Source organism: Streptomyces sp. MMCC 100 (assembly GCF_041538145.2).
GTDB lineage: Bacteria > Actinomycetota > Actinomycetes > Streptomycetales > Streptomycetaceae > Streptomyces.
Genome location: NZ_JBGORK020000001.1, coordinates 3445881 through 3561223, shown reverse-complemented (window position 1 = coordinate 3561223; position 115343 = coordinate 3445881). Strand labels below are relative to the sequence as shown.

The 115343-nt window shown below is 71.3% G+C and carries 96 protein-coding genes and 3 pseudogenes (1 of these 99 only partly in view); 33 read left to right on the top strand and 66 right to left on the bottom strand.

What is annotated here, in order from left to right; translation table 11 throughout:
• The first annotated feature begins 111 nt into the window (after positions 1-111).
• Positions 112-981 (top strand): alpha/beta fold hydrolase, encoded by an 870-nt coding sequence (locus tag ABS735_RS16560; protein ID WP_373905402.1) that lies wholly within the window; start codon positions 112-114, stop codon positions 979-981.
• Positions 982-994: 13 nt separating this feature from the next.
• Here ABS735_RS16560 and ABS735_RS16555 read toward each other — a convergent pair whose 3' ends face one another.
• Complete coding sequence (locus tag ABS735_RS16555; protein WP_373905403.1) at positions 995-1924, bottom strand: ketopantoate reductase family protein; 930 nt, start codon at positions 1922-1924, stop codon at positions 995-997.
• A gap of 49 nt (positions 1925-1973) precedes the next feature.
• Between ABS735_RS16555 and ABS735_RS16550 the strand changes: the two genes are divergently transcribed.
• The 3 genes from ABS735_RS16550 (at position 1974) to ABS735_RS16540 (ending at position 4396) form a co-directional block, all read left to right on the top strand.
• A complete protein-coding gene (locus ABS735_RS16550; protein WP_373905404.1) occupies positions 1974-2588 on the top strand; it encodes a CGNR zinc finger domain-containing protein in 615 nt (204 codons plus the stop codon).
• Positions 2589-2682: 94 nt separating this feature from the next.
• Positions 2683-3657: a GlxA family transcriptional regulator gene (locus tag ABS735_RS16545; RefSeq protein WP_373905405.1), complete on the top strand. Its 975-nt coding sequence runs from the start codon at positions 2683-2685 to the stop codon at positions 3655-3657.
• A 100-nt stretch (positions 3658-3757) separates the two neighbouring features.
• On the top strand, positions 3758-4396 hold the full coding sequence (locus tag ABS735_RS16540) for an HD domain-containing protein (RefSeq protein WP_373905406.1): 639 nt from the start codon (positions 3758-3760) through the stop codon (positions 4394-4396).
• Positions 4397-4454: 58 nt separating this feature from the next.
• On the opposite strand, the gene ABS735_RS16535 is transcribed toward ABS735_RS16540, so the two are convergent.
• From ABS735_RS16535 to ABS735_RS16475, 13 genes are all read right to left on the bottom strand, one after another.
• Positions 4455-6821 carry an ATP-binding protein gene (locus tag ABS735_RS16535; protein WP_373905407.1) on the bottom strand — a complete coding sequence of 789 codons (2367 nt, stop codon included), beginning with the start codon at positions 6819-6821 and terminating at the stop codon, positions 4455-4457.
• A 92-nt stretch (positions 6822-6913) separates the two neighbouring features.
• A complete protein-coding gene (locus ABS735_RS16530) occupies positions 6914-8443 on the bottom strand; it encodes a GMC family oxidoreductase (RefSeq protein WP_373905408.1) in 1530 nt (509 codons plus the stop codon).
• A gap of 10 nt (positions 8444-8453) precedes the next feature.
• Positions 8454-9944 carry an aldehyde dehydrogenase family protein gene (locus tag ABS735_RS16525; RefSeq protein WP_373905409.1) on the bottom strand — a complete coding sequence of 497 codons (1491 nt, stop codon included), beginning with the start codon at positions 9942-9944 and terminating at the stop codon, positions 8454-8456.
• 85 nt (positions 9945-10029) lie between these two features.
• Entirely contained in the window at positions 10030-11112 is a 1083-nt protein-coding gene (locus ABS735_RS16520) for an LLM class flavin-dependent oxidoreductase (protein ID WP_373905410.1), read from the bottom strand.
• A gap of 52 nt (positions 11113-11164) precedes the next feature.
• Positions 11165-12013 (bottom strand): amidohydrolase family protein, encoded by an 849-nt coding sequence (locus ABS735_RS16515; protein WP_373905411.1) that lies wholly within the window; start codon positions 12011-12013, stop codon positions 11165-11167.
• A 1-nt stretch (position 12014) separates the two neighbouring features.
• Positions 12015-12413, bottom strand: a complete 399-nt coding sequence (locus ABS735_RS16510) for a RidA family protein (protein ID WP_373905412.1) — start codon at positions 12411-12413, stop codon at positions 12015-12017.
• A 22-nt stretch (positions 12414-12435) separates the two neighbouring features.
• On the bottom strand, positions 12436-13608 hold the full coding sequence (locus tag ABS735_RS16505) for an LLM class flavin-dependent oxidoreductase (RefSeq protein WP_373905413.1): 1173 nt from the start codon (positions 13606-13608) through the stop codon (positions 12436-12438).
• Positions 13609-14013: 405 nt separating this feature from the next.
• Positions 14014-15276 carry an LLM class flavin-dependent oxidoreductase gene (locus ABS735_RS16500; protein WP_373905414.1) on the bottom strand — a complete coding sequence of 421 codons (1263 nt, stop codon included), beginning with the start codon at positions 15274-15276 and terminating at the stop codon, positions 14014-14016.
• Between the two features lie 61 nt (positions 15277-15337).
• A complete protein-coding gene (locus tag ABS735_RS16495; RefSeq protein WP_373905415.1) occupies positions 15338-15475 on the bottom strand; it encodes a hypothetical protein in 138 nt (45 codons plus the stop codon).
• Positions 15476-15527: 52 nt separating this feature from the next.
• Positions 15528-16334, bottom strand: a complete 807-nt coding sequence (locus ABS735_RS16490; protein ID WP_373905416.1) for an alpha/beta fold hydrolase — start codon at positions 16332-16334, stop codon at positions 15528-15530.
• A gap of 91 nt (positions 16335-16425) precedes the next feature.
• Positions 16426-17187 (bottom strand): amino acid ABC transporter ATP-binding protein, encoded by a 762-nt coding sequence (locus ABS735_RS16485; RefSeq protein ID WP_373905417.1) that lies wholly within the window; start codon positions 17185-17187, stop codon positions 16426-16428.
• On the bottom strand, positions 17184-18128 hold the full coding sequence (locus tag ABS735_RS16480; protein ID WP_373905418.1) for an amino acid ABC transporter permease: 945 nt from the start codon (positions 18126-18128) through the stop codon (positions 17184-17186). The genes ABS735_RS16485 and ABS735_RS16480 overlap by 4 nt, the downstream gene beginning before the upstream one ends.
• On the bottom strand, positions 18125-19027 hold the full coding sequence (locus ABS735_RS16475) for a transporter substrate-binding domain-containing protein (RefSeq protein WP_373905419.1): 903 nt from the start codon (positions 19025-19027) through the stop codon (positions 18125-18127). Before ABS735_RS16475 ends, ABS735_RS16480 begins: the two co-directional genes overlap by 4 nt.
• A 341-nt stretch (positions 19028-19368) precedes the next feature.
• Here ABS735_RS16475 and ABS735_RS16470 point away from each other — a divergent pair, with 341 nt between their 5' ends.
• A complete protein-coding gene (locus ABS735_RS16470; RefSeq protein WP_373905420.1) occupies positions 19369-20838 on the top strand; it encodes an aldehyde dehydrogenase family protein in 1470 nt (489 codons plus the stop codon).
• Positions 20839-20930: 92 nt separating this feature from the next.
• Here ABS735_RS16470 and ABS735_RS16465 read toward each other — a convergent pair whose 3' ends face one another.
• The 10 genes from ABS735_RS16465 to ABS735_RS16420 all read right to left on the bottom strand — a co-directional run bounded on the left by ABS735_RS16465 (position 20931) and on the right by ABS735_RS16420 (position 31128).
• On the bottom strand, positions 20931-21308 hold the full coding sequence (locus ABS735_RS16465; RefSeq protein WP_373905421.1) for a RidA family protein: 378 nt from the start codon (positions 21306-21308) through the stop codon (positions 20931-20933).
• A gap of 14 nt (positions 21309-21322) precedes the next feature.
• Entirely contained in the window at positions 21323-21700 is a 378-nt protein-coding gene (locus ABS735_RS16460; protein ID WP_373905422.1) for a RidA family protein, read from the bottom strand.
• Positions 21697-22146 carry a RidA family protein gene (locus tag ABS735_RS16455; protein WP_373905423.1) on the bottom strand — a complete coding sequence of 150 codons (450 nt, stop codon included), beginning with the start codon at positions 22144-22146 and terminating at the stop codon, positions 21697-21699. The genes ABS735_RS16460 and ABS735_RS16455 overlap by 4 nt, the downstream gene beginning before the upstream one ends.
• Positions 22143-23312 carry an LLM class flavin-dependent oxidoreductase gene (locus ABS735_RS16450; protein ID WP_373905424.1) on the bottom strand — a complete coding sequence of 390 codons (1170 nt, stop codon included), beginning with the start codon at positions 23310-23312 and terminating at the stop codon, positions 22143-22145. Before ABS735_RS16450 ends, ABS735_RS16455 begins: the two co-directional genes overlap by 4 nt.
• 270 nt (positions 23313-23582) lie before the next feature.
• Positions 23583-25100: a GMC family oxidoreductase gene (locus ABS735_RS16445; RefSeq protein ID WP_373905425.1), complete on the bottom strand. Its 1518-nt coding sequence runs from the start codon at positions 25098-25100 to the stop codon at positions 23583-23585.
• A 41-nt stretch (positions 25101-25141) separates the two neighbouring features.
• Complete coding sequence (locus ABS735_RS16440) at positions 25142-25636, bottom strand: NADPH-dependent FMN reductase (RefSeq protein WP_373905426.1); 495 nt, start codon at positions 25634-25636, stop codon at positions 25142-25144.
• A gap of 94 nt (positions 25637-25730) precedes the next feature.
• Positions 25731-27314, bottom strand: a complete 1584-nt coding sequence (locus ABS735_RS16435) for an ABC transporter substrate-binding protein (protein WP_373905427.1) — start codon at positions 27312-27314, stop codon at positions 25731-25733.
• Positions 27315-27419: 105 nt separating this feature from the next.
• Positions 27420-29234 (bottom strand): ABC transporter ATP-binding protein, encoded by a 1815-nt coding sequence (locus tag ABS735_RS16430; protein ID WP_373905428.1) that lies wholly within the window; start codon positions 29232-29234, stop codon positions 27420-27422.
• Between the two features lie 2 nt (positions 29235-29236).
• Positions 29237-30178, bottom strand: coding sequence for an ABC transporter permease (locus ABS735_RS16425; RefSeq protein WP_373905429.1), 942 nt, complete (start codon positions 30176-30178; stop codon positions 29237-29239).
• Complete coding sequence (locus ABS735_RS16420) at positions 30175-31128, bottom strand: ABC transporter permease (RefSeq protein WP_373905430.1); 954 nt, start codon at positions 31126-31128, stop codon at positions 30175-30177. Before ABS735_RS16420 ends, ABS735_RS16425 begins: the two co-directional genes overlap by 4 nt.
• Positions 31129-31518: 390 nt before the next feature.
• On the opposite strand from ABS735_RS16420, the gene ABS735_RS16415 reads away from it, so the two are divergent.
• Complete coding sequence (locus ABS735_RS16415; RefSeq protein ID WP_373905431.1) at positions 31519-32025, top strand: riboflavin kinase; 507 nt, start codon at positions 31519-31521, stop codon at positions 32023-32025.
• Positions 32022-32267: a hypothetical protein gene (locus ABS735_RS16410; protein WP_373905432.1), complete on the top strand. Its 246-nt coding sequence runs from the start codon at positions 32022-32024 to the stop codon at positions 32265-32267. Before ABS735_RS16415 ends, ABS735_RS16410 begins: the two co-directional genes overlap by 4 nt.
• 60 nt (positions 32268-32327) lie before the next feature.
• On the opposite strand, the gene ABS735_RS16405 is transcribed toward ABS735_RS16410, so the two are convergent.
• The 16 genes from ABS735_RS16405 to ABS735_RS16330 form a co-directional block, all read right to left on the bottom strand.
• Positions 32328-33329: an acyl-CoA dehydrogenase family protein gene (locus ABS735_RS16405; RefSeq protein ID WP_373905433.1), complete on the bottom strand. Its 1002-nt coding sequence runs from the start codon at positions 33327-33329 to the stop codon at positions 32328-32330.
• Positions 33326-34447 (bottom strand): acyl-CoA dehydrogenase family protein, encoded by a 1122-nt coding sequence (locus ABS735_RS16400; RefSeq protein ID WP_373905434.1) that lies wholly within the window; start codon positions 34445-34447, stop codon positions 33326-33328. Before ABS735_RS16400 ends, ABS735_RS16405 begins: the two co-directional genes overlap by 4 nt.
• 349 nt (positions 34448-34796) lie before the next feature.
• Entirely contained in the window at positions 34797-35981 is a 1185-nt protein-coding gene (locus ABS735_RS16395) for a thiolase family protein (RefSeq protein ID WP_373905435.1), read from the bottom strand.
• A gap of 49 nt (positions 35982-36030) precedes the next feature.
• Positions 36031-37191, bottom strand: a complete 1161-nt coding sequence (locus ABS735_RS16390; RefSeq protein ID WP_373905436.1) for an LLM class flavin-dependent oxidoreductase — start codon at positions 37189-37191, stop codon at positions 36031-36033.
• Positions 37192-37430: 239 nt separating this feature from the next.
• Positions 37431-38021, bottom strand: a complete 591-nt coding sequence (locus ABS735_RS16385; RefSeq protein WP_373905437.1) for a TetR-type transcription factor C-terminal domain-containing protein — start codon at positions 38019-38021, stop codon at positions 37431-37433.
• A 244-nt stretch (positions 38022-38265) separates the two neighbouring features.
• Positions 38266-39531, bottom strand: coding sequence for an LLM class flavin-dependent oxidoreductase (locus ABS735_RS16380; RefSeq protein WP_373905438.1), 1266 nt, complete (start codon positions 39529-39531; stop codon positions 38266-38268).
• A 139-nt stretch (positions 39532-39670) separates the two neighbouring features.
• Positions 39671-40414 carry an enoyl-CoA hydratase-related protein gene (locus ABS735_RS16375; RefSeq protein WP_373905439.1) on the bottom strand — a complete coding sequence of 248 codons (744 nt, stop codon included), beginning with the start codon at positions 40412-40414 and terminating at the stop codon, positions 39671-39673.
• Between the two features lie 71 nt (positions 40415-40485).
• Positions 40486-41250: an alpha/beta fold hydrolase gene (locus ABS735_RS16370; protein ID WP_373905440.1), complete on the bottom strand. Its 765-nt coding sequence runs from the start codon at positions 41248-41250 to the stop codon at positions 40486-40488.
• Positions 41251-41336: 86 nt separating this feature from the next.
• Entirely contained in the window at positions 41337-42035 is a 699-nt protein-coding gene (locus ABS735_RS16365; RefSeq protein WP_373905441.1) for an SDR family oxidoreductase, read from the bottom strand.
• A complete protein-coding gene (locus ABS735_RS16360) occupies positions 42032-42481 on the bottom strand; it encodes a hypothetical protein (RefSeq protein WP_373905442.1) in 450 nt (149 codons plus the stop codon). The genes ABS735_RS16365 and ABS735_RS16360 overlap by 4 nt, the downstream gene beginning before the upstream one ends.
• Positions 42478-42930 (bottom strand): MaoC/PaaZ C-terminal domain-containing protein, encoded by a 453-nt coding sequence (locus tag ABS735_RS16355; RefSeq protein WP_373905444.1) that lies wholly within the window; start codon positions 42928-42930, stop codon positions 42478-42480. Before ABS735_RS16355 ends, ABS735_RS16360 begins: the two co-directional genes overlap by 4 nt.
• A gap of 13 nt (positions 42931-42943) precedes the next feature.
• On the bottom strand, positions 42944-43330 hold the full coding sequence (locus tag ABS735_RS16350; protein WP_373905445.1) for a RidA family protein: 387 nt from the start codon (positions 43328-43330) through the stop codon (positions 42944-42946).
• A gap of 71 nt (positions 43331-43401) precedes the next feature.
• A complete protein-coding gene (gene mmsA, locus ABS735_RS16345) occupies positions 43402-44862 on the bottom strand; it encodes a CoA-acylating methylmalonate-semialdehyde dehydrogenase (RefSeq protein WP_373905446.1) in 1461 nt (486 codons plus the stop codon).
• Between the two features lie 413 nt (positions 44863-45275).
• Positions 45276-45743: an NUDIX domain-containing protein gene (locus ABS735_RS16340; RefSeq protein ID WP_373905447.1), complete on the bottom strand. Its 468-nt coding sequence runs from the start codon at positions 45741-45743 to the stop codon at positions 45276-45278.
• 39 nt (positions 45744-45782) lie between these two features.
• Positions 45783-46115, bottom strand: coding sequence for a RidA family protein (locus ABS735_RS16335; protein WP_373905448.1), 333 nt, complete (start codon positions 46113-46115; stop codon positions 45783-45785).
• A gap of 98 nt (positions 46116-46213) precedes the next feature.
• Positions 46214-47386 carry a flavin reductase gene (locus ABS735_RS16330; protein ID WP_373905449.1) on the bottom strand — a complete coding sequence of 391 codons (1173 nt, stop codon included), beginning with the start codon at positions 47384-47386 and terminating at the stop codon, positions 46214-46216.
• Between the two features lie 200 nt (positions 47387-47586).
• Here ABS735_RS16330 and ABS735_RS16325 point away from each other — a divergent pair, with 200 nt between their 5' ends.
• The 3 genes from ABS735_RS16325 to ABS735_RS16315 all read left to right on the top strand — a co-directional run bounded on the left by ABS735_RS16325 (position 47587) and on the right by ABS735_RS16315 (position 50949).
• Complete coding sequence (locus tag ABS735_RS16325; RefSeq protein WP_373905450.1) at positions 47587-47970, top strand: RidA family protein; 384 nt, start codon at positions 47587-47589, stop codon at positions 47968-47970.
• Between the two features lie 84 nt (positions 47971-48054).
• Positions 48055-49191 (top strand): LLM class flavin-dependent oxidoreductase, encoded by a 1137-nt coding sequence (locus ABS735_RS16320; RefSeq protein ID WP_373905451.1) that lies wholly within the window; start codon positions 48055-48057, stop codon positions 49189-49191.
• A 135-nt stretch (positions 49192-49326) separates the two neighbouring features.
• Positions 49327-50949, top strand: a complete 1623-nt coding sequence (locus ABS735_RS16315; protein WP_373905452.1) for an AMP-binding protein — start codon at positions 49327-49329, stop codon at positions 50947-50949.
• 12 nt (positions 50950-50961) lie between these two features.
• Here the strand turns inward: ABS735_RS16315 and ABS735_RS16310 are convergent, their stop codons facing one another.
• The 6 genes from ABS735_RS16310 to ABS735_RS16285 form a co-directional block, all read right to left on the bottom strand.
• A complete protein-coding gene (locus ABS735_RS16310; protein WP_373905453.1) occupies positions 50962-51735 on the bottom strand; it encodes an SDR family NAD(P)-dependent oxidoreductase in 774 nt (257 codons plus the stop codon).
• Between the two features lie 45 nt (positions 51736-51780).
• Complete coding sequence (locus ABS735_RS16305) at positions 51781-52569, bottom strand: SDR family NAD(P)-dependent oxidoreductase (RefSeq protein WP_373905454.1); 789 nt, start codon at positions 52567-52569, stop codon at positions 51781-51783.
• A complete protein-coding gene (locus ABS735_RS16300; RefSeq protein ID WP_373905455.1) occupies positions 52566-54503 on the bottom strand; it encodes a flavin-containing monooxygenase in 1938 nt (645 codons plus the stop codon). The genes ABS735_RS16305 and ABS735_RS16300 overlap by 4 nt, the downstream gene beginning before the upstream one ends.
• Positions 54500-56092 (bottom strand): class I adenylate-forming enzyme family protein, encoded by a 1593-nt coding sequence (locus ABS735_RS16295; RefSeq protein WP_476755834.1) that lies wholly within the window; start codon positions 56090-56092, stop codon positions 54500-54502. The genes ABS735_RS16300 and ABS735_RS16295 overlap by 4 nt, the downstream gene beginning before the upstream one ends.
• A 118-nt stretch (positions 56093-56210) precedes the next feature.
• Positions 56211-57116, bottom strand: coding sequence for an alpha/beta hydrolase (locus ABS735_RS16290; protein WP_373905457.1), 906 nt, complete (start codon positions 57114-57116; stop codon positions 56211-56213).
• Between the two features lie 7 nt (positions 57117-57123).
• Positions 57124-57864, bottom strand: a complete 741-nt coding sequence (locus ABS735_RS16285) for an SDR family NAD(P)-dependent oxidoreductase (protein WP_373905458.1) — start codon at positions 57862-57864, stop codon at positions 57124-57126.
• A 184-nt stretch (positions 57865-58048) separates the two neighbouring features.
• On the opposite strand from ABS735_RS16285, the gene ABS735_RS16280 reads away from it, so the two are divergent.
• On the top strand, positions 58049-58819 hold the full coding sequence (locus ABS735_RS16280; protein WP_373905459.1) for a FadR/GntR family transcriptional regulator: 771 nt from the start codon (positions 58049-58051) through the stop codon (positions 58817-58819).
• Positions 58820-58879: 60 nt separating this feature from the next.
• On the opposite strand, the pseudogene ABS735_RS16275 reads toward ABS735_RS16280, so the two are convergent.
• Positions 58880-59810 (bottom strand): annotated as a pseudogene (locus ABS735_RS16275) (LysR family transcriptional regulator).
• 114 nt (positions 59811-59924) lie between these two features.
• On the opposite strand from ABS735_RS16275, the pseudogene ABS735_RS16270 reads away from it, so the two are divergent.
• The 6 genes and pseudogenes from ABS735_RS16270 to ABS735_RS16245 all read left to right on the top strand — a co-directional run.
• Positions 59925-60428, top strand: a pseudogene (locus ABS735_RS16270) (DapH/DapD/GlmU-related protein); the annotation flags it as partial.
• 99 nt (positions 60429-60527) lie between these two features.
• Positions 60528-61364, top strand: a complete 837-nt coding sequence (locus tag ABS735_RS16265; RefSeq protein WP_373906201.1) for an alpha/beta fold hydrolase — start codon at positions 60528-60530, stop codon at positions 61362-61364.
• 9 nt (positions 61365-61373) lie between these two features.
• Positions 61374-62282, top strand: a complete 909-nt coding sequence (locus ABS735_RS16260) for a helix-turn-helix domain-containing protein (protein ID WP_373905460.1) — start codon at positions 61374-61376, stop codon at positions 62280-62282.
• Entirely contained in the window at positions 62282-62413 is a 132-nt protein-coding gene (locus tag ABS735_RS16255) for a hypothetical protein (protein WP_476755833.1), read from the top strand. Before ABS735_RS16260 ends, ABS735_RS16255 begins: the two co-directional genes overlap by 1 nt.
• Before the next feature lie 69 nt (positions 62414-62482).
• Entirely contained in the window at positions 62483-63571 is a 1089-nt protein-coding gene (locus ABS735_RS16250) for a P1 family peptidase (protein WP_373905461.1), read from the top strand.
• Between the two features lie 106 nt (positions 63572-63677).
• Complete coding sequence (locus ABS735_RS16245) at positions 63678-64064, top strand: VOC family protein (RefSeq protein ID WP_373905462.1); 387 nt, start codon at positions 63678-63680, stop codon at positions 64062-64064.
• Between the two features lie 31 nt (positions 64065-64095).
• Here the strand turns inward: ABS735_RS16245 and ABS735_RS16240 are convergent, their stop codons facing one another.
• A complete protein-coding gene (locus ABS735_RS16240; RefSeq protein ID WP_373905463.1) occupies positions 64096-64503 on the bottom strand; it encodes a MerR family transcriptional regulator in 408 nt (135 codons plus the stop codon).
• 418 nt (positions 64504-64921) lie between these two features.
• Between ABS735_RS16240 and ABS735_RS16235 the strand changes: the two genes are divergently transcribed.
• Positions 64922-66427 carry a SulP family inorganic anion transporter gene (locus tag ABS735_RS16235; RefSeq protein WP_373905464.1) on the top strand — a complete coding sequence of 502 codons (1506 nt, stop codon included), beginning with the start codon at positions 64922-64924 and terminating at the stop codon, positions 66425-66427.
• A gap of 15 nt (positions 66428-66442) precedes the next feature.
• Here ABS735_RS16235 and ABS735_RS16230 read toward each other — a convergent pair whose 3' ends face one another.
• Positions 66443-67552: a ferritin-like domain-containing protein gene (locus ABS735_RS16230; protein ID WP_373905465.1), complete on the bottom strand. Its 1110-nt coding sequence runs from the start codon at positions 67550-67552 to the stop codon at positions 66443-66445.
• 181 nt (positions 67553-67733) lie between these two features.
• The gene (locus tag ABS735_RS16225) at positions 67734-68570 is read right to left on the bottom strand and encodes an inositol monophosphatase family protein (RefSeq protein ID WP_373905466.1); all 837 of its coding nucleotides are present in this window, start codon (positions 68568-68570) and stop codon (positions 67734-67736) included.
• 668 nt (positions 68571-69238) lie between these two features.
• Between ABS735_RS16225 and ABS735_RS16220 the strand changes: the two genes are divergently transcribed.
• From ABS735_RS16220 to ABS735_RS16210, 3 genes are all read left to right on the top strand, one after another.
• Positions 69239-69757, top strand: coding sequence for a lytic polysaccharide monooxygenase auxiliary activity family 9 protein (locus tag ABS735_RS16220; RefSeq protein WP_373905467.1), 519 nt, complete (start codon positions 69239-69241; stop codon positions 69755-69757).
• Positions 69758-69867: 110 nt separating this feature from the next.
• A complete protein-coding gene (locus ABS735_RS16215; RefSeq protein WP_373905468.1) occupies positions 69868-70611 on the top strand; it encodes a chitinase in 744 nt (247 codons plus the stop codon).
• Positions 70612-70764: 153 nt separating this feature from the next.
• Positions 70765-70986, top strand: coding sequence for a hypothetical protein (locus ABS735_RS16210; RefSeq protein WP_373905469.1), 222 nt, complete (start codon positions 70765-70767; stop codon positions 70984-70986).
• A 139-nt stretch (positions 70987-71125) separates the two neighbouring features.
• On the opposite strand, the gene ABS735_RS16205 is transcribed toward ABS735_RS16210, so the two are convergent.
• The 3 genes from ABS735_RS16205 to ABS735_RS16195 all read right to left on the bottom strand — a co-directional run bounded on the left by ABS735_RS16205 (position 71126) and on the right by ABS735_RS16195 (position 74050).
• A complete protein-coding gene (locus tag ABS735_RS16205; protein ID WP_373905470.1) occupies positions 71126-71647 on the bottom strand; it encodes an ATP-binding protein in 522 nt (173 codons plus the stop codon).
• Positions 71648-71691: 44 nt separating this feature from the next.
• Positions 71692-72687, bottom strand: a complete 996-nt coding sequence (locus tag ABS735_RS16200; RefSeq protein ID WP_373905471.1) for a helix-turn-helix domain-containing protein — start codon at positions 72685-72687, stop codon at positions 71692-71694.
• Positions 72688-72847: 160 nt separating this feature from the next.
• A complete protein-coding gene (locus ABS735_RS16195) occupies positions 72848-74050 on the bottom strand; it encodes a S1 family peptidase (RefSeq protein WP_373905472.1) in 1203 nt (400 codons plus the stop codon).
• 438 nt (positions 74051-74488) lie between these two features.
• On the opposite strand from ABS735_RS16195, the gene ABS735_RS16190 reads away from it, so the two are divergent.
• Complete coding sequence (locus tag ABS735_RS16190) at positions 74489-77854, top strand: family 78 glycoside hydrolase catalytic domain (protein WP_373905473.1); 3366 nt, start codon at positions 74489-74491, stop codon at positions 77852-77854.
• A 52-nt stretch (positions 77855-77906) separates the two neighbouring features.
• On the opposite strand, the gene ABS735_RS16185 is transcribed toward ABS735_RS16190, so the two are convergent.
• On the bottom strand, positions 77907-78119 hold the full coding sequence (locus ABS735_RS16185) for an MbtH family protein (RefSeq protein WP_373905474.1): 213 nt from the start codon (positions 78117-78119) through the stop codon (positions 77907-77909).
• An 88-nt stretch (positions 78120-78207) separates the two neighbouring features.
• Here ABS735_RS16185 and ABS735_RS16180 point away from each other — a divergent pair, with 88 nt between their 5' ends.
• Complete coding sequence (locus ABS735_RS16180; protein ID WP_373905475.1) at positions 78208-79299, top strand: alpha/beta hydrolase-fold protein; 1092 nt, start codon at positions 78208-78210, stop codon at positions 79297-79299.
• Positions 79300-79360: 61 nt separating this feature from the next.
• Here the strand turns inward: ABS735_RS16180 and ABS735_RS16175 are convergent, their stop codons facing one another.
• From ABS735_RS16175 to ABS735_RS16135, 9 genes are all read right to left on the bottom strand, one after another.
• Complete coding sequence (locus ABS735_RS16175) at positions 79361-79438, bottom strand: 50S ribosomal protein bL37 (RefSeq protein ID WP_372486533.1); 78 nt, start codon at positions 79436-79438, stop codon at positions 79361-79363.
• Between the two features lie 148 nt (positions 79439-79586).
• Positions 79587-81287, bottom strand: coding sequence for an ABC transporter ATP-binding protein (locus ABS735_RS16170; RefSeq protein ID WP_373905476.1), 1701 nt, complete (start codon positions 81285-81287; stop codon positions 79587-79589).
• Entirely contained in the window at positions 81274-92277 is an 11004-nt protein-coding gene (locus ABS735_RS16165) for a non-ribosomal peptide synthetase (protein WP_373905477.1), read from the bottom strand. The genes ABS735_RS16170 and ABS735_RS16165 overlap by 14 nt, the downstream gene beginning before the upstream one ends.
• Positions 92278-92338: 61 nt before the next feature.
• Positions 92339-94135 carry an ABC transporter ATP-binding protein gene (locus ABS735_RS16160; protein ID WP_373905478.1) on the bottom strand — a complete coding sequence of 599 codons (1797 nt, stop codon included), beginning with the start codon at positions 94133-94135 and terminating at the stop codon, positions 92339-92341.
• Positions 94136-94137: 2 nt separating this feature from the next.
• Positions 94138-95190 carry an iron-siderophore ABC transporter substrate-binding protein gene (locus tag ABS735_RS16155; protein ID WP_373905479.1) on the bottom strand — a complete coding sequence of 351 codons (1053 nt, stop codon included), beginning with the start codon at positions 95188-95190 and terminating at the stop codon, positions 94138-94140.
• An 86-nt stretch (positions 95191-95276) separates the two neighbouring features.
• Entirely contained in the window at positions 95277-96140 is an 864-nt protein-coding gene (locus ABS735_RS16150) for an ABC transporter ATP-binding protein (RefSeq protein ID WP_373905480.1), read from the bottom strand.
• A gap of 38 nt (positions 96141-96178) precedes the next feature.
• Positions 96179-97294, bottom strand: a complete 1116-nt coding sequence (locus ABS735_RS16145) for a FecCD family ABC transporter permease (RefSeq protein ID WP_373905481.1) — start codon at positions 97292-97294, stop codon at positions 96179-96181.
• Complete coding sequence (locus ABS735_RS16140; RefSeq protein WP_373905482.1) at positions 97291-98355, bottom strand: FecCD family ABC transporter permease; 1065 nt, start codon at positions 98353-98355, stop codon at positions 97291-97293. Before ABS735_RS16140 ends, ABS735_RS16145 begins: the two co-directional genes overlap by 4 nt.
• An 11-nt stretch (positions 98356-98366) precedes the next feature.
• Positions 98367-99722: a lysine N(6)-hydroxylase/L-ornithine N(5)-oxygenase family protein gene (locus ABS735_RS16135; protein WP_373905483.1), complete on the bottom strand. Its 1356-nt coding sequence runs from the start codon at positions 99720-99722 to the stop codon at positions 98367-98369.
• 175 nt (positions 99723-99897) lie between these two features.
• Here ABS735_RS16135 and ABS735_RS16130 point away from each other — a divergent pair, with 175 nt between their 5' ends.
• Positions 99898-100845, top strand: a complete 948-nt coding sequence (locus tag ABS735_RS16130; protein WP_373905484.1) for a methionyl-tRNA formyltransferase — start codon at positions 99898-99900, stop codon at positions 100843-100845.
• 83 nt (positions 100846-100928) lie between these two features.
• Here ABS735_RS16130 and ABS735_RS16125 read toward each other — a convergent pair whose 3' ends face one another.
• Positions 100929-101168, bottom strand: coding sequence for a DUF5302 domain-containing protein (locus ABS735_RS16125; RefSeq protein WP_373905485.1), 240 nt, complete (start codon positions 101166-101168; stop codon positions 100929-100931).
• Positions 101169-101206: 38 nt separating this feature from the next.
• A complete protein-coding gene (locus ABS735_RS16120) occupies positions 101207-103066 on the bottom strand; it encodes a CocE/NonD family hydrolase (RefSeq protein ID WP_373905486.1) in 1860 nt (619 codons plus the stop codon).
• Between the two features lie 263 nt (positions 103067-103329).
• On the opposite strand from ABS735_RS16120, the gene ABS735_RS16115 reads away from it, so the two are divergent.
• From ABS735_RS16115 to ABS735_RS16085, 7 genes are all read left to right on the top strand, one after another.
• Positions 103330-103764 (top strand): PGPGW domain-containing protein, encoded by a 435-nt coding sequence (locus tag ABS735_RS16115; RefSeq protein WP_373905487.1) that lies wholly within the window; start codon positions 103330-103332, stop codon positions 103762-103764.
• Between the two features lie 217 nt (positions 103765-103981).
• Positions 103982-105301, top strand: a complete 1320-nt coding sequence (locus ABS735_RS16110) for a DEAD/DEAH box helicase (RefSeq protein WP_373905488.1) — start codon at positions 103982-103984, stop codon at positions 105299-105301.
• 211 nt (positions 105302-105512) lie between these two features.
• The gene (locus ABS735_RS16105; protein WP_373905489.1) at positions 105513-108530 is read left to right on the top strand and encodes a 3-keto-alpha-glucoside-1,2-lyase-like domain-containing protein; all 3018 of its coding nucleotides are present in this window, start codon (positions 105513-105515) and stop codon (positions 108528-108530) included.
• Between the two features lie 135 nt (positions 108531-108665).
• Positions 108666-109496, top strand: a complete 831-nt coding sequence (gene nadE, locus ABS735_RS16100) for an ammonia-dependent NAD(+) synthetase (RefSeq protein ID WP_373905490.1) — start codon at positions 108666-108668, stop codon at positions 109494-109496.
• Positions 109497-109640: 144 nt separating this feature from the next.
• Positions 109641-111164, top strand: coding sequence for a glycerol kinase GlpK (glpK, locus tag ABS735_RS16095; RefSeq protein ID WP_373905491.1), 1524 nt, complete (start codon positions 109641-109643; stop codon positions 111162-111164).
• A gap of 87 nt (positions 111165-111251) precedes the next feature.
• Entirely contained in the window at positions 111252-111905 is a 654-nt protein-coding gene (locus ABS735_RS16090; RefSeq protein ID WP_373905492.1) for a maleylpyruvate isomerase N-terminal domain-containing protein, read from the top strand.
• Positions 111906-112567: 662 nt separating this feature from the next.
• A complete protein-coding gene (locus tag ABS735_RS16085; RefSeq protein WP_373905493.1) occupies positions 112568-113026 on the top strand; it encodes a cyclic nucleotide-binding domain-containing protein in 459 nt (152 codons plus the stop codon).
• Positions 113027-113049: 23 nt separating this feature from the next.
• On the opposite strand, the pseudogene ABS735_RS16080 reads toward ABS735_RS16085, so the two are convergent.
• A pseudogene (locus tag ABS735_RS16080) lies at positions 113050-113943 on the bottom strand (GAF domain-containing sensor histidine kinase); the annotation flags it as partial.
• A gap of 34 nt (positions 113944-113977) precedes the next feature.
• On the opposite strand from ABS735_RS16080, the gene ABS735_RS16075 reads away from it, so the two are divergent.
• Positions 113978-114442: a pyridoxamine 5'-phosphate oxidase family protein gene (locus ABS735_RS16075; RefSeq protein ID WP_373905494.1), complete on the top strand. Its 465-nt coding sequence runs from the start codon at positions 113978-113980 to the stop codon at positions 114440-114442.
• 234 nt (positions 114443-114676) lie between these two features.
• Positions 114677-115343, top strand: the 5' portion of a protein-coding gene (locus ABS735_RS16070; RefSeq protein ID WP_373905495.1) for a globin domain-containing protein. Its footprint extends 563 nt past the window's final position; only the first 667 of its 1230 coding nucleotides appear in the window; its start codon is at positions 114677-114679; its stop codon lies off the right edge, out of view.

Sequence of the window (115343 nt, the reverse complement as noted above, 5' to 3'; positions counted from 1 at the left end):
TCGACATCGGCAGGTTACAACAGACCTGCCTAACCACTTAAGAACACTTGACAGGTTACCCCATGAGTGCTGGACTCTACCTAACCACCAAAGCCAACTTAAGGGGTTGCCATGAGTGTCGCCGTGCACCACAGGACCGCCACCGTCGACGGCCTGGACGTCTTCTACCGGGAGGCCGGCGACCCGCGGGCACCGGCCGTCGTGCTGCTGCACGGCTTCCCGACGAGCAGCCACATGTTCCGCGACCTGATCCCGAAGCTCGCGGACACCTACCACGTGATCGCGCCCGACATGATCGGCTTCGGGTACTCGGACATGCCCGCGGTGGACGCGTTCGACTACAGCTTCGACTCCCTCACGGACGTGACCGTCGGCCTCCTGGACCAGCTCGGCGTGGCGCGCTTCGCGGTGTACGTGCAGGACTACGGGGCGCCGGTGGCCTGGCGGATCGCCACCCGGAGCCCGCAGCGCATCACCGCGATCGTCACGCAGAACGGCAACGGCTACACCGACGGCTTCGTCAAGGAGTTCTGGGACGGTCTCTTCGCCTACACCGACGACCCGACCCCCGAGACGGAGGCTCCCGCCCGCGCCGCACTGACCCCCGAGATGGTCCGCTGGCAGTACCTGAACGGGGTCCCCGACCGGAGCCTCGTCAGCCCCGACGCCTGGGCCCTCGACCAGGCGCTGCTCGACCGGCCGGGCAACGACGCCGTCCAGCTCACGCTGTTCCGCGACTACCCGACCAACGTCGACCTCTACCCCCGGCTCCACCAGTACTTCCGTGACACGCGGGTGCCGCTGCTGGCCGTGTGGGGGGCGGGCGACGAGATCTTCGGCCCCGAGGGCGCCCACGCGTTCCGGCGCGACCTCCCGGACGCCGAGATCCACCTTCTCGACACCGGGCACTTCGCCCTGGAGACCCACCTGGAGGAGATCACCGGTCACATCCGGGACTTCCTCGCCCGGGTGGGGAAGTAGGCCGGCCCACCGGTCACGATCCGGCCGGCCGGCCGAGTACGTACGGCGCGAGGACGTCGGTCACCGTCCGGTTGCGCGGAACGGGAACCCCGAGCCGGTCGGCCAGGTCCACCACTCCCCCGCTGAGCCAGGGCAGTTCGAGCCGGTTGCCCTTCTCCAGGTCGTTGTGCATGGAGGAGGTCATGGTCGCGGGGAGCGTGTCGCAGAAGTCGAGCCGGTCCTCGGCGAAGCCGCTGTCCAGCCGTACTCCCGACGCCTGCGCAACGGCCACCGTCTCGGCCATCACGTCGCGCAGGAGACGTCGGCTGTGTTCGTCGGCGCGGACGACGCCTATGGGCTGGCGGACGGTCGCCGTGGTCGCCGACAGGCCCACGAGGAACACGAACTTCTCCCAGATCGCCCTCTCGATGTCGTCACTCGCCTCGACGTCGATCCCCGCGTCCCGGAACGCGGCGAGCACGGTCCTGCTGGTCGCCGACTGGCCGGACCGGTAGGGGCCGAGAACGACTCTCTGCAGGGTGCTGTTGTGCCTGACCACCCCGGGCTCCTCGATGAAGGCGGAGATGAAGCACACCCCGCCCAGGACCTGTTCGTCCGTCAGCCGGCCGCGCAGGACGGCGTCCTTGTGCACCCCGTTCTGCAGGGACAGCACCGGCGCGCCGTGCGCCGCCGAGGTCCGCAGCTGCTCGGCGACATCCTCGGTGTCCCACAGCTTGACGGCGACGAGGACCAGATCGGTGGGGCCCAGTTCCGAGATGCTCGCCACGACGGACTCGGGCGAGGTGCGCAACTCGCCCAGGGGACTGTGGACGACCAGCCCGGACCGCCGTATGGCCTCGAGGTGCGCTCCGCGGGCCACGAAGGTGACCTCGTTCCCCGCGGCGGCCAACCGGGCCCCGAAATAGCCTCCGACGCCGCCCGCCCCGATCACCGCGACACGCATGGCTCCGCCCCACTCTCTTGATAACCATATAAACGGTTACTATGAAACCATGGATGCCGTGCAGCACGATGCGCCCCGCAGAAGAGTCACCGCTCGGCTCCGGGAGCTTCGTTTCGACGCCGGAACCCTCTGCCTGAACCTGGTGGCCACCGTGGGCCGCAGGCCCGAGGCCCCCATCGAGCGGATGGGCGACGCCGAACGCCTCGCAGCCTGGTGCCACGGGGTGGGGGTGACGCTGGAGGACGGGTACGACCCCCAGGACGTCCTGCGGTCGCTGCACGCACTGCGCGCGGCCGCCCACGACATCGCCTCCGGTGCCGTCGACGGGCACCGGCCGCGGCAGCGGTCGGTCGACCTGGTCAATCGCCTGGCCCGGACCGAACCTCCGGCACCTCGACTGGAGTTGACGGCCGATGGCGAGTGGGCGCCGAAGGGAAGCCGGAGGCTGACCAAGGAGGCCCTGCTGTCGCTCGTCGCACGGGACCTCATCGACCTCATGACCGACGACGCACGCCGGTCCCGGCTGACCGCCTGCGCCTCCGAGGTGTGCGGGATGCTCTGCCTCGACTCCGGTGGCGGCCGACCGCGCAAGTGGTGCTCCATGCGCCGCTGCGGCAACCAGGCCAAGGCGGCCGGCCACCGCCTGAGGACCTCGGCGAGGTGACTGGTCCGCGCCGGCCACGTTACGTCGATAACCGGCATACTTTATTTTTCACTCATAACGGACGGGTCATGAATAACCGGTGGTGGGGGAAGCGATGACAGCGGGGACAGCGGGACCGCACAGGGTGGGCTTCCTCGTGTTCGACGGTATGAAGCTGCTCGACCTGTCCGGTCCGGCGGAGGTCTTCAGCGAGGCCAACCGGTTCGGCGCCGACTACCGGCTGAGCATCGTCTCGGCGGACGGGTCGCCGGTGTCCTCGTCGATCGGCATGCGGGTGCCGGCGGACACGGACGCACAGGCCGCCGCCTTCGACACGCTGGTCGTGGTCGGCGGCGACGCGCTGCCGGGCTCCCCCGTGGACCCCGCTCTCGGCGCGGCCGCGAAGGCACTGGCGGACCGGGCGGGGCGCATCGCCTCGGTGTGCACCGGCGCCTTCGTCCTGGGCGCGGCGGGGCTGCTGGAGGGCAGGCGCGCGACCACGCACTGGCAGCACACCACGACGCTGGCCCGCCGGTGTCCGTCGGCACGGGTCGAGGCCGACGCGCTGTTCGTGAAGGACGGCAGGACGTACACGTCCGCGGGCGTGACCGCGGGCATCGACCTCACCCTCGCCCTGCTGGAGGAGGACCACGGTCCCGCCCTGGCCCGCCGGGTCGCCCGGTCGCTGGTGGTGTACATGCAGCGGGCCGGCGGCCAGTCGCAGTTCTCCGCCTCGCTCCAGGGCCCGGCTCCCCGCACGCCGGTGCTGCGAGCGGTCCAGGAGGCGGTGCAGGGCGATCCGACGGCGGACCACGGCCTGGAGGCGCTGGCCGCCCGCGTGCGGGTCAGTCCACGGCATCTGACGCGCATGTTCCGGGCCGAGCTGGACACCACCCCGATGAAGTACGTGGAGCTGATCCGCTTCGACATGGCCAAGGCCCTGCTCGACGCCGGGCACAACGCCACGGAGGCCGCCACCCGATCGGGTTTCCCGAGTTACGAGAGCCTGCGCCGGGCCTTCGCCCGGCACCTGGGACTGTCGCCCATCCGGTACCAGCAGCGCTTCGCCACCACCGAACGGCAGTCGTGACCGGTTCCGAGGGGTTCCTGGCCATCGGGGAGCGGACGCGTCCCGGCCGTCCGGCACAGGGTGGGACCGACACGACAGCCACCGTCCCGGAAGGACCGCCATGACGGAGACCATCGCTGGAATCGACATCCCCGACAGCTCGCTCGCGCGGGAGGCGACCGAACTCGTCCGTGACACCACACCGCCGCTGATCTTCCACCACTCGCGGCGCGTCTACCTGTTCGGCAGTCTCCAGGCCGCCGCCCTGGGCCTGCGGCCGGACCCGGAGCTGCTGTACGTCGCGGCGCTCTTCCACGACACCGGCCTGGTGCCGCCCTACCGCAGCGACGACCAGCGCTTCGAGATGGACGGCGCGGACCAGGCACGGGCGTTTCTGCTCGCTCACGGCGTGCCCGAGGCCGACGCGGGCACCGTGTGGACGGCCGTCGCGCTGCACACCACCCCGGAGGTCCCGTACCGGCTGGCGCCGGAGATCGCGGCGACCACCGCGGGCGTCGAGACGGACGTGCTCGGTCTGAACCTGGCCCGCATCACCCCGGCGGAGATCGACGCGGTCACCGCGGCCCATCCCCGCCCGGACTTCAAGAAGCAGATCCTCCAGGCGTTCACCGACGGGTTCAGGCACCGTCCGGACACCACCTTCGGCACCGTGAACGCGGACGTCCTGGAGCACTTCGTGCCCGGCTTCCGGCGCACGGACTTCGTCGAGGTGATCGAGAACTCCGCCTGGCCGGAGTGACCCCTCTCCTTGGCCGTCGCACGCCAAGGTCGCCGGGGCATCCGTGCACCGATCCGGCTCACGGGTGCGAGGACACGGTCGGAGACGCCTGCGGCGACGCCGTCATGAGGGTGGCGATCTGGGTCCTGTTGACCACACCCAGTTTGGACATGATGTTGTCGACGTGCTTCTCCGCGGTGCGTACGGAGATGACCAGCCGTGACGCGATCTCACGGTTGGTCAGGCCTTCGGCCACCAGCTCGCTGACCTCGCGCTCTCGCCTGGTGAGGGGGTCGGTGTCCGGCTCCGGCACCTGCCCGGGGGCTTCCGTGATCTCGTTCAGGGCCCAGGCCACCGCGATGTCCGGGTTCAGCGCCGCGCCCGAGGCATAGGCGCTGCCGAAGCGCCGTTCCGTCACGCTTCGGCGAGCGTCGCCCTCGCCCTTGAGGTGGTACGCCCACAGCTGCGGAATGCCTTCGAGCGGCATGCCCACCGTCCGCAGCAGCGCGTCCGCCGCTCCCAGGAGAATCGCTGCCCGTTCCGCCTCACCGTCGGAGGCGGCGATCCAGGACATCGCCTCCAGGCAGACCCCCATGCCCAGTCTGTCGTCGAGCCCGCGTTTGAGCCGAAGGCTCTCCCGCTCCAGCTCGGCTGCCATGGCGGTGTCCCCTTGGCGCCATCTCTCGACGCCGTACGCCCAGAGGGAGTACGAGTGCCACCACGACTCACCGACCGCGGATGTCACCCGCTGACAGCGACGGTGCCACTCGGAAGCACGCGCGCTCTCCCCGGCGAAGCTCAGCGCGAGACCGACCTCGAAGGTGGAGTGGATCTCGCCGGTGCGATGGCCCAGGCCTGCGAACTCCGCGACGGACGCCTCCAGTCGGCCGGCGGCGAAGCCCAGGTCGCCCCTGAACACGGCCAGCAGCCCCCAGGTCTGTCTGACGAAGACGCCCAGTAGCGCGTCCTGTGTACGGCGGGCGATGTGCTCGGCCTCTTCGAGGTGCGCCGCCGCCATGTCGTAGTCGCTCTGCAGGATGGCCATCCACGCGCTCAGCCTGACGGCGCGCCCCCGGTCCGCGGTCGGCTCGGGAGCGGCGGCGAGCAGTTGGCCGAGCCAGTGCCTGGCCTCGCTGAGGAAGCCGCGGGCGAGCCAGAAGTTCTCGATCGAACAGGCGAGCCGCATTCCGCTCCTCGGCGCCTCGGCCAGACAGGAGTGCAGCGCGGCGCGCAGGTTCGCGTACTCCCGGCGCAGCCGTTGCAGCCAATCGACCTGACGCGGCCCCGACCAGTCGGCGTCGGCGCCTTCGGCGAGCCCGACGAACCACTCCCGGTGCCGGCGGCTCAGCGCGGCCGACTCACCGCTCTCCAGCCGCTCGGCGCCGTACTGCCGGATGGTCTCGAGCATGTGGTAGCGCGGCTCCGTCGAGTCCATGACCCTGGTGAGAATCGACTTGTCCACCAATCCGGCGACCAGGTCGAACACCGACGCGCGGTCCATGTCGCCACCGCAGGCGACGGCCTCCGCGGCGTCGAGCCCGAATCCGCCCTGGAACACGGACAGCCGGCTCCACAACAGCCGCTCGGCCGGCGTACACAGGTCGAAGGTCCAGTCGATGGACGCCCGCAGTGTCTGGTGCCGGGCAGGTGCCGTACGGCTGCCCTGGGTCAGCAGGTGGTACCGGTCGCCCATGCGGGCCAGCAACTCGGGCAGCGGCAGGACCCGGAGCCGGACCGCCGCGAGCTGGATCGCCAGTGGGATCCCGTCGAGGAGGCGGCACAGTTCGGCGACCTGGACCTCGGTCTCGGGGGTCAGTACGAAGCCGGGCACCGCGGCGGACGCGCGGTCCACGAAGAGACTGACCGCCTCGCTCTCGGCGATGGCCTCCTGGGTGAGGGTGCGCTGCGGGTCGGGCGTCGACAGCGGGGGTACGGGAACCGCCGCCTCGCCGTCGATGTTCAGCGCCCGGCGGCTGGTCGCCAGGACCGTCAGCCGCTCGCACCGGCGCAGCAGCGCGTCGACGAGTCCCGCGGTCTCCTCGACCAGGTGCTCGCAGTTGTCGAGCACCAGCAGCGTCTGCTGGTCCCGCAGGTGCTCGACGAGGGTGTCGAGCTGCCATCGCGCCGAGGTCTCGCGGATCCCGACGGCGGTGTTGACCGTGTGTCCCAGCAGGGCCGGGTCCCGGAGGTCCGCGAGTGCGATGAACCGCACGCCGTCCTCGAAAGCCCGTGCGAGCTCCCTGGCCATCCGCAGGGCGAGCCGGGTCTTGCCCACTCCCCCGGTCCCCGTCAGGGTGACGAGGCGCGCCCGCTCCAGTGCGTGGCGCGTGAGCGCCAGCTCCCGTCGACGTCCGATGAACCGCGTGAGCTCCAGCGGCAGCGCTCCCGCGGACTCGGACGTACCGCTCTCGGCTGTTGGATGACGGTCCACGCCGGTAGTGTCCACCAGCCCGTGGTACATCGCGATGCCCTTGCAGTTTCCATCACGTTGCGTTGCGACGCCCCGCCTTCCTCACCACGCTGCGTGGCGTCACGACGTCACCGGACGTCGGCGCGAACCCTGCCCCGCAGCAGATCGGCGGCCTTCTCCGCGATCATCACGGTCGCCGCGTTCGTGTTGCACGAGACGATGGCCGGCATGACGGACGCATCGGCCACGCGCAGGCCCCGCACTCCGTGGACCCGCAGCTCCGGGTCGACCACCGCGTCGTCCCCTGAGCCCATGCGACACGTACCCGACAGATGGAAGAAGCTGCTCACCGCGTTCCGCACGGCCGACTCCAGTGCGGGCCGGTCCAGCCGCAGAAGGTCCTCGGTCTGGGACCGCACCCCCCATGCGTCGAACGCGCCGGTGCCGACGAGCCGGTGGACCTCCTCGATGCCGGCGATCAGCTGGTCCTGGTCGTGGGCTTCGCTCAGGTACCGCGGGTCGATCAGCGGGGGGACGTCGGGATCGGCCGAGGCGAGCCGCACACTCCCCCGGCTCCGCGGACGCATGTGGCCGACGCCGAACGAGAAGGCGTTGCCGACCGGGCTCTGCCAGGGCATGCGGTAGTCCACCTGTACCTGGAGTATCTGCAGTTCGGGAGCCACCTGCGCGGCGTCCGTCTTCGCGAAGATCGTCGACTCGGCGTAGTTGCCGCTCGGCGGCGGCAACGGCCGCTCGGCCCGGACCCTGATCCCGGCCAGCAGCACGTGGTCCTGCAGGTTGCGGCCGACGCCGGGGAGGTCCGCCACCGGCCCGATCCCGAGAGCCCGTAGCTCTGCCTCCGGCCCCAGGCCCGAGAGCATCAGCAGCCGGGGCGAACCGACCGCGCCCGCGGTCAGTACGACCTCCTCGGCCGCGGTCGCCCGTTCCGGCCCGCCGTCCCGCCGGTACGCGACGCCCACGCACCGACCGTTCCGCACGACGAGGTGCCGCGCCAGGGCGCCGGTGTGCACGGTGAGGTTGGGACGGTCCATGGCAGGACGGAGGTAGGCGGTGGCCGTGCTCTGTCTCCGCCCGTCCACGATCAGCAGGTCGTGCCGGCCCGCGCCCGGCAGTTGTCCGTCGTTGAGATCGGCGGCCACCCGGTGGCCCGCGCGGCGCGCGGCTTCGAGGTGGGCGTCGGTGAGCGGGTGCGGCGACGCGACGGGCCGGGGCCTGAGCGGCCCGCCCCGGCCGCGGTAGCCCGGGTCGCCGCCCGGCACGTCCTCGGACCGCATGAAGTACGGCAGGACGTTGTCGTAGTCCCAGCCCTTGGCGCCCGACGCGGCCCACCCGTCGAAGTCGGCGCGGTGTCCGCGCAGATGGGCCATCACGTTGATCGAACCGGACCCGCCGAGCAGGCGGCCGCGGGGCGCGGGCACGGACCGGCCGGTGACCTCCTGCCGTGTGGTCTCGTAGCACCAGTCCGCGTCGCCGCCCAGGAGCGCCGGCCAGGCGCCGGGGGTCTCGACGTCGGGGCGGCGTTCGTCCCCACCGGCCTCCAGGAGCAGCACGGTGACGTCCGGGTTCTCCGAGAGGCGGGCGGCCAGGACGCAGCCCGCCGTACCGCCGCCGACGACGACGTAGTCGTAGGTGGACATGGCCGGCGCCTCAGAGGGAGACCACGACGGTCTTCAGTTCCAGGTACTCGTCCAGGTTCTCCCTGCAGGTCTCGCGACCCCACCCGGACTGCTTGTACCCGCCGAACGGCAGGGCGGCGTCGACCGCCTGGTAGCAGTTCACCCAGACCTGGCCCGACTCGACGGCGGCCGCGACCCGGTGTGCGCGGCGCACGTCGCCGGTCCACACGCCCGCGCCCAGGCCGAACGTGCTGTCGTTGGCGAGCCGCAGCACCTCCTCCTCGGTGTCGAAGGGGAAGACCGACAGCACCGGGCCGAAGATCTCCTCGCGTGCGATCCGTGAGTCCGGCCGGACGCCGGTCAGGACGGTCGGCCGGACGAAGTACCCCTGCTCGCCCCAGGATTCGCCGCCCGCCACGACCTCGACGCCCTCGTGGCGTCCGAGTTCGACGAAGCCGAGCACCTTTTCCCGGTGCTCCGCCGAGATCAACGGTCCCATCTCGGTCGACGGGTCCAGGCCGCGTCCCAGCCGGATGCCGCCGGCCCGGTCCGCCAGCCCGGCCACCACGTCGTCGTAGACGCTGCGGTGCGCGTACAGGCGGGAACCCGCGACGCAGCTCTCGCCCTGGCAGGCGAAGATCGCCGTGCCGGCCGAGGCGATCGCCGCGTCCAGGTCGGCGTCCGCGAAGATCACGTTGGGCGACTTCCCGCCGAGTTCGAGCGAGACCCGCTTCAGCGTGCCGGTGGCCGCCCTGGCGATGGCCTTGCCGGTCGCGACCGAGCCGGTGAAGGTGATCTTGTTGACGCCCGGGTGCTCGACCAGGGCGGCGCCGGCCGCGTCACCGTATCCGCTGACGTAGTTGAAGACGCCCTCGGGGATGCCCGCCTCCAGGACGAGCTCACCGAGGCGCGCGATCGACAGCGGGGTCTGTTCGGCGGGCTTCATGACCACGGTGTTGCCCGTGGCGAGCGCCGGCGCGAGTTTCTTGACCGCCATCATCAGCGGGAGGTTCCACGGGACGATTGCCCCGACGACGCCGACCGGCTCCCGCACGGTGTACGCGTGGTACGGCCCGCCGGCGTTCCTCGGGAAGGACACCGGGATGGTGTCTCCGGTGATCTTCGTGGGCCAGCCCGCGTAGTAGCGCAGGATGTCGACCGAGAACGGGACGTCGACGAAGCGTGCCTCGTTGATCGGCATGCCGACGTCGAGCGACTCGAGTTCGGCGAGTTCCTGGGCGTGCTGCTCGACGAGTTCGCCGAGCCGCCACAGGAGCCGGCCGCGTTCCTGCGGGGTGATGTGCCGCCACGGGCCGGTCAGCGCGGCACGGGCCGCGCGGACGGCGCGGTCGACGTCCTCCGCACCGCCTGCGGCGACCCGGGCGACGACCTCACCGGTCGAGGGGTCCTCCACGTCCAGGGTCTCGCCGTCGGCCGCTTCGACGCGGTCGCCGCCGATCAGCATGCGTTCGGCTTGGCGCACGCGCGTGCGCAGGCCATCGGGGATGAGGGTGGTCGTCATGTCGTTCCGTCCTGTTGGTGAGGTCGCGACGGGCGCAGGCGAGGGCAGGGGCGTCGGTGGGCCGCCGACGCCCCTGCCTGTCTTCTCAGGCCTCGGTCAGGGCCTTGGCCGGGGTGAAGTTCTTCATGAGCGGGAACACTTCGCTGCCCAGGCGCTTGATGTCCTCGACGTAGTCGGTGAGGACGAGCATGTATCCGGCGACTCCGTCGATCGCCGCCCACCTGTCGAGCTCCGCGGCGACCGTTTGGGGCGAGCCCGTGATGAAGTCCGTCGACATCTGCACGAAGCCCTTCTTGTCGACGTTCGCGAGGATCTCCGAGGTGCCGCCCTTGGCGCTGTCGGTGGCCGCCTGGCCGAGCATGTACTCCATGGCGCCGAGGTCGGCGTGGTCGATGTAGTCCTGCAGCTTGGCCTCCGCCTCCTCGTCGGTGTCGGCGAGGACGACGCCCAGGGCGACGTACGGCTTGATCGTGCGTCCGGCGCGGCCGACCTCCGCCGCGAACCGCTGGGCGACGTCCTCCAGCGCGTCCCGGCCGCCCCAGGCGAGCCGGAACGAGTAGTCGGCGTACCGGGTCGTGAACTCGATCGCCTGCTGCGAGGCGCCCGCGCAGACGAGGTCGATGTGGCGCGGCGGCAGCGGGCCGACCCGCAGGTCGTCGTACTGGAAGTACCTGCCCTTGAAGTGGGAGACGCCGGTCTCCCACAACTCGCGCAGGACCTGGCAGTACTCGCCGCAGTACTCCCACCGGTAGGAGTTGTACTCGTAGCCGGGCCACACCTTGAGCACTTCGAGTTCCTTGGGGTGCCAGCCACCCGGCACGATGTTCAGCGCGAAGCGGCCCTCGCTCACCGAGTCGACCGTCACCGCCATCCGCGCCGCGATCGCGGGATGGATGGCCAGGACGTTCACCGACCCGATGAGCTTCATGAACCTCGTGTCGCGTGCGAGGGCCGCCATCTGCGTCATGGACTCCAGCGCGTCGTCCCAGAAGCGGGTCGTGCCCCCGTGCCCGCGCAGGCACGACAGCGAGAGCGCGAACGAGAACCCGTTCTCCTCACCGGCCTGGACGATGTCCCGCATGTGCGCGTACGTGGGCGAGTACTGCGGGGCCGACTCGGAGATGATGTAGCCGTTGCGGGCGCTGGGGATGAAGATCCCGAATTCCATTCAGGTGTTCCTCTCTGTGGTCCCCGCCGGTCCGACGGAGTGGCGGGACCGCCTAGGAGTCGAGCAGGAGCTCGAACGGGCGATTGTGGAGAATGTCCTCGACGACGGCGCGCGGAATCGGCAGCGGCATCTCCAGGTCGGAGACGGCGAGGAACTGGTCGGCGGCCTCGCGCGGGTCGAAGGAGGGGAAGTCGGAACCGAAGACCAGGCGGTCGGTGACGTGTCCCTCGATGGCGAGGCGCAGGCCGTTGTACAACTGCCAGGTCTTGACCGGCAGCGTGGAGACGTCGGCGAAGACGTTGCCGTTCTTCATCATGAGTTCCACGGCCTCGTTCATCCACGGCTTGCCGAAATGAGCGAGGAGGATCTTGGTGTCGCGGAACTCCCGGGCGACCCTGTCCAGCAGCGTCGGGCTCGCGTACTCGTTCATGCCCTGGGGAGCGAAGACACTCGCCTGATGGAACATCATGAAGATGCCGAGGTCCGCCGCCGTGCGGTACACCTCGTACGCCTCGGCCGAGTGCGGGTGGAACCCTTGGTACGGGGGCGAGAGTTTGACGCCGTGCAGGCCGTGTCTCCTGACGGCCCGTCTCAGTTCCCCGGCCGCTCCCGGCCGGGTGGGGTCCACGCTGCCGACCGCGATGGCGCGGTCGCGGTGGGCGTCGAGGTACTCGCCGACGTAGTCGTTGGGGACGTCCATGCCGATCCGTGCGACGCGCAGTCCGACGATCAGGAACCGGTCGACGCCCGCGGCGGCCATGGCCCGCGTGTGCTCCTGCAGATCGGCGCGGCCGAACCCCGGGCGTCCGACGAGTTCGGTTCCGCGGTCGGTCCAGACGGGTCCGAGGTGCTCGGGACGGTAGACATGGGTGTGCCAGTCGGTGAAGGGCCGGTCGGGCATGTCAGCGCCGCCCCGGTTCCGGCCGCAGAGCGATCGCGTCGATCTCCACCCGGCAGTCGCCGGCGATGCCGGCCACGAACGTGCTGCGCGCCGGGAACGGGCCGGGGGCGAACACCTCCGTGTAGGCCTTCCAGAACTCCTTGCGGTACGCGTCGTCGCTCAGGTAGCAGGTGGTCTTGACGATGTCCCGCAGGCCGCACCCGGCCGCTTCGAGGATGCCCCGGATCTCCTCCAGCGCGATCCTCGTCTCCTCGGCGACGGTGTCGGCCTCCTTCTTGCGTCGCAGCGTGTCCAGGTCGAGCGCCATCCCGCCGGCGAACACGAGGTCCTTGGTCGCGACGCCGGGCGTCATGCCATAGCGCGGGTAGGGCAGGTCGCCGGGGTTGAGGTACTCGGTCACGGTCTCTCCTCGGTGGTGGTGGTCAGCCGGTCGCGGTGGCCGAGCTGTCGAGCTTGCGGACCCGGGGCATGACCTCGCGGGCGAAGATCTCCATCGAACGGTCCACGTCCGCGGTCCCGATGCCGGGGAAGCCCATCTGCAGCAGCCAGTTCTGGATGCCGTGGGACTCGGTCATCCGGGACATGCGCTCGGCGACGCTCTCCGGCGAGCCGATCATCAGGTGGTCGCGCTCCATGAGCAGCTCCCAGGGGTCCATCCGCCGGAAGCGCTCGTCCTCGGGGTCCTCGTCGGCGTCGAGCCACACACCGATGCCGCGCACCTTGCAGAGGAAGTCGAAGAACTCGACGACGCCCGGCTCGGCGATGCGGCGCGCCTCCTCGTCGGTCTCGGCGACGAGGCACAGCCGCAGGACGCCGCAGCCCTCCCCGAGCGCCGGTGTGACGCCGGTGGTGGCGCGGACCTCGTCGCGGTAGCGCTCGAACAGGTTCCGCAGGACGCGCCCGGTGGGATACCAGGTGATCGGCCGGAGGTCGTTGCGTGCGGCGGAGAGGAATCCCTCCACCGACTCGGTGACCGCGAACTGCGGCGGTGTCGGCTGCTGGAACGGCTTGGGCGTCATGCCGAAGGCGACGAGCTCGTCGTTCTCGCCGACCCAGCCCTCCGGCATCCGCGCGCCCGGTGAGTGGATGAACTTCGTGCCCGGCTCGGGGAAGGTGTAGCGGTTGCCGCTCCAGCTGAAGGGATCCTTCGTCCAGATCCCGCGCACGATCTCCAGGTGCTCGTCGAAGATCTCCCGGCTGTTGTCCGAGCCGTTCCAGCGGTCCGCCGCGGGGTTGAGGTTCATGACCTCGATGGGAAGGATGCCGCGGCCGAACGCCACGTCGAGGCGGCCCTCGCTGAAGTGGTCGAGCACCGCGAGGTCCTCGGCGAGGCGAAGCGGGTGCCACAGGGTGAGCGAGACCGCCGCCATGCCGAACCGGATGCGCTCGGTCCGGGCCGCGAGGTCCGCGGCCAGCATGACCGGGTTCGGGCTCGCGTCGGTGCCGTCCGCGTCGAAGTGGTGCTCGCCCAGCCAGACCCGGTCGTAGCCCAGTCGGTCCGCCGCCACGACGTGCCGGCGTGTCTGTTGCATGACTTCGTGCCAGGTCATGTCGCCCGACCGGTTCGTCAGCGCGTAGAGCAGGTCGATTTCCATGTCCACCTCGATTGATCGGTGTTCGGCACACTGGCTCGGGCCGGAGCTCGGTGCGTCCCGGACGTCGGGGGGTACGCCGAGTGGGCCGCCCCGGCATTCCGCGACGTGACGACGCTCACGCCAGCATCCATGGGGCGGGCGGCGGGATCGATCCGTGCAACTACGTATCCACTACGTATCCTGCGCGGCTACGCGGTCACCGCGCCGAGCAGTGCCCGGCGCGGTGTCGACGACATGCGAGAGCGCGTCGCCGGCGGGGGGCGACGCGCAGGTGCGGTGCCGGGGGTGCCCGCGGTCGAAGGACACGGCCCGCGACATGCGTGTGCCGCCGTGTCCGCCCGGGGTCGGACGGACACGGCGGCATGGCGGTGTCAGAGGTTTTGTGCGCCGGAGGGGGCGAGCCCGCTAGGCCGGGTTCTGGTGGTAGCCGCGTGCACGGAGCAGCGGGATCACGTGCTCCCGCATCTGCCGCACGCCCTTCAGCGGATCGAAGAAGCACAACGCGACCTGTTCCACGCCGGCTTCGTAGAGGTCGATCAACTGGTCGGCCACCGAGTCGTACGATCCGAAGAGCCGGTACGCACCCATGCCCAGGCCCAAGCTCTCGTAGAACTTCTGCCCGATACCGAGATAGGGGTCCCGCTTCACCTCCTCCGTACGCGCGATGCCCACCTTGGCGCTGTCGAGCTGCTGACGCTCGCTGTTGAGAACGTGCCCGGCGCGAACCAGCCAGGTCTGCAGGGCGTCGTCGTCGATCTGGCTCTTCATCCACTCCACGGTGTCGGCGGCCTCGGCGTCGGAGTCCTCCATCACCACGTAGCACATGGCACAGACGCGCGCCCGTCTGCCGTGCTCCGCCGCCATGTCGTGGATCTTCTTCGCCCGCCTGGCATAGCCTTCGACGTCATTGTCCTGAGAGGTGATGAAGAGCGCGTCGCACTGCCGCGTGGCGTAGTCGAGACCGATGTCCGAGCCCGCCGCCGCGATCAGCAGGGGCCGCGGCCTGCTCGTCGCGCGCGGGTTGACCTGGGCGCCGTACATGGTGAAGTACTCGCCCTCGAAGTCGACGGGTTCGTCGGACGTCCACAGGTACTTCAGGGCCGTCGTGAACTCGTCGGCGATCGCGTAGCGCACCTGCTGCGACGGCGGGCCGTCGAGGCCGAACTGTGCGTAGTCGGCGGCGTTCGACCCGGCGACGATGTTGACGCCGAGCCGGCCCGCCGATATGTGGTCGATGCCGGCCGTCATCTTGCCGATGAGCAACGGATGGAACGCGTACCCGACGTGGATCGTCGTGTAGATGCCGAGGCGGTCGGTGACGGCGGCGGAGCCGGTCGCGGCGGTGGCGAAATCCAGCTGGGCGTCGTTCCAGCCGGTGGCGCCCCCGTAGCCGCTCCACATGCCGTACTGCAACTGGCTGTCGAACCCGGAGCGCTCGGCCTCCTTCAGCAGCCTGGACGCCGTCGGCCACTGCCAGAAGTCCTGGTGCCGCTGCGGGTCGCTCAGCACCGCCCTGCTCGCCGACAGCCCGTTGCGGACGTTCCAGGCGAACAGGGAGAGGTGGAGGTGGTTCTCCCGTGAGACCAGTGGCTGACCACCCGGGTCGAACGGCCCGCGCAGGACCTCGGCCCGCACACCCCGGCGCCTGCCGGCTGGACGGTTGTTCATGGCGTTCCTCCGTAGCGTCGACCCACCGGTCGGTTGGATGTTTCGCAGGGAAGGCCCCCGTCTACCCGTCGTGCACGAGCCCGGGGAAGGCGTAGTGGGGCTTGCTGCACACGACGGCCGTCTCGCACACCTCGTCGGTGTCGCCGCGGGCGCCGTGCACGTCGGTGGCCCGCACCACGAGCGGGTGTCGTTCGGTCATCCCGTCCTGCCTCTTCACGCGTGCGTGACCGCGCCCGTGCCCGGCGGCCCGGTCACCCGGCGGCCTCGCCGGCTCGGCCGCGCCGCCCGGAGTCGGGCGCCAGCAGGAAGTCCTCGACCGCGCTCGCGGTCTCCTCGTAGGCCGATGTCAGCACCGCGTGCAGCCCCGGCACCTCGACCACGCGGGCGAGGTGCGGCTCGTACGCCTTGCGCTGCTCGGGGGTCACCAGTGCGAAGGCCGGCGCGTAGAGCATCATCGTCGGCACGGTGATCGTCTCCGGCGGTGGAGCCGCCCGGGCGAACTCGCTGAAGATCGACACGATGGCGCTCTGGCAGGTACGGCGCCGGACCCGGCCGTCCTCGCAGGTCTCGAAGTGCCCCTCGAGGTCGGCGATGTAGCGCTCGGTGTCGATGTCGCCCGTGTTCTCGCGGCCCGCGACGAACGCCTCGAGCGAATCCCAGACGCCGCCCAGGCGTTCCTGTTCCGCGCGGTGCATCGCCAGCTCCGGGTCGATGTGGATCACCGGTTCGAGCACTGCCGCCCTGCGCACCCTTTCGGGGAACCGGGCGATCAGCTCCAGCATGAGCCTGCCGCCGAAGGACACGCCGACCCAGTCCGGCTGCTCCAGGCCGAGGATGTCGATCGTCTCGATGATGTCGTCGACGTAGGTGCCGTGGGTCCACGGCGGCTCCCAGCCGGAGTCGCCGTGGCCCCGCAGGTCGAAGGCGATGACCCGGAAGTGCCTGCCCCAGCGGTCCTCCGCGACATGCCGGAAGTTGCCGTGGTGGCCTCCGACGCCGTGCACACAGACCAGCGGGGGTCCGGACCGGTCGCCCCACTCGGTCGTCCTGAGCTGCATGCGTCTCCCTTGTTCGTCGGTGGGCGGATTGCCGTGCGTTGCCGGACGTCCGCGGCCGGGCCGTTCACCGGTGCCGGGGCGTCCCTTCCGGTCAGAGCACCCGGCGCAGGAAGGTGCGGGTGCGTTCTTCGCGCGGGTTCTCCAGGACCTCGGCGGGCGAACCCTGTTCGACGACGACGCCGCCGTCCATGAAGACCACCCGGTCGGCGACCTCCCGGGCGAACTCGATCTCGTGGGTGACGATCAGCATCGTCAGTCCCTGATCGGCCACGCCACGGATGACTTCGAGGACTTCCCCCACGAGCTCGGGGTCGAGGGCGCTCGTCGGCTCGTCGAAGAGAATGACGCTCGGATCGATGGCCAGCGCCCGCGCGATCGCCACCCGCTGCTGTTCACCGCCCGAGAGCTGGCGGGGGTACTTGTCGGCCTTGTCGGCCAGCCCGACGCGTTCGAGGAGTTCCCGGCTGCGCTCCCGGGCGTCCGACCGGGACCGTTTGTGCACGGTCACCGGGGCGAAACTCACGTTCTGTTCCGCGGTCATGTGTGCGTAGAGGTTGAAGTGCTGGAACACCATGCCGATCGAAGAGCGCTGGCGGCTCAGCTCACGGCCGCGCATCTCGTGCAGCCTTCCTCCGCGTTCGGAGTACCCGACCGGTTCCCCGTCGACCAGGAGCCGGCCTCCGTTGATCCGCTCCAGGTGGTTGACGCATCGCAGGAACGTGCTCTTGCCGGCACCGGACGGACCGATCAGGCAGACCACCTCGCCGGCTGCCACGTCGAGCGTGATGTCCTCCAGTACCCGGGTGCTGCCGTAGTGCTTCCGTACGGACCGGGCGGAAATCATGGGTGTCATCGACGCTTCGCCCACCTTCCCCGAACGTCCGTGAGGATCCGCTCGGCCAGAGTCGATGTCGTGGCCCGCTGGGCACCGCGTGCGAAGCGCTTCTCGAGGAAGTGCTGACCGGTGCTGAGGACGGTGGTCATGAACAGGTACCAGATCGCGGCCACGACGAGCAGGGGAATGACCTGGTAGGTCCGGTTGTACACGTCGCTCGCGCTGCGCAGCAGCTCGGAGTAGGAGACCACGCTCGCCAGCGAGGTGAACTTCAGCATGCCGATCAGTTCGTTGCCGGTCGGCGGGATGATGACTCTCATCGCCTGGGGCAGGACGATGTGGCGCAGGGTGCGGAACCGGCTCAGACCATAGGCCGTCGCCGCGTCCGACTGGCCTTCGTCGACCGACAGGATGCCCGCCCGCACGATCTCCGAGTAGTACGCGGCGAAGTTCAGGCCCAGCCCGAGGAGGGCGGCGAGGAACGGCGTCATCACCCGGTTGGTGTCCACGTCGAACCCGAGGGCGCCGACTCCGACCTCGAAGCCGGGGAAGATCGACGACAGGTTGAACCAGAAGATGAGCTGGACGAGCGTGGGCGTTCCGCGGAAGAACCACTGGTACAGCGACGCCACACCCGTCAGGACCGGGTTCGGCGAGAGCCGCATCACCGCCACCAGGGTCCCCAGCACCATGCCGAGGGCCATGCTCAGCACCGTCATGACGACGGTGCCCTTGACACCCGCCAGGACCTCGGAACTGAACAGGTACTCCCCGACGACGTTCCACTCCATCGTCTCCGTCGTCGCCAGGACCCAGGCCATCCAGGCGAGCGCCAGAACGACTCCCCCGGCGCACACCCATCGCCACGGATACCGTCGCGGAACGACCGGCGGGTCCGCCGTGTCGTCCCACCCCTGCCGCGTCTCGGCCTCGTCGGCCGCTGTCCCACTCGCCGTCACCGTGACTCCACCGCCTCCGTGTTGACCCGAGGGGGAATGAGCGCCGCGTCACCGGTGCCTGCTTCCCGCATCAGCTCCTGCCACCGGCCTTCCTCGATCAGCTCCTGGATCGCCTGGACGAGGGCCGCACGCAGTCCCGCATCCCCCTTGGGCAGGATCCAGCCCTCGTAGTTGTCGCCCGGCACGGCCACGAGAGGCTGCAGCACCTCGAGCTTCTCGTTCCGCCGGACCGTGTACTTCGCGACCGCCGGTGCCTGGAGGGTGAGGTCGGTACGACCGTTCTCCAGCGACAGGAACGCCTGTCCCGGGTCGGTGAAGGTGAGTACCTTCAGACGCGGCTTGCCTTGCTTCTCGCACTGCTCCGCCAGGTACTTGGCGACCGTGAGCTGGTAACTGCCGGCCTCCTCGCCTCCCGTGAGACCGCAGGCGTTGCCGGGGTCGACGTTCTTCGGGTTGCCCTTGAGAACCACGGCCCGCATGCCACTGCGGGAGAGGTCGAGGAAGTCCACCTGCTTCCGGCGCTCCACCGTGTCCTGGAAACTGCCGACCAGGACGTCGTTGCGCCTGTTGAGGATCGAGGGGATCATCGCCTCGAACGCCAGGGTGTGGAACCGGATCTCGATCCCGAGCTTGTCTCCCACAGCCCTCATGAGGGTGGGGTCGGTGCCGACGACCTTCCCGTTCTCCAGGTAGGTGATGGGCGCGTAGGGAACGAACACCCCCACGTCGATCGCGCCCTTGCTCCTGATGTCCGCCGGCAACCGGGCGTGCGACGCGCCGCTCTTCGAGTCGCTTCCCGCGCCGGTCGAGTCGGCCGTCTTGACCGAGCACCCCGAGGCCGCGAGGGCCAGGACCGCGGCCACGGCGACGGCGAGGCGCGTTGCATGCTTGCGGGTCACGTTTCCTCCACCTGGCACGGATGCTTCGAGTGGTTCGGGTGGTCGACCGTCGACCGTAGACCGTTACAGACGAACCGGTCGGTCGGTAACTGGAGTATCAAGACACCTTCGATCCGCGTCAAGGGCCTGGGGGGCGCCAAACAGCGGCAAAGTGAGCGACGTTGACACGTCATGACCGCCCACTTAGCATTCCGACCGGTTGGAATTGAGTGCCGCAGGGCTCGCAGGGACACTGCCCGCCGCGACCGCGCGTTTGCCCGTCGTCCCGCCGACCCGCCCCGTGTGTGCGCCGTCCATCCGTTCCCACGACCAGTGCTGGCTGCAAGAGGGGTGTCACGTTGATGAGAACCGTGCAACATACGCCGGTCGAAGCCGGGCCGTTCATCGGCGGCCGATTCGTGGAGTCGGCCGGGCACGAGCGGCAGGACACCGTCAGCCCGGCGACCGGACAGGTGGTGGGCAGCTTCGCTCTCGGCCTCCCGGGCGACGTCGATCGAGCCGTCACCGCGGCACGTGACGCCTTCGCCTCGTGGTCGGCCCTCACCGTCTTCGACCGCTGCCGCTTCCTGGAGCGGCTGATCGAGGAGATCGAGAACCGCCGGGAGGAACTCGCCCGTCTGCTCGCCCTGGAACAGGGCAAGCCGTACCGGTGGGAAGCACTGCCCGAAATCGACGAGACCGTCTCGAACATCCGCGTGGCGATCGAGCTCGCGAAGTATCTCGAGGGCTCGATGCCCCAGCTGGCGAACCCTCGCAAGCGTGCCTTCGTGTACCGCGTGCCGCGGGGGGTCGTCGCCGCCATCCAGCCATGGAACTTCCCGCTGGGCACCGCTTCGGCCCAGATCGCGCCCGCCCTGGTCACCGGCAACACGGTGGTGGCGCTCCCGGCGCCTTCCACGACCCTGATCGAGTACGAGTGGGCACGTTGCTTCGAGGCGGCCGGCTTCCCGCCGGGCGTCTTCAACCTGGTGACCGGTCAGGGCCCGGTCGTCGGTGACGCGATGACCGCGCACCCCGATGTCCAGGTGGTCGCCTTCACCGGGTCGGTCGCCACGGGCCGGCGCATCGCCGCACGGGCGAGCGGCAAGGCCCAGCTGATCGAACTCGGTGGCAACGGTCCCGTGGTCCTGCTGGACGACGCCGACCTGGACGTCGTGCTCCCGGACGCACTGCGCTCGACCTACGGTGCGGCCGGCCAGTCCTGCACCGCGTCCGGCCGCTTCCTGGTGCACGACGCGCTCTACGACGAGTTCGCCACCCGCCTCACCGAGGCCGTCCGGCGCGAGGTCACGCTGGGCCTGCCCTTCGACGACGACACCACCATGGGCCCGGTGAACAACGCCCCGCTGGCCGAGAAGCTGGACAGACACGTCGGCACGGCCCTCGACGAGGGCGCGGTGGTGCTGACCGGCGGCGGCCGCGCGAAGGGCTTCCCGACGGACCTGTACTGGGAGCCGACGGTACTCACGGACGTCACGGAGTCGATGGCCGTCGCCGTCGAGGAGACCTTCGGCCCCATCGCACCGCTGCAGCGCATCTCGTCCGGGGCCGAAGCACTGGAGCTCATGCACAAGTCGCCGTACGGGCTGTGCGCGGCCGTCTACACCAGGGACGTCGCACGCGGCCTCCGCTTCGCCGAGAAGGCACCGTCCGGCCTGGTCAACGTCAATGCCGGGCCGGGTGACACGGAGACCCATCTTCCGTTCGGCGGCAGGGCGGGGAAGCTGAGCGGAACCGGCAAGATCCTCGGGCGCTATCCGATGGAGGACGTCTTCACGGAGCTGAAGCTCGTCTCGGTCGTCCTGGGCTGACCGCGGCGGACGTGGCACGCCCGACACCCGAACGCCGTCTGCCTGGAGCACCCTCCTCAGGGTGCTCCAGGCAGACTCGTTTCCCGCGGTCCCTACCGGGCCGCCACGGCGTCCAGCAGCACCCGGGCCTCGCCGGCCAGCCCGCCCACCTGGGTGATGCGGACCGGATAAGGCCCCGGGGCGAGTACGTCGTCGAAGGTCTGCCAGAACTCGGCACGGTCGGAATCGTCGGTCAGGTAGCAGTTCACCTTCACGAGGTCGCCGAGCGTGCAGCCGGCGTCCGCCAGGGTCTGCCGCAGCCGTTCCAGGCAGATGCGTGTCTCGTCGGCGATCGTCGCCGCTTCCGGGACCCGCGCCAGCCCCGGCAGGTCGAGGGCCGAGGCGTCGGCGTAGACCAGGTCGCCGACGTCGACGCCGGCCGGGAAGGGGACCTCGCCGGACCGGAAGGGTCCGGGCAGGAATGTCTTCATCTGTTCTCCTCCGATCAGGCCGGCTTGCGCCGGGCGGCGATCGCGTCGATCTGTACCCGGCAGTCACCGGGCAGGCCGATGACGAACAGCGCGCGCGAGGGGTACGGGCCCGGCGCGAGGAGGTCGCGGTACGCGTAGGCGAACTCCAGGCGGTACTTCTCCTCGCTCACCCAGCAGGTGACCTTGGTCAGGTCCTTCAGGGTGAGCCCGGCTTCGGCGAGGGTCCTCTCGATGCGCCGAAGACACACGCGCACTTCGTCGTGCAGGGACGCGGCCTCGGGGACCCGGCGCATCGTGGCCGGGTCGACGGCCGACGCCGCGGTGAAGACGAATCGATCCGTCACCGCTCCGGCGGACGGCCCCCCGGTGCCGGACCTGATCAGCTCCTTCATCGCCCGTCCTCCCGCGGTGTCACGGCCATGACCTCGAACTCGACCCTGCAGTCCCCGGCGAGACCGGCGACCAGGGTGATGCGCTTGGGGCAGGGACCCGGCGCGAAGATCTCCTCCAGGGTCCGCCAGGTCTCGGCGATGTACTCCTGGGCGGACACGTAGCAGGTCATCTTGGCGATGTCCCGCAACGTGCCGCCCGCGCGTTCGAGGGTCGCCCTGACCGAGTCGAAGCAGATCCGGGTCTCGTCCGCGACGCTCCTGGCATCCGCGACGCGCGAGAGCGTCGTGAGGTCGATGGCCATGGCGCCGGCGAACAGCCGATCACCGGCCAGCGCCGCGCCACCGAGTCCCAGCTTGTCCATCCTCTCCCGGTCCGCCGTCGGCGCGACCAGGAAGGTGGTTCCCGCGCTGCCGTTCTCCTTCGCCGACATGTTCACCTCCGTCATGACTGGGCCGATCCGCCGGACCGCGACGTGACTTCGTTGCCCGTGGCGCGGCGGACGCGCGGGACGACCTCCTCGGCCATCAGCCGCATGCTGCGGTCGAGTGCCTCGGCCGGCGCGTGTCCCAGACCGAGCATGAAGTGGTCCCAGCCCTCTTCGTCGTGCAGGCGCACCATCCGCTCGACCACCGAGTCCGGGGTGCCGACGAACAGGTAGTCGCGCTCCATCATGAGGTCGAAGCCCGTCATGGCCTGCAGCCCGGGGTCCTCCGGATCCTCGTCCACGTCGAGCCACGCCCCGAGGCCGCGTACGCGCTTGATCACCTCGAAGCGGCCGTTGACGAACTCCTCGATCTCCTTGCGCGCCTCCTGCTCGCTCTCGGCGACGAAGAACTCGCGGACCGCCGGAGCCACCTTGGAGACGTGGCCCGGTCGGCCCACCTCGGCCGCTTCCTCGTCGTATGCCTCGTTGAGGGCGCGCAGCTTCTTCCCGGCCGGGTGCGAGCTGATGACGCCCATCCCCTGACGGGCGGCGAGGCGGAACCCCTCGGTCTGCTGGGAGACGGCGTACAGGGGCGGCATGGGCTTCTGTACGGGCTGCGGAATGACGGGAAGCCCGGTGAGGTGACCGTTCTCGTCCTCGTAGTCCTTCAGGGCGTCCCCGCCCCAGGACGTCTCCGGCCAGGGGATCCGGTAGCGCTCGCCGTGCCAGCGGAACGGATCGCGCGTCCAGGCGCGCTTGACGATCTCCAGGTTCTCGGCGAAGATCGCGCGGCTCTTCTCCTCGTCGCGCCGGTCCGCCTCGGGGTTGAGGTTGACGATCTCGCCGCGCAGGATGCCCCGGCTGAAGGCGACGTCGACCCGGCCGCGACTGAAGTGGTCGAGCATCGCCAGGTCCTCGGCGAGGCGGACCGGGTGCCACAGGGGCAGCCCGATCGCCGCGATGCCCAGCCGCATGCGGGACGTGCGCGCGGCCAGGTCGGCGAGGAGCATGACCGGGTTGGGCAGTTGGTCGCTGCCCTCCGCGTCGAAGTGATGTTCACCCAGCCACAGCCCGGTGAAGCCCAGTTCGTCACCCAGTTCGGCCCGGCGCCGGGAATCGTCGAGAAGCTCACCCCACGGCCGTTTCCGTCCGCGATTCGACAGCACGTGCATGAGATCGAATCTCATCGTCACAACCTTTCTCGATCCGGCCATGTCGCATGGGCGGACGTGTCCGACGTGGTCGTAGTCGCCGGGCCCGTCGGGAAACGGCGACACCACGTGCACCGCGAAGAAGTCGGCCGGTGCGGCGGCGGGGGTCCGCTGTCACCTGCGCCGTACACGGGCGCGGCATCGCATCGTGCGGAGCTGCCGCGGCAATCGTTCCGACCGGTTGGTCTGTAGCGCAGGTTATCGGAGGCCTTCGTCGCGGATCAATACCCCCGTGCCGACAACTCGTCAGGCGTCCCCGCCGCGCAGCAGCCCGGCGGCCTTCTCCCCGATCATCACCGTGGTGGCGTTGGTGTTGCAGGACACGACCGTCGGCATCACCGAGGCGTCGGCCACCCGCAGCCCGGTGACACCGTTCACGCGCAGCCGGGGATCGACGACGGCATCGGGATCGGACCCCATACGACACGTACCGGACAGGTGGAAGTAGCTGCTCACGGTGGACCGGACCGCCTCTTCGAGCTCGGCGCCTTCCTTGCGCAGCATCAGCGAGGTCTCGGAGACCCCGCCCCATTCCTCGAAGACCCCGGAGCGCACGATCCGGTCGGTCTCCTCCACCGCTTCGATCAGCTGGTCCAGGTCGTGGCGCTCGCGCAGATACGCCGGGTCGATGAGAGGAGGCACAGTGGGGTCGGCACAGGCGAGTCGGACGCTTCCGCGGCTGTGCGGGCGCATATGGCCGATGAGGAAGGTGAACCCGTTCTCCACGGGCTGCTGCCACGGCATGCGGTAGTCACCGGCCATCACCGACAGTTGCAGGTCCGGACCGAGCTCGCCCGGACCGGTGCGGACGAAGAGGGTGGGTACGCCGCCGTCGTCCTGCGACGCCCGGACCGGCCGGGTGGCGCGATAGCGGATGCCGGCCAGCAGCACGTGGTCGGAGAGGTTGCGCCCCACCCCGGGGAGGTCCACCACCGGGGACAGGCCCAGTTCCGCCAGCTCGTCGGCGGGTCCGACGCCCGAGAGCAGCAGGAGCTGCGGCGAGGCGACCGCGCCACCGCACAGCACCACCTCGGCGGCGGCCGCGGCACGGCCCGGCACCCCGTCGCGCACGTACTCGACCCCGGTGCAGCGACCGGCCTCGATGGTCAGCCGCCGCACCACCGTGTGGGTGAGGACCGTCAGATTCGGCCGGGCCATGACCGGCCGCAGGTACGCGGATGCCGTGCTTTCGCGCCGGCCGTGCCGAATGAGCGCGTCGGCCCGGCCCACGCCGAGCATCTCCCCGGCGTTCAGGTCGTCGACCACCCGATGTCCCAGGCTGACCGCACCCTCCAGGTACGCCGTCCCCAGCGCGCCGGGCTTCCCGTCGGGACGCGGGTGCAGGGGGCCGCCCCGGCCCCGGTGCGCGGGATCACCGAGGGGCACGTCCTCCGAGCGTTTGAAGTACGGCAGGACGTCTTCGTACGCCCATTGACTCGCACCCAGGCCGGCCCACTCGTCGAAGTCGAGCCGGTGGCCGCGCAGATGGGCCATGCAGTTGATCGAGCCGGAGCCACCGAGCACCCTGCCGCGAGGCGCCGGGTGGACCCGGCCGGTACCCGGCTGCCACACCGTCTCGTACGCCCAGTCCGCCTCGCTCCCGAGCAGGGTCGACCAGGCGTCGGGCGTCTCCACGTCGGGCCGGCGCTCATCCCCGCCGGCCTCCAGGAGCAGCACCGAGACACCGGGGTCCTCGCTCAGGCGGGCGGCGACCACGCATCCGGCGCTGCCCCCGCCGACCACCACATAGTCGAACGTTCTCATCTCGTCCTCTCCCGTCCTCCCGTCCTCCCGCGCTCCCTGCCTCACTGGCCGGTCAGCCTCTTGACGACCTCTGACCAGCGCTGCGCGTAGGCGTCCAGGGCAGGGTCGGTGGTGTAGGCGGTGTCGAGCAGGTAGAGGCCGGGAAGCGCGCACACGGCGCCGAGTTCCGACAGGAGGGGACGCAGGGCCGTCTCCGGGGCAAGGGCGTGCGCGGGGTTGCCGCCGAGCATGAACGGGAGGGCGACGACTCCCGCCAGTGCGGTGTTGCCGGGGAACTGGTCGAGGAACAGCTTCAGCAGGCCGCTGTAGGTCGCCTTGAACGTCGGACTCCCCACCACCACCAGCGACGACGACTGGATGGTCGCCCTGGCCCCGGCCACGGCCGGGTCGTCCCCGCCGAGCAGGGCGGGCCCCAGCTCCGCCAGGTCGATGACGTGGTCGGGCTCGGCACCCGTGATCCGCTGCGCCACGAGGGTGGCGGCTGCCAGGGTGCGGGAGCCCGGGCGCGGGTTTCCGACGAGGACGCTGACGCTCATGAAGGGCCTCCGGGGCTCACTCGGGTTGATCTCTTCAAGGAGGTGGGCAGGTCACCCAGGGGGTGTGGAGCCGGCCTGATCCGAACGACACCCCCTAAGCCAGGGAGATCTCCTCCCAGTGGAAGCCGTTGAAGCCGACACCACAGGCGTCCGCGACGGGGCCGGTGAACTTCCGGCTGTGGGCGTCGGCGATGTCCCGGCGGCCCCACACGATCCACGGCCCCTCGTCGTAGACGACCCGGGACAGCTCCCGCATCAGCTCCGTGCTCTTCGAGCCGGAGGTGGCCAGGGCCTGCCGGTAGAGGGAGTTGACCTTCGGGTGGTCGAAGCCGGTGTTGTTGTAGGGGCCCGACGGCAGCCAGCAGTAGGAGGCGTTGTCGTAGATGGACTGGGTGAAGTTCCAGTCGTTCTTCAGCTGTGCGGTCCGGTAGCTGGCGCTGCCGTAGAACTGGGCGAGGTCGGCGACGACGTCCAGTTCGAGCTTGACGCCGGCGGCCTTCGCATGCTGGATCAACAGGGAGGCGGCGGTCTTGGCGCCCGGTTCGACGTCGCCGACGCGGAAGCGGACGGACATCCCCTCCTGTCCCGCGGCCTTCAGCAGGTGGCGGGCCTTCTCCAGGTCCTGTGCGCGCTGCGGGAGCGAGCTGTCGTACGTCGGGTCGTACCTGGCCCAGGAGCCGACGTCGTTGCCCACGTCGCCCAGACCGCCGAAGGCGACGTCGACCATCTGAGGACGGTCGACCATGAGCTTGAACGCCTGCCGGACGCGGTTGTCCTCGAACTGGGAGCCCTTGTCGCAGCGCATCGCGACGAACTGGAAGGCACCGGTGGGCGAGACCAGTACGTTCAGCTCACCGCGCTGCCGGAGCTGGGCGAGCTGGCTGGCCGGGACCCTGTCGATGCCGTCGATCTGCCGGCTCAACAGCGCGTTCACCCGGGCGACGTCCGCGTTGGCGAAACCCATCAGTTCGAGACTGTCGAGGTAGGGGCGCCCCTCCATCCAGTAGTTCTCGTTGCGTATCCCGACCCAGCGTTGTCCGGGTGTGAAGGCCTGCTGCTTGAACGGCCCCGTACCGACCGGCTTCCGCGGATCGAAACCGACCGGCACGATGCCCGCGGGCACCTCCGCGAAGCCTTCGCGGAGCATCGAGTTGGGGTACTTCAGCTTCAACCGCACCGTCCGCGCGTCGAGCTTGGTGAGCCGCTTCGGGTCGACCGAGTCGAGCAGTCCGGCGACGAAGCCCGGGTTCTCGGGGTCGAGGTTGCGGCGGATGGTGAAGATGACGTCGTCCGCGGTGAGCTGCTTGCCGTTGTGGAAGGTGACCCCGTCGCGCAGCCGGATCGTCCAGGTCGCGAGGTCGTCGCCCTCGGGGGTGAACTCCTCGGCGAGGGCGGGACGGGGTACCCAGTCGTGGTCGCGCCGCACCAGCGTGTCGGTGTAGGCGGCGGCCAGCGAAAAGGAGGAATTGCTGGCCTGGGGGTCCGTGGTGACGGTGCCGCCGAAGTCCGAGGGCGCGAAACGGAACGTACCGCCACGCTTGCGCGGGCCGGTCGGCGGCCCCGTGGGGCTGCTGACCGGGGCGGCGGATCCGCTGCAGCCGCTCAGGGCGAGGCCACTGGCGAGGGTCGCTCCGAGCAGGGCTCTGCGTGAGACGAACGGGCTGGGCAGGTTGCTCACGATCTTCACCTCTTGTGATGGTCGAACCGTTCGCAGGTGTCGAACCCTTCGCAGGCGCGGACACCGGGCGCCCTCCGTACCGAGGGCGCCGTTCGACGGGCGGGGTCAGGCGTGCAGGAGGCTGGGGGTGTCGCCCAGGAGTTGCCGCGTATAGGGGTCCTGGGGCCGGTCCAGGACGTGGTCGACCGGTCCCTGCTCGACGATCCGGCCCTCGTTGAGCACGACGACGCGATCGGCGATGGCGCGGACGACGGCCAGGTTGTGGGTGACGAAGAGCATCGTGAGTCCGCTGTCCGCGCACAGCCGCTTGAGCAGCAGCAGGATCGCCGACTGCACGGAGACGTCCAGCGCGGAGGTGATCTCGTCGCAGATCAGCATGGCCGGCGCGGTCGCCAGGGCCCGGGCGATGGTGACCCGCTGCCGCTCGCCGCCGCTGAGCTGGGCGGGGTACTTGTCGGTGGCGTCGGAGCCCAGGGCCACGTCGGCCAGCAGGCTCTCGACCCGTGGGGCAAGGGGGCCGCCGCCACCGCCCAGCACCCGCAGCGGCTGCTCGATCGAACGCCCCACGGTCTTGCGGGGGTTGAGTGCCTCCGAGGCGTTCTGGAAGATGTACTGCACCTCTCGCCGGTCGGCGGCGGACCGCTTGTGCGCTCCGAACGCCAGCCGTCGGCCGTCGACCGCCACCTCACCCGTCGCCTCGTCGTGCAGGCCTCCGAGACAGCGGGCCAGGGTCGTCTTGCCGCTGCCCGACTCCCCCACCAGCGCCGTGACGATGCCGCGCGCGACGGTGAGGTCGATCCCGTGGAGCACCTCCTTCCCGCCGTAGGAGGCTCGCAGGTCGCGCACCGCCAGATACCCCTCACGCGGTTCGCCTGCGGCTTCGTCGGGGGGCCCGCCGACCGCGGTGGGCTCCTCCGCCCGCCCGCCCCGCGCCGGGAGGGCGTCGGTCCGCCGGCACAGCGCCGTGTGGCCGTCGCCGACCCGGACCGGTTCGACCGGCTGCCGGCGGCATTCGGGTTCCACGAAGTCGCAGCGGTCGGCGAAGACACAGCCCTCGGGTCGCTCGTGCAGCGCGGATACGCGGCCTCGGATGGTGCGGATCTCCCGCCGTCGGTGCGGATCGGGGACGACGTCGAGCAGAGCCCGGCTGTACGGATGGGCCGCCCGCAGGGCCACTTCCCGAGCGGCGCCCACCTCGACGAGGCGACCGGCGTACATGACGGCGATCCGGTCCGCGAGGTCGGCGACGACCGCGAGGTCGTGGCTGACGTACACGGCCGCCGTCCGGTGCGACCGGCACAGCTCGCGGACGGTGCGCAGCACGTATGCCTGGGTGGTGACGTCGAGTCCGGTCGTCGGCTCGTCGAGGACGACGACCTTCGGCCGGCACAGGAACGACAGGGCCAGCACCACGCGCTGCTGCTGGCCGCCGGAGAGTTCGTGCGGGTAGCGCCTGAGGAAGTGGTTGTCGTTCGGCAGTCTCACCTCGTCGAGCACCTGCCGGATGCGCTCCAGGCGCTGCTGCCTGCTCGCCACACCGTGGACGGCGAGAGCCTCCTGCAGCTGTGCGCCGAGGCGCATGGCGGGGTTCAGCGAGGCACGCGGGTCCTGCGGGACGTACGAGATGACGCGGCCGCGGTAACGGCGCAACTCCCTGCGGTCCAGCGAGAGCAGGTCTACGCCGTCGACGACGATCTTCCCGGCGGTGATGGCGGTGCCGGTGCGTGCGTGGCCCAGCAGGGCCGATCCGACGGTGGTCTTGCCCGAGCCGGACTCGCCGATCAGGCCGAGGATCTCGCCGGGAGCCAGGCTGAAGCCGATGTCGCTCACCACGTTGACGGCGCCGCGTTCCAGGTCGACGGTGAGTCCCGCCACCTCGACGGCGGGGCCCTCGGCGTTCCGGTCGTCGTTGGTTCCCATGGTCACGCCTCCCGGCCGAGATCAAGACCGACGGCCCGGCCGAAGCTGTCGGTGAGGAGGTTGGCCCCCACGGTGACGATCGTGATGGCGAGCACGGGGAGCAGGACTGGCCAGGGGCTGCCGACGACGTTCGACTGGTTCTGGCTGATCATCATTCCCCAGTCGACCGCCGGGTCCTGGCGTCCGAAGCCCAGGTAGGCGAGTGAGGCGATCAGGCTGATCGAGTAGGTCAGTCGCAGGCCGAACTGCACGGTGAGCGGTGCGACGATGCTCGGCAGGATCTCGCCCGTGAGAATCCGCCGGCGGGGGACGCCGATCATCTCGCAGTACTGGACGAAGCCCCGGCCCGTCACGGCCAGGGTGGAGCTCTCGACGATGCGCGCCACGTAGGGCACGTGCGAGATCGCCACGGTGAGCAGGACCAGCCAGGGGCTGGTGCCGAGCAGTGACATGAACAGCAACGCGAGCAGCAGCGGCGGGAAGGAGAGCACCACGTCCAGCGAGCGCATGATCAGCTCGCCGCGGACACCGCGCCGGTAGCCGGCCACCAGTCCCAGCAGCATCCCGGTGCCCGAGCCGATCACGGTGGCCAGCAGCGACAGCAGCAGGATCACGGCCCCGCCGTGGAGGAAACGGCTGAGGACGTCGCGTCCGAGGAGCTCGGTGCCGAGCAGTGTGTCGCCGCCCGGGAGGGCGTACGGCGATCCGATGGTGACGGTCGGATCGTGTGGGCTGAACAACGGGCCGAGGAAGGCGATCCCCATCACCAGGAGCATGAGCACCAGGCCGATCCGCGCTCCGCGCAACCGGAGGGTACGGCGCAGGACGGCCCTGACGCCGTCGGCCGGCGCCTGCTTCCGGGGCGGTGCCGCGTTCCGCTTTCGGGCGGTCCCGGTGGTCGCACTCGCCGGTGCGGCGACCACGGTGTCGTCCGGAGGTGTCATCGGGTTCCTCCCCGCATGGTCGGCGTCATGGCGACCGTGCCGATGTCGGCCAGCAGGTTGACCAGGACGTAGAAGGCGGCGAGCAGCATCGCGACGGCCTGGATGACCGGCAGGTCCCGGCTGAGGACCGACGAGACGAAGGCCTGTCCGATGCCCGGGAACTGGAAGACGGACTCGACCACGACCACCCCGCCCGCCAGATAGGCGAGCGACTGGGCCACGACCTGGAAGGTCGGTCCGGCCATGTTCGGCAGCGCGTGCCGCAGCACCACACGGCGCTCGGACATCCCCTTGAGCCGTGCCATGGTCACGTACTCGCTCTCCAGCGCCTCGATCATGCAGGCCCGCACGGTGCGCACCACGTAGGGCAGCACCAGCAGGACAAGGGTCAGCGTCGGCAGCACGATCAGGTCGAGCTGCTGGAGGATCGAGCGCGAGGGATCGACGGGCGACACCGCCGGCAGCACCTGCGAGACGTTGGTCGCGAACAGCAGGACCAGCGCCACCCCGAGGACGAACTCCGGCAACGCGGAGATCACCAGCATCAGGACCGACGAGACGTGATCGGTCGCGCGATCCCTGCGGATGGCCGTCAGGATTCCCAGCACGACGGACAGGGGGATGGCGATCACGACCGTGGCGGCTATCAGCACCAGCGAGTTGGCCACCTGGTCGCCGATGAGCGAACCGACCGGGAACCCGGTGGCGAAGGAGACGCCGAGGCGCCCTTGAAGGATGTTGCCGAGCCAGTTGACGTACTGGGTGGGCAGGGGGTCGTTCAGGTGGTAGAGCTGCCGGAAACTCTCCAGGGCTGCCGGGGTCGCGTTCTTGCCGAGTTTGGCGACGGCCGCGTCACCGGGCAGGGCCTGGGTGGCCACGAAGACGATGACGGACACGACGAACAGCGAGACGACGGCGTAGAGAGAGCGCCACAGAATCATCTTCACCATCGGGCCACACTCCAGGAGATCCCGGATCGTCCTCGACGGCGCCGCACACGGACGGACTTCGGCTGAGCGGCTTGCAAGGGCCACCCCCACTTAGATACAGACCAGTCGGTCTCTGGTGCGACGACCGTAGCCACTCCTCAAAATGGCTGTCAACGCTCTGGCGCACTCCACATTTTCTCGGACGGACGCCCACGCGGGCGGGGCGATTCGGGCAAGCGCCCACCATTCCGTGCACGGGAGCGAAGGGGTCAACCCGCCACTCAGGCCCTTGACTCCAGCCACCCAGCCGGGAATCATCAATACCGACCAGTTGGTCTTTAGCTTCGACCGAAGACCTCCCTCACAGCGCAATCTGCGAATGTCTCCGTCTCGTCCAAGGGGGCCCCCGAAATGAACAGCATCGAACCGGAGAGCATCTCGACGGCCGCCACGGACAAGGGCTCACGTCGACGCGTGGTGCCGCAGGGCGGGATGCCGACGGACCTCTCCGCGCACGATCCCGCACTGGTCGTCACCGGTGTGGTCGGGCACGGCGACCGGCGCGGCCGGCTGCTGGGTTTCCCGACCGCGAACGTCGTCCTGGGCCCCGGCCCACACCGGCACGGCGTCTGGGCGGCCGTGGTGGTGACCGCCGACGGCCGCCACTGGGCGGCTGCGGTGTCCATCGGGCGCAGGAGCACGTTCTACGGCCGCGACGGCCAACTGCTGCTCGAAGCCCACCTCGTCGACGTCGAGGGTCTCGACCTGTACGGCGAGGAGATCTCGGTCTACCTCTGCGAGCGCATCCGGCCGCAGCGGCGGTTCGCCGACGTCGGCGACCTCAAGGACCAGTTGGCGCGGGATGTGCGCCATGCGCGCTCCTGGGCCACGGTCTCCTGCGCCGCGGACATCCGATGACCGCCCGCCGCCCGCCGCGCTGGGCGCTCGTGCGGGTCGCCGCCGCGCTGGAGGCTCAGCGGCGCGGCGAAACCCAGCGGTACGGCACGCAGAGCCGCGTCGACATCGGCGTACTCGCCCGCCGCCTCGGGCTGAGCCGCGGCCTCACCGCCGCCTGCCTCCGCGCGGCGGCCGACGCGTCGCCCATCACGTCGGAGCAGGACCGCGCCGCCGCGTCCACCGACGCGTCGCACACTGCGTGACGCCCGGTACGAGAGCGAGGCCGGCCCCGTGGCGGGGCCGGCCTCGCATCATGCCCCTGCTCAGGCCGGGGTCAGCAGGGCCCAGGTCTCCTCTTCGCCGAGGGCCACGGCGCGGTGGCCGAGGCTCTCCGCGCACTCGCGTTCGGAAGCCACCGCGTCGCGCCAGGCCCACAGCCGGCGGGTGAAGCGGTGCAGCGGGTACTCCTGCGTGATGCCCATGGCGCCGTGCAGCTGGTGGGCGATCCTGGCCACGGTGGTGGCCGCGGTCGCCGTCACGAGCCGGGCCGATTCGACCGCGAAGGGTGAGGGCCTGCCGCTGAGCGCCAGGGACAAGGCGGCGTCCGCCTGGAGCAGTTCGACCCGCATGAGGGCCAGGTTGCCGGCCACCGCGGGAATCTTCAGGAGCGGGCCGCCGAACTGGTGGCGCTCCGACACGTAGGTCTTGGTGAGCCGGAAGGCCCCGTGTGCCGCGCCCGTCACGGCCGCCGACCACAGCAGCGCCAGCCGGGCCCGCACCCGCTCCGTGTCGGGTCCCCCGTCCGCCGATGACGTGACCGGGACGCCGTCCAGCACCACCACGTCCCGGGGCTCCCCCGCCAGGTTCTCACCGGGGCGCACCTCGGCCGAGGGATGACCGAGGTCCACGAGCAGCGGGGCCGTGCCGGGCGCGCAGACGACCAGCAGTTCGCTGTCCCGGGCCCACGGGACACCCCGGAGCTCCGCCGTGACCGTTCCGGCGGCGGTGTCGAGGGGGTGGTCCGACAGGAAGAGGGTGGCGACCCGGTCCGTCAGTCCGGTGCCGTGGGCGATCACCCAGTCCGCCGTGGCGGTCTCGACGACCGGCAGGCTCACGCCGTTGCGGCCGAGGGCCCCGACGATGGCCGCCAGGTCCTCCAACGCTCCCCCGGAACCGCCCTGCTCTTCGGCGATGCCGACCCGGTGCAGGCCGAGTTCACGGGTCTGTTCCCACAGGGTCCGGCGCTCGTCCGCCGCACCCGTGGCGGCGTGTCCGCGGACCAGGTCGTCGACCAGGGCGCTCAGTTCCGTGGCGAGTTGGCTCATGAACGGGTCTCCTGCCGGGCGATGAGGGACAACAGGACTTCGGCCGAGCCGCCGCGGAGGCCGAAGCCCGGGGATGCGAGCAGAGCCTGACCGAGTACCGAGTCGGGAGCCGGTTCCCGGTACAGCTCCGTACGGCGCAGCGCCTCGATGACGTCACGCTCGAAGGTGTTGCCCAGGTACTTCAGCGCGGCGGCCTGCTGCACCGGGGCCTGCCCGCCGTCCATGGCGGTGGCGACGTCGAAGCAGAGCCGGCGCAGCACCGCCAGACGCGCGACCAGCGCGCCGAGCACGGCCTGGAGTTCCCGGTCGCTCTCGTACCGGGCCGACTGGTCGAGCAGGGCGATCAGCGCGGGATAGCTGGAGAGCACGCGCTCGGCGCCGCCGCGCTCGAAGGAGAGCTGCTCGACGACCTGCCGCCAGGCGCCGCCGACGCTGCCGAGCACCCGGCCGTCGGGCACGGCGACGTCCTCGAAGTGGACCTCGTTGAAGTGGTGTTCGCCGCTGAGGTCGTGGATCGGGGTGACGGTGACACCCGGCGCGTCCATGTCGACGACGAACTCGGTGAGCCCCTCGTGCCGGTTGCCGGTCTGCTCGCTGCGAGCCAGCAGGTAGATGTGCGTGGCGCGGTGGGCCTGGCTGGTCCAGATCTTGTGGCCGTTGATACGCCACCCGTCGCCGCTGCGCACGGCGGACGTGCGCACGGCCGCGAGGTCCGAGCCCGCCTCCGGCTCGCTCATGCCGAGACAGAAGACGGCGTCGCCGGTGGCGATGCGCGGCACGATCTCCCGCTGGAGCTCGGGGCTGCCGTGGCGGAGGATCGCGGGGCCGATCTGTCGGTCGCCGATCCAGTGGGCGGCGACGGGCGCGCCTGCGCGCAGCAGTTCCTCCGTCACGGCGAGGCGTTCCACATGGGTGCGGCCGGCGCCGCCCAGGTCCTTCGGGTAGGTCATGGCGACCAGCCCGCGTGCCGCCAGTTCCTTGCTGAAGTCCTGGTCGAAGGAGCGCAGCCAGGAGTCACTGCGCGGGGTGTAGCGGCCGGCCTCGCGCCAGGCGTCGGTCAGTTCTCTCACCTGTGCGCGCAGTGCCGCGCAGGTGTCGGTGGTCGGAGTGTGGTCCATGGTGACCTTTCGGGCGAGGCGGCAGGCGCCGGTGCCGGCGTCCGCTCTCGGCACCGGCCGGGGCATGCCCGCCTCGGGGACGGCGTCCGCGCCACCCCGAAGGCGGGAGGGCGGGACGCGGGAGTGGGATCCGGGCCCTGGGGCCCGTCCGGCGGATCAGGCCGCAGGAAGTGGACGGCGCCTGATCGGCGCAGGTGGGCGGGTTCTGGTGCGTCCGGATGCACGGCGGTTGGCGACGCTGAGCGCCGGCGACCGACGGCAGCGCCGCCGGAGGCAACGCCCACATCCCTCAGGCCGTGGGGAGGGCGTGCCGGCCCCCGCCGTCCGCGGCAGGATCCGCCGGACTGGCCTAGTCGCGTTCCAGGATCAGGGCGTTGGCCATGCCGCCCGCCTCGCAGACGGTCTGCAGTCCGTAGCGCTGACCGGCGTCCTCCATGGCGTGGAGCATCGTCGTCAGCAGGCGGCACCCGGTGGCACCGAGCGGGTGGCCGAGGGCGATGGCACCGCCACGGGGGTTGAGTGTGTCCTGTACCGCGTCCAGTTCGGCCTGCCAGGCCAGGGGCACCGGGGCGAAGGCCTCGTTCACCTCCACGTGGTCCATCTGCCGGAGCGTCAGCCCGGTGCGGGAAAGGATCTGCCGGGTGGCCCGGATCGGGCCGGTGAGCATCAGCAGCGGATCGTCACCGCAGGCGTAGAAGCCACGGAAGCGGGCGCGGGCCGGCAGCTTCAGCCTCCGGGCCATCCGCTCACTGGCGACCAGCACGGCGCTCGCGCCATCGGTCAGCTGGGAGGACGAGGCGGGTGTGATCCGCCAGTCGAGCTCGGGGAACCGCGCGGCGAACTCGTCGGTGCGGAAGGCCGGGCGCAGCGCGGCGATCGTCTCGGCCGTGGTGCCCGGCCGGATCGTCTCGTCGGCCTCGACGGGTGCCGGTGAGCCCGGCACCCGGACCGGCACGATCTCGCGTTCGAACGCGCCCGCTGCCGCCGCCTCTGCCGCCAGCCGATGGGACCGAGCGGCGAACTCGTCGAGCTGTTGCCTGGTCAACTTCCATTGCTGAGCGATGAGTTCCGCCGACACGCCCTGCGGGATCAGGCCGGGCGCATAGCGCTTGTCGACCGAGGGTCCGTGGATGTCCGCGCCCTGCCGGTTGGAGCCGATGGGGACGCGGCTCATCGACTCCACGCCGGCGACGACGACCAGGTCGTACCCGCCGGCCATGACCCCTTGCGCGGCGAACTGCAGCGCCTGCTGACTCGATCCGCATTTGCGCTCGACGGTCACGGCGGGAACGTGCTCCGGGTAACCGGCCGCGAGCCAGGCCATCCGGCCGACGTTCCCCGACTGCTCGGAGGACTGGGTGACGCATCCGACGAGCACGTCGTCGACCGTCGCGGGGTCCACGCCGGTGCGTTCGAGCAGTGCGCCGATGACCTGGGACAGGAGTTCGACCGGGTGGAGTCCGGCCAGGGCTCCGTCGGGCCGGGCGCGGCCCATCGGGGAGCGGACCGCGTCGATCACCACCGCCTGGTTCATGAATCCCCGCCTCCTTCGTCTTCGGCGGTGCCGTGGACGGCGGGCGTCGTCACGACTGCGCCCCTGCCGCGAGTGTGGTGGCCTCGGCCCCGTCCCCTGTGGCGGCGGCACCCTCAGCTCCGTGGAGGACCCCCAGGTCGCCCCCGACGTCGTGGGCCCGCAGACGGGGCAGGACCTCGTCGGCGAGCAGTTCGAAGTTGGCCCTGGTGACGTCCGGCGGCATCCCGCCGAACGACGGCGCCAGCAGCACCCCGCCGGCGTCGAGACGCTCGACGTAGCCGAGCAGCCGCTCCACCACCTCGTCCGGGGTTCCCCAGACCTGCAGGTCGGCGAGGAAGTTGCAGAACCCCTCGACCCCGTGCTTCTCGATGTTGCGGCTCAGGCCGGCGTAGTACTCGTAGCCGGGGATCTTCGCGAAGCCCACGTTGTCGAACTCGTAGTGCTCGACCGTGGACCGCGCATAGCGCTGCAGGTACACCTGGCGCATCCGGTCCGCCTCCGCACGGGTCCGTCCGGCGCCGACGAACACGCAGATGACCGGCTTCGGTGCCTCCTGCCCGTTGATCTCGCGGAAGCGCGCCCGGAAGGACCGCAGCTCCTCCTCGACCTTGTCCCAGGGCTTCTGCGCGATCACCATCACGCCGATCCCCAGCTGGGCCATCAGGTCGATCGACTCCGGCGACACCGCCGAGGCGAAGGTCCGGCCGCGGAAGGAGGCGTACGGCTTGGGCCGCAGCGGGACGGACGGCTGCTGGTAGAAGTCGCCGTCGTACTCCATCACGCCCGACTCGAGGGCCTGCACGATCGCCTCGCTGTACTCGCGGAACAGGTCCCGGGACTCCCCCATCTCCAGCCGGAACCCGTCGAACTCCACCCGCCCGAGTCCCCGGCCGACACCCATCACGGCGCGTCCCTGGGACAGGTGGTCCAGCAGGCAGAAGCTCTCCGCCGTGCGGACCGGGTCCTGCCAGGGCAGGACCGACACCATCGTGCCCAGCTTGATCGAGGAGGTCCGGCCGGCCAGCCAGGACAGGAACTGAGGCACCATGGGAGTCATCCCGTACCCCGTGAAGTGGTGTTCCGGCGTCCATACCGAGTCGAAGCCCGCGCCTTCCGCTCGCTCCGCCAGCGCCAGCTCGTCCCGGACCACCTCCTCGTCGGACCGCACACCATCAAGGTTCTGGAACAGCAGCGTCAGACCGGTATGCATCGCGTTCTCGCCCCCTTCGGGCAGCATTCATCAAACCGACCGGTCGGCCTTAGGTACCGACTAGTTGGTATCTTACGTCTGCAACGAGCCCCTGCCAACCACACGGTGGTGGGCATCCTCGAACGGGCCGGGCCGAAGCGGCCCGCGCCCTCACGGCACTTGGGACGGTGAACCCGGCAAACGGGCAGGGCACGCCCGGGCAGGGCCCGGGCGTGCCCCTCAGTCGGCGGCCGACCGCGTCAGTCGCCCTTCCGCAGCCCGTTGACGACCATCTCCGCGTAGGTCCTGCCGATGTCCGTGGGAGAGACCGGACCCTCGGTGTCGAGCCACGAATACGTCCAGGCGCCCATCCCGATGATGCCGAACGCCATGATGCGCGGCGGGCCGACGGGGCGGAAGACACCCTCCTCGATGCCACGTTCGATGACGTCGAGGAAATAGCGCTCGAACTCGTCGCGCTTCTCGCGGATCCCCGCGAAGACCTCCCCGGACAGGTACTTGTGCTCCTGGAGGTAGACGGTGATCTCCGACTTGTAGATCGCCATGGGTTCGAGCAGGGCCTCGACGATCAGCCGGCGAAGGACCTCGTCGGTCGAGAGCTTCGTGTCCGCGACCACCTTGCGGGCGCGGTAGAGCTGGTAGTCGATGAACTGGTCGTGCACCTGGACGAGCAGGTCTTCCTTGGTGTTGAAGTGGTGGTAGAAGGCGCCCTTGGTCAGGTTCGCCCCGTCGATGATGCTCTGCACCGTCGTTCCGGCGTACCCGTGCTTCTCGAAGAGCTGGATGGCGCTGGTCAGAAGTGCCCGGCGGGCGCCCTCCGGGTCGCGCACGACTTTGCGCCTGCCTCGACTCCTGGAAGCCTGGTCCACCACGTCACCTCTCCAAAACCCGAGCGGGCCATGTCCCGTACCGCTCCGTCCAACAGACCAAGGAGTATTTTAGCAGTCGCCCCTCCGCCGAAGCGCGCAGCGGATCGGTACCGGGAAAAACACCGGCCCCGCCGGGTTGGCAGGCTACCGCCCCAGGGAGTCACCTTCCGACCGGTTGGTACCGTAGGTAGTCGAACTGCGAACCTCAGACGCGTATCCGGTTGTAGCCGCGTTCACGCAGGATCGGCAGGACGTGATCGCGCATCTGGCGGACGCCGCGCTGCGGGTCGAAGAAGGAGAGTGCGAACTGGCCCACGCCTGCTTCGTAGAGGGCGATCAGCTGGTCGGCGACGGTCTCGTAGGACCCGAAGAGCTGGTAGGCGCCCATGCCCATCCCCAGGCCCTCGTAGTGCTCCTTGCCGATGCCGAGGTAGGGGTCCCGGGCGACTCCCGAGGAGACTCGCGCGTCACCGACGACCTCGTCGGAGACCGTCCGGGCCTCGCTGTTGAGGATGTGGCCGCTCCGCGTGAGCCAGGTCTCGATCGCCCCCCGGTCGATCTGCCCGCGCATCCACTCCACGGTTTCGAGCGCCTTCGCGTCGGTGTCGTCCATGACCACGTAGCACATCGCGGCGATGCGGACCTGCCGGCCGTGCTCGGCGGCCATGCCGTGGATCCTCGCGGCCTTCTTGCGGTAGCCGTCGACGGTGTTGTCGTCGGCGGTGACGAAGAGCGCGTCGCACTGTCGGGTGGCGTAGTCCAGGCCGATGTCGGACGCCGCCGCGCAGATCAGCAGCGGACGCGGTCGGCTGGTGGCGCGCGGGTTGATCAGGGCGCCGTACAGCTGGAAGTACTCGCCCTCGAAGTCGACGGGTTCGTCCGAGCTCCACAGCAGCTTCAGCGCGGTGGTCATCTCGTCGGCGATCGCGTAACGGATCTCCTGTGACGGCGGTCCCACCAGGCCGAACTGGGCGTAGTCGACCGCGTTCTGACCGGCGACGATGTTGACGCCCAGGCGGCCCCCGGAGATGTGGTCGATGTCGGCGAAGACCTTCGCGAGGAGGAGCGGCGACATGTGGTAGCCGACGTGGACCGTGGAGTAGATGCCGACCCGCTCCGTCACGGCCGCGGACGCGGTGGCGGCGGTGGCGAAGTCCAGACCGGCGTCGTTCCACCCGGTGTCGCCACCGTACCCGCTCCACATGCCGTACTGGAGCTGGCTGTCGAAGCCGGCCTCCTCGATGGCCCGCATGAGCTTCGACGCGGTCGGCCACTTCCAGAAGTCGCGGTGCGACTGGACGTCCGAGAGAACGGCCTTGCTCGCCGAGAGGCCGCTGGAGACGTTCCAGGCGAACAGGGAGAGGTGCAGGTGGTGGTCGACGGTCAGTCGCGGCTGGCCGCCCGGGTCGAAGGGGCCGCGCAGGGTGGGGGCCTTCGTACCCGGTCGGGCACCGGCGGGACGACTGGGCATGGAGTGCGCTCCTTTGATGCGTTGCGATCCGGCCGGCACACGGACCGGTTGGTCGGAGAGGCTGCACGTCCGTGCAGTCTCGGGAGTCTGTCCGCGGCCAGGGGGCCTGGCGCCGCGTCCGACGGCTGACCCCCGGTGGCTACCCCCGGCGCATCGACCACATCTGGGTGGTCCGCTCGAACTGGAGGGCCACGTCCCAGGACATCGGTGTGGCTCCCGTCTCACGGCGGAAGTTGGCCACTGCCGCGCGGGACAGCTCCGGGTCCTTGGCAACGCGCCGGGCCAGCTCCAGCGCGCGTCCGTCCAACTGCTCCGCGTCGACGGCGTCCCAGGCGAGTCCGGCCCGTACGGCCTGTTCTCCGTTGATCTCCTCGCCGAACAGCGCCATCGCGGCCGTCAGCTCCCGCCCGGCGACGCGGTCGAGCAAGGTGAAGTGACCACCACCGGGGTGCAGCCCCCGCTTGAGGAAACCGCTGATCAGCCGGGCGTCCCGGGTGACGATCCGCAGGTCGGCGGCGAGCATGAGGTTCATGCCGGCTCCCACGGCGGGCCCCCGGACGGCCGCGATGGTCGGAACGGTGACCCGGCCCAGTCGCATGAACGTCTCGTAGAGCGTGCCGAGATCCGCGAACGCGGACTCCTCCAGGGGGTCCTGGCCGGCGTCGCTCAGCGTCGACAGGTCGGCACCGGCGCAGAACGCCTTGCCCGCCCCGCGGACCACGAGGGCCCCGATCCCCGGTGTGCGGTCGACTTCCTCCATGGCCTCGACCATCTCGCCGCACATCGGCAGGGTGAGCGCGTTGCGCCGCTCCGGGGCGTCCAGCGTCAGGACGGCCACACCCTCCTGCACCTCCAGCGTGGCCTCGGCTTTCGAACGGGACATTGCATCCTCCTCAGGACGGGCACGGCTCGAGCCGCGCAAGAATACGTGGACGGCGTGGCCGGTGCGCGGCGTCATTGCGCCAGCAGGAAGCGGGTGACCGACGACGCCGTCTGCTCGTAGGCGGTGGCGAAGATGTCGTGCATGCCGGGGACCTCGACGACCGTGTCCAGGTACGGCTCGTAGGCGGCGCGCTGGTCGGGCGTCACGAGCTCGAAGGCGGGGGCGTAGAGCAGCATGGTCGGCATCGTCAGGGTTTCCGGTGCCGGCGCCTGGGCGGCGAACTCGCTGAAGACGGAGACGATCGCGGCCTGGCAGGTCCGGCGCCGCACGCGGCCGTCCGGGAGCTCGTCGAAAGAGGTGGCGGCCTGCGCGAGCTGCTCCGGCGAGATCGCGCCGGTGGCCCCGTGTCCCCTGAGGAACGCCTCCACGGAGTCCCAGACGTCGCCGGTGAGCTCCTCGGTGGCCCGGCGCATCGCCAGCTCCGGGGAGATCCGGATCACGGGCTCCAGCAGCACGGCCCGCTCGACGAGGCCGGGCTCCGCCGCCGCCAGGTCGAGCAGCAGCCTGCCGCCGAAGGAGTAGCCGGCCCAGTGCGCGCGGTCGATGCCGAGCGCCTTGACCGACTCCACGAGGTCGGCGACGTACGTCGCGTGGGTCCACGGCGGCTCCCAGCCCGAGCGGTTGTGCCCGCGCAGGTCGAAGGCGATGACGCGGAAGTGTCTGCCCCACTCCTCCTCGGCCACGCGTTGGAAGGACTCGGCCCGGGAGCCGACCCCGTGGACGAGGATCAGCGGCGGTGCGCACGCGTCGCCCCACTCGTATCGCTCCAGGATCATGGTCTGATGCCCCTCCCCACCGCGGGCGCGGTGATCACTTCCCGTGTCGAAGCACGGTCGACGTCTCGGTCGTGCGGCACCTTCGGTCAGCCGAAGCTGCGGCCTCCGCACACGTAGAGGACCTGGCCGGTGACGTAGCCGGCCTCCTTCGACCCCAGCCAGGCCACCGCCTCGGCGATGTCCTGCGGCTGTCCCGCACGGCTCAGGGGCACTCCGTTCACCACGCGCTCCCGCACATGGGCGGGCATGGCGCCGGTCATCTCCGACTCCACGAACCCCGGTGCCACGGCGTTGACCCGCAGGCGGGGCGCGTGGGCGAGGGCGAAGGCGCGGGTGCAGCCGACCACCCCCGTCTTGGAGACCGCGTAGTTGAACTGGCCCACGTTGCCCAACTGCGCCCGCGAACTGAGGTTGACGACCGAACCACCGTCGACGATGCGGCTCGCGAGGGCCTCGGTCAGCGCGTACGTCCCGCCGAGGTTGACCCGCACCACGGCACGGAAGTCGGCCTCCTCCATCTTGTGGATGAGCGCGTCGCGCGTGATGCCGGCGTTGTTCACGAGCAGGGCCGGCGCCTCGGACGCGCCGTCCACCGCCGCGACGATCGCCGCGATCCCCTCGGGCTCCGTGACGTCCGCCCGGACGGCGGCCGCACCGAGCCGCGCCGCCGTCTCGTGGACGGCCGGGCTCATGTCCACGAGAAGAAGACTGTGCCGGGTGGCGAGCCTTTCGGCGACGGCGCGTCCGATACCCCGCGCGGCTCCGGTGACTACGGCGAGACTCACGGCAGCATCGCTCCCAGGTGTTCGCGGCCGAGCACGACGACCTGACCGGCTGCGGCTCTGGTGGTGAGGGCGAACGCCACCGCCTCGGCGACCCTGCCGGGCGGCTCGTCGCCGTCGACGCCGATGACGCTGGCGTAGCGGCCCCGCCGCTGCCCCTCGAAGGCGAGCGCGCGGGCGCCGCCGACCAGTCCGGCGGCGACCGCGGAGTCGAGCGGGCCGGACCGGCCCAGGACTGTCGCCGAGCGCAGCAGGTAGACCACCGGTGCCTCGGCGGCCATCGCCGCACGGCTGAGCAGGAAGGCCTCGGTCAGCTCGTCCTCGGCCTGTCGCCAGTCCTCGAGGCCGCGCGCGGGTGCGAACACGAGGCCGTCCCGGATGTCACCGTCCGGGCCGCCGATGTGCCCGAGCGCGTCGTGGTCCGCCGGGTCCCCGATGCGCACCCTCATGCCGCACCGCGTCGCTTGAGCATCGTGATCATTTCTCCTGTCTGTACGACGTCGCCCTTCTGGTTCACGACGTCGACCCGCTGGACCATGACCCCCCGGTCGGGCTTGGAGGTCTCCCGCAGCCCGGTGATCTCGTTCATCGCGTGGACGGTGTCGCCGATGAACACGGGGGCGGCGAAGCGCCATCCTCGGATCTCGGCGAAGGCGATGATCGACTCGTCGAAGATGCCGAGCTGGGCGCGCAGTCCGGTGACGATCGAGAGCACCAGCGCGCCGTGCGCGATGCGCTCGCCGAAGCCGCTGTCGCGCATCCGCTCGGCGTTCACGTGCAGTTCGTTGAAGTCGCCCGAGACACCGGCGAAGTTGACGACGTCGGTCTCGGTGACGGTGCGCGCGGCGGTGCGGAACCGCATGCCGACGCGTGCGTCGTCGAACCAGATGGAGTCCATGCCGACCGGGTCCCTACGGCGCGACGGCGACGGCGTCGAGCTCCACGCGACAGCCGCAGGCTATGCCCACGACCTGGGTGATGCGGACGGCCTGGGTGTCGATGGCCGCGAAGATCTGGTCGTAGGTCTGCCAGAACTCGGCGCGGTCCTCGTCACGGGTGAGATAGCAGTTGATCTTGACGATGTCCTTGAGACCGCAGCCGGCCTCCTTGAGGACGCCCTCGAGCTGCTCCAGGCAGATGCGCGTCTCGTCGGCGACGGTGACGGCGGCGGCGTCACGCCGCATGGTCTGGCCGTCCAGGGCCATCGCGGCCGCGAAGACCATGTTGCCGGCGACGGCGCCCGACGACAGGCCGTACTTCGACGGGTCGGAGCCCGCCTCGTTGATGAACCGGTTCATGAGACCTTCCTGGGGAACGGGGCCACCGGGTGGCCCGTCGACGGTGCGAAGGGCGTGGGCCGCCGGGGCTGTCACCAGCGGGAGACGACGAGCTTGGCCTCGGTGTAGAAACGCAGCGGGGCGTCACCGCAGATGTGGGTCTCACCGAAGAAGGAGTCGCCGAGGCCGCCCATGGGGAAGTTCGCCGGCGGGGCCGGGAAGGAGTTGACGCCGATGTTGCCGGAACGGACGTGCTTGGTGAACGCGCGCGCGGTGGATCCGGAGCGGGTGTAGATCGTCGCCGCGTTTCCGAAGGGGGTGTCGTTGGAGATCGCGATCGCGTCCTGAAGGGATGCCGTCCGGTGCACGGCGATGACCGGGCCGAAGGTCTCCTCCTGCTCGACCTGGTCGGTGTGACTGAGGCCGGTGAGAACGGTGGGGCCGAAGAAGTAGCCGTCGGCCGATGCCGAGGGGCCCTGGGGAGCAGCGCCGCGGCCGTCGCGTACGGCTGTCGCACCGGCGACGAGCGCGCGCTCGACCAGGTCTTCGAGCCGCTGCCGCGCAGCGCCGCTGACCACCGGGCCGAGGGTGGTGCCGGTGTCGAACCCGCTGCCCATCACCAGCTTGTCGCTCAGGGCGGCGACCTTCTCCACGAGCTGGTCGTAGACCTCGTCGACCGCGACGACGCGGGTGCCGGCGAGGCAGCGCTGGCCGGCCATGCCGAAGGCGGAGGCGACGATGCCCTCGGCCGCCAGGTCGAGGTCGGCGTCCGCGGCGACGACGATGGGGTTCTTGGCGCCGCCGTTGGCCTGCACGCGCTTGCCCAGCGCCGAGGCCCGCTCGTACACGGCCTTCGCGACCGGCGAGGACGTGATGCAGGAGACCGCCACGACCTCCGGATGGTCGATGAGACGCTGTGCGACGTCCGCCCGGCCGTGAACGAGGTTGAGTACCCCCTCCGGCAGGCCCGCCTGCTGCAGCAGCCGGATCACCGCGGTCGAGGCCAGCGGGTCCTGCTCGGACGGCTTGACGACCAGCGTGTTGCCGGTGACCAGCGCCCAGGCGGAGAACTGACTGGGGTTCATCACCGGGAAGTTGAACGGGGTGATCGCGACGCAGACACCCAGCGGCTCGCGCACCTGGTGCGCGTCGATGCCGCCGGCGATGTTGCCGGCCTTCGTGTGGTACAGCATCGGCGCGGCGATCGCGGTCTCGATGAACTCGCCTGCCCGCAGCACCTCCCCACGGGCCTCGTCGAGGGTCTTGCCCTGGTCCAGCGTGATGGTGCGGGCCAGGTCCTCGGCGTTGTCGGCGAGTTGCTGGCGCATCCGGTAGAGGTACTGCACGCGCCGCTGCAGCGACATCTCGCTCCAGCCGCCGAAGGCCGCGGACGCGGCGGCGACCGCGGCGTCGACCTCGTCCGGGGTGGCCGCGATCAGCTCGGCGACCTGCTCTCCCCGGGACGGGTCGTGGACGGCGATCCCGTCCGTGCCGGAACCGGTCTGCCATTCGCCGTTGATCAGGTGCTGCGGCGACTTCACGGTGTCGGACATGTTCTTGTGGTCCCTTTCTCTGCGGGCAGGGGGGACGGCGTGCTCGGTCCGTGCCCCGGCGTTTCGTGGATCATTCGGCGGCGCCCGGGGCGCTGCCGGCGCAGGTGACGCCGAGGTCCCCGCCGACGTCGTGGGCCTTGAGGGCCGGCCATGTCGACCCGGAAGCCCTCGAACTCGACGCGGCCCGGTCCCGGCCCCCGCGCGGCGTACCGCAGTCCGTTCCGGTGGACGTCCGCGTCCTTCCGCGCGCGTCCGAGGTTCTGGGAGATCAGCGTGAGCCCGGTATGCATGCCTGCCTCAGCTCGTCGTCCGGGGGACGAGCCGGCCTGCGACTCATTCCGACCGGTTGGTCTGTTGGGACCTTAGCGAGTGCCCTGTTCCGTGGCAAGCCTCGCGATGACGTGCTCCGCATCTCAGGATCGGTCCGCCTCCCGCACCTCCGGCACCTCCCGCACCTCTCGCATCGACGACAGCACGGCACCGAGCCAGGCGACCCGGCCGTCCACGCTCGCCAGCGACCCCGGAGCCACCCACTGGTACGCGTCGTGCTCCCAGTTGAGCCGCAGCCGATGGCACTCCGTCTCGGCCCAGAAGGTGTGGACCGTCCACACCAACTCCGCGCGGTCCGGCAGCGACAGGACGGGGCCGGCGCTGAGCCCGACCAGATCCGCGACGCCGAGCCCGGTCTCCTCGTACAGTTCACGCACCGCGTCGAGCAGCGGCGAGTCCGACTCCATGAATCCGGTGACGCAGTGCCAGCGCCCTCGTTCCGAGCCCACCAGCGCGCTGCGCCGCAACAGGGCGATACGCCCACGTCGGCCGAGCACGACCGCGACCACCGCACGCCCGGGCGGCCGCCGTGCCGGAACAACCATCGCCATCAACTCCTCCCCGGACCCGCCGACCCGCGGCTCTCCCGCTCAGCTCGCGGCGACGACTTCCACCTGGACACGGCAGTTGCCGGCGATGCCGAGGACGAGCGTGCCACTCACCGGGTACGGACCGGGGGCGAACACGGCCTCGTACGCCTCGACGAACTCCTCCAGGTGCGACGCGTCGCTGAGGTAGCACGTCGTCTTGACCACGTCGCGAAGCGTCAAGCCGCTCTGGGCGAGCCGGGCCGCGATGCGCTCGAACACCACACGCGTCTCATCGGCGATCGTGTCGGCCTCCGGCACGAGCTTCATCGTGGCCACGTCGATGGCGAGGCTCGAGGCGTAGACGAACGGGCTCTTGGCGACAGCAGTGCTCAACGGGATCTCTCCTTCGGTTCGGACGCGTGCGGGGCGCTTCCCTCGGCACGCGGAGGTACGGCGACCGCGGGGCAGGGGCGGCAGGGTCGGGCGCGGGTTCAGGCGCCCACCGGCCCGTGCCCGCGCCCGTGCAGAGAGGCTGCCGCCTGCCTGCCCGCCTCGCGGACTCGGTCGATGTAGGCGTCGATCCCGCCGTTGGCGTCGGGCTTCGAGAAGCCGTACAGCGTGAACGCGAGGTCGGCCTCACCGGTGCTGCCGGGAACGGGTACGGCGATCACCCGGATGCTCCGCTTGGCGTCGGGTGACAGATCGGCCGGATCGTAGTTGAGCCGCGTGACCAGGGAACGCAGGTCCTCGGTCCTCATCGAACGTGGATCGGCCGCCAGGCGGTCCAGGGCACTGGCGAACTCGCGCTGCGCCTCGTTGAGCAGGCCCACCGAGTAACCGCGCTCCCGGACCCGGTCGAGCCGCCGCCGGTGCTCGTCGCGATCGGTGTCCTCGGGCAGCGTCTTCAGCCACGCCTCGACACGCCCCTCGTCGTACGACGCGGCGAGCGCCGAGCCGTTGGGCGGCGCGAACGGAAGACGTACGCCCACCAGCGTCGCCCGCGCGCCCGCGTCGGGGCTGCCGGAACTCGCCAGGACGACGAGTTCGTCGTCGACGACCGCGGTCGCGATGCAGCGCGCCGAGAGGTCCGCGGCGAGACTCTCCATGGCCGGGCGCACCAGATCCACCTTGCGCAGTTGCTCGGTCAGCGCTCCCCGGCGGCCGGGGGCGGCCAGCGACAGCGGGGCGAAGCGGCCGTAGCCGCCCTGGAAGAACAGCAGCGGCAGCTGGGGGTCCTCGACGTCGAGCTCCCGCACCCGGCCGAGCACGATGTAGTGGTCGCCGGCCTCCTGGACCGACTCGAGGTCGCAGTCGATCCACGCGACGACGCCCTCGATGACGGGCGATCCGGAGCCGGCCGCGCGGACGGCGACGCCCTGGAACTTGTCCTCGGCCTTCGAGGCGAACTGCCGGCACAGGTGCTCCTGGTCGGCGCTGAGGATGTTCACACAGAAACGTCCGGCGCTCTCGATCTTGGGCCAGCTCGTCGACCCCTTGTCGGGGAAGAACGCCACGAGTGGCGGATCGAGCGACACCGAGGTGAAGGACCCCACCACGAAGCCCGCACGCGAGCCGTCCGCCTGCACCGCCGTGACCACACAGACTCCGGTCGGGTACTGCCCGAGCACCTCACGGAACCACCGTGAGTCGGAGGGTTCGCGCATTGCCATCTCCCCTGTCCGTACGTACCGACGAGTTGGTATGCTAAACCCCCTTCGAGATGCGGGGCAATAGCCCGAGTACGGCCCATCAGCAGCGCTTTCTAGCCCGATGCGACCGACTCTCCGTCCCATTGACTATCAGACCGACCGGTCTCTAGTCTGCAGGCCGACGAGACCGACCCTGCCATCGACCGAGGAGGGCCATGCCTACCTTCATCAGCGCCGAGTCCCAGAACGAGACGCACCCGCGTCGCGTGTCCGGCGTCACCGTGGGGGACTTCACCCTTGCCGTGGTATCGGCCCTCGACCCGGCGACGGGTCGGCGCGCCGCTTCGGCCGTCACGATCCGCGACGAGATCCACCACTGCTTCGCCTCCCTCGACGAGGTTCTGCACCGGGCCGGCCTCACCCGCTCCGATCTGCTCAAGACGACCTGCTGGGTGAGCGACGACGCGTACCGGGCCGAGTTCATCGAGGCGTACCTGGCCGAATGCGTGCCGGGCGTGTACCCCGAGCGCGTCACGCTGCGGGCCGGGGTCCCCGGCGACTGCCGCGTCGTGATCGAAGCGGTCGCGGCCAGGTCGTAGGCGGGTCCCGGGCCCGCGGCGACAACCCAACCACCGCAAGCGCGGCGACCGGCACGGACGCGTTCGCCACGAGGGAGAAGCTTCGTGAGAGTCGACATCCTGCACTCGTTCTCCAACAAAGGAAACGTCCGGCCCTGGCGGGACGTGCTGAACCAGGCCCGGCGCCGGATCAAGCTCGCGGACGAGCTGGGCATCGACGGTTTCTGGCTCGGTGAGCACCACTTCGACCACGCCGGGATCGACCAGTCGCCCAACCCCGCGATGCTCATGGCGGACCTGGCCGGCCGGACCTCGCGGATCCGCATCGGCATAGCCGCGATCATCCTGCCTCTGTGGCACCCGCTTCGGCTGGCCGAGGATCTCGCGATGCTCGACCACATGACCGACGGCCGCCTCGACGTCGCGCTGAGCCGCGGCATCCTGCAGGCCGAGATCATCAATCTCAACGCGGAGGCCGACCGGGCCGACGACGAGCGCAGCAAGGAGATCTTCGCCGAACGCCTCGACATGCTGCGGGCGGCGTGGTCGCGGGATCCGTTCTCCTGGACCAGCGAGCGGTTCCGGATCCCGCATCCCGAGACCAAGTGGCCCGGGGCAGGCGAGATGTACACCGATGACGACGGCCGCGTCACCGGTCTCAGCATCGTGCCCCGGCCCGCCCAGCCCGGCGGCCCGCCTCTGTTCAGCGTCACCGACACCGTCGGTGGCTTCGTCGACGCGGCGCGCCAAGGCCTGAACGTGATCACCTGGTTCCCCACCGGGCGGGTGCTCGACGGTCGCAACGCCGCCTACCAGGAGGAGCTGGACCGCGCGGAGCAGCCGAACCCGGCTCTCGCCCGCTCGTCCGCGATCCTGCGGGGCTGTCTGGTCGCCCCGACCGACTCCGAGGCCCGGGAGCTGACCGAAGCCCAGATCGACGAGAACGTCGCCTTCATCGACAGGGTGCGCGGCCGCCAGGTCTGGCTCGACCAGGGCGAGGACCCCGACGATCCGGGCGTCCGCGAGCAGCAGCCCTTCGATCTGCTCTTCGAGCGCGACCATCTGCTCATCGGCTCCCCCGACACCGTCGCGGACAAGATGATCCAGATCGCTCGCCACCGGAACGTCGAACACTGGTTGCTCTCCCCTTACCGGGACGAGGAGGACGTCCACGTCGACCGGTCCCTGCGGCTGCTGGCCACCGACGTGCTGCCGAAGGTGCGTGCGGCACTCGGCCGGTGAAGAGCCCCGCCCCGAGGTCTCGTCACAGCACGCGTTCCGTGATCTCCTACCCGGCACGCGGGAAGGGGCAGGTGATGCCTTCCCGCGTGCCGGGTCACCGGTTCTTCCCTCCTTCCACTGCCGAACGGAGCCGAAGTGCGACACGACCAGGAGTACGCGAGCATCCCGAACGCCATCCGTCGCGCCGCCGACCGTTTCGGCGACGCGGCGGCCGTCATCGACGGCACCCACCGATGGAGCTTCCGGGAACTCGCGGAGCGCATGACCCGCGCGGTACGCGCCGCGCTCGCCCTGGGCATAGGGCCCGGCGACCGGGTGGGCCTCTGCGCGCCGAACTCGGCCGAGTGGATCGTCGCCGCGCTCGGCGTGCAGGGCGCCGGGGGCATCGTGGTACCGCTCAACACCCGGTTCAAGCCGGCCGAACTCGCCTACGTCCTGCGGGCGTCGGCGGCCAAGGCCCTCTTCGCGGCGGACTTCCTCGGCACCGACTACGTCGCGGAACTGCGCCGGGCCGCGCCGGACGTGCCCGCGCTGCACTCCACGATCTCGCTGACCGGTCCGCGCGGTTCGGCGGATCGCACATGGAGCGACTTCCTCGACGCCGGTCGTGCCGTCACCGAGTCGGAGGCACACGCCGCGATCGACCGGCTGACCCCGGACCGCGTGTGCGACATCATGTTCACCTCCGGCACGACCGGCCACCCCAAGGGCGTGATGCTGACCCACGGTCAGTCCCTGCGGCTGTACGGCTGGCTGGGGCACGCCTACGGTTACGAGCGCTCCGACGTCTCGCTGATCGTCCCGCCGTTCTTCCACTGCTTCGGTTCCAAGGCCGGCTGGCTCACCTCCCTGCTGCACGGCGTCGCGGTCGTCCCCCTGCCGCTCTTCGAGCCCGGTCGGACCCTGGAACTCGTCGGCGAGGAGAAGGTCACCGTCCTGTCCGGTCCTCCGACTCTCTTCCAGGACCTCATCGACTGCCCTGAACGCTCCCACCACGACCTCTCGTCCCTGCGCTTCGCCATGACGGGGGCCACCACCGTCCCCGAGTCCCTCATCCACGCCATGCGCGACGAGCTCTCCCTGGAGGTGGTCATGTGTGCCTACGGTCTCACCGAGGCGTCGGCACTGGTGACCACCACCCGGATCGGCGACGGAGTGGGCACGGTGTCCCGCACCACCGGCCGCGCGATACCCGGCGTAGCGGTCCGGATCGTCGACCCCGCGGGCCGGGAGCTGCCGCCCGGACGGCCCGGCGAGGTGGTGATGCGCGGTTACACGATGACGCGCGGCTACTGGGAGGATCCGGACGCCACGAGGGCGCTGATCGACGAGGACGGCTGGCTGCACACCGGTGACGTGGGCTGCCTGGACATGGACGGCAACCTGTCGATCATCGACCGCATCAAGGACATGTACATATCCGGTGGGTTCAACGTCTACCCCACGGAAGTCGAGAGACTGCTGCAGCGCTGCACGTCCGTGGAGCAGGTCTCGGTCGTCGGCGTCCCCGACCCGCGCCTGGGCGAGGTGGGGTGCGCGTTCGTCGTCCCGAGGCCAGGCGACCGCTTGACGGAGGAACAGGTCATCGCCTGGGCACGCGACAACATGGCGAACTTCAAAGTGCCCCGGCACGTCCGCCTCGTCGAGCAGTTGCCGCGCAATGCGAGCCACAAGGTGCTCAAGCACCGGTTGCGGGCCGAGTTCACCGGTCCGCTCGCTTCCGCCCGCAGCTCTGCCGCAGGCTCGCGCGAGGGATAGGCGGCGGCGTCCTCATCCGCTCGCCGCCCCGACACTGTGATAGCCGGCCGTCCACCCGCCGTCGGCCGGCACGACCGCACCGTTGATGAAATCGGACTCCCCGCCGGCCAGGAAGACCACGGGCGCCGCGATGTCCTCGGGTTGGCCCCAGCGCCCCATCGGTGTGACCTGGACCAGGGTTTCGGTCAGGGCCCCGTCCTGGAAGAAGCCGCGGGCCATTGGCGTCTCCACGACGCCGGGGGCGACGGCGTTGCACCAGATGCCCCGGCCGCCGAACTCGACGGCGACACTGCGGGTGAGCATGGCCAGGCCCGCTTTGGACGCCCCGTAGGCCGCCCGGCCCCGGACGGCGGTGAGACCGGCCAGCGAGGCGACGTTGATGATCTTTCCCCGGCCTTGCGCGACCATGCCGGGGAGCGCGGCGTGGACGAGCACGAACGGCGCCACCAGGTTGATGTCGAGGGTGCGGCGCCATTCCGCCGGGGTGAGATCGAGGATGTCGGTCACCTGACGGACACCGGCGTTGTTGACCAGGATGTCCAGTGCACCGAAGTGGTCGCGCACCCGCCGGGGCAGGTCCGTGGCCTGTTCGTCGTCGCTCAGGTCGACGACGAACGCGGCCGCCCGTTCGCCGCCCAGTTCCTCGACGGCGCGGTCGAGGCCGTCGGCATCGACGTCGGCCAGGGCGACCCGGGCGCCGGCGTCGAGCAGGGCCCGGCAGACGGCCAGGCCGATGCCGCCGGCCGCTCCGGTCACCACCGCCACGTCATTGTCGAAGGTCGTCATGTCGTTGTCTCCGTTCTCGTCGTGACGTTGGCCGGTGCGTGGTCGCTAGCAGGCGACACGGAGCACCTGTCCCGTCATGTGCCGGCTGTCGGGGGAACCGAGGAAGAGCACCACGTCCGCGACCTCCTCAGGCTCACCGTCGCGGCCCATCGGTCGACGCGCGCGGTACGCCTCGACGTACTCCCCCGCGACGCCGTTGGTGAGATGTTCGTTCCAGATCAGCCCCGGCATCACCGCGTTCGCACGGATCCCGTGTCGCGCGCCCTCCGCGGCGAGTGCACGGGTCAGGCCGAGCACCCCGCCCTTGGCCGCCGCGTAGGCGACCTCACCGAAGGGCACCGGTGCCTCGGCGGCGAGCGAGGACACGTTGACGACCGCCGGCGCCGAGGACCGCTCGAGCAGCGGCCACGCGGCGCGGGCGTGCAGGAAGTGCGAGGTGAGGGAGGCCGAGAGTACGGCGTTCCAACTGTCCAGCGGTGTGTCGGGGAAGGCACTGAGCCGATTGAGACCGACGCTGTTGACCAGCAGGTCCAGGCGCCCGAACTCGGAGCGGACGTCGTCGAAGACGGCCGCCACGGCTTGTTCGTCGCCCGCGTCGGCCACCCGCGCCAGTATCCGGCTGTCGGGGAAGGCCGCCGTCAGGTCGGCCTCGAGCCGCTCCAGCCGGCGGGCACTCACGTCGGTCACGGCGACGTCCGCCCCCTCACGCAACAGGGCCCGGGCCACCGCCTGTCCGATGCCCGCGCCGGCGGCGGCATTGACGAAGGCGTACCGACCGGTGAACCTCCTGGCCTCCGTGGTCGAGCTTGCCGACGCCGGGGACTGGGTGCTCATGATGCCAACTCCTCACTGTCGTCTTCGGGAAGGGCGAACATGTACTGCGACGGGTCCGCCTCACGGGTCATCGCCCACCAGTCGACGACCCGCCAGGGGTTGGCCACCACCACCCGGCCGTGCGAGTTCCGGTAGTAGGTGGAGAAACCGGGCGCGGTCCAGATCATCTGTTCGTGTGCGGCGTCGACCTCTGCGTTGTAGCGGTCGCAGACCTCCGGCCGGCACTCGGCCGACGTCGCGCCCGTCCGGAACATCTCCGCGAGCAGGCTCCGCACGTACCGCATCTGGCACTCCAGGTAGAACACGAGACTGCCGCCGTGTCCGGCCTGGGTGTTGGGTCCGTAGAGACAGAACATGTTGGGGAAGCCCGGGACGGTCGTGCCCAGGTGAGCGCGCGCGTCGTCACCGTGCCAGGCGTCCTCCAGCGTCCGGCCGTCACGGCCGGTCAGCTCGATGGACGACAGGAACCTCACCACGTCGAAGCCGGTGGCGTAGACGAGGACGTCGAGGTCGATCTCGCGTCCCGACGCGAGCCGGACGCCCGCGCCGGTCACCTCGGCGATCCCGTCCGTGACGAGGTCGACGTCGTCCCGGCGCAGCGTCCGGTACCACCCGTTGTCGAGCAGGATGCGCTTGCCGAAGGGCGGGTAGGTCGGGGTGACCTTCTCCACCAGGTCGGGGCGTCCTTCGAGCTCGGACTCGATGTAGCGGGTGAAGAACCGTCGGTGGCCGTCGTTGATCGCATTGATGGCCCGCTCCTGGTGCCCCCAGGAGGGGTCCTTGCGAAAGGACTCGTAGAGCGTGTCGTTGAGGACCCACGCCAGCCGCTGCCGGTACCACGAGCGGTACAACGGAACCTCCCGCAGCAGGAAGCGGACCGGCTCCGGCACCGGTGTGCGGAACTTCTCGAACGGTGCCACCCAGTGGGCCGATCGCTGAAAGACCGTCAGGAAGGCCGTCTCCTCGGCGATCGCCGGAACGACCTGCATGGCGCTCGCCCCGTTGCCGATGACGCCGACCCGCTTGCCGGTCAGGTCGAGCCCCTCCGGCCAGGTGGCCGTGTGGCAGGTCTCGCCCTCGAACCTGTCCTGCCCGGGGAGGTCGGGGAACTTCGGCTTGCCGAACGCACCGACGGCGCTGATCAGGATGTTGACCCGCAGCACTTCCGTACGCCCGTCGGGGCCGGCGACCGTGACCGACCACCGCTGGTCCGCCTCGTCCCAGTGCGCCGAACGCACCTCGCTCCTGAACCGCACCTGCCCGAGCACGTCCCACTGCCGGGCCACATCCTCGAGGTAGGCATGGAGCTCGTCGCGGCTCGCGTAGTAGTGGGGCCAGTCGGCGTTCACCGTGGCGAAGGAGTACAGATGGCTCGGTACGTCCACGCCGCAACCGGGATAGCGGTTGTGCCACCAGGTACCGCCCACCCGCTCCCCACGCTCCATGACGGTGCACGCGACACCCGCCTCACGCAGGTGGTGGGCGGCCAGCAGGCCGGAGATGCCCGCCCCGACCACGACGGCGGAGAATCCCGTCGGCGCGGGGACATCGACGGTCGGTGTCCGGCCGCCGAGTGCCGACTCCAGGTCTTCGGCGATCATCGGTCCGTACTCGGCGGGAATCGCCTCGCCCATGGCCACGGCCAGCATGCGCGTCAGCAGCTGCGGGTCCGGGTCGGAAAGGGCGACCGGTACGCCGTCGTGCCAGCCGCAGATCGCCTCCGCCGCCGCCTTGCGGATTTCCTCCTGCACGTCGGGCGGCAGCCCGCCGCTGTCGTTCTCGCTGAGGCCCTTGCCCCGGGTGGGGCGGTACGGGTCCTCGAGCCAGCGCAGGTCGCCGGTCAGTTGCACGAGCACCATCAGCAAGGTGGGTACGTTCGCGTCCCGCACGGCCTCGCGGACCATGCGCTCGTAGGACTCGGGGGGCGTGATCATCCGTTGACCTTCCGCTCGCGGCCGCTCCAGAACCGGTCCTGGACCACGCGGCGCATCACCTTGCCGGTGCTGGTCTTGGGCAGCTCGTCGGCGAACTCGATGCTGCGCGGCCGTTTGTAGGCCGCGATCGACTCCAGGCAGACCCGCTCGATGTCGTCCCCCGTGATCCGTCCCCCCTCGCGCACGACGATCACGGCATGGACGCTCTCGCCCCACCGGTCGTCGGGAATGCCCACGACCACCACTTCGGCGACGTCCGGCAGTGCGTAGATGGCGTTCTCGACTTCGATGGGATACACGTTGAAGCCGCCCGAGACGATCATGTCCTTCTTGCGGTCGACGACATGCAGGAAGCCGTCCGTCATCCGGCCCACGTCACCGGTGGCGACCCAGCCCCCGTCGAGGAGCACCGCGGCCGTCTCCTCCGGCAGGTTCCAGTAGCCCGCCATCCGGGCGTCGCCCCGTAGTTGGATCTCTCCCTCTTCCCCCTCCGCGGCAAGGTTGCCCTCGGCGGTCACCAGCCTCACTTCGGCATACGGATTGACCCGGCCCGCCGATCCGAGGCATTCGGGGAGGGGTTCGTGGGGATCGAAGAGATGATCCTGTTTGGGCAGGTAAGACGTGAAGGGCATCTCGGTGAGGCCGTACGACTGGAGGAACACCGGGCCGAGGACGTTGATGGCCCGGGCGAGCCGGTCCGGTGCGATCGGGGAGCCTCCGCAGATGACGGTGTGCACGCCCGAGGCGTCGTGGTCGCCCTTCTCGAGAGCGGGGACCAGCATGTTGATCATCGTCGGCACCAGGGGCAGGACGGTGGCCCGGTGTCGCTCGACCACGGTGAGGTAGTCGTCGACGTCGAAGCGGCCGAGCGCGATGTGGCGGGCCCCCCGGAAGAAGTAGGCCAGCATGGCGTATCCGCTCAGATGCGTGAGCGGAGCCACGTGTACGACCACGTCCGAGGTGCTCGCCCCGGGCAGTTCGACCAGCATGTTCCGCACGACGGAGGCCAGGCTTCGATGGGTGTGGACGACGCCCTTGGGCCGCCCGCTGGTGCCCGAGGTGTACGGAATCCACGCCACGTCGTCGGGCGTGACCTGGATCGGCGCGGCCTCGGGCCCGGTCAACAGGGTTCCGAAGTCGACCGCACCGGCGCGAACGCCCTCGTCCAGGCCGACCAGCACCACGTCCACGCCTTCGGCCTCCAGGGCGTCGGCGGCGTCATTCCGCTCCCGGTCGAAGACGACGACCCGCGCACCCGCGTCCCGCACGATGTCGACGATCTCGCGCGGATGCAGTCGGTAGCTCAGCGCCACACGCGCGTAGCCGCCGATGGCGAGGGCGTGGTCCAGGGTGAAACACTCCGACCGGTTCTTGGTGAGCAGGACGATCCGGTCACCCTTGGCCGCGCCGAGTCTGCGCAGACCGGTGACGAGTCGCCGTGCCGCGGCGCCGAGTTCGCCGTACGTCGTGACCTCACCCGTAGGTTCCACCACGGCCGGGAGGTCACGGAACTCCTCGTGCCCGCGCCGCAGGATCGAGGCCACGGTCGGGCCGGGCTCCGGTCCCTCGGTGGTGGGACGAACTGTCATGTGCATCAGATGAGCCTTTCCTGGTGAGTGCCGCCTGCGGTGTCAGTGACCGTGGTCCGGGGGTGCGCCCGGCGTGGGCGCCATCGCCCGCCGCCGTCCGCGTCTGCACGAGGAACCGCTAGGCGTCCGCCACGAACTTCGCGATCGCCCGCAGCCCCTGTGCGTGGCCGGGGTGAGTGGGCAGTTGCAGGAACCCGTGGGGAGCGCCTGCCACGACCGCCAGCCGGTGCGGCACGGCGGCGTCGTCCAGCCGGCCGGCGAGGCTCGTCGACTCCGGGAGGAGCGGGTCTTCGTCACCGGCCAGGACGAGGGTGGGCGGGAAGCCGGCGCAGTGCCGTTCGGGGTGCAGTCGCGGGTCGTCGCGGAGCTGTCGGGCGTCGTCGGGTCGCAGGTACAGCTGGGTGTCGGGGTCGGGCCCGCCGACCAGGTCGGTCAGCGTGGGCAGGGCCCGGTGCACGTCGTAGATGCCGTAGCACAGCAGCGCGGCCCGCACGGCGGTCGCCGGGCCCGCCGCGAGCGCGGCGGCGGCGAGGTTGGCACCCGCCGAGTCGCCTCCGATGAGCAGGCGGGAGGGGTCGCCGCCGTACTCCTCGGCGGACCGTGCCGCCCAGTCGAGCGCGTGCAGGGTGTCGTCGACGGCCGCGGGGAACCGGTGCTTGGGCGCGCGCCGGTAGTCGACGACGAACGTCAGCAGTCCGAGGGCGCACAGGTCTGCGGCAAGTCTGCGGTGTGTCGCCGGGGCGCCCAGTACCCAGGCTCCGCCGTGCAGGTAGAGCAGGGTCGGGAACGGTGGCTCGCCCAGCGGCCGGTACACGTCGGCCGTCACCCGCCAACCGCCGATCTCCCGCACCGGTACTCCGTGCGCGATGCCGGCGACCGCGGGTCCGTCCTGGTTGGTGTAGGCGTCGAAGGATCCGAGCAGCTCGAGGACGGAGCCGGGACCGGTCAGCCTGAGGGTGCGGTTGAACGCGAGCAGCTCGGCGGGGACCCCGCCGTGCTCGTCCGTCTGGAAGGCATCGGTCATCGTCGCCTCAGCTCATCGTGAGTCCGCCGCTGACGCTGAGCGTCTGCCCGGTGATGTACGCGGCCTCGTCGGAGGCCAGAAATGCCACCGCACCGGCGATGTCGTCCGGTGTGCCGATCCGACCGAGCGGAATCGCCCGGACGAGCGACTCCCGCAGCCGGGGACCGGCGAACGACTGGAACAGGTCCGTGTCGGTGGGGCCGGGACACACGGAGTTGGCCCGGACCCCGTGCCGCGCGGCTTCTCGGGCGATCGTCTTGGTGAAGGCGATGACTCCGCCCTTGGCGGCGGAGTAGACGGCCTCGCCCGACGACCCGACGCGTCCGGCGTCGGAGGCGATGTTGACGAGGGAACCGGAGCCCTGCTCGACGAGGAACGGGAGCACCGCCCTGGAGGTGTTCAGCACACCGTGGAGGTTGATCCGCACGATGCGCTCCCAGTCCGGCGGATCGGAGTCGGCGAAGGGTCCCGCCTTGTCCCACCCGGCGTTGTTGACCAGGATGTCGATCCGTCCGAACGCGTCTCGCACCCGTGTCACCATCGCCTCGACCGCCTCCCGCGAGGTCACGTCGGCGCCGATGCCCAGCGCGTCACCACCGAGACGGCCGGCGGTCTCCAGGCACGCAGCCGAGTCCACGTCCGCGGCGACGACGCTCGCACCCTCGTGCGCGAACTTCTCGGCTATGGCCTGCCCGATCCCCCGGCCGGCGCCGGTCACGATCGCGACTTTGCCGTCCAACCTGCTCATCGCCACTCCGTCCTGCCTGCCGGGTTCTGCCTGTCGACCCGCCTGGCGAAACTAGTATCAGAGTTTTGGGAAACATAATATATGTGGCCGTCGTGGAGCAAGAGGCCCGAGCGATCCCGCGGGAGGCCGCCGATACAGTCGGGACTGGCGCCGCATGACCAGGACGGATACGGGGGGACACGCGATGGACAGGAACAAGCGGGAGATTCCGCGCGGCTCACTCCCCGCCCACACCGCCCGACGCATCATGCGCGACTTCACGGACAAGGGACTGAAGCCCGGCGACGGTCTTGCCGACGAGGCGACGCTGGTCGAACGGTACGGAGTTTCCCGTGGCACCCTGCGGGAGGCTCTGCGGCTGCTGAGTTTCCTGGGAGCGGTGACGGTCAAACCCGGGCCGCAAGGCGGACCACGGCTCGGCCTGCCCGGACCAGCCGTCGTCGGAAGTGCCCTGGGTATGGTCGTCCAGTACCAGGGGGCCACACTCGCCACGGTGTTCGAAGCGTTGCACGCCGTCGAACCGTCGGTCGCCGCCCTGGCCGCGACCTGCCGCGAGGACAGCGACCTGGCACTCCTCGACGAGTCGGTCGAGGCGCTTCGCGCGACCGAGCGGAAACGTGGGCCCGAGTACACGGAGCACGCCGTCGCCTACACCCTGCGGGTCGCGGAAGCCTCGCACAACGCCGTACTCGGCACCATCGTCCCCGCCCTCGTCGCCATGAACCGCACGGTCCCCTGGCGCTATCCCGAAGGCGGGCGTCCCGAGATGACCGAACGCGTGCAAGCGGTGGTCGAGGCGATCCGGCACCGCGACAGCGAGGGAGCGAGCCGACACACCCGCCGCATGATCGAGTGGCTGATCGACTCGCTGCGCTCCCACCAGCCCGCCTACCTGGAGCGCCGCATCCTCTGGCCCGACCTGGACGAGGTCCTGTCCAGCAGCCCGAGGGACTGACGCCGTCCACGCGGGAGCAGGAGAAGCGACCAGGGCGTGTCCGTCACTTCGGTCGTCCGGTCAGCGGTCCGCCCAGTGCGGCGCCCACACGTCGTGCGGGGTCCGCGGGCCCGCGGTGCGCAGATGGTCACGCAGCGGTCAGCACATGCTGCTGGTCCCCGCTGCGGAACAGCAGCACGTGCGGGCAGACCGGGGTCGGGTCGTGCAACGGGATGCGCCGCAGGTCATGGGTCTCGGGCCACAGGTACCGGGGCCCCGCCGCCCACGAGGGTGGCCAGCGAGGCCGAGTCGGCCAGCGCGTCCATCAGGGCCTCGTCACCGAAGTTGGGGGCCGAGCGCGTCGATGCTCAGGCCGAAGGCCTCGGACAGCGCCTGGTAGAACGCCGCCCACTCCGTGCCCGGCCTGATCCCGGGGATCCAGACGCGGTGGCCGGCCAGGTCCGCAGGGCGGACCCGGGGTGCGTCAGCCAGCGGGTGGGCGGGTCCGACCAGGAGGCTCCAGGGGCGCGTCGAGGAGTCGTTCGGCGCTGATCCCGGCCCGGACCTGGTCTGCGGGCAGGGCACGGAAGGACGCGTCGACGGTCCCTTCGAGCACTGTCTGGGCGGCCTGGGCGGCGTTCTCGGTGCTCAGCGTGACCGCGTCCAGGTCCGTCTCGGGGTGGGAGCGGTAGAACCGGTAGACGGCCTGGGCCGGGGAGATGCGCCGGTTGAGGACATCGACGCGCAAGGGACGGCTGCCGGGGCGCACGACCCGCTCGGCCTGCTCGACAGCTGCCAGGACCTTCTTGGCGTGCGGCGGGAAGACCTGCCCGTCCAGGCTCAGCTGGGAGCCTCGGGAGGTGCCCACCAGGAGCGTGACCTCTATGTGCCTCTCCAGGGCCGCGAACCGCTTGGAGACCGCCTGCCGGCTGATCCCCAGCTCGTCGGCCGCGGCCTGGAACTGGCCGGTCCGCGCGATGGCCACGAACGTCCGCAGCGCTTCGACGTCCACGCTCGCACCCTGCTTCCACAACCACTGGCTGTGTCCGGTGTGGTGCGGGGTTGTTTGATCGAGGGTCCTGCGCGGTGGTGGGATCGGCGCATGTCTCCCCGCACAGAGCAGGTCATGCATGCCCGGACGCCTGAGTCCACGCGTTATGTGGAGCGGATCGCGGAGGTGACCGATGCGACGTCTCGACTGAACGTGCTTCCGTTCAGCGACACTGAAGGTCGCGCGGAACTTCTTTCCGTTGTGTTCGGTGGCCCGCTGGCGGAGTCGGTGACGATCTACCCGCCGTTCTACACGGAGCACGGGCTCAACACGACGTTCGGCGGGAGGGTCTTCGTCAACCAGGGCTGCACCTTCGTGGACAAGGGAGGCATCCGTATCGGCAACGGCGTCATGATCGCCCCGAAGGTCAGCCTCATCACAGTAGGTCATCCACTGCCCCTGGCCGAGCGCCGCGAGCACCTCTCCTTCGCCCCGATCGTCATCGCGGACGACGCCTGGATCGGGACGGCTGCCGTGATCACCCAAGGGGTGACCATCGGTGCCGGTGCAGTGGTCGCTGCCGGTGCGGTGGTCACTCGTCAAGTCCATCGGCTGAGCCCGGCCGGGCGGCCGGCCCGGAGACCTGACAAGCCGTCCCCGAAGTCGGCGTCGAGCGTCCGACGGCTCCGGGGACATTTGTACAAGACCCGTGACCGGCACCGGGCGCACGCTTGCGGCATGAGTCAGTACGACGCCGATCTCTCGCACGGCATGCACGTGGTCCACGACGGCCCGCCGCAGGCGCCGCCCCTCCTGCTCATCCACGGTTCCGGCGCCTCGGGCGCCTCCTGGGACCCGGTGGTCCCGGCGCTGGCCGAGCACCGTCACGTCCTGCGCATCGACCTCCCGGGCTGCGGCAAGTCACCGGCCACCCCGTCGTACGACGTGCCCCTGCAGGCGGGCCGGGTGGCGGCGCTCCTGGACGACCTCGGACTGCGTACGGTGACCGTGGTCGGCCACTCCAGCGGCGGCTACGTCGCCACGGCGCTCGCGGAGCGGCGGCCCGATCTGGTGGGCGCCGTCGCCCTGGTGAGTACGGGTCCGAGTCTGGACGCGCTCCTTCCGCAGCCGATGGTCCTCCGGCTGCTGCTGGCCCCGCCCTTCGGCCCGCTCCTGTGGCCGCGGCGCACGGACGCGATGCTCCGCAAGGCGATCGCCGCGACGGCCGCCGGGCCCGTGGACATCCCTGCCGGGATGATCGACGACGTGCGGGACACCTCGTACCGCAGCTTCAGAACGGTGGCGCGCGGGAACACGGCCTACCTCGCCGAGCGCGGCGTGCCCGAGCGCCTCGCCGACCTCGACATCCCGGTGCTGGTGCTCTTCGGTGCCGCCGACCCGCGCTGGGAGCCGTCGTCGGCACACCGGTACGAGGCCGTGCCGAACGCGCGGCTCGAGCTGCTGCCGGGCGTCGGGCACCTGCCGCCGCTGGAAGCGCCCGGGCCGACCGGCGAGTTGCTGCTCGGCTTCACCGCACGGGACGTGGACCTCCCGGCCGTCGGCCCCGACACCTAGACTGACGGCGTGTTGTCCACCGAGGCACGGACCGGGGCGCCGCCCGACTGGTCGATCGTGGACGTCGTGGTCCCGCGCCCCTCGGTCTGGCTGCCGGGAGTCAGCATGGCCGGGTTCAGTCAACACGTGCCCGCCTTCGTGGACATGGCCATGGTCGCGCATCCGTCCGTCACCGTCCTCGTCGACCTGAGCGAGGGCGACGGCATCCTGTACGGCGCCCGGGGCCGGCACGGACACGGCAGCTTCGTCGTCGGGCTCGCCCCGGTCGGCGTCAGGGCGGCGGGCCGGGTGGGCTCGTGCCTGCAGATCCGGCTGGAACCGGCGGTGGCGGCCGCGGTGCTCGGCCCCGTGGGCGGGCTCGACGGGAGGGTGGAGTGCTTCGAGGACGTCTGGGGTCCCGGGGCGGAGCGGGTCCAGGACGAGCTGCGCGCCGCCGGATCGTGGGACGCGCGGTTCGCGCTCGCGGCGGACATCCTGCGCCGCCGCATGGCGGACCGGCCGCCGGTCGATCCCGAGGTCGCCCACACCTGGCGGGCGACGCTCGCGGGCCGGGGGCGCGTACGGGTCGACGGTCTCGCCGACGAGGTCGGCTGGAGCCGCAAGCGGCTGTCGGCCCGCTTCCACGCTCAGCTCGGCATCACGCCCAAGCGGGCCGCCCGACTGGTGCGGTTCGACCACGCCGCCCACCTGCTCGCGGCCGGTCTGGCCCCGGCCGCCGTCGCCTTCGAGAGCGGCTACGTCGACCAGTCCCACCTCCACCGGGAGGTCAAGGCGTTCACCGGGCTCACTCCGACGGCGGTGGCGGACGTGCCCTGGCTCGCCATAGACGACGTCGCCTGGCCCGGCTCGTCGCCGTCGCGGTCCCCAGGGTGCGGGCCGCGTCGAATGGCAGCGCCCGGCCGTGCGTGGAATCGTTGATGCACGGTATGCGCGGACGCACCGCGAGAGAGCACTGTCAGAAGGAGGCACCGATGTCCTCGAAACGACGCCGGAAGAAGAAGGCGCGCCGCAACCACGCGGCCAACCACGGCAAGCGACCCCAGTCCTAGGGACGTGTCCGACGACTCCGGCGGCACGCATCGGCGGCCTCCGGGCGCGGGCGCGTAACGTCCGGCCGTATGGAACCACCACTGTCGAACCCGCGCTCGCCGTCGGATGCCGTCCGGGGCCGGGCACGCGACCTGGGTGTGGTCATCGGGTCCTGCGGCACCGGGCCCTCCAACGCCATCACCGACGTGCCCGGTGTCCGCGTCGGGCACACCACCGTCCGCAGGCCGCCCAACGTGCACACCGGCGTCACCGCCGTCGTGCCCGACCTCGTCGGCCCGCACGCGCCGCTGCCTGCCGGGGTGTTCACCGGCAACGGCTACGGCAAGCTCATCGGTACCACCCAACTCGCCGAACTCGGCACGCTGGAGACCCCTGTCCTGCTCACCTCCACCCTCTCGGCGTTCCGTGTCGCCGACGCCCTCGTCGGCTGGGTGCTCCGGCGGCCCGGATGCGAGGAGGTACGCAGCCTCAACCCGGTGGTGGGCGAGTGCAACGACGGCTTCCTGTCCGACGTCCGGGCCCGGCCCGTGCTGGAGGAGCACGTGCGGGCCGCCCTCGACACCGCCTCCGGCGGTCCGGTGACCGAGGGGTGCGTCGGCGCGGGCACCGGTACCGTCGCGCTGGGTTTCAAGGCCGGCATCGGCACCGCCTCCCGGGTCCCGGACCTCGGAGGCCGGCGCTTCACGGTCGGCGTGCTGGTGCAGGCGAACTTCGGTGGCACGCTGCGGGTGCTCGGCCGGACGCTCACCCCGCGGTCCCTGGGTCTCGGGGCAGGGGGTCCCGGCGCCGAGGCGGACATCGGTTCCTGCATGATCGTGGCAGCCACGGACGCGCCTCTCGACGCCCGGCAGCTCACCCGTGTCGCACGGCGCGCGGTGTTCGCGCTGGCCCGCACGGGCGCGGCGTACAGCCACGGCAGTGGCGACTACGCCGTCGCCTTCGGCACGCGGCCGGACGCCGCTCACCCGGTCGCGGACGCCGATCTGGGCCCGCTGTTCGAGGCCGTCCTCGACGGAGTCGAGGAGGCGGTGCTCAACTCCCTGCTCGCGGCGACCACGACGACCGGTGTCCACGGCCGGACGGTGCCCGCACTTCCGGCGGACGCCCTGATCGCCGCCTTGGACCGTCCCGCCGGTCGGGGGCCCGTCGACCGTTGACCGGACCCGCGCCCACCAGAACCAACATCAACGTCAACACCCACATCAACCCACTCGGGCACATCATGATCCGATGGCTCGGCCCCGACGCACCGGAGAAGACCCCATGAAGATCCACCTCACCAGCGTCTTCGTCGACGATCAGGCGCATGCCCTGCGCTTCTACACCGAGATGCTGGGCTTCGTGGTGAAGCACGACGTGCCGGTGGGCACGGACCGGTGGCTGACCGTGGTCTCGCCGGAGGCTCCCGACGGGACCGAGCTGCTGCTCGAGCCCTCCGGCCATCCCGCGGTGGGGCCGTACCGGACGGCGCTGGCCCAGGACGGCATCCCGGCCGCCTCCTTCGCCGTGGACGACGTACGGGCGGAGTACGACCGGCTGCGCGGACTCGGGGTGCGCTTCACCCAGGAGCCGCTGGAGACGGGCGCGGTCACCACGGCGGTCCTGGACGACACCTGCGGCAACCTGATCCAGATCATGCAGGGCCAGTAGCCGCGAGGGCGTCCGGCGGCGCGTCCCGCGCCTACGGGGCCGTCGCGCTCTCGATGCGGTCGGCCAGGGTCGCGGCGAACTCCTCCGCCCGCGCCAGCTGGGTCCGCAGGTCGGCGACCCGCTGCCGGGCGGCCCGTTCGAAGACGCGTACGCGCTCGAGGAGCTGCTCGCGCTCGCCGGCCGGCAGCTGCCCGTCGCCGCGGTCCAGGCGGTCGGTGGCCTCCAGGAGGTCGCGCATCTCGTCGAGGGTGAAGCCGAGCGGCTTCATTCGGCGCACGACCATGAGGCGGGCGACGTCGGCCTCGGTGTACAGGCGGAAGCCGCCCTGGGAGCGGGCGGACGGGACGACCAGCCCGGTCTCCTCGTAGTGCCGGATCGTGCGCAGCGACAGCTCGGTCCTGGCCGCCACCTCGCCGATCTGCATGTGCCCGCCGCTCACGCGTGCGCCTTCCTCGTCGTCCGTCCTGCCGCCGCCGCGACGGCTTGGATCCCTACCGTAACGTTAGGGTAGAGTTGCCCGGGTGCCGGGCCGCTGTGCCGTTCGGCACTCCATGGTTGCGGGAGACCCGACACGGTGCGGGAGACCCTGTCCACCATGCCGTGCCGGGGGCCGAGGAAGCCCCCGGCGAAGACCGACGCCGGCAGGAGAGAGCGAGCGCATGCCCATGACGCCCCGCGCCGCCGTCTGCCCGCCGTGACGCTTCGCCCCTGAGCGGCGGCCGTCCCCGTCGGCACGCCGTCTCTCCTCACTCTCGGTCCGGCACCGCGCGGCCCTCGCGCAGGACCGGCCCGGCTCTCGCGCTCCCCCGCACGTCCCCCGCTGCCGGGCGTGCCCGACCACGACAGGTACCTCCCTCTTGTCTGCTCCCGCGCTTTCCCCCGCCGCGCGCCTGCGCGGCCTCAAGCCCGACTGGATCTCCGACCCGAAGGTGTGGCGCACCGAGGTCCTCGCCGGACTCGTCGTCGCCCTGGCCCTGGTGCCGGAGGCGATCTCGTTCTCGATCATCGCCGGGGTCGACCCGGAGATCGGCCTGTTCGCGGCGTTCACCATGGCCGTCACCATCTCGGTCGTCGGCGGCCGCCGCGCGATGATCTCCGCGGCGACCGGCGCCGTCGCTCTGGTGATCGCCCCGTTGAACCGCGAGCACGGCCTCGGCTACCTCGTCGCGGCGGTCATCCTCGCCGGTGTCTTCCAGGTGGTCCTCGGCGCGCTCGGGGTGGCCAAGCTGATGCGGTTCGTGCCGCGCTCGGTGATGGTCGGCTTCGTCAACGCCCTCGCCATCCTCATCTTCATGGCGCAGGTGCCCGAGATGACCGACGTGCCCTGGCCCGTCTACCCGCTCGTCGCGGGCGGGCTCGTGCTGATGGTGCTCTTCCCCCGGATCACCAGGGTGGTCCCGGCGCCGCTGGTCTCCATCGTCGTCCTGACCGTCATCACCCTGGCGGCCGGCATCGCCGTACCGACCGTCGGTGACAAGGGGGAACTGCCCCACGCGCTGCCCGTGCCGGGGCTGCCCGACGTGCCGTTCACCCTCGACACCCTGACGACCGTCGCCCCGTACGCGCTCGCCATGGCCCTCGTCGGGCTCATGGAGTCGCTGATGACGGCGAAGCTGGTGGACGACATCACCGACACCCACTCCGACAAGACGCGTGAGTCGATCGGTCAGGGCATCGCCAACATCGTCACCGGCTTCTTCGGCGGCATGGGCGGCTGCGCCATGATCGGCCAGACGATGATCAACGTGAAGGTGTCCGGCGCGCGTACCCGTCTGTCCACGTTCCTGGCGGGCTCGTTCCTGATGGTGCTGTGCGTCGTATTCGGCCCGGTCGTGTCCGACATCCCGATGGCGGCCCTGGTCGCGGTGATGGTGATGGTGTCGTTCGCGACGTTCGACTGGCACTCCGTCGCTCCGCGGACCCTCAAGCGGATGCCTGCCGGCGAGATCCTCGTCATGGTGGTCACCGTCGCCGTCGTGGTCGCCACCGGCAACCTCGCCATCGGCGTCGTGGTCGGCTCCGTCACCGCGATGGTGATCTTCGCCAAGCGGGTGGCCCGCCTGGCCGACGTCACCTCGGTGACCGATCCCGACGGCGGCCAGGTCGTCTACTCCGTCACCGGCGAGCTGTTCTTCGCCTCCAGCAACGACCTGGTCTCGCGCTTCGACTACGCCGGTGACCCCGACCAGGTCGTCATCGACCTGTCCGCCACCCACATCTGGGACGCCTCGTCCGTCGCCGCCCTGGACGCGATCGAGACCAAGTACGCGCAGCGCGGCAAGCAGGTCGAGATCGTCGGTCTCAACGAGCACAGCACCCTGATGCGCGAAAGGCTCGGCGGCACCCTCACCGGCAACCACTGACCCTCCTGGCCGGCGTCACGCGCGGGGCGGGCGGAACTGGGGGCCGTAGGTGCCGGGGGCACCCGGGATGGCGGTCTCCATCAGCTCGAGTGCCGGGGCTTCCAGCGCGCCCATGGTACGGACGGCCGAGCGCAGGGTGCGCGCGTCGCCGTCGGCCCAGGCCGCTTCGAGGGTGCTCAGCACCTTGGCGTAGGCGGTGTCGAAGCGGTCGAGGAGGTCCTGGACCCGCTTCGGCGGGTCGGGCCAGCCACCCGCCGGGACCCGGGCCATGGGACGCGCGTCGGGGAAGGGCACGGGGGCGCCGGTGAACCGCCAGCCGTCGTCCTCCTGGCGCAGTTGCCGTCCGTGGTAGATCTCGCCGAAGGCGTAGTAGTGGGCCGGGTAGTCGTCCCCGAAGGCGTCCTCGGGGGAGCTGGTGGTGCCCTCGCCCTGTTCCTTGATGACCTCGATCGCCCGCTCGACGCCGTCGAGGTCGGTCACGGGTTCCAGGACGTCCGAGCCGATGTGCTCGGACAGCTGCCCGTGGGCCGACAGTTCGGGCGCCGTGGTCCGGAAGGCGTTCAGCAGGTCGTCGTAGAAGTGGCCGATGCTGGGCGAGTTGTTGATGCTGCGGGCCAGGGGGGCCTCGGGGGCTTCGATCGCCATCATCACGTCGTGCACGAAGGGCCTGTTGAGGCCCGAGAGGTAGACGTTCACGCCGTCGCGTACTCCGCCCGGCAGGGGGCCGGGGTAGGAGAGGGCCGCGTCCGTGATCCGCGGCCGGCCGCCCACGGCCACCAGCAGGTTGCACACGACGCCCATGTGGTACATCTCGTCGCCGACGATGCGCCGGACGAGTCGTGCGACATGGCTGGTGCGGTCCCCCACGGACCACCATCCGCACAGGTAGGGCGGGATGGTGGCGAGTTCGAGTGCCACGGCGACCTGCAGGGCCTCCCGCAGCCAGTCGACGCCGCGGCCGCTGTGGGGGACGGCGAGCAGCCGCGCCACGGACCGGCAGCCGGGCACGGCACCTTCCGGCCGCTCGGCCGCCCGAACGGGTGCGGCGGCCGAGACGGGCGCGGCGGCCGAGACGGGCGCGGCGGCCGAGACGGGCGCGGCGGCCGTCAGGGCGGCCGATGCCATGAAGGTCCTTCGCCCGAACGGGGCGCCCGTCCCCGACGATTCCTCGCGCACACCAGTCACCCGTACTCCCTCTGCAAGCGATGCCCGCCTCTGAGCGAGACGTCCGCATTTCTCCGACGGCTGGCGAAACTAGCAGCGACGAGGCCGTTTCCCGGGCGGGCGGCACCGCGTGGGGCATCCTCTACCCGGTCGGCCCTACCGGCGACCGGTCGGGGCCGGTGCCGAGCGGCTCACGTATCAGCGACAGCAACAGCCCGTGGGTCTCGGCGTCGGCCGCCACCACCAGGCCCCGGCCCGTCGGTCCGACCGGGGCGCCGTCGACTCCGGTGACGAGGCAGCCGGCCGCCCGGCACAGCGCGATGCCGGCGGCGAAGTGCACGCTCTCGGTGAGGCCGACGCCGTCGGTGACGTAGGCGGCGCGCTTCCCGGCCGCTACCCAGGCCAGTGCCAGCGTCGTCGACACGACCCGCGGCCGGAACCCTTGTCCGAACCCGGGGTGGGCGAGCAGGTCCACCGCACGGAACGCCGGCGCGCCCGGGAACGGCGGATCAAGGTTCACGTCGACCAGCCGGGTGGCCGCGCTGGGCGCCAGTGGGGTGTCCTGGCCGTCGCGCCGGACCCGGGCGGTGTCGCCGTCGCTGTGGAAGACCTCGCCGCTGAACGGGTCGGCCACCGCCGCGGGGCCGTCGCGCAGTGCCACGTTGACGGCCACCAGCGTGGTGCCGACGGCGTAGTTGAGCGTGCCGCACAGGGGGTCCACCAACCACTCGCGCACCGCGTCGGCCGCTCCGCGCCGTCCGCCCTCCTCACCGCGTATCGCGTCCCGGGGCCGGGCGGCACGGATGACGTCGAGGATCGCCTCCTCGGCCGCCACGTCGGCGTCGGTGGCGAAGTCCCCGTCGCCCTTGTCGATCCGGGCCAGCCGCTGCCCGTACCGGGCCCGTACGACCTCCGCGCCGGCCCGGGCGGCGGCGATCGCCACTTCGGTGTCGTCATGACTCGCAGATGAGTTGATCACAGTGTGCAGGGTAGTGGCGTCGTCGACCACTCCTCGGCGCGTCGGACGCCGGCCGCCCGCGCCGAGCTGACCTCCCGGGTGAGCCGCCGGCTCGCGGCGGCCCCCTTCCCCGGGGCCCGGGACGAAGTCGCCGCGAACCCGCGGTCGAGGGCGCCGTGCCGCGCTCGCTGTCCGGCGATCCGTTCCACCAGGTGCGGCGCGAGGTCGCGCGGCGCCGCCGGGCGTCGGCCTCGGCCCTGCTCGTCTGCCTGGCGGACCAGGAGGCGAGGCATGTGGCCGCGGGTCATCCGGCACTCCCGCCGCCGGTGCTCCTTGGACCAGCTGGACGACACCGACCGGCAGGTGATGAAAGCGGCGTCCGCCGATCCGTCACTGCCGCGCGCCGTGATGGCGGATCCGATCAACCGCCCCTCTGCGCGTCCCGGTTCGCCGCTCACACACTCTTGACACGGTCACGTCGACCGCTTGTATGGTCTAGTCCAACAGAACTCACCGCTCCGTTCAAGGAGTTGAGCCTTGCCGGGGTCCCACTCCCTCGCGAGGACGGTGAGTGCGCGTCACCTTCGCGCCTCCTGGCCCCACCCACGAGAGGCCGTACTCGGCGTGCGCGGTCACCCCCACACATGACCGCGCGTGCCCTGGGACGGCCGGATGTGAAGGAGTTCCCCATGCACGCACGTCGGAAGACCGCTGCCCTGATCGGCGCCGTTCTCGCCCCCGTCGTCGCGGTGAGCCTGCCCGCCTCCTCGGCGAGCGCACACGGCTACATCTCCGACCCGCCCAGCCGTCAGGCCCAGTGCGCCGCGGGCACGGTGTCCTGCGGCGACATCAAGTACGAGCCCCAGAGCGTCGAGGGCCCCAAGGGCCTGACCAGCTGCAGCGGCGGCAACAGCCGCTTCGCGGAGCTGGACGACGACAGCAAGGGCTGGAAGGTCACCCCGGTGTCGAAGACCACGACGTTCTCGTGGCAGCTCACCGCGCAGCACGCCACCAGCACCTGGGAGTACTACGTCGGCGGTCAGCGGATCGCGCTGTTCGACGACGGCGGCGCGAAGCCGGGCGCCGTCGTGAACCACCAGGTGGACTTCGGCGGCCTCACCGGACAGCAGAAGGTGCTCGCCGTGTGGAACGTCGCCGACACGGACAACGCGTTCTACGCCTGCATCGACGTCAACGTCGGCGGCTGACGGGCCGGGTCGAGCAGTCCGGGAGCGACCGCGCCCCTTCCGGGGTTCGCCGTCGCTCCCCCGCCCCGCCCTCCCCACGCCGTCCCTCCCATCGAGCAGGAGTCGATATCGTGCAGCACCGCAAGCTCGCACTGCTGGCCGCCACCGGCGCGGCGGCCGCCCTGTGCACCCTGACCATGGCCCCGTCGGCCGTCGCCGAGAAGTCCGAGAAGCCCGCCGGCCAGACCGCTGCCGCTGAATTCGTGGTCAGCGAGAGCCAGTTCAACCAGATGTTCCCGAACCGGAACTCCTTCTACAGCTACGGCGGCCTCACCGCCGCGCTCAGTGCCTACCCGGGCTTCTCCAACACCGGCAGCGACACGGTGAAGAAGCAGGAGGCCGCCGCCTTCCTCGCCAACGTCAGCCACGAGACCGGCGGCCTCGTGTACGTCGTCGAGCAGAACACCGCCAACTACCCGCACTACTGCGACGCCTCTCAGCCGTACGGCTGTCCGGCGGGCAACGACAAGTACTACGGGCGCGGGCCCGTCCAGCTGAGCTGGAACTTCAACTACAAGGCCGCCGGGGACGCCCTCGGCATCGACCTGCTCAACAATCCGGACCTGGTCCAGAACGACTCGGCCGTGGCCTGGAAGACGGGCCTGTGGTACTGGAACACCCAGAACGGGCCCGGCACCATGACCCCGCACGACGCGATGGTCAACGGGGCCGGGTTCGGGGAGACCATCCGCGCCATCAACGGCAGCCTGGAGTGCGACGGGGGCAATCCCGGGCAGGTCCAGAGCCGGATCGACAACTACGAGCGCTTCACCCAGCTCCTCGGCGTCGAGCCCGGCGGCAACCTCAGCTGCTAGTGGCCCGAGCCGGACCGTCGGCCCCCTCGTGCTCACCGGCACGCCCGGTCGCGAGGGGGCCGTCGGCCGGCCCGGCTCACCGAACCGCGCGAGTTCGTCGGCGTCCGGCTCCTCCAGCAGGAACCCGGCACCGCCCTCGATGAGCGCATGTGGATGCGACACGCCGACGCTCCGGGCGCCGTGATCGCGGACGAGCTCGACCGGGAGCCGGACGACCTGGCGTGCGCGGCACTGGCCCGGTTCGTCCTCGAGGTACCGGCCCTGACCGCGGGACGGCACGATCCGCGGGCGACCGTGGAGACGGTGTTCGACCTGCTCCTGCACGGCTGGCGGTCACAGGCCGGCCCGCCGGACGCCACGCCCCCCGCCGGCTGATCGCCCTCACGCTGCAGGGGCTGCTACGGCCCCTGCGCCAAGCGGGCGCTCGACTCCCCGCCTGCGGAGCGGCGCGGCGACAGTCCCTGACTCAGTCCCTCTCCGGCGACGGGGCCACGTGGATCCCGCCCTACGGCGTTCACGACCGGGCCGGTCGCTCCGGCGCCGGGAGCAGCGCTCCCAGCAGTCGGCCCCCGGCCGGGGTGAGCGACCACCGCTCGTGCCCGGCGTCGTCGCCGCCGAGGGCATGCGGCGGGGCCGTTTCCCGGTGCCGGACGGGTGTGTTCAGGTCGAGGACCGCGAAGCAGCGCTTCCCGGTTCCCGTGGTCTCCGCGCCCCGCAGGACGCAGAGGCCGTCCAGGACGGTGAGCCCGCGTCCTCCTTCGGCGTCGTGGTCCGCACGGCGCCGCCGGGGCAGGGCCGGGTTCGTGTCGGACACCTCGACGACGAGGATGTGCTCGTCCAGGACGACGCCCACGGCCAACCGTCCCCCCGCGTGCAGGAGGCCGTTGGTGAGCAGTTCCGAGGCCACGAGTTCGAGGCGCACGCGCTGCTCCTCGGACAGCGGGACGCCCCACGACCGCACGGTGGCCGCGATCTTCTTGCGCGCGGCGCGGACTGTGGCGGGGGTGGCTTCCACGGTGAAGCGGGATCGAAGCATCGTTGTCTCCTGGCGGGGACGCGTACCGTCGTCGTCGACGTGCGTCAGTCGGCTGGGTACTGCTGTGGCCGCTTGTGAGGCCCGGCGTCCTCCTGCCGGCTCCAGGCGATTCCGTAAATACCGGCGTGGCATTTCGCGGGCAGTATGTGGGCGCTGTGGGACGCGTCCAGGCCGAGCGGGCGGATCTCCTCCTGCTCCGCTTGCGAGTTGTGGCGGTAGTACCCGTGCACGGCTGACGGAAGGTGCCGGGGATGGAAGAAGATGTGCAGGAGATACTGCCGGACCGGGACGGGCAGGGTGCGCTCGTGGTGGTTCGAGGGCTTCCACCGCGGGCCGATGTCGAGCGTGTAATCGATGATCGCGGTTTCCCCGCGCCGGAGGGCGCGCCCGAATCCGATGTCGAACACCGCGGAACTGACTTCCTGACGGAAACACAGCGCCTCCAGGCGCCCGCAGTTGACGGTCACCTGCACGGAGGGTGTGCCGGGGTCGTCCAGGTTGTGGTGGGCCGTCAGGTGCCGTACGTCGTCACGGGTCGCGCGCACGACGTGGCTGACCGTGTAGCGCGCGATGCACCCGTGGTCGTCGAGGTGCACGGTCTCCGACACGGAGAGGGTGACGAGGTTCTCGTTGAACCGGTAGGCGTCCGCTCCCAGGGCCCGCTCAAGCGGCGCGCCGGGACTCAGAACGCGGGAAAGGGCGTCCGGCACACGGTTCGTCGGGGCCAGCGCCCTCCCGCGCGGGCGCCGGTGGGCCAGCAGGGTCTGCAGCGTGCCCGGCGCCAGGTTCAGGATGACCTCGATCTCCGCCACGGCCCGCAGGGACTGCCGGCGCTCGGGCTGGCTGCGCCCCCGCTGCCAATGACTCAACGTCACCGGGCTCACCGAGATGCCGCGTTCGCCTAGGTGGTGGTGCAGACGCTGCAGGGACAGGCCGCGAGCCTTCAGCGCCCGGTGGAGTGCCTCCCCGAAGGTGGCCTCGTCCGCGCACCGCGGCTCCTCGGTCCGGTCCGACTCCGGCTGGTCGTCCCGCTGGTTCATCGACGGCTCCCGAACGGTTCTGTCAGAGGGGCCGGCAGGGCTGCCGCCGCCGGTGAGCGGGGCAGCCCTGCCGTCATGGATCACCGCAGGGTACGGGTGGTCCACCGGCCCGGCGCGGCACCTGGGGAGACCGTCGCGCCGGGCCCGGCCAGTGCGCCGCTCAGGCGGTGTTCAGGCTCAGTCCGTAGTACCGCAGCGCGTCGTCCAAGGGCTGGAAGTACGAAGTGCCCTGTCCGTAGACGCCGTTGCACCGGTTGTCGGTCTGGCCGCCGGAGGTCATGCCCTGGCCCTGGTTGCCGGAGATCCAGGGGCCTCCGCTGTCCCCGCCCAGGTCGCAGACGTCGCTCAGCCCGAGGTTCGTCACGAGGGTGGCCGGCTGACCGGGGTCGGTGTACGTCACCGAGTAGTCGTAGGCCTTGATGGAGCCGCAGGTCCAGCCGGAGGTGGCACCGGACTTGCAGACGTCCGATCCGACCGGGGCCCGCCGGCTGCCCTCGACGGCGACGTTGCCGCCGTTGTTCCACGTGCCGACCTGGGGCGCGATGGTCGTGCCCGCGTCGACGGAGGCGAGGCCCATGTCTATGCTGTTCCGCCCGTGCTGGAACCGGCTGGTGGTGCCCTTGGCGAAGTGCGAGCCGTCGTAGTACAGGTCGGGCAGGTTCTCGACACAGTGACCGGCGGTGACCAGGACCTGGCGGCCCGACGAGTCGCGGGCTCCGAAGCCGACCGAACAGTAGTGGTTGCCGTAGTCCATCCGGCTGCCGGGGTAGATGGTGCCGGCGGTCGAGACGGCCTTGCCGTCGCTGCTCCGTACGGCGACCGCGGATCCGTAGGACGCGGCCTTGCTCAGGAACGCCTTGTCGGCGGCCGTCGATCTGTCGCGCACCTGGACGACCACCTGGTTCGTCACCGGGTCGACACCCCACCCCTGCACACCGGTGGGCAGGTCCTGCTTCGCGGCCTTGTCCAGCGCCGCCTTGACGGCGTCCAGTTCACCGGCGGTGTGCTGCGCCATACGTGCCTCGAGGCCGGCGGCTTCGACCTGGCGGGCCGCGCTCGACTCGGTGACGTTCACCGTCAGACGGCCGTCGCGGTCGAAGAAGGCTCCTCGGGGGTCGACACCCGAGGACCGCAGGGTGCCGAGCACCGACTGCTGCCGGGCCTGCGAGTCGAGCCGTCGTGCGGCGGTCGCGTCGCTGACACCCAGCGAGTCGGCGAGAGCCCGCACCATCTGACGCTGGTACGTCCCGCCGGGCGTGGGCGAGTCCGCCCCGGTGGTTCCGTGCGCAGAGACCGCGCCTGAGGACACGACCAGCGCCGCCGCTGCGGCACCTGACGCCATGATCGCGCGTAGACGAAGCATCTTGTCTCCATTTCCGGGCAGCCGCCTGTGGCGGCATGTGGGGGAAGTGCGGATTACGGCGAGGAAAGAAGGCCCTGTCCGCACGGAGAACCTTCCTAGTCGGACGCGCCCATGACAAGATCGGTGAGCGGCGCAAAAATTAACAGAACTGCGGACATCTGTTTCTGCCGGAATTCACCGACGCCCCGTCAGGCGCATTCCACCGAAGCGGCAAAGGCCGGGAATTGGAGACGCGGGCCGAGCCGCCCCGGCGGCCTCGCCGCGCCGTCTGCCGTCGGCACGACCGTCGTCACATCCCTTGATGCGTCCCACAGGGCGTGCGTAGGATCGTGAGACGCCCGATTGAATCGTTTCACCCCATGGGTTCAGACAGCCGACGCGAGTCACACGCACGGTCCCTTCCCGCTGCGTCGGCACGACGAGCAAAGGCGGACACACATGACCGAGGAACCGGCCGAGGGCACGCCCGAGGAGAAGGACACGCCCGAGGAGAAGGACACGACCGAGGGCTGGAACCGCAGAGTCTTCCTCCGCGGCACCGTGGCGACCGCGGGCGCCGCCGGTGTCACGGCGCTGGCCACCGGCGCACCCGCCTTCGCGGCCGGTGTCGCGCCGGACGGTCCCGGAACAGCCGACGGCCGGCCGGGGACGAGTGCCGGACTCCGCGTCGTCCGGACCAGTGTCGAACACGCCGAGAACCTGCTCGGCACGGACGTCGAACGCCCGCGCCTGTCATGGGAACTGGCCGCCCCGGGCCACGGCGCCCGGCAGACCGCCTACCACATCCGGGTCACCGGGGACTCCGCCGGCAGCGGCCAACGCACCCGTACGGTCTGGGATTCGGGCAAGGTCACCTCCGACCGCAGTGTCGGCATCCCCTACGGCGGGCCCGCGCTGCTCCCCCGTACCCGCTACCACTGGCAGGTCCGGGTCTGGGACGCCGCCGGCCGCCGCTCCCGCTGGAGCGAGACCCGCTGGTGGGAGACGTCCCTCCCGGCCGACGGCTGGCGGGCGAGCTGGATCGGCGCCGAGCAGCCGCCCGCGCCGCCGTCCCTGGAGGGCGCGTCGTGGATCTGGTCCCCCGGCGCGAACTCCTCGGACGCCCCGGAGGGCGAACGCCGGTTCCGTGCCACGCTCGCCCTGCCGGCGGGCTCCGTGGTGAAGCGGGCCGTGGTGAGCGCCACGGCCGACGACGACTTCACCCTCTACGTCCACGGACAGCAGGTGCTCCACGCACCGCAGCAGACCGACGGATGGCGCACCGGCCGCACCGCCGACGTCACGGAGCAGACCCGCTCCGCCGGCGACGGGGTCCTCGTCGCCGCCCTCGCCACCAACCGGCCCGGGGCCAGTGTGAACCCCGGCGGCCTCCTCGTCCGCCTCGTCGTCGAGACCGGGGACGGGCACACCCACGAGCTCCGCACCGGCGACGGCTGGCGCACCACCGAAACGGCGCCGGAGGGCTGGGAGCGGCCCGGGTTCGACGACGGCGCCTGGCAGCCGGCCGCCGTCCTGGCCCCGTACGGCCAGGGGCCCTGGGGCGACGGCGTGAGTGTCGCCGCTCCCGAGGCGCCCGCCCCGCTGCTGCGCCGCTCCTTCGCCGTCCGGGGGCGCGTCGCGCGCGCACGCCTGCACATCAGCGGACTCGCCTACTACGAGGCGGAGATCAACGGCCACCGCGTCGGCGACCAGGTCCTCGACCCCGGGTTCACCGACTACGACGAGACGGTGCTGTACGCCGTCCACGACGTGACGGAGCTTCTGCGGCGCGGTGAGAACGCCATCGGCGTCACCCTCGGGCGCGGCTTCTACGGCATGACGACACCCAACGTCTGGAACTGGCACCGCGCTCCCTGGCACGGCGAGCCCCGGCTTCTCGCGCAGTTGGAGATCGACCACCCGGACGGAACCCGCACCACCGTCGCCACGGACGGCGAGTGGCGCATCACCGAGGGGCCGACCCTGTCCAACTCCCTGTACGCCGGGGAGACCTACGACGCCCGCCGGGCACCCGACGGCTGGTCCCGGCCCGGGTTCGACGACTCGGGATGGCGGCCGGCCGGCGTGCGCGAGGCGCCCGGGGGCACGCTGCGCGCTCAGCCGCACGACCCGATCGAGGTCGTCGGGACCGTCCGTCCGAAGGCGGTCGAGGAACTGCGCCCCGGGGTGTACGTCGTGGACATGGGACGCACCATGGCCGGCTGGACCCGGCTGACCGTGCGCGGGGCCGCCGGGGGCGCCGTGGTCCGGCTCGTCCACGGCGAGAAGCTGAAGGACGACGGCAGTGTGCACGCCGAGACCGGGCACGTGCCGGGCCGCTTCCAGACCGACGAGTACGTGTGCGCCGGCCGGGACGAGGAGGTGTGGGAGCCGAGCTTCTCGTACAAGGGCTTCCGGTACGTCGAGGTCCACGGCCTGCCCGCGCGGCCGGAGCCGGAGGACGTGCTCGGACGGCTGGTGCACTCCCGCGTGGACGAGGTCAGCTCGTTCTCCTGCTCGGAGCCGTTCTACGAGTGGCTGGACAAGGCGATGCGGCGCACCGTGCTGAACAACCTGCACGGCATCCCCACCGACACGCCGATGTACGAGAAGAACGGCTGGACGGGGGACGCCCAGCTCGGCACGCCCGTCATGACCTACGCCTTCGGGATGCAGCGTTTCCTGTCCAAGTGGCTCGGCGACCTCGCCGACAGCCAGACCGACGAGGGTCAGCTGCCGGTGATCGTGCCCAGCGGGGGCTGGGGCTACGGCGACCTCGGCCCTTCCCCCGAGTGGACGACCGTCTACCCCTTCGTCGTCCGCGAGTTGTACCGGGTGTACGGGGACGAGCGGGCGGCCCGGGAACACTGGGAGACCCTGACCCGCTACCTGGACTGGGAGCTCGACCGTCTGCGGGACGGGCTGGCCGTCACCGCGCTCGGCGACTACCTGGCCCCCGGGTACGGCGGCAACCCGCCCGAGGACACCCGGCTGACCGCGACGGCCTACCTGTACCGGGCGCTGCTGCACACCGCGGAGCTGGGTGAGGCGCTCTCCGGACTGCCGGGCGACAACGATGTCCCGAAGCGTTACCGGGCCGCCGCCGAGGGGCTGCGGAGCGCGTTCAACGAGGCGTTCCTCGGGCCGGAGGGTCACTACCGCACGGCCAAGGACCCGGACTACCGGCAGACGTCCAACGCGATACCGCTCGCGTTCGGACTGGTGCCGCCGGGCGCCCGGGGCACGGTCCTGGAGAGCCTGGTGGCGGACATCGAGGAGCGCGGCGAGCACCTCAACACGGGCGCGCTGGGCACGAGTGTGCTGCTGCGGGTGCTGTGCGCGCACGGCCGTCCGGACGTCGCCCACGCCGTGGCCACCCAACACACCTATCCGAGTTGGGGCTACTGGCACGACCACGGCGCCGACACCATGTGGGAGATGTGGCCGCTGGACTCCCGCTCCCGCGACCACTACTTCCAGGGCACCGTCGCCCAGTGGCTGTACGAGAACGTGGCCGGGCTGCGGCCGGGCGACGCGGGGTACCGCACGTTCAGCGTGCGTCCGGACGCGCGTACCGGCGTGGACTGGGCGCGGACCTCGGTCCGGACCGTGCGCGGGGAGGCGTCGGTGGCGTGGTCCGCCGTAGGCGGGAAACTCCGGCTGACGGTGCGGGTACCCGTGGGGTCGCGGGCCGAGGTCCACGTCCCGGTGGCCGAGGGGTCACGTGCCGAGGCGCCCGGTGGGGCGGAGTTCCTGCGGTCGGTGCCCGGCTTCGACGTCCACCGGGTCGCCCACGGCACCTGGGAGTTCACCGGTACCGCCTGACGTGCGGCGCCCGCGTCGGGGTGCGGTGCGTCGGCGCGGGTTGTGGTGCCGGTCAGGAGTCGACGGACTCGGCCAGGGAACGGGGGCGCAGGTCCGTCCAGTTGGTCTCGACGTACTCCAGGCAGGCGTCCCGGGTGTTCTCCTCGAAGGCGACGGTCCATCCGCCGGGCACCTGTGCGAAGGACGGCCAGAGCGAGTGCTGTCCCTCGTGGTTCACGAGGACGAGGAAACGGCCGTCGGCGTCGTCGAACGGGTTGGTGCTCATACCCGATGCCTCCCGGGAGATTAGGTTAGGCTCGCCTAATAATCGACGAGCTTAGCCTTTGGGCTTCGCGCTCCACAAGGAGACCTTCATGGAGTTGGCGGGGGAAGAGCCCTTCGCCGGGTTCGGACTGCCCGGTGCTCCCGGCACCGATGCCTTCTGGGCCGCAGCGCGCACGCCCGCGTCGGTGCCGGACGGCGACGGCTGGGCGACCCTCTTCGTGCGGCGCGGGTCCGAGGCGGCGACCATCGGCTTCGAGAGCTGGTCGGAGCCGGTGCCGCTGCGCCGGTGGGGTGCCACGGACTGCTGGTACGCGAAGGTGCGCATGCCGGCGCGGCTGCGGGTGACGTACCAGTTCCTGGTGGGCGACGCGGCGTACGCCGACCCGTGCAACCCGGCCGGCGCGGGCGGCGACCGGTCCGTCGCCGCGACCCCGGACGCGCCGCCCCAGCCGCACTGGCCCGCGGTCGGCGCCGACGACGTCCTGCCCCTCCCCCGCACCCGGCTGCGCTGGACGAGCGGACGGCTCGGTGGGCGGCGTACCGTGCGGGTCCACGCGGCGGGCGGGGGCGGACCGGTGGTGCTGCTCCTCGACGGGGACGACTGGCTGTACCTGCACCCGGCCACGACCGCGTTCGACTCGGCCGTCGCGAGCGGTGAGATGCCGCCGGTGACGCTCGTGTTCCTTCCCGCCAAGGACCGCGCGGCCGAGTTCGGATGCCGGCCCGAGTTGTGGGAGGCGGTACGGGACGAGCTGCTGCCCCTCGTGGCAAAGAGCGGTGTGCCCGCCGACCGGGACCGGCTCGTGGTCGCGGGGCAGAGCCTGGGCGGGCTGAGTGCGCTGTACGCCGCCGTGGAGTTCCCCGGTCTGGTGTCGCGGGTGGCCTGTCAGTCGCCGTCGGTCTGGTGGACGCCGGAGGCCGCGGACCTCGCGGACCCGCTGGGCGGCCCGCTCGGCGGTGTCCTCGCGGCTCGCCTGCGCGGGCGCCCCGACCTGTCCGGGCTGCGGATCGCCTTCGACGCGGGCGAGCACGAGACTCGGATGCTCCCGCACTGCGGCCTGGTGGAGGACCTCGCCGAGCAGGCCGGTGCGACCGTGCGGGTCTCCCGGTCGGCGTCGGACCACGACCGGGCGGGCTGGCGGCAGGCACTCCTGCGGGACGTGGCCTGGGCACTGGCCTAGGGGGCCGACACGTCGGGTGGGCGGCGCCGTACGCCGCCCACCCGAAGCACCGGAGACGTCCTCAGCTCTGCGGACGCCTGCCGTGGTTGGCGCCGTTCTTGCGGCGGGCCTTCTTCTTGCGACGTCGTTTCGAGGACATCGATACCTCCTTGGTGCTCGTACTTCCACACGTATGCACCGGATTGTCGCCACCGGTGATCACAGAGCCCCTTTCCCGTCGACGCCGCGCCAAACATTCCGCACGGGGGTACTTGGTCACCCGGTCACCCGGTCACCCGGTCACCTGGTCACCTGGTCACCGCCAGGCGGTACTCCTCCCGGGTGGCCAGGAGGTGGCGGTGCGTGTCCTCGGCGGTGACGACGCCCTCGTCCAGGACGAGCACACGGTCGGCGGCGTCCAGCAGGGCGGGGCTGCTGGTGATCACCAGGGTGGTGCGGCCACGGCGCAGCTCGGCGACGCCCCGCGCGATGAGCTGTTCGGTGACCGCGTCCACGGCCGTGGTCGGGTCGCGCAGCACCAGGACGTCGGTGTCGGCGGCGAGGGCGCGGGCCAGGGAGAGCCGCTGGCGCTGGCCCCCGGAGAGGTTGGCGCCCCGGTCGCGAACGGCGTAGTCGAGCCCCTCCCGGTGCAGGGCGACGACGTCGGTCAGCATCGAGGCCTCGACGGCTTCGGGGACCGTGCGGCTGGTGCCCGACGGGTCGATGTTGGAACGCAGGGTGCCCGCGAAGATCTCGCCGTCGTACGGGTTGACCAGCAGATGCTCGCGGACCGCCTCGACCTCCAGGTCCGCGAGGTCCCGTCCGCCGACCCGTACCGTCCCCTCGTACGCGTCGGGCGGGACGTTCAGGGCGAGGATCGCCGCGAGGTCGGCCGCCGCGCGCGGCTGGTACGCGGCGACGGCCACGAACTCGCCGGGGGACACCCGGAACCGCACCTTGCGCAGCGTCCCGTGGCGGACGCAGTCGACCTCCAGGTCCGCGCCGTCGGCCGGCCGCTCCCGCCCCGGTGTCGTCACCGGCGGCGCGCCGAGGACGAGCGCCATCCGCTCGGCCGAGGCGCGCGCGATCATCACGTACTTCGGCATCTCCGAGAACAGTTTCAGCGGTTCCATGATGAACTGCGCGAGGCCCACGGCCATGACCAGCTCACCGATGTCGATCCGTCCCTCGAAGGCCAGCCGGCCCGCCGTGAGGGTCACGGCGGCGGCGAGCACCGCGTTGAGGGCGAGTGCGGTGCCCGCGTAGACGCCGCCCACCCGGGCGACGGTGACCGACTGGTGCTTCGCGTCGGTGCTGACCCGGCGATAGGAGCGGAACGCCGCGTGGTTGCCGCCGAAGCCGTGCAGCGGGCGCAGGCCGATGATCAGGTCGGCGACCTTGGCGCCCGCCCGTGCCACCCGGGCCTGCTGCTCGCGGGTGCTGGAGCCGATGCGTTTGGACATCACGCTCAGGACCGACAGGATCGCCACGGTTCCCACGATGACGAGCAGTCCCAGCCGGATGTCGGCCAGTCCCAGTGCGACCGCCGCGATCAGCACCGCCACCAGCGAGCTGATCAGCAGCGGCACCACCTCGATGATGTCGGCGGTCTGGTCGGCGTCCTCGGTGGCGATGGTCAGCACCTCGCCGGACTTGAGGTCGACGTCCCTGGCCACCGGCTGGAGTCCGCAGCCGGCGACCCGGACCCGCCAGCGGTGCGCCTCGGTCGTGTTGGCCTTCTGCAGGATCCGCATCCCGAACCGCCAGGACAGCGACACGGTCGTGATGATCACGGCCAGCGCGGCGACGGAGATGCCGAGCGCGTCGAGGCTCCGGTGGCGCATGGTGTGCTCGACGATGAGGCCGAGCGCGATGGGGAAGGCGGTCTCGCCGGCCTGGTAGAGGCCCATGAGCACGGTGCCCCAGGCCATCGCGCCGACGTTGCGCCGCAGGGCGGTACGGAGGATGTCGGACCCCGCGCGGGGCCGCTGGGTGTCAGGAGTGGTCATCGAGGTGGCGGGCAATCGCTTCCGGGGTTCGCAGGGTGAACAGATCGCGGATCGTGATCACTGGACCGTACTCCCGGCGGAGCAGCCCGGTCAGCCGCACCGCCAGCATGGAGTGTCCGCCGAGGGCCGCGAAGTCGCTCACGGCGCTCACCTCGTCGTCGTCCAGGTCCAGTGCCTCGGCGAAGAGTTCGCACACCGTCGTCTCGGTCTCCGTCTCCGGGGCGCGCTCCCCCGCCGTGGTCAGCGCGCCCAGCGGCTTGGCCTCCGGGAGTGCCTTGGTGTCGGCCTTCCCGTTCACGGTCAGCGGGATGCCGTCGACCTGGGCGTAGTGCGTGGGACGCAGGAAGTCCGGCAGCCCGGCGCCCACTTCGGCGGCGACCTCGGCCAGGTCGGCGCCGTCCAGCACGAGGTAGGCGGCCAGCCGGTACGCGCCGTCGACCTGGGGGTCGGGCTGGGCGACGGCGGCGACGAACCGCACCGCCGGGTGCGCGGCGAACACGGCCTCGACCTCGCCTGGTTCGACCCGGTGGCCGCGGATCTTGACCTGCTGGTCGGTGCGGCCGAGGTACGTCAGGTTCCCGTCGGACCGCCGCACCATCAGGTCGCCGGTGCGGTACATGCGCTCGCCGGGTGCGCCGAACGGGCAGGCGACGAAGCGGTGCGCGGTCTGGGCGGGCTGCCCGAGGTAGCCGCGCGCGATGCCGACGCCCGCGACGTACAGCTCGCCGGGGACGCCGTCGGGCAGGGGGCGCAGCCACGGGTCCAGCACGTACACGTCCGTGTTGTCGATCGCGACCCCCACCACCGGGTCCGGGCACTCGAAGGTGCCGACGCCGAGGGTGTTGATGGTGTACTCGGTGGGGCCGTACAGGTTGTAGCCGACGGTGCCCTCGGTCTCGGCCAGCCGTCGCCACAGTGCCGGGGTGACGGCCTCGCCGCCCAGCAGCACCAGCGCGGGCCGGCGGGCCGGATCGTCGAGCAGTCCCTCGGCGACCAGTTGCTGCGCGTAGGTCGGGGTGACGTTGACGACGTCGATCCCGTGCTCCAGGCAGTACTCGACCAGTCGGGGCGCGTCGCGGCGCAGTTCCTCGTCGCAGATGTGCACCTCGTGGCCGTCGGCGAGCCACAGCAGTTCCTCCCACGACATGTCGAACGCGAACGACACGGTGTGGGCGATGCGGAAGGTCCGGTGGCCGTGCGCGGCCAGGACGGGTTCGAAGATCCGCCGCTGGTGGTTGAGCAGCATGTTGGTGAGTCCGGCGTACTCGGTCACCACCCCCTTGGGCCGGCCGGCCGAGCCGGAGGTGTAGATCGTGTACGCGGGGTGCCGCAGCCGGTCCGGATCGTCCGGCGCGAAGGTCACGAGCGGCTCGGCCCCGGGCAGCGGACGGTCCAGCTCGATCAGGTCGAGGGCGCCGGTGAGCCGGTGCGATACCGCGCTCACCGTGAGGACGACGTCCGGGCGGGCGTCCGCGACGATCGCGGCGATCCGCTCGTCCGGGTGGTCCAGCTCCAGTGGCACGTAGGCGGCGCCGGTGCGCAGTACGGCGAAGAGGGCCACGATCGAGTCGAGGGAGCGCGGGAGCGCGAGGCCCACCGTCGTCCCGGGGCCGATGCCGCGCCGGGCGAGCACGCCCGCCAGCGCCCGGCTGCGGTCCCGCAGTTCGGCGAAGGTCATGGTCGAGCCGTGGGCGACGAGCGCCGTCCGTCGCGGGTCGCGGTCGGCCGCCCGGTCGAAGCGGTCCACGACGGTGTCCGTCCCGATGCCGGTGCGTTCGGCGGGCTCGGGCGCGGGCGCCAGGCCGGGAAGGGCCCCGATCGGACCCGTGGCCCCGGCCAGGTCGTCGAGCACGCGCAGGTAGTCGTCGAGGAGGCCCCGGGCGCCCGTGGTGTCGTGGTCGCGGTACTCCAGCTTGACGGTGAGCCGGTCGCCGGGGGTGACCACCCATGTGAACGGATAGTGGGTGGAGTCGTCGGCCCGCACCGAGGTGATGCCGTGTCTGGCGTTCATCTCCGCGAAGGCGTCCAGGTCCAGGAAGTTCTGCAGGACGAACAGGTTGTCGAACAGTGTGTCGTGGCCGCCGGCCCGCTGGATCTCGCCGAGCCCGAGGTGCTCGTGCTCCATGGCGTCGACCCGGGCCGCCTGTACGGCCGTCAGGTAGGCACGGACCGTGTCGTGCGGCCGGGCCCGCGTCCACAGGGGCACGGTGTTGAGCAGTACGCCGACGATGTCGGCCAGTCCTTCGCCCTCCCGGCCGGAGACGGTCACGCCGAAGACGGCGTCACTGCGGCCGGTGCGGGCGGCCAGGAGGAGGCCGAAGGCTCCGGTCAGCACGGTGTTCAGCGTGACGCCGTGTGTCCGGGCCGCCTCCCGCAGGGCGTCCGACTGTCCGGTGGTCAGCGTGTGCACGAGCGCGCGCGGCAGGTCGTCGGGGAGGGAGGGCGCCGGTCCGGCGAGCAGGGTCGGGCCCGGCAGGCCGGCGAGGTGCTGTGCCCAGAAGCGTTCCGACGCTGCCGGGTCCTTCGCGGCGAGGGCCCGGGCGTGGTCCTCGAAGCCCGGGGTGGCCGGCACGGCGTCGAGGGGCGCGCCCTCGAGGACGGCACGGTAGGCGTCGAACAGGTCGCGCAGCACGATCTCCCGCGACCAGCCGTCCCAGAGCAGCAGGTGGTAGCTGAGCAGCAGGCCGTCGCGGTCGTCGGGCAGGCGGACCACGGTCAGCCGGACCAGCGGTGGCTCGCCGGGGTCGAACCCCCTCTCCCGGTCCCCGAGTCGCAGGGCCTCGACCTCCGCGTCCGTCGCCGCTTCGACCGTGTGTACGTCGACGCGGCGCCCCGCGGCGAGGACCTGGACCGGGTTCCCGTCCTCGTCCGTGGTGAAGCCCGCGCCCACGGACGGATGCCGTGCGAGTACGTATGACATCGCCCGGGACAACGCGTCGGTGTCCAGGCGCCGTTCGAAGGTGAAGTAGCTCTGGGCGACGTAGTGCCCGGCCGGGCCCGTCAGCTGGGCCTGGAAGTACAGGCCCCGCTGGAGGGGGGTGACCGGTGCCGTGCGCTCGGCCGTCGCGGCGGCGTCCGCGATGTGTTCCAGTGCGCGGTGCCAGTGCTCGGTGATCTCGTCGGGGATGCCTTCGGCGAGGGTGAAGGCCGCGTGCAGGCTGCCGGTGGCGGCGTCGGTCCACGCGTTCACCTCGACGGCGTACGGGCTGCCCTGGTCCTGGCCGGTGATCTGCGGCGTCTCCGACTCGTCGCCCCTGCCCAGGTAGTTGAACAGGACCTGCGGGTGGGCGGTGGCGAGCAGCGGGGCGGTCTGCGGGTTGAGGTACCTGAGCCCGCCGTAGGCGACGTGCGCGCGCTCGTCCGGCCGGCGTTCGGCGACCTCGCGGGCCGCGGCGACGGCGTCGGTGTGCGCGGTGAGCCGTACGGGCGCGATGGCGGTGAACCAGCCGACGGTGCGGGTGTAGTCGTGGTGGTCGAGCGCCGGGACCCTGCCGTGCCGCTCCAGATCGACCGCCAGATCGGTGGGCGACGGCTGGACGCGGGTCAGCGCGGTGCGCAGGGCGCCGCACAGCAGCTCGGTGAGACCGAGGCCCAGTGCGGCGGGCGCGGTTCGCGTGACGCGGTCGCTCACGTCGGATGCCAGGACGATCGTCCGCTCGCGCGTGTTCCGGGCGGCGGGCAACGGTGCGGGGGCCCGCAGCGTGGTGATCCAGTGGGCCAGGCCGTCGGTCTCGTGAGCGGACCGGTACGTGAGTGCTCGGGCGTACTCGGCGTACGACGTGGTCGGCGGTGCCGGGTCCGCACCGCGCATCGCGTCGGCCAGGTCGTCCAGCAGGATCAGCCAGGACACGGCGTCGACGGCGAGGTGGTGTACGGCGACCACGAGGGTGCGGCTCTCCTCCAGCCACGTGAACGCGATGACGCCCCCGGTCTCGGGATCGAGCCGGCCGGCCGCCTCGTCGGCCGCGGTGGTCACGTCGGTGCCGGCCCCGCGGACGACCGTGACCTCGCGGACGGGTTCCGTGCGCAGGGACCACACACCGTGGTCGACGCGCAGCCGAAGTCGCAGCGCCGGGTGCGTGGCGACGACGGCCCGCGCGGCGCGCTCCGCGTCGGCGAAACCGGTCCCGTCGGGTGCCGTCAGCGTCCTGGCCTGGGCGAACCGGCTGAGCGATCCGCCCAGTCCCCGCTGGCGCAGGACGATCGGCGTGGGCGGCAGGGGGCCGTCCTCGTGGCGGGCGGGTGCAGGTTGCGTGGCACGGGGTGCGCGGGTGTCCAGGTGCTCGGCGAGTGCGCGGGGGGTGCGGAGCAGGAACACGTCGCGGGGAGTGATCGGCAGGCCGAGTGCCCTGGCCCGGTTGATCACGGTGATGGCGACGATGCTGTCGCCTCCGGCGGTGAAGAAGTCGGTGTCGGCATCCGGGGTGGAGCCTGGCAGCGTCTCGGCGAAGATGCCGACGACAGAGGCGAGCGCGGAGGCGTTCCCGCCGTTCGCGGCGCCGCCGTCCGACGCGCCGCCGCCCGAGCCCCCGTCCGACGCGCCACCACTCCGCGCCCCGCCACTCGACGCGCCGCCGCTCGCGGCCGGTGTCAGCACCGCGCGCTCGGTCAGCGCCCCGCGGTCCAGTTTGCCGTTGACCGTCAGCGGCAGGGCGTCCAAGGGCAGCACCCGGCCCGGCACCATGTGCGCGGGCAGTCTCGCCGACAGGAGCGCGGTGAGGTCCGCGGGCACCCGGCCCACGACGTGCGCGACCAGGTGGTCCTCGCTGTCCGCCACGGTGACGGCGACGTCGACCACGCCGTCGAGGTCCCGGATCGCGGACTCCACCTCGCCCGGCTCGATGCGGAATCCCTTCAGCTGCACCTGGTCGTCGGCGCGGCCGACGAACTCCAGCTCGCCGTCGAACGTGCGGCGGGCGAGGTCACCCGTGTGGTACATGCGGGAGCCGTCCGCCCTGAACGGGTCCGCCACGAACCTCCCCGCGGTCAGCCCCGGCCTGCCCAGATAGCCGAGTGACACCTGGTCGCCGGCGACGTAGATGGCGCCCACCCGGCCCGGCGGCACGGGGCGGAGCCGGTCGTCGAGCAGGTGAGTGACGAGGCCCGGGACCGGACCGCCGATCGGGCTGGTGGTGGCGGAGCCGGGCGCGAAGTCGGCGGCGGTCAGCACCCGGTGGGTGACGTGGACGGTGGTCTCGGTGATGCCGTACATGTTGACCAGCTCGGGCGAGTCGGTGCCGTGCCGCTCGACCCAGCCGCGCAGCCGCCCGAGGTCCAGAGCCTCGCCGCCGAAGATGATCCGGCGCAGTGCGGGCAGCGGCCCGCCCGCGTGCCGGTCGGCCTCGGCGAACCGGTAGAACGCCGACGGGGTCTGGTTGAGCACCGTCACCCCGCGCTCGCGGACCAGGCGGTGGAAGTCGACCGGGGAACGGGTCAGCCCGTACTCCGGCACCAGCAGCTCAGCGCCGTGCACGAGCGCGCCCCACAGCTCCCAGACGGCGAAGTCGAAGGAGAAGGAGTGGAATTGGACCCACACGTCGTCCGGGCCGAAGGCCATCGCGGACCGGGTGTTGGCGAGCAGGGTCACCACACTGGAGTGCGGGACGACGACACCCTTGGGCCGGCCGGTCGAGCCGGACGTGTAGATCACGTACGCGGGGTCGTGCCGGCGGGCTCCGGGCCCGGGCTCCGCGGCGCTGGGCGGGTGCTCCTCCCCCGGCACGAACACGCGGGCCGCCACGCCCGCGCGGTCCAGCAGCCGCGTGAACCGGTCGCGCTGCTCCGGGGCCACGAGGACGACCTGCGGGGCGGAGTCGGCGAGGACGTACTCAAGGCGCTCGTCGGGGTACGCCACGTCCAGCGGTACGTAGGCCCCGCCCGCGCCGACGACGGCGACCAGGGCGACGACCTGCTCGACGGAGCGCGGCACGGCGACGGCGACCCGCCTGCCGGGACCGACACCGGCCTCGCGCAGTACGGCGGCCAACTCGTCCTTGCGCCGAGCCAGTTCGCCGTAGGTCAGGGACCGGGTGCCGCCGTCGAGGGCGCACTGGGTGACTGCGGTGGCGGCCGGGTCACGGCGCGCCGCGGCGTCGAACAGTTCACTCAGGGTGGTGGAGGCGACCGGCTCGGCGTGCCCGGCGCTCTCGGACGCCAGGTCGCCGACCGGGGCGTCGGGCCGGGTGAGCAGGCCGGTGAGATTCCGCGTGAACGTGCGCAGGATCTCGCGGACGTCGGTCTCCCGCAGCAAGTCGGCGTCGTGGATCAGGTTGAAGCGCGGGCTGCCGTCGGGGGTGCGCTCCACCACCAGGGTCAGCGGATAGTGCGGGGCGCCCTCGTTGACGATGTCGGTGATGACGAGTGTGTCGCCGGGTCGCCGCAGTGCCTGCAGGTCGGCCGCCACGTCGAACACCACCAGGGTGTCGAAGAGCGCGCCGGCGCCGGCCCGGCGGGCGATCCGCGCCAGCGAGACGTGCTGGTGCGGCAGTACCGCGCTCTGGTGGGCCCGGACGGAGGCGAGCAGGTCGCGCCCGGTCGTGGTGGCGGCCCACCGGGCGCGCAGGGGGACCGTGTTGATGTACAGGCCCACCATGTCCTCGATGCCGGGCACGTCCGCGTCGCGTCCGGACACCGTGGAGCCGAACACGACGTCGTGGCTGTGCAGGATGCCGCCCAGCGTGAGGGCCCAGGCGCTGTGCACGGCCACGCTCAGCGGCACACCGGCCGACCGGGCCGCCGCGTCGATGTCGGTGTCCGCCGTCACGGCGGTGTCGGCGAAGTGTCCGGAGGGTGTGTGGCCTTCGGCGATCAGGGAGGGGCCGGGGAGTCCGGCCAGTTGCTCGCTCCATGCCCGGTCGCCGGTCTCGTCGTCGCGTCCGGCGAGCCGGCGTACGTGGTCGGCGAAGCCGCCGAGCGCGTACCCGGAACCGGGCGCGTGGTATTCGGCCAGCAGGGTGCGCAGCATGGGCGGCACCGACCAGCCGTCGGCGACGATGTGGTGCACCGTCTGCACCAGGACGTGCCGGCCGGCTCCGGCGCGGATCAGTGTGTACCGCATCAGCGGGCCGGCGGCCAGGTCGAATCCGGCGCGGCGGTCACCCTCGGCGTGGGCGCGGATCTCGTCGTCGGTGATGCCGGGGCGGTCCAGCGTGGTGAAGGGCGCCTCGGCTCCGCTCTCCAGCACGGAGACCACGCGGCCGTCGGCGAGGGGCACGAAGCGTGCGGCCAGGTTCGGGTGGAGGGTGAGCAGGCGGGTGGCCGCCGCGGCGAGCCGGTCGGGGTCCACCTCGCCCTTCAGCGTGAGCAGTTGCTGCTCGACATAGCTGCCGGTGGCTTCGTCGTCGTAGACCGAGTGGAAGTACAGGCCCTCCTGCAGCGGCGTCAGGGGGAGGATGTCCCGCAGTGCCGGGCCGTCCAGGGCGTCGACGTCGGCCTGGGTGAGCGGCAGCGGGCGGAAGTCGCTGGGCGAGTGGCCGCCGTTCTCCAGCGCGGCCAGCCCCGTGAGGGCCTCCTGGTAGTAGGTGCCGAGGGTCGCGATGTCCTCGTCGGTGAACACGCCGTCGGGCCAGGAGATGGCGGTGAGCAGCTCGTAGGCGCCGGTGGCGGCGGGTTCGGCGATCGCGTTGAACTCCAGGGCGCGGGGCAGGCGCATGCGCGGGTCGCGCTTCTCTCCCAGCCGCCCCGTGGTGCGGGCGAGTTGCCAGTCGTCGGACGAGCCCGCGTCGAAGCGGCCCAGGTAGTTGAAGAGCACCTGGGGTGCGGGGGCGTCGAAGGTGACCTGGGCCAGGTGGCGCAGGGCGCCGTAGGAGACGCCGTTGTCCGGGACGCGGGCGAGGTCTTCCTTGACCGCCTTGAGAGCGGCGGCCAGGTACTCGGGTGCGGTGGGGTCGGCGGCCGTGCCGGGGTCGACGGTCACCGGGAAGAGGGTGGTGAACCAGCCCACGGTCCTGGAGAGTTCCGGCTCGAAGCCGGCGGAGGGGGCGACGAATCGTGCCTCGCGGCCGTGGCCCTCGAGTTCGATGTGCGCGAAGGTCTGGTCCTGGCCGAGGTCGCGGCGCCATCGGGCGAGGGCGACGGCGAGCGCGGTCACCAGTACGTCGTTGACGCCCGCGTGGAACTTCGCGGGTGTCTCGCCGAGGAGCGCGGCCGTGGTCCGGGCGTCGACCGGGACGGTCCGGATCCGCTCGCGTGCCACGGTGTCGTCCACGGTCGGGGCGCGTCTGCCCAGCGGTGCGTCCGGTCCCGGCAGTGGGCGCCGGAAGCAGGCGCTGTCCGCGTCGAAGGCCGCGCGCTCCAGCAGCTGGGTCCAGCGCCGGAACGACGTTCCCACCTGCGGGAGTTCGACCGGTGTGCCCGTGGTGAACTGCCGCCACGCCGTGGCCAGGTCTTCCATGAGTACCCGCCAGGACACGCCGTCGATCACCACGTGGTGGACGACGACGACCAGTTGTCGTGCCTCACGGCGCCATACGGCGCGCAGCATCGCGCCGCCCGCCGGATCCAGTTCTTCGGTGGCGAGGGCGAGGCACGCGTCGAGCGGCCGGTCGCTCTCCTGCCAGAGGGCCGCGGCCGCTTCCGCTTCCGCTTCCGCTTCCGCTTCCGGGATGTCGAATCCCCAGCGAGCGCCGCGCACCAGCCTGGCCCGCAGCATGGGGTGCCGGCGGACGACGGCGGCGAGGATCGCGTCGAGGGCGTCGGTGGTCAGGTCGGCCGGGGTGTTGAGCACGACGGACTGGACGAAGCCGTCGATGGCGTCGGTGGTCTCCCCGAGCCACTGCACGACGGGGGATCCCACGACGGTTCCGGTCGGGACGTCGCGGTGGTCCACGGTCGTGGTGTCCTCGCGGCTCGCCACCGCCGCCAGCGCACCCACCGTGCTGTGGGTGAAGATCTGCCCGGCCGTGACGTAGAGCCCGGCGTCGCGCAGCGCGCTCAGCAGGGAGATCGCCAGGATGCTGTCTCCGCCGAGTCGGAAGAAGTCCTGGTCGACTCCGACCTGGTCGAGGTGGAGCAGCGCCGCGACCGCCGCGCACACCGCCCGCTCCTCGTCGGTGGTGGGTGGGACGACCGATGCCGTGCCGACGACGGGCTCGGGCAGCGCGTTCCGGTCGAGCTTGCCGTTCGCCGTGAGCGGGAACTCCGTCATCACGACGACGTGGGTGGGCACCATGTACTCCACCATGTGCGCGCCGGCCCAGGCCTTGACGTCGTCCGCGCGCAGGTCCTCGTGGCCGGCGGCCGGGATGACGTATCCCACCAGGTAGGTGCCGCCCGCCGGGTTCTTCTTCGCGACGACGCAGGTGTGGCGCACTCCGGGGTGCTCGGCGAGGCCGACCTCGACGTCCTCGATCTCCAGGCGCATGCCGCGGATCTTGATCTGGTTGTCCGCGCGGCCGAGGAAGTCGAGCGAGCCGTCGGGGGCGAAGCGCGCGAGGTCGCCGGTCCGGTACAGCCGGGAGCCGTCGTTCGCGAAGGGGTTCGCCACGAACCGGGAGGCGGTCAGTCCCGGCGCGTTCACATAACCGCGCCCCAGCAGCAGTCCTCCCGCGTACAGTTCACCGCCGACGCCGACGGGCACCGGGCGCAGTTCGTCGTCCAGGACGTACAGCCGGGTGTTGGGGTTGGCCCTGCCGATCGACGTCGACAGGCGCTCCGCCGCTCCCCGGTAGATGACGTGGGAGACACCGATGGTCGTCTCGGCGGGGCCGTAGCCGTGGTACAGGGGGATGTCGAGCCGGGTGCGGAAGCGCTCGTACAGTTCGGGAGTGAGAACCTCGCCGCCGCACCACACGTGTCGGAGGCTGTCGAGGCGCCCCGAGTCGCCCGCCATCTCCAGCAGCACGTCCAGCATGGACGACACCAAGTAGGTGAAGGTGACGCGCTGTTCGGCGATCACGCTGAGCAGGTGGTGCGGGTCGCGTTCGCCGCCGGGCCGCAGGACGACGAGTCTGCCGCCGCTGACGAGGGGCAGGAAGATCTCGTTGATGGAGATGTCGAAGGACAGCGGCGCCTTGAACAGCGACGCGTCGTCGTGCCCGAAGCCCAGGATCTCGTGGATCTGCCACAACAGGCGCTCGCTGATCGCTTCGTGCCGGATCATGGCGCCCTTGGGCCGCCCGGTCGAACCGGAGGTGAAGATCACGTACGCCAGGGCGTCGCCGGGCAGGGTGACTCGGGCCCCCTCGGTGGGGTGGGCGTCGAAACGCCAGTCGCCGAGGTCCACGGCCACGGCTTCCGGCTCGTCCGCGGCGTGCTCGCCCGAGGAGTTGAGCTGTACGACGACCCGGGCGTCCTCGATGACGACGGCCCGGCGCTCGGCGGGCCAGTGCGGGTCGAGCGGGACGAACGCGCCGCCGGCCTGGAGCACACCGAGCAGCCCGACGACCATCTCGGCGGAGCGTTCCAGGGAGATGCCGACCACGTCTTCGGCGGTGAGGCCGCCTGCGATCAGGTGATGCGCCAACTGAGCCGACAGCTCCGCTGCTTGACGGTAGGTCAGTGTGCGGTGTTCGTCGACGACGGCCACGGCGTTCGGCCTGGCGCGTGCCTGTTCGCGGAACATCTCCACCAGGGTGGGGCGGGCCCGGTCGGCGTCGGTGTCGTTCCACCTGGCGAGGTTCTCCAGCCGCTCCGCCGGGCCCAAGGGGCTGATGGTGCCGATCGGCCGGTCCGGGAAGTCGGCCAGGTCGTCGAGCGCGAGCTGGGCGTCGTCCGGTACGACGCCGTCCGGGAGGGTGATGCTCCGGCCGTCCGCGCCGACGTCCCAACCGCCTGGCGCCGTACCGCCGTTGTCGATCCAGGCGAGCACGTCGGTGAACAGGGTGCCCGCGGTGAGGTCGAGGCCGGCGGGGCTGTCACCCGAGGCCCAGTACGACAGTGCGACGGCGCACGCCTCGGCGATGACCTGGTCGGAGAAGTCGCCGGTGCGCCGGCGTATGCCGGTCAGGTGCCCAAGAGAAAGCCGGACGAGAGAAGCGGTCGGTTCCATCATCGAAGACTCAACGCCCCTTCCAAGGAATGAAGGCAGGCTAACCTAACTAAGGCATACCTAACTACCCCGCCTGACTGCCCTCTCGCCAAGCCCGCCACAGCCGTGCGTAGCGGCCGCCCAGCGCCACCAACTCCTCGTGCGCACCCTCCTCGACGACCCGTCCGGCGTCCAGGACGGCGATCCGGTCCGCAGCCATCGCCTGGGTCAGGCGGTGCGCCACGAACAGCGTGGTGCGGCCCGCACACGCGGCCAGCACGGCCCGTTCCAGCTCGGCGGCGCCCTCGCTGCCCGCCTCCGCGGTCGACTCGTCGAGCACCACCACGGGCGCCCGGCAGAGCACCAGCCGGGCCAACGCGATCTGCGCGACCTTGGTCACGTCCAGGCGCTCGCCGCCCTCACCGACCGCGGTGTCCAGCCCGTCGGGCAGGGTGTCGACCCACCCGGCAGCGCCGACGGTGCGCAGGGCGTCCAGGAGTTCGGCGTCGGTCGCCCCCGGCGCGGCCAGCCGCAGGTCGTCGGCGAGCGGCCCGGAGAACACGTGTGTCTCCTGGGTCAGGATGCTCACCAGGGCCCGCGCCCCGGCCTCGTCGAGTCCCGCCAGATCGGTCGGACCCACGCGCACCGATCCCGCCTGCGGGGTACCGATGCCCGCGACCAGCGCGGCCAGGGTCGTCTTGCCCGCGCCCGTGGCGCCCACCAGGGCGAGCGAACCACCCGCGGGGATCGTCAGGTCGACGTCCCTGAGGACCGGCTCCTCGGCACCCGGGTAGGTGAACGTCAGCCCCCGCACCGTCACCGGGTACGGTCCGGCCGCCGCCGCGCCGACGGACTCGTCGCCCACCAGCCGGCCTTCCGCGTCCTCCCCCAGTACGCCGACCAGGCGGGTCAGGCTCGCGCCCGACTTCTGCGCCTCGTCGAAGGTGAACATGATGGCGCCCAGCGGGGTGAACAGCCGGTGGAACAGCAGCGGGGCCGCCGACACCTCGCCCAGGGTGGCGGCGTCCGCCTCCAGCAGCGCGTAGCCCACCACGATGATGAGGGTCAGCCCGATGAACTCGGCGCGGTTCTCCCTGCCGACGAAGCGGCCGAAGAACCGGAACACCTCGATGCCGAGGTCGCGCACCCGCCACGACTGACGGGTGACCCGCTCGCGGAAGGCGTCCTCGAGCCGGTAGGCCCGGACCGTGTCGATGCCGTTCAGGCCGCTGATCAGGGCCTGCGCCCGGTCGGCCTGTGCCACCCGCTGCTTGCGGTACAGCGGCGCGGACCTCGGCAGGTACCAGCGCAGGGCCAGCGCGTAGGCGGGCAGCGCGCCGGCGCCCGCCAGGCCGAGCCGCCAGTCGAGGCCGAACATGCCGGCCGTGGCGATGGCGACGAGGACGCCGGCCGAGAACACCGTGGGGACGGCCGTGCGGATGCCCTTGGAGATGACGGCGACGTCGTCACCCACCCGGGACAGCACGTCGCCGCGGCCCACCTGTTCGACGCGTGCGCTGGGCATGGCCAGGACCGCGCGGACGGCGCCCTCCCGCAGCCGGGCGAGCAGGTCGGCGCCCAGCCGCCCGATCAGGTACGTCGACACCGCGGTCGCCGCCGCGCCGAGCAGCGCCGCGGCGACCATCAGGGCCCCGATCGTGACGAGGACGGACTGCGACTCGCCCCCGGCCACCGCGTCGACCACGCGGCCGAGCAGCAGCACCGGAAGCACCTGGAGCGCGGCTCCCGCCACCGTGGTGAGCACCGTGGCGGCCGTCAGCCACGGCACCTCGCGGCAGTGTGCCGCGACCCATCGGCCGGCCTCGCGTCCGGTCGCCGTACGCAGGACGGCCGGTGCTGCGCGGGTGTCGGTGACGTTCACACCTACCCGGCCGACTTGACGAGTTCGTCGACGGCGTACGGCATGGACAGCAGGGTGCCCTGGGAGATGGCCGCGCCGACCGCCGGGCCCTCGCTGTCCAGCAGGTACGACACCTTGCCGTTCTTGACGGCGTCCAGGTTGGTGAACAGCTCGAACTTCTTCAACGCGTCCTGGTCCGCCTTGTCGTTGATGACGAAGACACGGTCCACGTCGACGAGGTCGACGCGCTCGGGCGAGAGCGTGGTGTAGAAGTCGCCGCCGGCGACCTTGTCGATCTCGGTCTGGTACTTGAAGCCGATGCCGGTCACGAGCCGCCCGCGTACGTCGGTGGAGGTGAACGGGGCCACCGAGTCCTTGTACCAGGACAGTACGACGGCGGTCCGGTCCGCGAACTCCGGGTGCGCCTGCTTGGCCGCGTCCAGCTTGCCCTGGATGTCGGCGACCATCTTCTCGCCCTCCTCGGCCTTGCCGAGGGCCTTGGCGATGTGCAGCGCGTTGTCCTGCCACGGAGCGCTGAACGGCTCCTTCTCGCCCTTGGTGCGGCCCACCGTGGGCGCGATCTTGGAGAGCTTGTCGTAGGCGGCCTGGTCGATCTCGGAGTAGACCGCGACGATCAGGTCGGGGCGCAGTGCCGCGATCTTCTCGTAGTTGGGGCCGGAGTCACCGTTCTTCATGATGACCTCGGGCTTGCTGTCGCCCCACTTGTCCTTCACCCAGGGCCACTGGGTGTTGATGTCGGGGCTCTGTCCGGCCGGGTTCGGGTACTGGTCGACCATGCCGACGGGCTTGATGCCGAAGGCCAGGACGGTCTGGTCGTCGGTGTAACCGACGGAGACGACCCGCTCGGGCGCCTTGTCGATCTTCGTCGTTCCGAAAGCGTGCTCCACGGTGACCGGGAAGGCACCGGCGGCGGCCGGGGTGTCGCCGCCGGCCCTGTCCGCCGAGTCGTCCGAGTCGGAACCGCACCCCGCGAGGAGTCCGACGCCGAGGGCGACGGCGGACAGGACCGCCGCGAGTCGTCGCCAGGGCTTCATACGCGTCGTTCTGAGGAGCATCCGGAGATCCCTTTGCTGTCGCGCCGTCCACTGCGCCCGTCCGAGGGCAGCAAACCTTATCGCGCCCGAGTGAGGTTAGCCTACCCTCACCGATACAACTCCGGTGCTGATCGGCCGAGTTCGGCGTGGGTACGTCCGATCGGCACGATGAGGGGGCGGTCCCCGACCGGGTCGTCGATCACCTTGGCGCGCAGCCCGAACGCCTCGTGCAGCAGGTCGGCGGTGATCACGTCGCGCGGATGGCCCTGGGCCAGGATCGCGCCCTCCCTCATGACGACGAGGTTGTCGCTGTAGCGCGTGGCCAGATTGAGGTCGTGCAGCACCATGACCACGGTGCACCCGGACTCGTGCAGGTCGTCGACCAGGTCGAGTACGTCGACCGCGTGCGCCAGGTCCAGATAGGTGGTCGGCTCGTCCAGCAGCAGCAGGTCGGTGCCCTGGGCCAGGGTCATCGAGATCCACACGCGCTGGCGCTGTCCGCCGGACAGCGAGTCGACCGGACGGTCCGCGAGGTCGGACACCCCGGTCATGGCCAGTGCCTGCCGTACGACGTCGGCGTCGTCCGACGACCACTGCCGCAGCCAGCTCTGGTGCGGATGGCGGCCCCGGGCCACCAGGTCGGACACCGTCAGCCCCTCCGGAGCCACCGGCGCCTGGGGCAGCAGGCCGAGCTTCTTGGCCACGTCGCGCGTCCGGAGCGCGGCGATGTCCTCGCCGTCCAGCACGACCGTGCCGCTGGTCGGCCTGAGCAGCCGCGACAGGGTGCGCAGCAGGGTCGACTTGCCGCAGCCGTTCGGTCCGATGATGGTGGTGATCACGCCGGGCGGGATCGCCACGTCGAGGCCGTCGATGACGGACCGCGCGCCGTACCCGACGGTGACTTTCCGGGCCGCCAGCCGTGAGGCGCCGTCAACTCCCGTGTCGGTCCCGGTGGTGGACTGAACGACCACAACGCCCCCTCGATTAGGCTCGCCTTACTTTGTACCAGCTATCTGCGGTTCGCCCGCACCAGCAGATGGACGAGGAAGGGTCCGCCGATGGCGGCGGTGACCACACCGACCGGCAGCGAGACGGGCAGGGCCGTGCGCGCGACCAGGTCCGAGCCGGTCAGCAGCAAAGCCCCGACCAGGCCGGAGGCCACCAGGGGCGGCGTCGGGCACCTCGCCAGCCGCATCGCCACCTGCGGCGCCACCAGCGCGACGAACGGCACCGGTCCCGCCGCGCTCACCGCCACGCCGGCCAGCAGCACCGCGCACAGCAGCAGGACCGCGCGCACCGCGCCGTACCGGACGCCGAGTCCGGCGGCGACCTCGTCGCCGAAGTGCAGCGGCTTGAACTGGAAGGCGACACAGGCCACGACGACCAGGAGGACGAGCGTGCACCACAGCGCGACGTGGACCTCGCTCCACGACCGGTTGTCCAGCGAGCCGACCAGCCACGCCTGGGCCCGGGCCACGTCCCTGATGTCGGCGGTGACCAGCAGCCAGGTCGTGATCGCCTGCATCACGGCGTTCACCGAGATGCCGATGAGAATGAGCCGGAAGCCGTCGATCCCGCGGCGCCACGCCATGAAGTACACCAGCAGCCCCGTGCCGAGACCGCCCGCGAGCGCCGCCGCCGAAAGGCCCACGGCGTCGGCCACGGCCGTCGCGGCGCCGCCCGACACCGTCACCAGGAACACCGCGACGGCGCCGGCGCCGCTGGTGATGCCGAGGACGTCCGGGCTGGCCAGCGGATTGCGGGCGATCGACTGGGTGAGGGCGCCGGACACCCCGAGCGCGACGCCCACGACGAGCCCGGCGAGGGCCCGGGGCATCCGCAGGTCCATGATCACGAACTCGTCGACCTGCTCGCCGCGGCCGAGGATCGTGGCGACGACCCTGGGCAGGCCGATGGGGAAGTCCCCCACCCCGATGGACAGGCAGAACACCAGGAAGCACGCCACCGCCAGGAGCAGCGTCACGCCCGCGATCCAGGGCCGCCACACGAACGACACGCCACCGAACCGCACACCGGACGCCACCGACGCCCGCACATCCGCCTTCACATCCACTGCCTCGTCCGCCCCGTCCGCCCCGTTCGCCTTCACGTCCGCCCCGTTCACGCGTTCTTGAACTTCCCGCGCCACACCAGGACGGCGAAGAACGGTGCGCCGAGGAGCGAGACGACGACCCCCGCGTCCAGCTCGCTCGGCCGTACGACCAGGCGCCCCACGATGTCGCAGACCAGCAGTACGACGGCCCCGAGCAGACCTGCGTACGGCACCAGCCAGCGGTAGTCCGGGCCGGTCAGGTACCGGGCCACGTGGGCCACCATGAGCCCGAGGAACGCGATGGGGCCGCAGGCCGCCGTCGCCGCACCGGCCAGCAGGGTGATGGCGACGATGCCGACGGTGCGGGTCAGCGCGATGTTCACCCCGAGCCCTCGTGCGACGTCGTCGCCCAGGTTGAGCAGGTTGACGGAGGGCAGTGTCATCAGCGCCGGCAGCAGCCCGGCGGCGATGAAGGCGGACACGGGCCAGATGACGTCGAAGCCGACACCGGTCAACGAGCCCGCGTTCCAGAACCGCAGGGCGTTCAGCGAGGCCTTGTCCGTCAGCGCGACCGCCGTGGTCATCGCCGCGAGGAACACCGTGACGCCCTGCCCGGCCAGGGCGAGCGTCAGCGGGTTGCCCGCGCCCCGGCCGATGCTCGACAGCCCGAACACGACGACACCGGCGACCGCCGCGCCCAGGAAGCCGAACCAGACGTACTGGAACGGGCTGGTGAACCCGAAGGCGGCGATCCCCGACACCACGGCGAACGAGGCACCGGAGTTCACCCCCAGCAGCCCCGTGTCGGCGATGGGGTTGCGCGTGTACCCCTGGATCAGCGCCCCGCCGACGCCCAGGGCGATGCCGGCCACGACCGCGAGCACCGTGCGGGGCACCCGCACGGTCTGCACGATGAGCCTGATCTCGGTGAGCCGCTGGTCGGACTCGGGCGCCGCGAACAGCCCGTGCCAGACCTCGGCGGGACTGAGCGCACGCGCGCCGACGGCCAGCGACGCGGCAGCCGCGACCACGAGGAGCGCCGCGAGCACGCCCAATCCGGCAACCCGGCGCCGTCGGGCCTCTGTTGTACCCCTGGGCGCGGACGCGGGGCGCTGGGCCGCAGTCGTGGTCATAGCGCCGTACATTAACGCGCGGTGGTGCCGGTTCCGTCGGCGACCGTACGGACCTCGTCCGACGCGGACTTGAGCCCCCGGCCGAGGAGCGACTCGAGGATCTCGCCGACCCTGACGGCGGTGTTGGAGAGCAGCGACGACGTGATGCCGTGCGTGTGCTCCGTGCCGCCCTGCAGGTAGATGCCACAGCGCAGGCCGGGGTCCGTGGCGACGCGGTAGTCGCGCTCGACGCGCACCCGGCCCTCGTCGTCGCGCAGGCAGCGGTCCGCGACCTCGCCGAGCAGTCCGAGGGGGTCGGCCGGGCCGTACCCGGTGGCGAGGACCAGCACGTCCGCGTCGAGGAGTGTCTCCTCGCCGGTGACCAGGGACGTCACGGTGGCGCGCACCCGGTCCGGCGTCTCCTTGACGTCGGTGAGCCGGGACACGTTGAGGAAGCGCAGCCGTTCGCTGCCGAGGACCTTCTCCCGGTACATCTGCCGGTACAGGTCGTCGATCAGGTCGATGTCCACCACGGAGTAGTTGGTGTTGCCGTGGTAGTCCATCAGCCGGCCTTTGACGCTGCCGGGCGCGGTGAAGTAGTCGTCGACCGCCGACGGGTCGAAGATCCGGTTGGCGAACGCGCTGTCGTCGGCGGGGCTGTAGCCGTAGCGCGCGAAGACCGCGCATACCTCGGCCGAGGGGAAGCGGCGGTGCAGGTAGGCGACGTTCTCGGCGGCACTCTGCCCGGCGCCGACGACGATGAACCGGGAGGGCGAGGTGCCCTCCAACGCGTCGACCTTGGCCAGCAGTTCGGAGTTGTGCCAGGTCCGGTCGCCGCGCTCCACACCCTCCGGCACGAGAGGACGCAGCCCGGTGCCGACGACGAGGTTGCGCGCCCGGTGGATCTCGAGCCCCTCCCCGGAACGGACCGTCACCTCCAGGTGGTCGACGACTCCGTCACGCACGACGGGTGCGACGCCGACGACCTCGTGGCCGTAGGAGACCATGTCGTCGACCTTGGCCGCGGCCCACTCGAAGTAGTCGTGGAACTCGACCCGCAGCGGGAAGAGGTTCTTGTGGTTGATGAAGTCGATCAGCCGCCCCTTGCTCTGCAGGTAGCAGAGGAAGCTGTACTCGCTGGCCGGGTTCCGCAGTGTCACCAGGTCCTTGAGGAAGGACACCTGCATGGTCGCGTCGTCGATCAGCATGCCGCGGTGCCAGCCGAAGCGCGGTTGCTGCTCGAAGAAGCGGGCGTCGAGCGCCTCCTGCCCGCCGGCCTGCGCGTTGTGTTCGCGGATCGCGATCGCCATGGCGACATTGGACGGTCCGAAGCCGATACCAATGAGGTCGTGGACCAGCGTTGAGTCAGCAGGAAGAACCTGTGACATGTCACTCCCCTCGTGCGCCGGAAACTTAGGTGAGCCTAAGCTAATGAAATACGGCTGTCGATAGGGCGCACCAGGAGTTGATTCGCGCCAACTGGGGTGTCACACAAGGAGGTTACGCACTAAGGTAAGCCTTGCTTAACTACCCGGGTCAGCCCCTGCCTTGAGGAGGAACCCCATGCGGGTCGTCATGTTCGGTTACCAGACCTGGGGGCACCGCACCCTGCGAGCCCTGCTGGACTCCGAGCACGACGTGGTCCTCGTGGTCACACACCCCAAGAGCGAGCACGCGTACGAGAAGATCTGGAGCGACTCCGTCGCCGACCTCGCCGAGGAGCACGGCGTCCCGGTGCTGATCCGCAACCGCCCGGACGACGACGAGCTGTTCGAGCGTCTCGAGGACGCCGATCCGGACATCATCGTGGCCAACAACTGGCGGACCTGGATCCCCCCGCGCATCTTCCGCCTGCCACGCCACGGCACGCTCAACGTGCACGACTCCCTGCTGCCGAAGTACGCCGGGTTCTCCCCCCTGATCTGGGCGCTGATCAACGGGGAGACCGAAGTGGGCGTCACCGCGCACATGATGAACGACGAGCTGGACGCCGGTGACATCGTCCGGCAGGAGGCGGTGCCGGTGGGCCCGACGGACACCGCCACCGACCTGTTCCACAAGACGGTCGACCTCATCGCCCCGGTCACCATCGGCGCCCTCGGACTCATCGCGGCCGGGCAGACGGAGTTCACCGAGCAGGACCGGTCCCGGGCGAGCTTCTTTCACAAGCGCTCCGCCGAGGACATCCGCATCGACTGGAACTGGCCGGCCGAGGATCTGGAGCGTCTGGTCCGGGCCCAGTCCGAGCCGTACCCCAGCGCCTTCACCTTCCACCGGGGCAGGCGGCTCGAAATCCTCGCCGCCGTGGTCTCCGAGGGCCGCTACGGCGGCACGCCCGGCCGGATCTTCTACCGCGAGGGCGAGGGCGTGGTGATCGTCGCCGGAGCCGACGCGCGCCGGGGCCGCAACCACGGCCTCGCCGTCACGCGCGTACGCACGGAGGACGGGCGGGAGTCGGCCGCGACGGAGTACTTCACCTCCATGGGCGGCTATCTCACCGCCCGTCCCTGAGCACCCCGAGCGGACACCCACGAGGGGCAGGGCCCGACCGTGCTGCCACGGTCGGGCCCTGCCCGGGACGGTCGCGCGCGGCCTCAGCCGCTCTTGCGCCGGAACGACCGCTGGCTGGCGGCCGGGCCGTGGGTACCCCGGATCTTCGCCATGTCGGCGTTCGCGGCGAGGGCCGCGGCCTCCGCCTGTTTGCCGCGCTTGCGCTCCAGCGCCTGGCGGAACTTGCCCTTCAGGTCGTACTGACCGTCGGCGTCGGGTGTCAGGGCGGTGCGCTCGTCCTCCGCCGGTTCCGAACCTGCCTGCGATGAAGACTCTTCAGTCATGACGACCTCCTGGGCTCGGACAACAGGAGCACAGCTTGTCACGGCCGGCCGCCCGGAACCACCGAGAACGTGCCCGGGCCGTCCGGCAGGCTCACCGTGTACTGGCGCAGATACGTGTCCAGGTACGGCGACCTGGCACCGGCGGTGGCGACGTCGTCGGCCGGATCGTCCAGGGCCAGCCCCAGCCTGGCCCCGCTGACCTCGATGGTCTCGCCGGAGGGCGTGTCGCGCCAGGAGCCGGTCTGGACGGAACCGATCTCCACGGCCAGGACGTGCCCGGCGGCGAGGGTCCAGTCGGTCGCCTTCAGATCGACGCTCATGCGGCCGGACTTCACCAGGGAGACCTGCTCGTCGAACATGACGGCGGTGCCGTCCGGGGCGACGTCGTACAGCTTGAGCATGACGTTGCCCTCGCCGCGGGCCGTCAGGGACACCTGCGGGGTGCCGGTGACGCGCGTGGCCTTCCCCAGCGGTTTCGACCACACGAAGAAGCTGGAGGCGACCTCACCGGCGCGCTGACGCTTCGCCAGTTCCGCAGCCAGCCCCGCCGGGGCCGGCTGCTCGGTCGCCGGCGCGTTCTCCATGTCCCACCTGCCGGTCGGCTGCGGCGGTGCCTTCGGTGCCGGGCTGCCGGACGCGGTCAGCGCCGCGCGGGCGGACGCTCCTCCGTCGTCCACGTAGGAGCCGCCGCCGAGCGGGAGGGTGACCGACCGCTCGGTGACGGGCCAGGTGCGCTGGGCCCGCCAGGCGCCGGTGGAGTCCTCGACGGCGTAGGCCGGGTAGCGCACCGTCGGCCTGGTGCCCTTCAGGTACTGGTCGTAGAAGGAGAGGGTCTCGTCGTACCAGCCCTCGCGGCCCATGGCCAGGCGTCCGTCCTCGACGCGGTCGCCGCCGCGCACGTGGTCCCACTGGCCGAGCCAGCCGCGCTCGGGGCCGCGGTGGTTGTCGAGGTACTCCTCCATCTCCTCGGGCTTGGTGTTGTTCTCGACGAAGCCCTGCGTGACGAACAGCGGGGTGTCGCTGCCCCTGGCCATCCTCGCCAGGTCACGGGAGGTCCAGTGCTCGTCCCGCTGGTCGGATATCCGGTATCCGGCCGAGTTTTCCGTCAGGCACTCCGGGTGGCTCTCCTCGTAGCGTGCGGCGGCCCGGTAGCGCGGGTCGTCGTCCGCCATCGGGGGCATCGAGGCGATGGAGTTGTACGCGTCGGCGGTCCCGGTCACGTTCGGGCGGGGCACACCGTTGGAGTAGATGTACTGGTACATGTCCCACAGCGGTTCCTGGGCGACGACCGCCTTGAGCGCACGCTGGTCCAGGTTGTTGCCGATGAGGCCGGTGACGGCGTCGTACGACTTGCCGTACATGCCGACCGCGCCGGTGGACCACGGCTGCTTCGCGGCCCAGTCGATCGCGGCCCTGACGTCGGCCTGTTCGCCGGGCCCGCCCCAGTCCAGGCAGCCGGTGGAGCCGCCGAAGCCGCGCAGGTCCACCATGACGAAGGCGTACCCCTGGTCGAACAGGTCGGTGCCCTCGATGAAGTCCTGGAAGCGGGCGGACGGCCCGCTGCGGGTCCAGCCCTCGGGGCCGGTCTGGCCGGCGTGGGCGAAGTACGGGCCGATCGACAGGATGACCGGAACCTTCTCCTTCCGCTTCAGCCCTTCGGGCAGCAGGACGTCGGCGTGGAGACGGGTGCCGGAGCGGTCGGAGGACGGGAAGTAGTGCTGGGTCCAGACCGAACCCTCCGGGACGCGGTCGTTCTCCTCGTGCGTGACGGGGCCGGTGGTGGCCGGCCCGGCCTCCGCCTCGTGCGCCGCGACGGCGGGGCCGCCGAGGCCGACGGTCAGGGCGAGGGCGGCGACGAGTGCCGAGGCGGTCCGGACGACCGCGCGACGTGGTCTCACATGCTCCTCCTTGGACGGCGGGTGCAGGTGGTACGGGTGGTGCAGGTCTAGCAGCCAAGTCCGCGCACGTCGATGGGGCCTGCCCGCAACTGCCTTCCCCGTGGCGGGCATTGGCGGACAGGGCGGGACGGACCGGCCCACCGCACTCCGCGGGGCGCCGGTCGCCGGTTCTCCGCCGAAATCGCCCGCGCGTCGATTGCTGCCTAAGGTTGGGCACGCCGACGGAACCGGAGTTCTTCCCGACCGCAGGAGAGTGGGGTGCCATGGCGCGGGGTGTCGAGTCGATCCGGCGGACCGCCCTGGGTGTCCTCGGCGCCGTCCTGCTGCTGGTCGGCGTCGCGCTGCTGGTGCTGCCCGGGCCCGGCCTGCTGCTCGTGTTCGCGGGGGTGGTGCTGCTGGCGCGCGCCGTTCCGGCGTTGGACCGGTTCGTCGCCCCCGTCCGCGTCCGGGCGATGCGCGCGGCCGAGGAGAGCGTCTCCTCCCGATGGCGTATCGCCGGCTCGGTGCTGGTGGGGCTTTTCCTCGTCGCCGCCGGGGTGGTGTGGGGCCTCGTTCCCGAGCTGCCGTACTCCGGATGGGCCACCGGTTCGAGTCTGATCATCTCCGGCTTCGTGCTGTTCGCCCTGCTCGTGTGGAGCCGCCGCCGTGTTCAGGCGGCGCGGCGCGGCTCACCGCCGGAGTCGGGACGAGTGCGCTGAGCCGTCGGGACGGCACACGGCGCACGCGACCGGGGCAGCGGAGCCCCGCCTCGGCCGCGGCCGCTCGGCCGGGCCGGTCCGAGCGGGCACCGCACGACCGGCCACGGGGCGCAGGGCCGCCGGCTGGTAAAATGGGCCCACGCTTTGAGGCGCCCGGGTCCGTACCGAGGGGTACGGGCCCGGTCGCGTTCCGGGCGCCTGATCAGAAAGGTCCCCCATGAACGCGAAGCCGACCGCATCCTTCGACGGCCTCGGGCTGCCGCCGGCGCTGGTGGAGACGATGGCCGGCCTCGGGGTGACGGAGCCGTTCCCGATCCAGGCGGCGACCCTGCCCGACGCGCTGGCCGGACGCGACGTCCTCGGCCGGGCGCGGACCGGATCCGGCAAGACACTCGCCTTCGGGCTCGCCCTGCTCGCCAGGACCGCGGGCCGGCGCGCGGAGTCGAAGCGGCCGCTGGCCCTCGTCCTGGTGTCGACGCGGGAACTCGCCCAGCAGGTGAGTGACGCGCTGGCGCCGTACGCGCGGGCACTGGACATGCGCCTGACCACGGTCGTCGGCGGACTGTCGATCAACCGGCAGACCCAGGCGCTGCGCGACGGCGCCGAAGTGGTCGTCGCCACGCCGGGCCGCCTGGCCGACCTGGTGTCCCGCCGGGACTGCCACCTGAACCACGTGCGCGTCACGGTGCTGGACGAGGCGGACCAGATGTGTGACCTGGGGTTCCTGCCCCAGGTCTCCGGCATCCTGGACCAGGTGCCCTCCGACGGGCAGCGGCTGCTGTTCTCGGCCACTCTCGACCGCGACGTCGACCAGCTGGTGCGGGACCATCTCCACGACCCGGTCCTCGCGTCGGTCGACCCGGCATCGGCCTCGGTGACCGAGATGGAGCACCACGTACTGACCATCCACCCCGCCGACAAGTACGCGACCGCCACCGAGATCGCCGCACGCGACGGCCGGGTGCTGATGTTCCTCGACACCAAGGCCGGCGTCGACCGGTTCACCCGGCACCTGCGGGCCGCCGGCGTGTCCGCGGCCGCCCTGCACAGCGGGAAGTCGCAGCCGCAGCGCACCCACACCCTCGCCCGGTTCGTGGAGGGCGAGCTCACCGTGCTGGTGGCCACCAACGTCGCGGCGCGGGGCATCCACGTCGACGCGCTCGACCTCGTCGTCAACGTCGATCCGCCGGCCGACGCCAAGGACTACCTGCACCGCGGCGGGCGTACGGCGCGCGCCGGGCGGGCGGGGAGCGTGGTCACGCTCGTCACCCCCGATCAGCGGCGTGACGTGAGCCGGATGATGTCCGAGGCCGGAATCCGGCCGACGGTGACCCCGGTGCGCTCGGGCGAGCAGAAGCTGACGGCCATCACCGGCGCGAAGCGCCCGCCGGCCGGACCCGGCAAGGAGGGCGGCAACGCACCCTTCCGCGGGATGGGCACCCGCCCGGGCCGCGCCGCGAAGGGTTCCCGCAAGGCCGTCGAGGCGCGCAAGGCCGCGGAGGCCCGCGCGGCGGCCCGGGTACGCAGAGGCCGCTGACCTCCGGGGGACGGCTGCCCGGGGGCGGGCCCCTGGGACGGCCCCCGGCGCCAGGAACGCGGACCACTGCGCCAAGAACTTTGAACACACCGATGACAAAGTATGGACATGTCAAGCGGAAGTCTCCTACCTTGTCGGCGGAACGTCCGTCATACCGCACGAGACCGGAGCGATATCCGGCACGGTCCGGTCCCCATCTTCCGGAGGACCAATGCGCCAACGGCTCTTATCGCGTGCCCGAAGACACCTCATCCTCCTGCTGACGTCGGCCGTTTCGGTCGGTGGCGCCTGGGCCGCTCCGGCGTCCTCGGCCTCCCCGGCGGCCCTCGCCGACATCCCGCCGCAGGAACCCGGGGTCACGCTGCGCGTGTTCGACGTACAGACGCCCCTGAACGAGCTGTGCACTCTCAAACCGGGCCAGACCCCCAACCACGACAAGCTGATGCCGACGGTCGACTGGTCCACCACCGCCGACTTCGGCGGCATCGCGGACAACTTCGTCTCCGAGGCGTCCGGTTACCTGGTCGCGCCGCGTGACGGGACCTATGTGTTCCGGCTCGTCAGCGACGACGGCTCCCGGCTGACCCTCGACGACACCACGGTGATCGACCACGACGGACTGCACGGCGCGGAGCCCAAGGACGGCACGGTCGAACTCACCGCGGGAGCGCACCCGCTGCGCATCGAGCACTTCGACCGCGGCGGCGGCCAGCAGTTGCAGCTGTCCTGGATGCCGCCGGGCGAGAGCGGGTTCACCGTCGTACCCACCGAGGCACTGAGCACCGACGCCGGAGTCGTCCGGGTGACGGCGCCGGGCCGCAAGGAGTGCGAGGCGGGGCGCGACACCCCGGGCGACGGTCTTCCGCTCACCTCCGTGCGCCCCGACCTCGACCTCACCGACCTGCGCCCCGACGGCTTCGAACCGCAGGTCACCGGCATGGACTGGCTGCCCGACGGTCGCCTGGCGATCAGCACCTGGGGCGGCACCGACAACGTTGCCGGAGAGGTGTACCTCCTGGACAACGTCACCGGTGCGACCAGTCGCGACAAGGTGACCGCCGAGAAGGTGGCGAGCGGGCTGCGCGAGCCCATGGGCATCAAGTACGTGGACGGTTCGCTCTACGTCTCGCAGAAGCACGAGCTGACCCGGCTGGTCGACAGCGACGGCGACGACGTGACCGACGAGTACCGCACGGTCGCCACCTGGCCCTACGGCGGCAACTTCCACGAGTTCGCGTTCGGCCTGCTCTACCGCGACGGCTACTTCTACGTGAACCTCTCCGTCGCCATCGACCTCGGCGGCGCGACCACCACCCCGCAGCCCGCGCCCAACCGCGGGACGACCTACAGGATCAGCAAGAAGACGGGGAAGATCAGCCCGGTCGCGGGCGGGCTGCGCACGCCCAACGGCATCGGCTGGGGGCCGGGCGGCGACCTGTTCGCCACCGACAACCAGGGCGGCTGGCTGCCCGCCTCGAAGCTCGTCCAGATCAAGCAGGACCGCTTCTTCAACCACTACACCGAGCCCGCCGGCCCCTTCGAGGGCTCCCCCGTCACCGAGCCGGTGCTTTGGCTGCCGCAGAACGAGATCGGCAACTCGCCCTCCACCCCGCTGTACCTCACCAAGGGCAGGTTCGCGGGCCAGATGCTGATCGGTGACGTCACCTACGGCGGTCTGCAGCGCGCTTATCTGGAGAAGGTGAAGGGCCAGTACCAGGGCGCCGTCTTCCGCTACACCCAGGGCCTGGAGGCGGGCGTCAACCGTGTCTCGATGGGCCCCGACGGTGCGATCTACACCGGCGGTCTCGGCGCCGACGGGAACTGGGGACAGGAGGGCAAGCTCAAGTTCGGACTGCAGAAGCTGACGCCCAACAGCGGCAACACCTTCGACGTCCAGAAGATGCGGGCGGTACCGGGCGGCTTCGACCTGACGTACACCCAGCCGGTGTCCGAGGAGACGGCCGCGGAACTCGCCGCCCGCTACGAGGCCGAGCAGTGGCGCTACACGCCGACCGGCGACTACGGCGGCCCGAAGATCGCCGAGGAGAAGCTGACCGTGCGGTCTGCGACGCTCTCGGACGACGGCCGCACCGTCCGGCTGCGACTGGACGGCCTCCAGCCCGACCGGGTCGTGCACGTGCGCTCCCCGCGCCCCTTCACCTCGGCCTCCGGTGAGATGCTGTGGAGCACCGAGGCCTGGTACACGCTCAACGAGATGCCCGGCAAGCAGCCGCCCGCCGCCACCCTGTACGAGGCCGAGGAGGCGCGTCTGACGGGCAAGGCGGGCATCAACACCGACCACGTCGGCTATTCCGGCAGCGGGTTCGTCGACCGCTACGCCACCGAGGACAAGGTCACGACCACGTTCGACGTGACCGTCCCGAAGCCGGGCACCTACGACGTGGGCCTGCGCTACTCCAACGGCCCGAACCCCTTCGAGGGCACCAAGTCGCTCTCCCTGTACGCCAACGGGAAAAAGGTGCGCCAGACGCAGCTCCCCTCCACCGGGGACTGGGACACCTGGTCCACGCGGACCGAGAGCCTGCGGCTGCGCGCCGGCCACAACACCGTCTCCTACCGGTACGACCCCGGCGACACCGGTCACGTCAACCTCGACCTGATCACCGTGCACCCGCACGGCGCCGAGGTCGCCCTGTTCGACGGAACCGCCGCCTCGCAGGAGCAGTGGCAGCACACGGACGGACGGCAGGTGGCGTGGCCGCCGGCCGAGGAGAGGTCGATGGAGGTGTGCTGCGGCGACATCCGCACCAAGGACGCCTACCAGGACTTCAAGCTGCACGTGGAGTTCCGCGTGCCGCTGCTGCCGGACGACGTGACCGGGCAGGACCGCGGCAACAGCGGCATCTACCTCCAGGACCGCTACGAGCTGCAGATCCTCGACTCCTACGGTGACACCACCCCCGACACCAACGAGGCCGGGGCGATCTACCTGAAGAAGGCACCCGACACCAACGCGGCGACGGCCCCGGAGACGTGGCAGACGTACGACATCGTCTTCCGTGCCGCCCGCTTCGACGAGAACGGCGCCAAGACCGCCGACGCGCGGGTGACGGTGGTGTGGAACGGCGAGACGGTCCACGACGACGTCGCCCTCGACGGGCCCACCGCGGCGGGCAGGGCCGAGACGCCGGCCGCCGGGGCGATCCGGCTCCAGGACCACGGCAACAAGGTCCGGTTCCGCAACATCCGGGTCGAACCGCTGGACTGACCCGAAGCCGTGCGGGGCGGTCCCTGAACGCCGCCCCGCACCCCCGCTCCACGGGTCCACTGGGCGAACCGGTGCCGCGGGCGCCTCTGGGTAGGCTGAGGCGACAAACACCTGCCCGTCGAACAAGGAGCGGAATTGAGCGAGCCGGCGTCCATCGCCCTGCAGAAGGAGATCGCCCGGGAACTGGAGGTCGCGGAGACCTTCGACGCCGAACGGGAGATCGAGCGCCGGGTGGCCTTCCTCGCCGAGCGGCTGACCTCCACCGGTCTGCGCGCCCTCGTGCTCGGTATCAGCGGCGGTGTCGACTCGACCACCGCGGGCCGGCTGTGCCAGCTCGCCGTGGAGCGGGCCCGCGCCGCGGGACACGAGGCCCGCTTCTACGCGATGCGGCTGCCGCACGGCATCCAGGCGGACGAGCACGACGCCCAGCAGGCGCTCTCCTTCATCCAGCCGGACCAGGTGCTGACCGTGGACATCAAGCCCGCCGGCGACGCGACGCTCGACGCCCTGCTCGCCGCCGACGTGGCCTTCCGCGACGCCCAGCACCAGGACTTCGTGCACGGCAACATCAAGGCCCGGCAGCGCATGATCGCGCAGTACGCCGTGGCCGGAGCGCACGGCGGCCTGGTCGTCGGCACCGACCACGCCGCCGAGGCGGTCTCCGGCTTCTTCACCAAGTTCGGCGACGGCGCCGCCGACGTCGTACCGCTGACGGGCCTCACCAAGCGCCGCGTGCGCGCCGTCGCGGACGCGCTGGGCGCCCCCGCCGAGCTGGTGCGGAAGGTTCCGACGGCCGATCTGGAGACCCTCGACCCCGGCAAGGCCGACGAGGACGCCCTCGGGGTCACGTACGACGAGATCGACGACTTCCTGGAGGGCAAGCCGGTGAAGGAGCAGGCCTTCGAGACGATCGTCACCCGCTACCGGCAGACCGACCACAAGCGCCGGATGCCGATCGCTCCCTGACCGGCGGCCGGTGGTGGCTTCGGCCGCCACCGGCGACCACCGCGCCGACCATGTCCTTTATATGCGGTTTGCCGGAAGCCGCCTTAGTCTGTCCGAGGAGGTGCCCGAACCAGGACCGACACCGGCCGGAGAGGCGGAGCGAACATGGCGGACTTCATCGGCGCGGTGGACCAGGGAACCACCAGCACCCGGTTCATGATCTTCGACCACGGGGGCAACGAGGTCGCGAAGCACCAGCTGGAGCACGAGCAGATCCTCCCCCGCTCCGGGTGGGTGGAGCACGATCCGGTGGAGATCTGGGAGCGCACCAACTCGGTGATGCAGAACGCCCTGCGCAACGGCGGTCTGTCGGGGACCGACCTGGCGGCCATCGGCATCACCAACCAGCGGGAGACCACGGTGGTCTGGGACCCGCGCACCGGCCGCCCCTACTACAACGCCATCGTCTGGCAGGACACCCGCACCGACGCCATCGCGGCGAACCTGGAACGCACCGGCCGGGGAGACGTCATCCGCCGCAAGGCCGGGCTGCCGCCCGCGACGTATTTCTCCGCCGGAAAGATCCAGTGGATCCTGGAGAACGTCGACGGCGTCCGCGAAGCGGCGGAACAGGGACACGCGGTGTTCGGCAACACGGACTGCTGGGTCCTGTGGAACCTGACCGGTGGTCCCGACGGCGGCATCCACGCCACCGACGTGACCAACGCGAGCCGCACCATGCTGATGGACCTGGAGACGCTCGACTGGGACGACGAGCTGCTGGGCTTCTTCGGCATCCCGCGGAGCATGCTGCCCGCCATCCACCCCTCCTCGCACCCGGATGCCTACGGCACGACCCGGACCTCCCGGCCGCTGCGCGCCGCCGTTCCCATCACCGGGGTCCTGGGCGACCAGCACGCGGCGACCGTCGGCCAGGTCTGCTTCTCGCCCGGTGAGGCCAAGAACACCTACGGCACCGGCAACTTCCTGGTCCTCAACACCGGCACCGAACTGGTCCGCTCCCAGCACGGCCTCCTGACCACCGTGGCCTACCAGTTCGGCGACAACCCTCCGGTCTACGCGCTGGAGGGTTCCATCGCGGTGACCGGGTCCGCCGTGCAGTGGCTGCGCGACCAGATGAAGATCATCAAGACCGCCGCCGAGAGCGAGGAACTCGCCCGCACGGTCGACGACAACGGCGGCATGTACTTCGTCCCCGCCTTCTCCGGCCTGTTCGCCCCGTACTGGCGCTCCGACGCCCGGGGCGCGATCGTCGGCCTCGCCCGGTACAACGACAACGCCCACCTGGCACGGGCGACGCTGGAGTCCATCTGCTACCAGAGCCGCGACGTAGTCGAGGCCATGGAGCAGGACTCCTCGGTCCACCTGGACGTGCTCAGGGTCGACGGCGGTGTGACCGCCAACGACCTGTGCATGCAGATCCAGGCGGACGTCCTCGGTGTCCCCGTCAGCCGCCCGGTCGTCGCGGAGACCACCGCCCTCGGCGCGGCCTACGCGGCGGGGCTGGCCACGGGCTTCTGGCAGGACACCGACGAACTTCGCACCCACTGGAGCGAGTCCCGGCGCTGGGAGCCCCAGTGGTCCGAGGAACGGCGCGCGGAGGGTTACGCGGGCTGGAAGATGGCGGTGGAGCGCACGCTCGACTGGGTCAAGGTCCCGGAGAGCTGATCCCTGCGGGCGGTGTGCTCGCGGTAGCGGCCGGGGACACCGCGAATTCGGTCGCGGCCGGGCCGACGCTGGTGTTGGCTGTCGGGCGTGGATCTCTTCTCCAGTTCCTGGTCGGCCCTGCTCGCCGCGGTCGCCGACCTCTCCGACGAGGACTTCGCCCGGCCGTCCGGCTGCACCGGCTGGCTCGTCCGGGACCTGGTGTGCCACCTGGTCGTCGACGCCCAGGACGTCCTGGTCACCCTGGCCACCCCGACCGCCGAGGAGCCGACCCGCGACGCGGTGACCTACTGGCAGGTGGTCGAGCCCCCGACGGGAGACGATCCGCTCGACGCGCTGATCGTCCGCCTGGCCGCCGCCTACGAGCAGCCGGGGCTGCTCAAGTTCCACCTCGACGACGTCGGTTCCGCCGCCGGCCGCGCCGCCGCGCTCGCGGATCCCGTCGGCCGGGTCGGCACCCAGGACCAGGTACTCACGGCGGGGGACTATCTCTGCGCGTACGTACTGGAGTGGTCCCTGCACCACCTCGACCTGATCGCGCACCTCCCGGAGGCGGCGCCACCGCCCGCGGAGGGGCTCAGGCGGGCGCGGGAGCTGCTGGAAGGGGTCGTCGCGGCACCGTTCCCCGCGTCGTTCACCGACCGGGACGCGCTGCTGATCGGCACCGGACGGCGAGCGCCGACCTCGGCGGAGACGGCCGCGCTGGGCGAGTTGGCGGCTCGGCTTCCCTTTCCCGTCGGCTGACCGGTCCGTCCGGCCCCGCACCGCTGCTGGGTCAGCCGACCGGACGACAGGGCCGCGTCCCCGGTCTCCGCCCGGCCCTCCGGCACGGCCCAGCGCACGCCCGACTCCGGCGGCACGTGCACGCGCACGCCCGAATCCGGCGGTGCGTCCGCGCGCACGCCGGAAGGCACCCTGCATCGACCCGTCCGAGGACGACGGCCCGTCCCTGACCGTCCGCACGCCCGGCGGCGGCGAACGGGTCGTCCCCCTGGACGGCCCGCACGGGCCGTCACCCGCTCGCCGACGGCCGCACCGCCTACGTCTCGGGCGGCTTCGCCCGCGACGGCTACCGGAACGGCCTGAGCGTCGTCGTCGAGGTCGGCACCGGCCGGGTGACGCGCGTCCCGGTGGGCGAGCGGCCACTGGCCGTCGCGGTCCTCGGCGACAGGGGCCGGGCGGCGCGTGAGCCACCGGGGCCGAACGGCCCGCGGTCGGGACCGAGTGGCCCCTGGTGTCCCGTGCCGGTCGGCGGGACGCTCGAGTCGACAGCCCCCGGCGTGCACCCGAAGGGTACGGCGAGAGGCGGCCGGACGAACGGCGTTCTCGGACCGTCCAGCCGACCGCCCCGCCGAGCGGTTCCCTCGCCGTCCGTCCGCGGTGACCGCACGAAAGGAGCCGGAGCGATGACCTCTGCCACCACCCTGTCCGCGGCCCTCCCCAGCGACCACCGCGAGCGACTCATGCGGATCGCACGGGAGGTCTCCGTCGCGGAGGGCACCCGCCTCTTCGAGGAAGGACGGCGCGCCGACCGGTTCTGGATCGTGCGGACCGGCACGGTCAGCCTCGACCTGCGCGTCCCCGGCCGCCGGGCCCCCGTCATCGAGACGCTGGGCCACGGCGAACTCGTCGGCTGGTCCTGGCACTTCCCGCCCTACCTGTGGCAACTGGGCGGCGAGGCCACGACGCCGGTGCGGGCCTGGGAGTTCGACGCGGACGCCATGCGGGAGATGTGCGCCCGCGATCCCGAGTTCGGCCGCACGGTCGCCGTCTGGGTCGGCAAGGTGGTCGCCCACCGGCTGCAGGCGGCCCGGATCAGGCTGCTCGACCTGTACGCGCCGTACGGCAGCGGCGGACTGCTCTGACCGGCCGGGCCGGCACCTCGCGATCAGCCCTCGTCCGGCACCGGCGCCCGCCACTCCAGGGTGGTGCCGCCGTCCGCGGGGCTGGTGAGCCGTAGCTCGCCGCCCACCTGAGCGGCGCGTTCCGCCAGGTTGCGCAGCCCGCTGCGGCGGCCTCCGGACGGTATGCCGACGCCGTTGTCCGTGACGGTCAGCCGCACCTCGCGGCCGTCGGTCTCCAGGGCCACGGCGACCCGGTCGGCCCGCGCGTGCCGGGCCACGTCGGTCAGGGCCTCCGACAGCACCGCGACCACGTGCTCGGCGATCCGGCCGGGCACCTCCGTGTCCAGCAGGCCCTCCATCCGGAGGCTGGGGGCGAAGCCCAGGACCGGGGCCGCCTCACCGACGACCCGCACCGTACGGCCCCGCAGCCCGGCGCCGGCGGCGGTGCCGCGCGCCCGGAGACCGAAGATCGTCGACCTGATGATCTTGATGGTCTCGTCCAGGTCGTCCACCGCCCGCAGCACCCGCTCCGACGCGGAACCGTTGTCGATCAGACGGCCTGCGCTCTGGAGCGTCATGCCGGTGGCGAACAGCCGCTGGATCGCCAGGTCGTGCAGGTCCCGGGCGATCCGGTCCCGGTCCTGGAGCACGGCGATCTGCTCGGCGTCCCGGCGCCGCTCCGCCAGTTCCATCGCGAGGGCGGCCTGCGCGGCGAATCCCTGCAGCGGCTCGGTCTCCTTCGCGGAGAACACCGCCTTGCCCGCCTGCCGCACCAGCAGGACCACGCCCCGCATGCCTTCGCCGGCGGCGCCGAAGGGCACCGCCACCGCCGGTCCGAGCCCGGTGAACCGGGGCGCGGGATCCGTGCCGGGCCGGGCTGAGCCGTTCTGGGGGCCGAACGGCCCTAGCCCGGGGCTCGCCGACGGCGCTCCAATGAATCGACCGTACCTGTGACTCCGACGAAAGCATGCCATGACCTGCGAGCACGTCCCCTCGACCCCGGTGGCGCCGCGTCGCAGCATCGAGCTGGGCGCCGAGGAGGCCCTCGCGCTGCTGGGCAGTGTCTCCCTGGGGCGGGTCGTCTTCACACGGCAGGCGCTGCCGACGATCCGGCCGGTCAATCATGTCCTGGACCACGGCGACATCGTCATCCGCACCCACGAGGGGGCGGCCCTGACCTCCCGTACGCAGAAGGCCGGTGATCCGGGTGTCGTGGTCGCCTACGAGGCCGACTCGATCGACCCGGACACGCACCTGGGGTGGAGCGTCGTGGTGACCGGCTACGCCCGGCCGGTGACCGACGCCGGGGAACTGGCCCGCTATCAGGCCCTGCTGCGCCCCTGGGTCGACCGGACGATGGACTACGCGATCCGGATCGTCCCCGACCTGATCACCGGCGTCCGGCTCGCCGAGGCGCGGCCGTCCACCCGGGTGTGACACCGTCCGGCAGCGCGGGGACAGGGCCGGAGGGAGCCCGTCCCAGGGACCTTGAGTCCCGGCACGACGCGGCCTCATGGGGACCAACGGCCCCGTTCCGGCGTCCGTTGGTCCTGCATACGCCACCGGGGGCACAACGGGGCGAAAACGCGGGCCGCCCGCTGGTACACAGGGACTCGCCGCCGCATCCGGTGCCGCGGTCACCGACTCCCCCATCCCCTTACGGGAGGTTCCATGCTGTCCGCAGAGTCCGCGTCCGTGGTCCGGGCCACGCTGCCCGCCGTGACCGGAGCGCTCGACGAGATCGCGTCGCGCTTCTACGGCACGATGTTCCACGACCGGCCGGAACTGCTCGACGGGCTGTTCAACCGGGGCAACCAGGCGAGCGGCGCCCAGCGACGGGCGCTGGCCGGTTCGATCGCCGCGTTCGCGGGCGCGCTGCTCGACCACCCGGACACCCGTCCGGACACCCTGCTGGAGCGCATCGCGCACAAGCATGTCTCCGTCGGCATCACCGACGACCAGTACACGATCGTGCACAAGTACCTGTTCGCCGCGATAGCCGACGTCCTGGGCGACGCGGTCACCCCTGAGGTGGCGGCCGCCTGGGACGAGGTGTACTGGCTGATGGCCGGTGCGCTGATCGCCATGGAGGCGCGTCTCTACCACGAGACGGGGCTGCGGCCCGGCCGCATCTGGCGCCGGTGGACGGTGGTCGAGCGCCGCACGGAGACCCCGGACGTGGTGTCCTTCGTGATCCGCCCGGCCGACGGCGAGCCCGCGCCGCGCGCACGGGCGGGCCAGTACGTCAGTGTGCGCGTGCTGATGCCCGACGGCGTGCGGCAGTTGCGCCAGTACAGCCTGTCCTCGGAGCCCGGTGGCGAACTGCGCCGGATCACCG

Bases quoted from the DNA above. Each gene is read 5' to 3' on its own strand.
- ABS735_RS16560 (WP_373905402.1), top strand. From the start codon at position 112: ATGAGTGTCGCCGTGCACCACAGGACCGCCACCGTCGACGGCCTGGAC.
- ABS735_RS16555 (WP_373905403.1), bottom strand. From the start codon at position 1,924: ATGCGTGTCGCGGTGATCGGGGCGGGCGGCGTCGGAGGCTATTTCGGG.
- ABS735_RS16550 (WP_373905404.1), top strand. From the start codon at position 1,974: ATGGATGCCGTGCAGCACGATGCGCCCCGCAGAAGAGTCACCGCTCGG.
- ABS735_RS16545 (WP_373905405.1), top strand. From the start codon at position 2,683: ATGACAGCGGGGACAGCGGGACCGCACAGGGTGGGCTTCCTCGTGTTC.
- ABS735_RS16540 (WP_373905406.1), top strand. From the start codon at position 3,758: ATGACGGAGACCATCGCTGGAATCGACATCCCCGACAGCTCGCTCGCG.
- ABS735_RS16530 (WP_373905408.1), bottom strand. From the start codon at position 8,443: ATGTCCACCTACGACTACGTCGTCGTCGGCGGCGGTACGGCGGGCTGC.
- ABS735_RS16525 (WP_373905409.1), bottom strand. From the start codon at position 9,944: ATGACGACCACCCTCATCCCCGATGGCCTGCGCACGCGCGTGCGCCAA.
- ABS735_RS16520 (WP_373905410.1), bottom strand. From the start codon at position 11,112: ATGGAATTCGGGATCTTCATCCCCAGCGCCCGCAACGGCTACATCATC.
- ABS735_RS16515 (WP_373905411.1), bottom strand. From the start codon at position 12,013: ATGCCCGACCGGCCCTTCACCGACTGGCACACCCATGTCTACCGTCCC.
- ABS735_RS16505 (WP_373905413.1), bottom strand. From the start codon at position 13,608: ATGGAAATCGACCTGCTCTACGCGCTGACGAACCGGTCGGGCGACATG.
- ABS735_RS16500 (WP_373905414.1), bottom strand. From the start codon at position 15,276: ATGAACAACCGTCCAGCCGGCAGGCGCCGGGGTGTGCGGGCCGAGGTC.
- ABS735_RS16495 (WP_373905415.1), bottom strand. From the start codon at position 15,475: ATGACCGAACGACACCCGCTCGTGGTGCGGGCCACCGACGTGCACGGC.
- ABS735_RS16490 (WP_373905416.1), bottom strand. From the start codon at position 16,334: ATGCAGCTCAGGACGACCGAGTGGGGCGACCGGTCCGGACCCCCGCTG.
- ABS735_RS16485 (WP_373905417.1), bottom strand. From the start codon at position 17,187: ATGACACCCATGATTTCCGCCCGGTCCGTACGGAAGCACTACGGCAGC.
- ABS735_RS16470 (WP_373905420.1), top strand. From the start codon at position 19,369: ATGAGAACCGTGCAACATACGCCGGTCGAAGCCGGGCCGTTCATCGGC.
- ABS735_RS16465 (WP_373905421.1), bottom strand. From the start codon at position 21,308: ATGAAGACATTCCTGCCCGGACCCTTCCGGTCCGGCGAGGTCCCCTTC.
- ABS735_RS16460 (WP_373905422.1), bottom strand. From the start codon at position 21,700: ATGAAGGAGCTGATCAGGTCCGGCACCGGGGGGCCGTCCGCCGGAGCG.
- ABS735_RS16455 (WP_373905423.1), bottom strand. From the start codon at position 22,146: ATGACGGAGGTGAACATGTCGGCGAAGGAGAACGGCAGCGCGGGAACC.
- ABS735_RS16450 (WP_373905424.1), bottom strand. From the start codon at position 23,312: ATGAGATTCGATCTCATGCACGTGCTGTCGAATCGCGGACGGAAACGG.
- ABS735_RS16445 (WP_373905425.1), bottom strand. From the start codon at position 25,100: ATGAGAACGTTCGACTATGTGGTGGTCGGCGGGGGCAGCGCCGGATGC.
- ABS735_RS16440 (WP_373905426.1), bottom strand. From the start codon at position 25,636: ATGAGCGTCAGCGTCCTCGTCGGAAACCCGCGCCCGGGCTCCCGCACC.
- ABS735_RS16430 (WP_373905428.1), bottom strand. From the start codon at position 29,234: ATGGGAACCAACGACGACCGGAACGCCGAGGGCCCCGCCGTCGAGGTG.
- ABS735_RS16425 (WP_373905429.1), bottom strand. From the start codon at position 30,178: ATGACACCTCCGGACGACACCGTGGTCGCCGCACCGGCGAGTGCGACC.
- ABS735_RS16420 (WP_373905430.1), bottom strand. From the start codon at position 31,128: ATGGTGAAGATGATTCTGTGGCGCTCTCTCTACGCCGTCGTCTCGCTG.
- ABS735_RS16415 (WP_373905431.1), top strand. From the start codon at position 31,519: ATGAACAGCATCGAACCGGAGAGCATCTCGACGGCCGCCACGGACAAG.
- ABS735_RS16410 (WP_373905432.1), top strand. From the start codon at position 32,022: ATGACCGCCCGCCGCCCGCCGCGCTGGGCGCTCGTGCGGGTCGCCGCC.
- ABS735_RS16405 (WP_373905433.1), bottom strand. From the start codon at position 33,329: ATGAGCCAACTCGCCACGGAACTGAGCGCCCTGGTCGACGACCTGGTC.
- ABS735_RS16400 (WP_373905434.1), bottom strand. From the start codon at position 34,447: ATGGACCACACTCCGACCACCGACACCTGCGCGGCACTGCGCGCACAG.
- ABS735_RS16395 (WP_373905435.1), bottom strand. From the start codon at position 35,981: ATGAACCAGGCGGTGGTGATCGACGCGGTCCGCTCCCCGATGGGCCGC.
- ABS735_RS16390 (WP_373905436.1), bottom strand. From the start codon at position 37,191: ATGCATACCGGTCTGACGCTGCTGTTCCAGAACCTTGATGGTGTGCGG.
- ABS735_RS16380 (WP_373905438.1), bottom strand. From the start codon at position 39,531: ATGCCCAGTCGTCCCGCCGGTGCCCGACCGGGTACGAAGGCCCCCACC.
- ABS735_RS16375 (WP_373905439.1), bottom strand. From the start codon at position 40,414: ATGTCCCGTTCGAAAGCCGAGGCCACGCTGGAGGTGCAGGAGGGTGTG.
- ABS735_RS16370 (WP_373905440.1), bottom strand. From the start codon at position 41,250: ATGATCCTGGAGCGATACGAGTGGGGCGACGCGTGCGCACCGCCGCTG.
- ABS735_RS16360 (WP_373905442.1), bottom strand. From the start codon at position 42,481: ATGAGGGTGCGCATCGGGGACCCGGCGGACCACGACGCGCTCGGGCAC.
- ABS735_RS16355 (WP_373905444.1), bottom strand. From the start codon at position 42,930: ATGGACTCCATCTGGTTCGACGACGCACGCGTCGGCATGCGGTTCCGC.
- ABS735_RS16350 (WP_373905445.1), bottom strand. From the start codon at position 43,330: ATGAACCGGTTCATCAACGAGGCGGGCTCCGACCCGTCGAAGTACGGC.
- mmsA (WP_373905446.1), bottom strand. From the start codon at position 44,862: ATGTCCGACACCGTGAAGTCGCCGCAGCACCTGATCAACGGCGAATGG.
- ABS735_RS16340 (WP_373905447.1), bottom strand. From the start codon at position 45,743: ATGGCGATGGTTGTTCCGGCACGGCGGCCGCCCGGGCGTGCGGTGGTC.
- ABS735_RS16330 (WP_373905449.1), bottom strand. From the start codon at position 47,386: ATGCGCGAACCCTCCGACTCACGGTGGTTCCGTGAGGTGCTCGGGCAG.
- ABS735_RS16325 (WP_373905450.1), top strand. From the start codon at position 47,587: ATGCCTACCTTCATCAGCGCCGAGTCCCAGAACGAGACGCACCCGCGT.
- ABS735_RS16310 (WP_373905453.1), bottom strand. From the start codon at position 51,735: ATGACGACCTTCGACAATGACGTGGCGGTGGTGACCGGAGCGGCCGGC.
- ABS735_RS16305 (WP_373905454.1), bottom strand. From the start codon at position 52,569: ATGAGCACCCAGTCCCCGGCGTCGGCAAGCTCGACCACGGAGGCCAGG.
- ABS735_RS16300 (WP_373905455.1), bottom strand. From the start codon at position 54,503: ATGATCACGCCCCCCGAGTCCTACGAGCGCATGGTCCGCGAGGCCGTG.
- ABS735_RS16295 (WP_476755834.1), bottom strand. From the start codon at position 56,092: ATGACAGTTCGTCCCACCACCGAGGGACCGGAGCCCGGCCCGACCGTG.
- ABS735_RS16290 (WP_373905457.1), bottom strand. From the start codon at position 57,116: ATGACCGATGCCTTCCAGACGGACGAGCACGGCGGGGTCCCCGCCGAG.
- ABS735_RS16285 (WP_373905458.1), bottom strand. From the start codon at position 57,864: ATGAGCAGGTTGGACGGCAAAGTCGCGATCGTGACCGGCGCCGGCCGG.
- ABS735_RS16280 (WP_373905459.1), top strand. From the start codon at position 58,049: ATGGACAGGAACAAGCGGGAGATTCCGCGCGGCTCACTCCCCGCCCAC.
- ABS735_RS16265 (WP_373906201.1), top strand. From the start codon at position 60,528: ATGAGTCAGTACGACGCCGATCTCTCGCACGGCATGCACGTGGTCCAC.
- ABS735_RS16255 (WP_476755833.1), top strand. From the start codon at position 62,282: ATGCACGGTATGCGCGGACGCACCGCGAGAGAGCACTGTCAGAAGGAG.
- ABS735_RS16250 (WP_373905461.1), top strand. From the start codon at position 62,483: ATGGAACCACCACTGTCGAACCCGCGCTCGCCGTCGGATGCCGTCCGG.
- ABS735_RS16245 (WP_373905462.1), top strand. From the start codon at position 63,678: ATGAAGATCCACCTCACCAGCGTCTTCGTCGACGATCAGGCGCATGCC.
- ABS735_RS16230 (WP_373905465.1), bottom strand. From the start codon at position 67,552: ATGGCATCGGCCGCCCTGACGGCCGCCGCGCCCGTCTCGGCCGCCGCG.
- ABS735_RS16220 (WP_373905467.1), top strand. From the start codon at position 69,239: ATGCACGCACGTCGGAAGACCGCTGCCCTGATCGGCGCCGTTCTCGCC.
- ABS735_RS16210 (WP_373905469.1), top strand. From the start codon at position 70,765: ATGCGACACGCCGACGCTCCGGGCGCCGTGATCGCGGACGAGCTCGAC.
- ABS735_RS16205 (WP_373905470.1), bottom strand. From the start codon at position 71,647: ATGCTTCGATCCCGCTTCACCGTGGAAGCCACCCCCGCCACAGTCCGC.
- ABS735_RS16200 (WP_373905471.1), bottom strand. From the start codon at position 72,687: ATGAACCAGCGGGACGACCAGCCGGAGTCGGACCGGACCGAGGAGCCG.
- ABS735_RS16195 (WP_373905472.1), bottom strand. From the start codon at position 74,050: ATGCTTCGTCTACGCGCGATCATGGCGTCAGGTGCCGCAGCGGCGGCG.
- ABS735_RS16190 (WP_373905473.1), top strand. From the start codon at position 74,489: ATGACCGAGGAACCGGCCGAGGGCACGCCCGAGGAGAAGGACACGCCC.
- ABS735_RS16185 (WP_373905474.1), bottom strand. From the start codon at position 78,119: ATGAGCACCAACCCGTTCGACGACGCCGACGGCCGTTTCCTCGTCCTC.
- ABS735_RS16180 (WP_373905475.1), top strand. From the start codon at position 78,208: ATGGAGTTGGCGGGGGAAGAGCCCTTCGCCGGGTTCGGACTGCCCGGT.
- ABS735_RS16175 (WP_372486533.1), bottom strand. From the start codon at position 79,438: ATGTCCTCGAAACGACGTCGCAAGAAGAAGGCCCGCCGCAAGAACGGC.
- ABS735_RS16170 (WP_373905476.1), bottom strand. From the start codon at position 81,287: ATGACCACTCCTGACACCCAGCGGCCCCGCGCGGGGTCCGACATCCTC.
- ABS735_RS16165 (WP_373905477.1), bottom strand. From the start codon at position 92,277: ATGATGGAACCGACCGCTTCTCTCGTCCGGCTTTCTCTTGGGCACCTG.
- ABS735_RS16155 (WP_373905479.1), bottom strand. From the start codon at position 95,190: ATGCTCCTCAGAACGACGCGTATGAAGCCCTGGCGACGACTCGCGGCG.
- ABS735_RS16140 (WP_373905482.1), bottom strand. From the start codon at position 98,355: ATGACCACGACTGCGGCCCAGCGCCCCGCGTCCGCGCCCAGGGGTACA.
- ABS735_RS16135 (WP_373905483.1), bottom strand. From the start codon at position 99,722: ATGTCACAGGTTCTTCCTGCTGACTCAACGCTGGTCCACGACCTCATT.
- ABS735_RS16130 (WP_373905484.1), top strand. From the start codon at position 99,898: ATGCGGGTCGTCATGTTCGGTTACCAGACCTGGGGGCACCGCACCCTG.
- ABS735_RS16125 (WP_373905485.1), bottom strand. From the start codon at position 101,168: ATGACTGAAGAGTCTTCATCGCAGGCAGGTTCGGAACCGGCGGAGGAC.
- ABS735_RS16115 (WP_373905487.1), top strand. From the start codon at position 103,330: ATGGCGCGGGGTGTCGAGTCGATCCGGCGGACCGCCCTGGGTGTCCTC.
- ABS735_RS16110 (WP_373905488.1), top strand. From the start codon at position 103,982: ATGAACGCGAAGCCGACCGCATCCTTCGACGGCCTCGGGCTGCCGCCG.
- ABS735_RS16105 (WP_373905489.1), top strand. From the start codon at position 105,513: ATGCGCCAACGGCTCTTATCGCGTGCCCGAAGACACCTCATCCTCCTG.
- glpK (WP_373905491.1), top strand. From the start codon at position 109,641: ATGGCGGACTTCATCGGCGCGGTGGACCAGGGAACCACCAGCACCCGG.
- ABS735_RS16085 (WP_373905493.1), top strand. From the start codon at position 112,568: ATGACCTCTGCCACCACCCTGTCCGCGGCCCTCCCCAGCGACCACCGC.
- ABS735_RS16075 (WP_373905494.1), top strand. From the start codon at position 113,978: ATGACCTGCGAGCACGTCCCCTCGACCCCGGTGGCGCCGCGTCGCAGC.